Annotated in this window: 97 protein-coding genes and 1 tRNA gene (2 of these 98 only partly in view); 63 read left to right on the top strand and 35 right to left on the bottom strand. The window is 63.8% G+C overall.

What is annotated here, in order from left to right:
• The 3 genes from E4K64_RS15115 to E4K64_RS15100 form a co-directional block, all read left to right on the top strand.
• Nucleotides 1-1,758: the 3' portion of a CHAT domain-containing protein gene (locus E4K64_RS15115; protein ID WP_235884679.1), read on the top strand. 1,620 nt of this gene lie to the left of the window's left edge; 1,758 of the gene's 3,378 nt are visible here — the last part of the coding sequence; its start codon lies off the left edge, out of view; it ends in the stop codon at nucleotides 1,756-1,758.
• A 26-nt stretch (nucleotides 1,759-1,784) separates the two neighbouring features.
• Nucleotides 1,785-2,228, top strand: coding sequence for a hypothetical protein (locus E4K64_RS15110; protein ID WP_135164224.1), 444 nt, complete (start codon nucleotides 1,785-1,787; stop codon nucleotides 2,226-2,228).
• A gap of 196 nt (nucleotides 2,229-2,424) precedes the next feature.
• Complete coding sequence (locus E4K64_RS15100; protein ID WP_135164223.1) at nucleotides 2,425-3,189, top strand: hypothetical protein; 765 nt, start codon at nucleotides 2,425-2,427, stop codon at nucleotides 3,187-3,189.
• Between the two features lie 8 nt (nucleotides 3,190-3,197).
• On the opposite strand, the gene E4K64_RS15095 is transcribed toward E4K64_RS15100, so the two are convergent.
• Nucleotides 3,198-4,037, bottom strand: a complete 840-nt coding sequence (locus tag E4K64_RS15095) for a LysR family transcriptional regulator (RefSeq protein WP_135164222.1) — start codon at nucleotides 4,035-4,037, stop codon at nucleotides 3,198-3,200.
• Nucleotides 4,038-4,132: 95 nt separating this feature from the next.
• On the opposite strand from E4K64_RS15095, the gene E4K64_RS15090 reads away from it, so the two are divergent.
• The 5 genes from E4K64_RS15090 to E4K64_RS15070 all read left to right on the top strand — a co-directional run bounded on the left by E4K64_RS15090 (nucleotide 4,133) and on the right by E4K64_RS15070 (nucleotide 10,652).
• A complete protein-coding gene (locus tag E4K64_RS15090; protein ID WP_135164221.1) occupies nucleotides 4,133-4,960 on the top strand; it encodes an MBL fold metallo-hydrolase in 828 nt (275 codons plus the stop codon).
• Between the two features lie 143 nt (nucleotides 4,961-5,103).
• Nucleotides 5,104-5,469 carry a hypothetical protein gene (locus E4K64_RS15085; protein ID WP_135164220.1) on the top strand — a complete coding sequence of 122 codons (366 nt, stop codon included), beginning with the start codon at nucleotides 5,104-5,106 and terminating at the stop codon, nucleotides 5,467-5,469.
• A gap of 104 nt (nucleotides 5,470-5,573) precedes the next feature.
• Nucleotides 5,574-5,966, top strand: coding sequence for a FixH family protein (locus E4K64_RS15080; RefSeq protein WP_126256201.1), 393 nt, complete (start codon nucleotides 5,574-5,576; stop codon nucleotides 5,964-5,966).
• Nucleotides 5,967-6,045: 79 nt separating this feature from the next.
• A complete protein-coding gene (locus E4K64_RS15075; RefSeq protein ID WP_135164219.1) occupies nucleotides 6,046-7,467 on the top strand; it encodes an efflux RND transporter periplasmic adaptor subunit in 1,422 nt (473 codons plus the stop codon).
• Nucleotides 7,464-10,652: an efflux RND transporter permease subunit gene (locus tag E4K64_RS15070; RefSeq protein WP_135164218.1), complete on the top strand. Its 3,189-nt coding sequence runs from the start codon at nucleotides 7,464-7,466 to the stop codon at nucleotides 10,650-10,652. Before E4K64_RS15075 ends, E4K64_RS15070 begins: the two co-directional genes overlap by 4 nt.
• A gap of 13 nt (nucleotides 10,653-10,665) precedes the next feature.
• On the opposite strand, the gene E4K64_RS15065 is transcribed toward E4K64_RS15070, so the two are convergent.
• From E4K64_RS15065 to E4K64_RS15050, 4 genes are all read right to left on the bottom strand, one after another.
• Nucleotides 10,666-11,073 (bottom strand): GFA family protein, encoded by a 408-nt coding sequence (locus E4K64_RS15065; protein WP_135164217.1) that lies wholly within the window; start codon nucleotides 11,071-11,073, stop codon nucleotides 10,666-10,668.
• 126 nt (nucleotides 11,074-11,199) lie between these two features.
• The gene (arsC, locus tag E4K64_RS15060) at nucleotides 11,200-11,601 is read right to left on the bottom strand and encodes an arsenate reductase (glutaredoxin) (protein ID WP_135164216.1); all 402 of its coding nucleotides are present in this window, start codon (nucleotides 11,599-11,601) and stop codon (nucleotides 11,200-11,202) included.
• Nucleotides 11,598-12,299 carry an aquaporin gene (locus E4K64_RS15055; protein ID WP_135164215.1) on the bottom strand — a complete coding sequence of 234 codons (702 nt, stop codon included), beginning with the start codon at nucleotides 12,297-12,299 and terminating at the stop codon, nucleotides 11,598-11,600. Before E4K64_RS15055 ends, arsC begins: the two co-directional genes overlap by 4 nt.
• Complete coding sequence (locus tag E4K64_RS15050; RefSeq protein WP_135164214.1) at nucleotides 12,299-12,658, bottom strand: ArsR/SmtB family transcription factor; 360 nt, start codon at nucleotides 12,656-12,658, stop codon at nucleotides 12,299-12,301. The genes E4K64_RS15055 and E4K64_RS15050 overlap by 1 nt, the downstream gene beginning before the upstream one ends.
• Nucleotides 12,659-12,781: 123 nt before the next feature.
• Here E4K64_RS15050 and E4K64_RS15045 point away from each other — a divergent pair, with 123 nt between their 5' ends.
• From E4K64_RS15045 to E4K64_RS41620, 5 genes are all read left to right on the top strand, one after another.
• A complete protein-coding gene (locus E4K64_RS15045) occupies nucleotides 12,782-13,099 on the top strand; it encodes an ArsR/SmtB family transcription factor (RefSeq protein ID WP_135164213.1) in 318 nt (105 codons plus the stop codon).
• 49 nt (nucleotides 13,100-13,148) lie between these two features.
• Nucleotides 13,149-14,510 (top strand): NAD(P)/FAD-dependent oxidoreductase, encoded by a 1,362-nt coding sequence (locus E4K64_RS15040; protein ID WP_135164212.1) that lies wholly within the window; start codon nucleotides 13,149-13,151, stop codon nucleotides 14,508-14,510.
• Between the two features lie 109 nt (nucleotides 14,511-14,619).
• Nucleotides 14,620-15,798 carry an MFS transporter gene (locus E4K64_RS15035; RefSeq protein ID WP_135164211.1) on the top strand — a complete coding sequence of 393 codons (1,179 nt, stop codon included), beginning with the start codon at nucleotides 14,620-14,622 and terminating at the stop codon, nucleotides 15,796-15,798.
• 296 nt (nucleotides 15,799-16,094) lie between these two features.
• On the top strand, nucleotides 16,095-18,029 hold the full coding sequence (locus E4K64_RS15030; RefSeq protein WP_135164210.1) for an AI-2E family transporter: 1,935 nt from the start codon (nucleotides 16,095-16,097) through the stop codon (nucleotides 18,027-18,029).
• A 93-nt stretch (nucleotides 18,030-18,122) separates the two neighbouring features.
• Nucleotides 18,123-18,248, top strand: a complete 126-nt coding sequence (locus E4K64_RS41620) for a hypothetical protein (protein ID WP_283812324.1) — start codon at nucleotides 18,123-18,125, stop codon at nucleotides 18,246-18,248.
• On the opposite strand, the gene E4K64_RS15025 is transcribed toward E4K64_RS41620, so the two are convergent.
• The gene (locus tag E4K64_RS15025; protein ID WP_135164209.1) at nucleotides 18,245-19,045 is read right to left on the bottom strand and encodes an IclR family transcriptional regulator; all 801 of its coding nucleotides are present in this window, start codon (nucleotides 19,043-19,045) and stop codon (nucleotides 18,245-18,247) included. The two genes, E4K64_RS41620 and E4K64_RS15025, sit on opposite strands and share 4 nt — an antisense overlap.
• Nucleotides 19,046-19,225: 180 nt before the next feature.
• On the opposite strand from E4K64_RS15025, the gene E4K64_RS15020 reads away from it, so the two are divergent.
• From E4K64_RS15020 to E4K64_RS15000, 5 genes are all read left to right on the top strand, one after another.
• Nucleotides 19,226-20,386, top strand: a complete 1,161-nt coding sequence (locus tag E4K64_RS15020) for an aminotransferase class V-fold PLP-dependent enzyme (protein ID WP_135164208.1) — start codon at nucleotides 19,226-19,228, stop codon at nucleotides 20,384-20,386.
• A gap of 18 nt (nucleotides 20,387-20,404) precedes the next feature.
• A complete protein-coding gene (locus E4K64_RS15015) occupies nucleotides 20,405-21,313 on the top strand; it encodes an amino acid ABC transporter substrate-binding protein (protein ID WP_135164207.1) in 909 nt (302 codons plus the stop codon).
• Between the two features lie 80 nt (nucleotides 21,314-21,393).
• A complete protein-coding gene (locus tag E4K64_RS15010) occupies nucleotides 21,394-22,188 on the top strand; it encodes an amino acid ABC transporter permease (RefSeq protein WP_135164206.1) in 795 nt (264 codons plus the stop codon).
• Complete coding sequence (locus tag E4K64_RS15005; RefSeq protein WP_126256184.1) at nucleotides 22,185-22,880, top strand: amino acid ABC transporter permease; 696 nt, start codon at nucleotides 22,185-22,187, stop codon at nucleotides 22,878-22,880. The genes E4K64_RS15010 and E4K64_RS15005 overlap by 4 nt, the downstream gene beginning before the upstream one ends.
• Nucleotides 22,881-22,918: 38 nt before the next feature.
• Nucleotides 22,919-23,689: an amino acid ABC transporter ATP-binding protein gene (locus tag E4K64_RS15000; protein ID WP_135164205.1), complete on the top strand. Its 771-nt coding sequence runs from the start codon at nucleotides 22,919-22,921 to the stop codon at nucleotides 23,687-23,689.
• Nucleotides 23,690-23,877: 188 nt separating this feature from the next.
• Here the strand turns inward: E4K64_RS15000 and E4K64_RS14995 are convergent, their stop codons facing one another.
• From E4K64_RS14995 to E4K64_RS14985, 3 genes are read right to left on the bottom strand one after another with little or no spacing between them, the layout of a single operon-like run.
• Nucleotides 23,878-24,462 (bottom strand): DUF1254 domain-containing protein, encoded by a 585-nt coding sequence (locus E4K64_RS14995; protein ID WP_135164204.1) that lies wholly within the window; start codon nucleotides 24,460-24,462, stop codon nucleotides 23,878-23,880.
• Nucleotides 24,459-25,037: a DUF1214 domain-containing protein gene (locus E4K64_RS14990; RefSeq protein ID WP_126256176.1), complete on the bottom strand. Its 579-nt coding sequence runs from the start codon at nucleotides 25,035-25,037 to the stop codon at nucleotides 24,459-24,461. The genes E4K64_RS14995 and E4K64_RS14990 overlap by 4 nt, the downstream gene beginning before the upstream one ends.
• A gap of 9 nt (nucleotides 25,038-25,046) precedes the next feature.
• Entirely contained in the window at nucleotides 25,047-27,326 is a 2,280-nt protein-coding gene (locus E4K64_RS14985) for a transglycosylase domain-containing protein (RefSeq protein WP_135164203.1), read from the bottom strand.
• 292 nt (nucleotides 27,327-27,618) lie between these two features.
• Here E4K64_RS14985 and E4K64_RS14980 point away from each other — a divergent pair, with 292 nt between their 5' ends.
• Together E4K64_RS14980 and E4K64_RS14975 are read left to right on the top strand one after the other, a co-directional pair.
• Nucleotides 27,619-28,134, top strand: coding sequence for a YcgN family cysteine cluster protein (locus E4K64_RS14980; protein ID WP_135164202.1), 516 nt, complete (start codon nucleotides 27,619-27,621; stop codon nucleotides 28,132-28,134).
• A 324-nt stretch (nucleotides 28,135-28,458) separates the two neighbouring features.
• Nucleotides 28,459-30,042 carry an MDR family MFS transporter gene (locus tag E4K64_RS14975; RefSeq protein WP_135164201.1) on the top strand — a complete coding sequence of 528 codons (1,584 nt, stop codon included), beginning with the start codon at nucleotides 28,459-28,461 and terminating at the stop codon, nucleotides 30,040-30,042.
• Between the two features lie 3 nt (nucleotides 30,043-30,045).
• Here E4K64_RS14975 and E4K64_RS14970 read toward each other — a convergent pair whose 3' ends face one another.
• The 7 genes from E4K64_RS14970 to E4K64_RS14940 all read right to left on the bottom strand — a co-directional run bounded on the left by E4K64_RS14970 (nucleotide 30,046) and on the right by E4K64_RS14940 (nucleotide 40,146).
• Complete coding sequence (locus tag E4K64_RS14970; RefSeq protein WP_167772012.1) at nucleotides 30,046-32,004, bottom strand: GAF domain-containing sensor histidine kinase; 1,959 nt, start codon at nucleotides 32,002-32,004, stop codon at nucleotides 30,046-30,048.
• Nucleotides 32,005-32,154: 150 nt separating this feature from the next.
• Nucleotides 32,155-33,843 carry a thiamine pyrophosphate-requiring protein gene (locus E4K64_RS14965; protein WP_283812326.1) on the bottom strand — a complete coding sequence of 563 codons (1,689 nt, stop codon included), beginning with the start codon at nucleotides 33,841-33,843 and terminating at the stop codon, nucleotides 32,155-32,157.
• Between the two features lie 52 nt (nucleotides 33,844-33,895).
• Nucleotides 33,896-36,862 (bottom strand): ATP-binding protein, encoded by a 2,967-nt coding sequence (locus tag E4K64_RS14960; protein WP_235884678.1) that lies wholly within the window; start codon nucleotides 36,860-36,862, stop codon nucleotides 33,896-33,898.
• 106 nt (nucleotides 36,863-36,968) lie between these two features.
• The gene (locus tag E4K64_RS14955; RefSeq protein WP_135164198.1) at nucleotides 36,969-37,391 is read right to left on the bottom strand and encodes a putative quinol monooxygenase; all 423 of its coding nucleotides are present in this window, start codon (nucleotides 37,389-37,391) and stop codon (nucleotides 36,969-36,971) included.
• 76 nt (nucleotides 37,392-37,467) lie between these two features.
• Nucleotides 37,468-38,313, bottom strand: a complete 846-nt coding sequence (locus E4K64_RS14950; RefSeq protein WP_135164197.1) for a VOC family protein — start codon at nucleotides 38,311-38,313, stop codon at nucleotides 37,468-37,470.
• Between the two features lie 38 nt (nucleotides 38,314-38,351).
• Nucleotides 38,352-39,365 (bottom strand): aldo/keto reductase, encoded by a 1,014-nt coding sequence (locus tag E4K64_RS14945; RefSeq protein WP_135164196.1) that lies wholly within the window; start codon nucleotides 39,363-39,365, stop codon nucleotides 38,352-38,354.
• A gap of 55 nt (nucleotides 39,366-39,420) precedes the next feature.
• Nucleotides 39,421-40,146 (bottom strand): alpha/beta fold hydrolase, encoded by a 726-nt coding sequence (locus tag E4K64_RS14940; RefSeq protein WP_135164244.1) that lies wholly within the window; start codon nucleotides 40,144-40,146, stop codon nucleotides 39,421-39,423.
• A 366-nt stretch (nucleotides 40,147-40,512) separates the two neighbouring features.
• Here E4K64_RS14940 and E4K64_RS14935 point away from each other — a divergent pair, with 366 nt between their 5' ends.
• The 6 genes from E4K64_RS14935 (at nucleotide 40,513) to E4K64_RS14910 (ending at nucleotide 46,087) form a co-directional block, all read left to right on the top strand.
• Nucleotides 40,513-41,439 (top strand): helix-turn-helix domain-containing protein, encoded by a 927-nt coding sequence (locus tag E4K64_RS14935; protein WP_135164195.1) that lies wholly within the window; start codon nucleotides 40,513-40,515, stop codon nucleotides 41,437-41,439.
• Nucleotides 41,440-41,521: 82 nt separating this feature from the next.
• Nucleotides 41,522-41,986 carry a (2Fe-2S)-binding protein gene (locus E4K64_RS14930; protein ID WP_126256165.1) on the top strand — a complete coding sequence of 155 codons (465 nt, stop codon included), beginning with the start codon at nucleotides 41,522-41,524 and terminating at the stop codon, nucleotides 41,984-41,986.
• Nucleotide 41,987: 1 nt separating this feature from the next.
• Nucleotides 41,988-44,243, top strand: coding sequence for a xanthine dehydrogenase family protein molybdopterin-binding subunit (locus E4K64_RS14925; RefSeq protein ID WP_135164194.1), 2,256 nt, complete (start codon nucleotides 41,988-41,990; stop codon nucleotides 44,241-44,243).
• A gap of 9 nt (nucleotides 44,244-44,252) precedes the next feature.
• Nucleotides 44,253-44,885, top strand: coding sequence for a hypothetical protein (locus tag E4K64_RS14920; protein WP_135164193.1), 633 nt, complete (start codon nucleotides 44,253-44,255; stop codon nucleotides 44,883-44,885).
• Between the two features lie 127 nt (nucleotides 44,886-45,012).
• On the top strand, nucleotides 45,013-45,702 hold the full coding sequence (locus E4K64_RS14915) for a type 1 glutamine amidotransferase domain-containing protein (protein WP_135164192.1): 690 nt from the start codon (nucleotides 45,013-45,015) through the stop codon (nucleotides 45,700-45,702).
• Between the two features lie 79 nt (nucleotides 45,703-45,781).
• Complete coding sequence (locus E4K64_RS14910; RefSeq protein WP_126256161.1) at nucleotides 45,782-46,087, top strand: putative quinol monooxygenase; 306 nt, start codon at nucleotides 45,782-45,784, stop codon at nucleotides 46,085-46,087.
• A gap of 1,043 nt (nucleotides 46,088-47,130) precedes the next feature.
• On the opposite strand, the gene E4K64_RS14900 is transcribed toward E4K64_RS14910, so the two are convergent.
• From E4K64_RS14900 to ku, 6 genes are all read right to left on the bottom strand, one after another.
• Entirely contained in the window at nucleotides 47,131-48,726 is a 1,596-nt protein-coding gene (locus E4K64_RS14900) for an MBL fold metallo-hydrolase (protein ID WP_135164191.1), read from the bottom strand.
• Entirely contained in the window at nucleotides 48,723-49,643 is a 921-nt protein-coding gene (locus E4K64_RS14895) for a ribose-phosphate diphosphokinase (protein WP_135164190.1), read from the bottom strand. Before E4K64_RS14895 ends, E4K64_RS14900 begins: the two co-directional genes overlap by 4 nt.
• Nucleotides 49,640-51,181, bottom strand: coding sequence for a thymidine phosphorylase family protein (locus tag E4K64_RS14890; protein WP_135164189.1), 1,542 nt, complete (start codon nucleotides 51,179-51,181; stop codon nucleotides 49,640-49,642). The genes E4K64_RS14895 and E4K64_RS14890 overlap by 4 nt, the downstream gene beginning before the upstream one ends.
• 91 nt (nucleotides 51,182-51,272) lie before the next feature.
• A complete protein-coding gene (locus E4K64_RS14885) occupies nucleotides 51,273-51,437 on the bottom strand; it encodes a Flp family type IVb pilin (RefSeq protein WP_126256157.1) in 165 nt (54 codons plus the stop codon).
• 283 nt (nucleotides 51,438-51,720) lie between these two features.
• On the bottom strand, nucleotides 51,721-51,957 hold the full coding sequence (locus E4K64_RS14880) for a hypothetical protein (RefSeq protein ID WP_126256156.1): 237 nt from the start codon (nucleotides 51,955-51,957) through the stop codon (nucleotides 51,721-51,723).
• A 55-nt stretch (nucleotides 51,958-52,012) separates the two neighbouring features.
• A complete protein-coding gene (gene ku, locus E4K64_RS14875; RefSeq protein WP_135164188.1) occupies nucleotides 52,013-52,990 on the bottom strand; it encodes a non-homologous end joining protein Ku in 978 nt (325 codons plus the stop codon).
• Between the two features lie 231 nt (nucleotides 52,991-53,221).
• Here ku and E4K64_RS40330 point away from each other — a divergent pair, with 231 nt between their 5' ends.
• From E4K64_RS40330 to E4K64_RS14820, 12 genes are all read left to right on the top strand, one after another.
• Nucleotides 53,222-53,377, top strand: a complete 156-nt coding sequence (locus E4K64_RS40330; protein WP_018315820.1) for a hypothetical protein — start codon at nucleotides 53,222-53,224, stop codon at nucleotides 53,375-53,377.
• Nucleotides 53,378-53,606: 229 nt separating this feature from the next.
• On the top strand, nucleotides 53,607-54,272 hold the full coding sequence (locus E4K64_RS14870) for a response regulator transcription factor (RefSeq protein ID WP_126256154.1): 666 nt from the start codon (nucleotides 53,607-53,609) through the stop codon (nucleotides 54,270-54,272).
• 94 nt (nucleotides 54,273-54,366) lie between these two features.
• A complete protein-coding gene (locus E4K64_RS14865) occupies nucleotides 54,367-55,743 on the top strand; it encodes a sensor histidine kinase (protein ID WP_135164187.1) in 1,377 nt (458 codons plus the stop codon).
• A gap of 159 nt (nucleotides 55,744-55,902) precedes the next feature.
• On the top strand, nucleotides 55,903-57,303 hold the full coding sequence (locus E4K64_RS14860; protein ID WP_135164186.1) for a hypothetical protein: 1,401 nt from the start codon (nucleotides 55,903-55,905) through the stop codon (nucleotides 57,301-57,303).
• 97 nt (nucleotides 57,304-57,400) lie between these two features.
• Nucleotides 57,401-57,670 carry a hypothetical protein gene (locus E4K64_RS14855; protein ID WP_167772019.1) on the top strand — a complete coding sequence of 90 codons (270 nt, stop codon included), beginning with the start codon at nucleotides 57,401-57,403 and terminating at the stop codon, nucleotides 57,668-57,670.
• A gap of 131 nt (nucleotides 57,671-57,801) precedes the next feature.
• On the top strand, nucleotides 57,802-58,908 hold the full coding sequence (ccmI, locus tag E4K64_RS14850; RefSeq protein ID WP_135164185.1) for a c-type cytochrome biogenesis protein CcmI: 1,107 nt from the start codon (nucleotides 57,802-57,804) through the stop codon (nucleotides 58,906-58,908).
• A gap of 37 nt (nucleotides 58,909-58,945) precedes the next feature.
• Nucleotides 58,946-59,470, top strand: coding sequence for a cytochrome c maturation protein CcmE (gene ccmE / locus E4K64_RS14845; protein ID WP_126256150.1), 525 nt, complete (start codon nucleotides 58,946-58,948; stop codon nucleotides 59,468-59,470).
• The gene (locus tag E4K64_RS14840; RefSeq protein ID WP_135164184.1) at nucleotides 59,467-61,449 is read left to right on the top strand and encodes a heme lyase CcmF/NrfE family subunit; all 1,983 of its coding nucleotides are present in this window, start codon (nucleotides 59,467-59,469) and stop codon (nucleotides 61,447-61,449) included. Before ccmE ends, E4K64_RS14840 begins: the two co-directional genes overlap by 4 nt.
• 4 nt (nucleotides 61,450-61,453) lie before the next feature.
• Nucleotides 61,454-61,936 carry a cytochrome c-type biogenesis protein gene (locus E4K64_RS14835; RefSeq protein ID WP_135164183.1) on the top strand — a complete coding sequence of 161 codons (483 nt, stop codon included), beginning with the start codon at nucleotides 61,454-61,456 and terminating at the stop codon, nucleotides 61,934-61,936.
• 120 nt (nucleotides 61,937-62,056) lie between these two features.
• Nucleotides 62,057-63,400 carry a methyl-accepting chemotaxis protein gene (locus E4K64_RS14830; RefSeq protein WP_135164182.1) on the top strand — a complete coding sequence of 448 codons (1,344 nt, stop codon included), beginning with the start codon at nucleotides 62,057-62,059 and terminating at the stop codon, nucleotides 63,398-63,400.
• 222 nt (nucleotides 63,401-63,622) lie between these two features.
• Nucleotides 63,623-65,203, top strand: a complete 1,581-nt coding sequence (locus E4K64_RS14825) for a Do family serine endopeptidase (protein ID WP_135164181.1) — start codon at nucleotides 63,623-63,625, stop codon at nucleotides 65,201-65,203.
• 274 nt (nucleotides 65,204-65,477) lie between these two features.
• The gene (locus E4K64_RS14820) at nucleotides 65,478-66,158 is read left to right on the top strand and encodes a response regulator transcription factor (protein WP_126256145.1); all 681 of its coding nucleotides are present in this window, start codon (nucleotides 65,478-65,480) and stop codon (nucleotides 66,156-66,158) included.
• Between the two features lie 393 nt (nucleotides 66,159-66,551).
• Here the strand turns inward: E4K64_RS14820 and E4K64_RS14815 are convergent, their stop codons facing one another.
• On the bottom strand, nucleotides 66,552-66,908 hold the full coding sequence (locus E4K64_RS14815; RefSeq protein ID WP_135164180.1) for a hypothetical protein: 357 nt from the start codon (nucleotides 66,906-66,908) through the stop codon (nucleotides 66,552-66,554).
• A 291-nt stretch (nucleotides 66,909-67,199) separates the two neighbouring features.
• On the bottom strand, nucleotides 67,200-67,448 hold the full coding sequence (locus tag E4K64_RS40325) for a hypothetical protein (RefSeq protein WP_167772011.1): 249 nt from the start codon (nucleotides 67,446-67,448) through the stop codon (nucleotides 67,200-67,202).
• Between the two features lie 234 nt (nucleotides 67,449-67,682).
• Here E4K64_RS40325 and E4K64_RS14805 point away from each other — a divergent pair, with 234 nt between their 5' ends.
• The 8 genes from E4K64_RS14805 (at nucleotide 67,683) to E4K64_RS40315 (ending at nucleotide 76,498) form a co-directional block, all read left to right on the top strand.
• Nucleotides 67,683-67,868 (top strand): hypothetical protein, encoded by a 186-nt coding sequence (locus E4K64_RS14805; RefSeq protein WP_135164179.1) that lies wholly within the window; start codon nucleotides 67,683-67,685, stop codon nucleotides 67,866-67,868.
• 71 nt (nucleotides 67,869-67,939) lie between these two features.
• Entirely contained in the window at nucleotides 67,940-68,620 is a 681-nt protein-coding gene (locus E4K64_RS14800; RefSeq protein WP_135164178.1) for a response regulator transcription factor, read from the top strand.
• 9 nt (nucleotides 68,621-68,629) lie between these two features.
• Nucleotides 68,630-70,054 carry a sensor histidine kinase gene (locus E4K64_RS14795; RefSeq protein WP_135164177.1) on the top strand — a complete coding sequence of 475 codons (1,425 nt, stop codon included), beginning with the start codon at nucleotides 68,630-68,632 and terminating at the stop codon, nucleotides 70,052-70,054.
• Nucleotides 70,055-70,114: 60 nt separating this feature from the next.
• On the top strand, nucleotides 70,115-71,038 hold the full coding sequence (gene rpoH / locus E4K64_RS14790) for an RNA polymerase sigma factor RpoH (protein ID WP_135164176.1): 924 nt from the start codon (nucleotides 70,115-70,117) through the stop codon (nucleotides 71,036-71,038).
• A 79-nt stretch (nucleotides 71,039-71,117) separates the two neighbouring features.
• A complete protein-coding gene (locus E4K64_RS14785) occupies nucleotides 71,118-74,300 on the top strand; it encodes an efflux RND transporter permease subunit (RefSeq protein WP_135164175.1) in 3,183 nt (1,060 codons plus the stop codon).
• Nucleotides 74,297-75,568: an efflux RND transporter periplasmic adaptor subunit gene (locus E4K64_RS14780; protein WP_135164174.1), complete on the top strand. Its 1,272-nt coding sequence runs from the start codon at nucleotides 74,297-74,299 to the stop codon at nucleotides 75,566-75,568. The genes E4K64_RS14785 and E4K64_RS14780 overlap by 4 nt, the downstream gene beginning before the upstream one ends.
• Before the next feature lie 11 nt (nucleotides 75,569-75,579).
• A complete protein-coding gene (locus E4K64_RS40320; protein ID WP_167772010.1) occupies nucleotides 75,580-76,281 on the top strand; it encodes a hypothetical protein in 702 nt (233 codons plus the stop codon).
• 147 nt (nucleotides 76,282-76,428) lie between these two features.
• A tRNA-Glu gene (locus E4K64_RS40315) sits at nucleotides 76,429-76,498 on the top strand.
• Nucleotides 76,499-76,599: 101 nt separating this feature from the next.
• Here E4K64_RS40315 and E4K64_RS14770 read toward each other — a convergent pair.
• The 5 genes from E4K64_RS14770 to E4K64_RS14745 form a co-directional block, all read right to left on the bottom strand.
• Nucleotides 76,600-77,550 (bottom strand): lysozyme inhibitor LprI family protein, encoded by a 951-nt coding sequence (locus E4K64_RS14770; protein WP_135164173.1) that lies wholly within the window; start codon nucleotides 77,548-77,550, stop codon nucleotides 76,600-76,602.
• Nucleotides 77,551-77,572: 22 nt separating this feature from the next.
• Nucleotides 77,573-78,625: a tyrosine-type recombinase/integrase gene (locus tag E4K64_RS14765; protein WP_235884675.1), complete on the bottom strand. Its 1,053-nt coding sequence runs from the start codon at nucleotides 78,623-78,625 to the stop codon at nucleotides 77,573-77,575.
• 386 nt (nucleotides 78,626-79,011) lie between these two features.
• A complete protein-coding gene (locus tag E4K64_RS14755) occupies nucleotides 79,012-80,916 on the bottom strand; it encodes a prohead protease/major capsid protein fusion protein (protein ID WP_135164171.1) in 1,905 nt (634 codons plus the stop codon).
• Between the two features lie 133 nt (nucleotides 80,917-81,049).
• Nucleotides 81,050-81,622, bottom strand: coding sequence for a hypothetical protein (locus tag E4K64_RS14750; RefSeq protein ID WP_135164170.1), 573 nt, complete (start codon nucleotides 81,620-81,622; stop codon nucleotides 81,050-81,052).
• A gap of 144 nt (nucleotides 81,623-81,766) precedes the next feature.
• On the bottom strand, nucleotides 81,767-82,225 hold the full coding sequence (locus E4K64_RS14745; protein WP_135164169.1) for a hypothetical protein: 459 nt from the start codon (nucleotides 82,223-82,225) through the stop codon (nucleotides 81,767-81,769).
• A 604-nt stretch (nucleotides 82,226-82,829) separates the two neighbouring features.
• On the opposite strand from E4K64_RS14745, the gene E4K64_RS14740 reads away from it, so the two are divergent.
• On the top strand, nucleotides 82,830-85,823 hold the full coding sequence (locus E4K64_RS14740; protein ID WP_135164168.1) for a class I SAM-dependent DNA methyltransferase: 2,994 nt from the start codon (nucleotides 82,830-82,832) through the stop codon (nucleotides 85,821-85,823).
• Between the two features lie 112 nt (nucleotides 85,824-85,935).
• On the opposite strand, the gene E4K64_RS14735 is transcribed toward E4K64_RS14740, so the two are convergent.
• The gene (locus E4K64_RS14735) at nucleotides 85,936-86,196 is read right to left on the bottom strand and encodes a hypothetical protein (protein ID WP_135164167.1); all 261 of its coding nucleotides are present in this window, start codon (nucleotides 86,194-86,196) and stop codon (nucleotides 85,936-85,938) included.
• A 340-nt stretch (nucleotides 86,197-86,536) separates the two neighbouring features.
• Nucleotides 86,537-88,171, bottom strand: coding sequence for a DUF5906 domain-containing protein (locus E4K64_RS14730; RefSeq protein WP_135164166.1), 1,635 nt, complete (start codon nucleotides 88,169-88,171; stop codon nucleotides 86,537-86,539).
• Between the two features lie 574 nt (nucleotides 88,172-88,745).
• Between E4K64_RS14730 and E4K64_RS14725 the strand changes: the two genes are divergently transcribed.
• A complete protein-coding gene (locus E4K64_RS14725) occupies nucleotides 88,746-89,441 on the top strand; it encodes a TetR/AcrR family transcriptional regulator (protein WP_135164165.1) in 696 nt (231 codons plus the stop codon).
• Nucleotides 89,442-89,463: 22 nt separating this feature from the next.
• Here the strand turns inward: E4K64_RS14725 and E4K64_RS14720 are convergent, their stop codons facing one another.
• Nucleotides 89,464-90,492: a fumarylacetoacetate hydrolase family protein gene (locus E4K64_RS14720; RefSeq protein WP_209311963.1), complete on the bottom strand. Its 1,029-nt coding sequence runs from the start codon at nucleotides 90,490-90,492 to the stop codon at nucleotides 89,464-89,466.
• A gap of 100 nt (nucleotides 90,493-90,592) precedes the next feature.
• On the opposite strand from E4K64_RS14720, the gene E4K64_RS14715 reads away from it, so the two are divergent.
• The 11 genes from E4K64_RS14715 (at nucleotide 90,593) to E4K64_RS14660 (ending at nucleotide 109,683) form a co-directional block, all read left to right on the top strand.
• Nucleotides 90,593-92,209 carry a bifunctional 3-(3-hydroxy-phenyl)propionate/3-hydroxycinnamic acid hydroxylase gene (locus E4K64_RS14715; protein WP_135164164.1) on the top strand — a complete coding sequence of 539 codons (1,617 nt, stop codon included), beginning with the start codon at nucleotides 90,593-90,595 and terminating at the stop codon, nucleotides 92,207-92,209.
• Nucleotides 92,210-92,226: 17 nt separating this feature from the next.
• Complete coding sequence (locus E4K64_RS14710; protein WP_135164163.1) at nucleotides 92,227-93,339, top strand: VOC family protein; 1,113 nt, start codon at nucleotides 92,227-92,229, stop codon at nucleotides 93,337-93,339.
• 53 nt (nucleotides 93,340-93,392) lie between these two features.
• Nucleotides 93,393-95,288 (top strand): acyl-CoA synthetase, encoded by a 1,896-nt coding sequence (locus E4K64_RS14705; protein WP_135164162.1) that lies wholly within the window; start codon nucleotides 93,393-93,395, stop codon nucleotides 95,286-95,288.
• 72 nt (nucleotides 95,289-95,360) lie between these two features.
• Nucleotides 95,361-96,389 carry an alcohol dehydrogenase catalytic domain-containing protein gene (locus tag E4K64_RS14700; protein ID WP_135164161.1) on the top strand — a complete coding sequence of 343 codons (1,029 nt, stop codon included), beginning with the start codon at nucleotides 95,361-95,363 and terminating at the stop codon, nucleotides 96,387-96,389.
• Nucleotides 96,390-97,109: 720 nt separating this feature from the next.
• Entirely contained in the window at nucleotides 97,110-97,319 is a 210-nt protein-coding gene (locus E4K64_RS14690) for a hypothetical protein (protein WP_135164159.1), read from the top strand.
• A 22-nt stretch (nucleotides 97,320-97,341) separates the two neighbouring features.
• A complete protein-coding gene (locus E4K64_RS14685) occupies nucleotides 97,342-97,719 on the top strand; it encodes a hypothetical protein (protein WP_135164158.1) in 378 nt (125 codons plus the stop codon).
• 289 nt (nucleotides 97,720-98,008) lie between these two features.
• Entirely contained in the window at nucleotides 98,009-104,314 is a 6,306-nt protein-coding gene (locus E4K64_RS14680) for an AAA family ATPase (RefSeq protein ID WP_135164157.1), read from the top strand.
• 124 nt (nucleotides 104,315-104,438) lie between these two features.
• Nucleotides 104,439-106,766 (top strand): PAS domain S-box protein, encoded by a 2,328-nt coding sequence (locus E4K64_RS14675; protein WP_135164156.1) that lies wholly within the window; start codon nucleotides 104,439-104,441, stop codon nucleotides 106,764-106,766.
• Nucleotides 106,767-106,800: 34 nt separating this feature from the next.
• Complete coding sequence (locus tag E4K64_RS14670) at nucleotides 106,801-107,814, top strand: substrate-binding domain-containing protein (RefSeq protein WP_135164155.1); 1,014 nt, start codon at nucleotides 106,801-106,803, stop codon at nucleotides 107,812-107,814.
• 61 nt (nucleotides 107,815-107,875) lie between these two features.
• Nucleotides 107,876-108,667, top strand: coding sequence for an ATP-binding cassette domain-containing protein (locus E4K64_RS14665; RefSeq protein WP_135164154.1), 792 nt, complete (start codon nucleotides 107,876-107,878; stop codon nucleotides 108,665-108,667).
• Nucleotides 108,664-109,683 carry an ABC transporter permease gene (locus tag E4K64_RS14660; protein WP_235884674.1) on the top strand — a complete coding sequence of 340 codons (1,020 nt, stop codon included), beginning with the start codon at nucleotides 108,664-108,666 and terminating at the stop codon, nucleotides 109,681-109,683. Before E4K64_RS14665 ends, E4K64_RS14660 begins: the two co-directional genes overlap by 4 nt.
• A gap of 1,077 nt (nucleotides 109,684-110,760) precedes the next feature.
• On the opposite strand, the gene E4K64_RS40310 is transcribed toward E4K64_RS14660, so the two are convergent.
• Together E4K64_RS40310 and E4K64_RS14650 are read right to left on the bottom strand one after the other, a co-directional pair.
• Nucleotides 110,761-110,931, bottom strand: a complete 171-nt coding sequence (locus tag E4K64_RS40310) for a hypothetical protein (protein WP_167772008.1) — start codon at nucleotides 110,929-110,931, stop codon at nucleotides 110,761-110,763.
• Nucleotides 110,932-111,167: 236 nt separating this feature from the next.
• Nucleotides 111,168-111,806 (bottom strand): response regulator transcription factor, encoded by a 639-nt coding sequence (locus E4K64_RS14650; RefSeq protein ID WP_135164153.1) that lies wholly within the window; start codon nucleotides 111,804-111,806, stop codon nucleotides 111,168-111,170.
• A 216-nt stretch (nucleotides 111,807-112,022) separates the two neighbouring features.
• Between E4K64_RS14650 and E4K64_RS14645 the strand changes: the two genes are divergently transcribed.
• From E4K64_RS14645 to E4K64_RS14635, 3 genes are all read left to right on the top strand, one after another.
• The gene (locus E4K64_RS14645) at nucleotides 112,023-112,421 is read left to right on the top strand and encodes a response regulator transcription factor (protein WP_135164152.1); all 399 of its coding nucleotides are present in this window, start codon (nucleotides 112,023-112,025) and stop codon (nucleotides 112,419-112,421) included.
• 203 nt (nucleotides 112,422-112,624) lie between these two features.
• The gene (locus tag E4K64_RS14640) at nucleotides 112,625-113,101 is read left to right on the top strand and encodes a helix-turn-helix domain-containing protein (protein ID WP_135164151.1); all 477 of its coding nucleotides are present in this window, start codon (nucleotides 112,625-112,627) and stop codon (nucleotides 113,099-113,101) included.
• A gap of 703 nt (nucleotides 113,102-113,804) precedes the next feature.
• Nucleotides 113,805-114,446: a TetR/AcrR family transcriptional regulator gene (locus E4K64_RS14635; protein WP_283812325.1), complete on the top strand. Its 642-nt coding sequence runs from the start codon at nucleotides 113,805-113,807 to the stop codon at nucleotides 114,444-114,446.
• Here E4K64_RS14635 and E4K64_RS14630 read toward each other — a convergent pair.
• Nucleotides 114,352-114,990, bottom strand: a complete 639-nt coding sequence (locus E4K64_RS14630) for a TetR/AcrR family transcriptional regulator (RefSeq protein ID WP_235884673.1) — start codon at nucleotides 114,988-114,990, stop codon at nucleotides 114,352-114,354. The two genes, E4K64_RS14635 and E4K64_RS14630, sit on opposite strands and share 95 nt — an antisense overlap.
• Before the next feature lie 290 nt (nucleotides 114,991-115,280).
• Between E4K64_RS14630 and E4K64_RS14625 the strand changes: the two genes are divergently transcribed.
• Nucleotides 115,281-115,343: the beginning of a sensor histidine kinase family protein gene (locus E4K64_RS14625; protein ID WP_235884672.1), read on the top strand. The gene runs 750 nt beyond the window's last position; the window shows 63 of its 813 coding nt (coding positions 1-63); its start codon is at nucleotides 115,281-115,283; the stop codon falls past the right edge of the window.

The raw sequence follows: 115,343 nt of genomic DNA, 5'->3' as shown, positions 1-115,343 counted from the left end.
GCGGGCGCCAACGAAAACGCCGATGACGAGAATACGACGGTGGTCGCCGCGCGCAGCCAGCGGCTGCAGACCATCGTCGAGAGCTATTTGATGCTGCTTGCCAGGGCCGAAGGGACCGGCAAGGATGTCGGCGAGGAGACGTTCAGCCTCGCCGACGCGATCCGCGGCCGTTCGGTCCAGCAGGCGCTGGCGGCGTCGAGTGCGCGTGCGGCGGCCAAGGATCCCGCGCTCTCCGAACTCGTGCGCAAGGAGCAGGATCTGACCAAGCAGGTCAACGCCCAGCTCGGCACGCTCAACAATGTGCTCGCCCTGCCTTCGGCGGAACGGGACGAGAAGGGCGTTGCGCAGATCCAGGCCTCGATCACAGCGTTGCGCGGGCAGCGCGACAAGGCGCGCCAGGAGATCAAGCAGAAATTCCCGATCTATGCCGATCTAGTCTCGCCCCGGCCGCCGAGTGTCGCCGAGATCCGCGCTTCCCTGGCTGACAACGAGGCCATGCTGTCGTTCTATTTCGGCCAGAACGGCAGCTTCGTCTGGGCGGTGCCGAAGTCGGGACCGGTGGCGTTCGCCGCCGTGCCTGCCAAGATCGGCGACATCGAGAGCAAGATCCGCAAGCTGCGCGAAGCCCTCGAGCCGCAGGCGGCGATGATCTCGGACATTCCGCCCTTCGACCTCGCGCTCGGCTACGAGCTCTACGATCTTCTGCTCAGACCTGTCGAGAGCGGATGGAAGCCGGCCAAGAACCTCATCGTCGTGACCAATGGCGCGCTCGGATTGCTGCCGCTGTCCCTGTTGCCCACGGCGCCGGCACAGGTGGCTGCCGACGAGGACCCGCTCTTTGTCGGCTATCGCAACGTGCCGTGGCTGGCGCGAACCCATGCCGTGTCGACAGTACCGTCCGCGGCGGCGTTGCGCACGCTCCGGCAATTGCCGCCGGGCAAGCCCGGCCGCGGCGACCTCGTCGCTTTCGGCGATCCCTATTTCAACAGGGACCAGCAGGCCGAGGCGGACGGCGCCGGGGAGAAGATCCAGGTCGCCGACGCCGGCGGCAATGTCACGCGCGGTGGCCCGCTGAAGCGGCGCAACAGTCCGAAGCTGGACGGCGTCGATAGCGCCGAGCTCGGTTTGCTGCCCCGGCTTCCCGATACCGCGGACGAGCTGAAATCGATTGCGCTGGCGCTGCAGGCCGATCCCTCGAAGGTGCTGTTCCTCGGCAAGAACGCCACCGAGAGCGCGGTGAAGACCATGAATCTGTCCGGCTTCAGGATCCTGGCCTTTGCCACCCACGGTCTCGTCCCCGGCGAGCTGAACGGGTTGACGCAGCCGGCGCTCGCTTTGTCCTCGCCGGCGGTGACGGGCGAAGGCGGCGACGGCCTCCTGACCATGGAGGAAATCCTCGGCCTCAAGCTCGATGCGGATTGGGTGATCCTATCGGCCTGCAACACCGGCGCGGGCGCCGGCGCAGGGGCCGAGGCGGCATCCGGGCTCGGGCGCGCGTTCTTCTACGCCGGGACGCGCGCGCTGCTGGTGACGAACTGGTCGGTGCATTCGCAATCGGCGCGGCAATTGGTGACGGATCTGTTCAAGCGGCAGGCCGACGATCCGAAACTGTCGCGCAGCGAGGCGCTGCGCCAGGCGGCGATGGCCCTCGTCGATGGCCCCGGCTATCTCAACAGCGAGGGCAAGACCGAGTTTGCCTATGCGCATCCGCTGTTCTGGGCGCCGTACACGATCATCGGCGATGGCGGCCTGCGTTGACGAACGGGGGAAGGGGGGTACGGAAAATGAAGCGGAATGTCTTGCTGGGCGTTGTTGCCGCAGGTCTGTTGTTCTCGGGACCATCGCGTGCCACGCCATTGATCACGGAGGAGGAAGCCAAGCTGCCGCCTCCGAAAGGCGCGGTGGCCGTGGAGCAACGCGGCATCATGCGCGGCCCCAAGGTCGAGTTCGTCTCGCCGGGCGATTCCGCGAGTTCACCTCTGCCGCTGGTCTTGAAATTCCAGTCCTATGGCGGGGCAAGGATCGATCCGGAGTCGGTCAAGATGATCTTTCTCCGGACACCGAACGTGGACCTCACCCCGCGGGTCAAGCCCTTCGTGAAGGCGGACGGCATCAACATGCAGGATGCGGAGCTGCCCCCCGGCGAATACATGGTGCGCGTCGATATCAAGGACAGTGATGGCCGTTCGGGCACGACCGTCTTTACGCTCAAGGTCGCACCCAAGTGAGGTGTCCCTACTGCCAGGCGGGGACCGGGGAGGGGGCGCTTGTCTGCGCGTCCTGCGGGCGCGACATCGCCGTTCCCGCGACGCTGATTGCGGAGCGTGACGATCTCCTGCGCAAGCGCCAGGAGCTGCGCGACGAGCTGAAACGGGCCAGAGACGAGGCCGAGGCCTTCATGAGGCGGAGGCATTCGCGTTAGCGATGGAATGTCCGTTCTGCGCCGAGACGATCAAGGACGAAGCCATCGCGTGCAAGCACTGCTCGCGCGACCTGCGCGTGGTGCGGCCGACCCTGCTCGAGATCGAAGAGATCGTCGCCGATCTGGACAGGCTCAGGCGTGATCTCGACCGGATCAACGTCCGGCTCGAACGGTACAAGAATCCGCTGCGCTATTTCACCACGCATGCGGTTCTCTACGTTGCGATACCGTCCCTTCTTCTGGTGATCGCGCACGTGCTCGTGACCATCACTTTCAACCTGTCGCCGATCCCGCTTCGGATCGCGTCCATCGCCATACCGCTGCTGTTCGGATTCGCGGCCTACCCGCTGCACCGGGTTTCGGCCTTGGCGGCCTTGGTGCTGGCGTTCCTTTCGGCAGCCGTCAGCGTCCTGTCGATGCTGACGGTCACGGGAATTCACGATCATGTTCCGATCCTGCCGGAAGCCTGGATCGAATGGCGCGAAGTGTTCGAATATGGAGCCAGCATCCTGCTTGCCTTCGTCTCCGGAAACATCCTCAGCGTCGTGATCTTCCAGGTGCTGCCGCGCGTGCTGACCCAGGGCGGCAAGCCCAACGCGTTCGCCTTCCGCGTGGCGCGCCTGCTCGGGCAGCACGTCGGCGAGGAGCAACTGCGCCGCCGCGCCCGCTTGATCCAGGACCTGATGCAGACCGTCGGCCCGCTGGCCGGCGTCGCCGCGACCGCCGTCGGCTCCATCTATGCCGGCTTGAAGGGCTTGCTGGGATAGCCCAGCCTTCAACCCCGGCGCGGGGTCCGGGCCGGCCTCTGCTTCTGCAGCTTGCCGACGAACGCCTTCAGCGCATCCGCCAGCGGCACTGAAGCGCGGTAGGCGAGGCCGACCTCGCGCTTGATCTTGGCCTCGATCTCGCGCACGGCGATGTCGGGATTGCCGCGCGCCACGCCTTCCGGAACGATGGCGACGCCGACGCCGGCGGCGACCAGCGCGACGGCCCAATCCTCCGACTGCGCGATCGCCGCGGTCTGGCGCTGCTGCGCCGTGCGGCCGAAGAACGCGCTTTGCTCGCAATGGCAGCGGTCGATCAGCGGTACGCCGGCGAGATCGGCGGTGCGAAGCTTGTCCTTCAGCGTCAGCGGATGCGACGGCGGCAGCGCGGCGACATAGCGCTCGCTCCACAGCGGGACGAAATGCTCGTCCTTGCGCAGCATGCTCTTGGAGATGATGCGTGCATCGGCCTGCTCGTCGCTGCCGACGAGCCGGAGCGAAACGTCGCTGCGCGCCGTCAGTGGCTTCAGCAGCGCGATGGTCCGGGGCACGTCGAGTGTGCGCATCAGGCCCAGCGTGACATTGGTCTTCGTGCTCGGCTTCCTGAACAGGCCGCGCGCCGCATCGGTTTCGTCGATGATGCGGCGGGCCAGCGTGTGAAACTGCTCGGCCGAAGCGGTCGGCGCCACGCCCTTCTTGTGCCGGATGAACAGCGTGGTGCCGAGCTCGGCTTCCAGATTGGTGATCGCGGTCGAGATCGAGGGCTGCGACACGAAGCAAGCCCGCGCGGCGGCGGTTAGATTGCGTTCGCGGTAGACGGCGGCGAAGTAGCGGAGCTCGCGGATATCCATAGGATTAGCCTAGAGATAATATCAATACTTGATATTTTACCTATGGATCGAACGATGACAAGAACTCTCCTGCTCACAACCGGCAGGAACACGCGATGAAGATCCACCATCTCAACGCCGGCACGATGTGCCCGATCGGCCGCCGCCTGGTGAATGGCAGCGGCGGCTTGTTCCAGCGCGCCCGCCTGGTCTGCCACTGCCTGCTGCTGGAGACGAATGACGGGCTCGCCCTGGTCGACACCGGTATCGGCCTCGATGACATCGCGGCGCCCGAGCGGCTTGGGCGGCGGTGGGTGCGGCAGACCGCGCCAAGGCTCGGTCCCGCGGAAACGGCGGCCGAGCAGGTGAGGGCGCTCGGCTATTCACCCAAGGACGTGCGCCACCTGCTGTTGACGCATCTCGACCGCGATCACGCCGGCGGCGTGCCCGACTTTCCCCACGCGGCGATCCACGTCCATCGCGCCGAATACGACATGGCGGTGCTGGGCAAACCCGAGCCGCCCGAGGGGCGCTATGTCACGGGCCAATGGAGCCACGGACCGCGCTGGGCATTCTATGGCGAAGCCGGCGAGGACTGGTTCGGCTTCAAGGGCGTGCGCGCGCTCGGCGACAAGGAGGCGGACATCCTGATGATCCCGCTCGCCGGCCATACGCTCGGGCATTGCGGCATTGCGGTGCGCTCAGGCGACAAATGGCTGCTGCATGCCGGCGACAGCTATTTCCACCACGCGCAGCTCGACGCATCGCCGCGTGTGCCCTTGATGCTCGGCTTTTTCCAGCGCCGCGGCGACATGGACCGCAACATGCGGATCGCCAACCAGGCCCGGCTGCGCGCGCTGAAGCAAGACCACGGCGATCGCGTGACAATCGTTAACAGCCACGATCCCGCCGACTACGAGCGCTGCCGCTGCGGAGGGCATTAGCGGCCGCGGCACCGCGAGAAGCCACTTGCCGAACTGGACAGCCGGCCCCTGGTCACGCATGCTTGATCCGGATCAACCAGCGCCGCCGGCTCCGGGATATGTTAGGAAGGAGGCGTTGCGGCCCGAAAGGTAAGTCGATCTTGATGCGGTTCGTCCGTACCATCCTGGCATTCGCCATTGCCATATCCTTGGCGATGCTGCCGGCTGGCGTGTCCGCTTCCAGCCTTGCCATGTCGTCGGACGACATGCAGGTGGCGATGCCGATGGGCGGCGACGCCGAGATGGCGATGGACGATTGCTGTCCCGACATGAAGGGAACGCCGTCCCAGACCGGCGACTACAAATGCGGGATGGGCTTCTGCTGCGTCGGCGGACTCGTTGCGCTCGATGACGTCAGGCCCGTCGCCCTCGGCCGTTTCGCCGTTGCGGCGAGCACGATCGCCATCCCTGAGGACCAGGTCGTCTCCGTCCGCGGCGGCAGTCCTCCGTTCCGGCCTCCTCGAATCTGATCTCGCCAAGCCCAAGGACGCGCGTGCGGCATTGCCTGCGCGCGTCGACGACTGACGTGCGCGCCATGCGCCACGGCGAAAGATCAGATCATGAGGACAGGACCATGCTTTCCAAATTCAGCACAGCGGCTCTCGCCGCCACCCTTTCGCTTGCCGCTTCCGCCGCCATGGCGGGTGCCGGCGACTATGCCTTCGAGCCCGTCAACGCGCAGATGAAGAAGGGCGACGACGTCACGCTTTCGGTTCGCCTGACCAACAAGCAGACCGGCAAGCCGGTGGCGGACGCCGTCATCTTCAAGACTCGCGTCGACATGGCCCCGGACGGGATGGCCGAGATGGAATCGGCCGTGGCGCCGCTGCCCTCGAAGGAGCCGGGCGTCTACGCCTTCAAGACCGATCTGCCGATGGCCGGCCGTTACCAGGTCACGCTGTCGGCCAAGGTGCAGGGCGAGCCCGAGACCGTCACCGGCAAGGTGATCGTCACGGCAACCAAGTGAGCGTGCGGACGCCGCCCGCGGCGTCCGAACTCCTCCGTCCCACTCAGATGGACGCGCGCCGGGCGCGCGAAGACACACCATGAAGACGCTGCGTCTCCTGACGATTCTCGCGCTCGGCGGCGGCCTCGCCTTGGGCGCGTACTGGTTCTCGAACGAGGGGAGCTGGTCGGTTCATGCCGAGGCGACCCCGGCTGCGGCCCAGGCGAACCGGGCTCCGCTCTATTACCGCGACCCGGGCGGCGCTCCGCTCTGGTCCGCCGCCCCGAAGAAGGACGACCGCGGCCGGGACTATCTGCCGGTCTACGACGACGATCAGGCAGCCCCGGCAGCCCCGAAGCCGGCGCAGGCGGCGTCATCGCGAAAGATCCTCTACTACCGTAATCCCATGGGCCTGCCCGACACCTCGCCGGTGCCGAAGAAGGATCCGATGGGGATGAACTATATTCCCGTCTACGAAGGCGACGAGGTCGACGACGGCACGGTGAAGCTCTCGCCGGGCAAGATCCAGCGCACCGGCGTGAAATCAGAGCCGGTCGAACGCCGCGCGATCCGCGTCGCGGTCAAGGCGCCGGGCACGATCCAACTCGACGAGCGCCGCGTCTCGGTGATCGCGATGCGCGCCGAGAGTTTCGTGCAGAAGGTCGCCGACGTCACCACCGGCACGCGCGTGAAGGCGGGCCAGCCCCTGATGGAGATCTACAGTTCGGCGGTCGCCTCCGCCGCGGCGGAATATCTCGCGACCATCACTTCGAAGACGGTGGGCGGCGTCGAGATGTACGGCCGCGGCTCGCGGCAACGGCTGGTCAATCTCGACGTGCCCGAGCCGGTCATCGCCGAGATGGAGAAGACGCGCGTCGCGCCCGTCACCATCCATTGGTCGGCGCCGCGCGACGGCATCGTGCTCGAGCGCAGCGCGATCGAAGGCATGCGTGCCAATCCCGGCGACGTGCTGTTCAGGATCGCTGATATCTCGCTGGTCTGGGCGCTGGTCGACGTCGCCGAGCGCGATCTCGGCCATATCGCGGTGGGGCAGTCCGTGGCGGTGCGCGCGCGGAGCTTTCCCGGCCGTATCTTCAGCGGCAAGATCGCCGTCGTCTATCCGCAGGTGAACCGCGAGACGAGGACGGTTCGCGTTCGGATCGAGCTCGCCAATCTGGATGCGGCGCTGCTGCCGGACATGTACGTCGATGCCGACATCGACACGGCCGATGGCGCGCCCGTGCTGGCGATCCAGGACAGCTCGGTGCTCGACACCGGCACGCGTCAGGCCGTCCTCGTCGACAAGGGCGAGGGGCGCTTCGAGCCGCGTGAGGTGAAGCTCGGCCGGCGCGGCGGCGGCTACATCGAGGTGCGGGAGGGACTTGCGGATGGCGAGGCGGTGGTCACATCCGCCAACTTTCTGATCGACGCGGAAAGCAATCTGAAGGCCGCGCTCAAGGGCTTTGCCGAGGCGGCGCCTCAGGCTTCCCCACCTGGCCATGCGACGGGGGAGCACAAATGATCGCCCGCATCATCGCCTGGTCGGCGCGCAACCTGCTGCTGGTGCTGTTCGGCGCCGGCTTTGCAGCCGCGGCCGGTCTCTATGCGCTGATCCATCTGCCGCTGGATGCGATCCCGGACCTCTCGGACACCCAGGTCATCGTCTACACCGAATATCCCGGCCAGGCGCCGCAGGTGATCGAGGACCAGGTCACCTATCCCTTGACCACGGCGATGCTGACCGTGCCGAAATCGAAGGTCGTGCGCGGCTTCTCGTTCTTCGGCGTTTCGTTCGTCTACGTGATCTTCGAGGACGGCACCGACATCTACTGGGCGCGCTCGCGCGTCCTGGAATTCTTGAACGGCGCCGCGTCGCGCCTTCCCGCCGGCGTCAGCCCGACCATCGGTCCCGATGCGACCGGCGTCGGCTGGGTCTACCAGTATGCGGTCCTGTCGAAGGAATTGAACCTGGCGGACACCCGCTCGATCCAGGACTGGAATCTGAAGTTCGCGCTGGCCAAGGCCGAGGGCGTCGCCGAGGTCGCCAGCATCGGCGGCTTCGTCAAGCAGTACAACGTGGTGCTCGATCCGCAGCGGATGCGCGATCGCGGCATCAGCATGCAGAAGATCCGTGAAGCCATCCGCGCCAGCAATGCCGATGTCGGCGGGCGCACCGTCGAGCTCGCAGAGTTCGAATACGTCATCCGCGGCAAGGGCTACATCAAGAGCATCAACGATCTCGGCAACATCGTTCTGAAGACGAGCAACGGCACGCCGGTGCTGCTCCGCGACGTCGCCAATGTCGAGCTCGGACCGGACGAGCGCAGGGGCATCACCGAGCTGAATGGCGAGGGCGAGGTCGCAAGCGGCATCGTGCTGCAGCGCTTCGGCGTCAACGCCCTCGACGTCATCGAGAACGTCAAAAGGCGCTTCAAGGAGATCGCGAGCAGCCTGCCGAAATCGGTCGAGATCGTCCCGGTCTACGACCGCTCCAGCCTGATCTACGCGGCCATCGACACGCTCAAGCATACGCTGTTCGAGGAGAGCATCGTCGTCGCGCTGGTCTGCATCGTGTTCCTGCTCCACGTCCGCAGCGCGCTGGTCGCGATCCTGATGCTGCCGGTCGGCGTGCTGATGGCGTTCGGCGCCATGAAGCTGCTCGGCCTCGGCTCGAACATCATGAGCCTCGGCGGCATCGCGATCGCGATCGGCGCCATGGTGGATGCCGCGATCGTCATGATCGAGAACGCCCACAAGCATCTCGAACGCGCCAGGCCCGATCAGTCTCGCGTGCAGGTCCTGGTCGAGGCCGCGTCCGAAGTCGGGCCCGCGCTGTTCTTCAGCCTGCTGATCATCACCGTGTCGTTCATGCCGATCTTCACGCTGGAATCGCAGGAAGGGCGGCTGTTCAGCCCGCTCGCCTTCACCAAGACGTTCGCGATGGCCGCTGCGGCCCTCCTGTCCGTCACCCTGGTGCCGGCGCTGATGGTGATCTTCGTCCGCGGCCGAATCGTGCCGGAGGGCCGGAACATCATCAATCGCTTCCTGATCTGGATCTACCGGCCCGTGATCAAGGGCGTGCTCCGCGCCAAGACGCTGGTGATCCTGGCCTCGCTCGCTGTGCTCGCCGTCACGATCTGGCCGGCCCGCCAGCTCGGCACCGAGTTCATGCCGACGCTGAACGAGGGCACGCTGCTCTACATGCCGACGACGCTGCCCGGCATCTCCGTGACCAAGGCGGCCGAGCTGATGCAGATGCAGGACCGCATCATCAAGTCGTTCCCCGAGGTCGCCTCCGTCTACGGCAAGGCGGGGCGGGCGGCGACCGCGACCGACCCGGCGCCGACCGAGATGTTCGAGACCATCGTCAACCTGAAGCCGAAGGAGCAATGGCGCCCCGGCGTCACCGTCGACAGTCTGATCGCGGAGATGGACAAGGCGCTGCAATTCCCCGGCGTCTCCAACGCCTGGACCATGCCGATCAAGGCGCGCATCGACATGCTCTCGACCGGCATCCGCACCCCTGTCGGCGTCAAGGTCATGGGCACCGACCTCGTCGAGATCGACCGGCTGGCGCGGCAGGTCGAACGCGTGATCAAGACCGTGCCGGGCACCTCCTCGGCCTACGCCGAGCGGGGCATCGGCGGATATTATCTGGAGATCGTCCCGGACCGCGAGGCGCTCGCCCGCTACGGCATTTTGATCCAGGACGTCCAGGACACCATCGCCGCCGCTCTCGGCGGCCAGACGGTGACGACGATCGTGGAGGGCCGGCAGCGCTTCACGGTGAACATGCGCTATCCGCGCGACCTGCGCGACAATCCCAAGGCGATCGCCAGCGACATCCTGGTGCCGATGCCGGCAGGCGGCGCCGTCCCGCTCGGCGAGGTCGCCAAGGTCGAGCCGGCGCGCGGGCCGACCTCGATCCGGACCGAGATCGGCCAGCTCGCGACCTACATCTATGTCGACATCCGCGATCGCGACATCGGCAGCTACGTCGCGGACGCGCAACGCGCGGTGACGGAGAGCATCCAGTTTCCCGCCGGCACCTATGTGGTCTGGAGCGGCCAGTACGAATATCTCCAGCGCGCGGCAGCGCGCCTCAAGATCGTCGTGCCCGTGACGCTGACGATCATCTTCCTGCTGCTGTTCCTGAATTTCAAGGCGCTGACCGAGACGCTGATCGTGATGCTGTCGTTGCCGTTCGCGCTGGTCGGCGGCATCTGGATGATGTGGTGGTTCGGCTTCAACCTGTCCGTCGCCGTCGCGGTCGGCTTCATCGCGCTCGCCGGCGTCGCCGCCGAGACCGGCGTCGTGATGCTGATCTACCTCGATCACGCGCTGGCCGAGATGAAGGCGAGGCGCGACACCGAGGGCAGGGTCTTCAGCCGGGCCGATCTCCACGACGCCATCATGGTCGGCGCGGTCGAGCGCGTCCGGCCCAAGATGATGACCGTGGTCGCCATCATGGCGGGCCTGCTGCCGATCATGTGGAGCACCGGAACCGGATCGGAGATCATGCAACGCATCGCGCTGCCGATGATCGGCGGGATGATCTCATCGACGCTGCTGACGCTGATCGTGATCCCCGCGATCTTCGGCCTGGTGAAGGGGCGGGGACTGCCTGACGGCAATCAGCCGGCGCTCGCCGAGGACGACGCGGTCGACGCGGCCCGCGCCATGCAGGCCTCGCAGGCGGCAGAGTAAGATCAGCGAGGTGTTACGGCTGCGGCGGATAGCGCTCGAACGTCGGCAGTTCGTGCGCGCGCTCCATCCAGCGCAGGCGCTCGGCGACCTGAATGTGCATCATGGGCGGCACGGCCTCGGGATCGTCGTAGGTCGCGCTCTGGATGTCGATGATTCCGGGCATCAGGCTGGCATTGACGTAGAACAGGCCGGTGCCGCACTTGCCGCAAAAATGCCGCCGACCGTGTTCCGACGAGCTGTAGATCCTGGGCTCGCCCTTGGTCACCTTGACGGCCACGTCCGGATACATCGTCCAGCCGACAACCGGAGCGCCGGAGTGGAGCCGGCAATCGCGGCAATGGCACAGCGCATGCACGATCGCGTCGCCTTCGACCTCATAACGGATTGCGCCGCAGTGACAGCCGCCCGTGATGGTGCTCATGCGTCTCTCCCGATCGCGCATTGACGTTGCCGATCGATAGCTCTCGAGATTTGCGGCATCAATTGCGCAATCGGTCTTGCGCTTGCGTCCTACTGTCGCGTGACAGCTGCTGCCATCGAAGCCAGTCTATCGCGCCTCGATCACTTCGCCGTCTTCCTTGACGAAGCGGCCGACCGGATGATCCAGGAGATCGACGACCGCTTCCGAGGGGCGGCACAAGCGCGTGCCCTTCGGCGTCACCACGATCGGACGGTTGATGAGGATGGGATGTGCGAGCATCTGATCGATCAGCTCGTCGTCGGACCATTTGGTATCGTCGAGGCCGAGCTCCTTGTACGGTGTTCCTTTCTCGCGCAGCAGCGCGCGGACCGGCACGCCCATTTTCTCGATCAGCTGCTTGAGCGTCTCGCGCGAGGGCGGCGTCTTCAGATACTCGATCACGACGGGTTCGACACCGCTCTGCCGGATCATCGCCAGCGTGTTGCGCGAGGTGCCGCAGGCGGGGTTATGATAGATCGTGACGCTCATCGACTTGTCTCCGCAATTGGAACTGGGCCGCGCGCCTCGCCGCGTCCCAGCAGCCAGTTCATCAGCAGCATGCCGGCAAGCGCTCCACAAAGCTCGGCCAGGATGAAGCCGGGCAGGTCGGTGGGGCGGATGCCCGCAAAGGTGTTCGTCAGTGATCGCGCAATCGCCACCGCCGGATTGGCGAACGACGTGGAAGCCGTGAACCAATAGGCCGCCGTGATGTAAAGGCCCACCAGCCAGGGCACCGCATTCCGCTGAAACCGGATGCCGGCCAGGATCGTCGCCACCAGCCCGAAGGCGGCGACGGCCTCGGCGAACCATTGCGGCCCTCCGGTTCGGACCTTCGTCGAGAGCTCGAGCAGGGGCAGTCCGAACATCAAATGCGCGGCCAGCGTTCCCGCGATGCCGCCGGCGATCTGCGCGATCCCGTAGAACGCGGCCTCGGTCGCCGGCAGCTCGCGCTTGCCGGCGAAAACCAGCGTGACCGCCGGATTGAAATGCGCGCCGGAGATCGGACCGAGCACGGTGATCAGGACCACCAGAATGGCGCCGGTCGGCAAGGTATTGCAGAGCAGCGCAAGAGCAACATCCTTGGTCAGGGTTTCCGCCATGATACCGGACCCGACGACCGTGGCGACGAGAATGCCGGTGCCGAGTGCTTCGGCTGTAAATCGCCTCGAGAGGTCGAAGGTTTGCATCAGCGCACTCGCTCGTTCCGTTTCGGCGAGCAGCAGGATTGCAGGGTTTCGACGACGGGATTGCAGACCTCGGGACGTCCGCCGCAGCAATCGCGCAACAGGAAAACCGCGACGTCGCGGAATTCGCCGAGATTGGCGCGGTAGACGATCGAACGGCTGTGCCGCTCGGAGGAGACGAGGCGCGCCCGGCTCAGGATCGCCAGATGCGCGGAGAGCGTATTCTGCGGAACCTCCAGCAGGCGGGCGAGGTCGCCGGCGGCAAGGCCGTCGGGCTCGTGCTTCACCAGCGTCCGGAACGCCTCCAGGCGGGTCGGCTGGGCCAGCGCGGCGAGGGCGAGGACGGCTTCTTCATTTTCCATATATCCAGATTTACGGAACTAACCGGCCGAGTCAACCTGAATCGCTTCGCCGGCCTCACTATAATTCGAATATTCTAGAAATATGGTTTGACGGGGCGCGCGAACAGGTGCAGCATGAGCGTCATGAAGATCGCCGACGCAGCAGCACGGTTGGAAGCCCTGGGCAATCAAACCCGGCTCCAGATCTACCGGACCCTGGTCCGGGCCGGGCACGCGGGCATGCCCGTCGGCCGCCTGCAGGAGAAGCTGAAGATCCCGGCCTCGACGCTGTCGCATCACATCAAGACCCTGGTCGCGGTCGGACTCGTCAGCCAGGTCAGGGAATCGACCACGCTGATCTGCCACGCGAACTTTGACGCGATGCGCGGCCTGGTCGCCTTCCTGGCGGCGGAATGCTGCGCCGACGAAGCCGGATGCAAGGGAGCGCAAACGGCGGCGTGATCTCTTTGCGAGCTTATTCGATGATTCTAGAAATATAGGAGAAGCTGGAATGAACGCCAAGACGGTCGCCGTCATCGGTGCAGGGCCGGTTGGCTTCGCTGCCGCCGCACATGTGCTCGAACGCGGCATGTCTCCCATCGTGCTCGAGGCCGGACCTGAAGCCGCGCACGCGATCCGCCAGTGGCAGCATGTCCAGCTGTTCTCCCCATGGGAATACAATATCGACAAGGCGGCGGCGCGCCTGCTCGCGCCGACAGGATGGAATTCGCCGGACCCGCAGTCCTATCCGACCGGCGGCGAGCTGATCGACCGCTATCTGACGCCGCTCGCAACGCGCACGCCGCTGCGCGAGACGATCCGCACGTCGAGCCGCGTCACGGCGATCAGCCGCGCCGGCTTCGACAAGGCGACAACGAAGGGCAGGGAGCGGGCGCCGTTCGAGATCCGTTATCAGAACGGCGGGGGTCCCGAGGTGCTGCGTGCCGATGCCGTTATCGATGTCTCGGGCACGTGGTTCTCCCCCAACCCCGCCGGCAGCAACGGCTTGCCCGCGATTGGCGAGCGCGAGCGCGCCGACCGCATCGCCTATGGCATGCCGGATGTGCGGGGCACAGATCGCGCCAGATATGCCGGCAAGATCGTCGCCGTGCTCGGTGCCGGCCATTCCGCCGTCGGTACGCTGATCGATCTCGCGCAGCTCGCGGGCGAGGTGCCGGGCACGCAAGCGATCTGGCTGTTGCGCGGCGCCGATCCGGCCAAGGCTTTCGGCGGCGGCCGCAATGACAAGCTGGCCGCGCGCGGCGAGCTGGGCTCCGCCTTTGCCGCACTCGTGACCGCAGGCAAGATCAGGGTGGAGAGCCAATTCGGTGTCACTCACCTCTCGGAGTCCGAAGGCCGCCTCAGGATTTCGGCTGGCGGCGGCTGCGGTGCGCGCAGCGTGGTGGCGGATGAGCTCGTCGTCGCCACCGGCTTTCGCCCCGATCTGTCGTTCCTGTCCGAGCTGCGGCTGCGGCTCGATCCGGCCATCGAGGCGCCTGCCGCGCTCGCGCCGCTGATCGATCCCAACGAGCACAGCTGCGGCACGGTCCGTCCGCACGGCGCGCGCGAGCTCGCGCACGCCGAACCGGGCTTCTATCTCGCCGGCATGAAGTCCTACGGCCGCGCGCCGACCTTCCTGATGATGACCGGATACGAGCAGGTCCGCTCCATCGCGGCCGACCTTGCCGGCGACAAGAAGGCTGCCGCTCGGGTCGAGCTCGTGCTGCCGGAGACCGGCGTCTGCACGCGCGGCGTTGTCGAGGCGCCGGGTGCGGGATGCTGCGGGGGGCCGGCGAAGGAGGAGACGTCAGCCTGCTGCGCCGCCGACGAAAATGCCAGGAAGGCAGGCGGCGCCGGCTGCGGCTGTTCATGATGCGGATTGCTGGGCTGCGCGCTCCTGCTCCCGCGATCGCGCAAGACAGGATCCCACCAGACGGGAGGAGAGCATTCGCAGCCTGAGCGGGGGACCGCTGATTGCGGCAATGTGCATCGGCCAGCTCGGCAATCTGCTGCCGCACGTGACGCTGTCCGCGAATTTGGCGCAGCATCTGATGCCGGCGTGGGGGCTGTCTGCCGCCGAAGGCGGCCTGATGGCGAGCGGCTATGCGTTCGGCTACATGCTGGCCGTCCCGGTGCTGACGACGCTGACCGATCGCATCGACGCGCGGATCGTGCTGCTCTGGGGCTCCATCGTCAGCGGGCTTGCGACCGCCGCCTTCGGCTTCTTCGCCGAGGGATTCTGGTCGGGCACCATCATCTGGTCGCTCGCAGGATTGGGCTTCGCCGGCGCCTACATGCCGGGGCTGAAGGCGCTGACGGACCGGTTGCCCGCCGGCGACACCTCGCGGGCGGTGACGCTGTACACTTCGAGCTTCTCGGTCGGCGTCGGCCTGTCGTTCCTGGTTGCGCAGATCCTCGCCGATCGCTGGGGGTGGCGGACCGCGTTCTTCGTCACCGGCGTCGGTCCCATCGCGATGGTGGTCGCGTGCCTCCTGATCGATGGACGGCGGCCGGCGCCGAAGTCCGGGCGTCTTCTCAACTTCGCGCCCGTCCTCGCCAATCGCGAGGCGCTCGGTTACATCCTCGGTTACGGCGCCCACTGCTTCGAGCTCTACGGCATTCGCACCTGGCTGGTCGGGTTCTGGACTTTCGTCGTTGCGCATCAGGGTGGGCCGTCCTGGATGACGCCGGTGCTGATGAGCTTCTGCTTCGCGGTGATCTCGATGCCCGCCAGCATCCTCGGCAACGAGGCCGCCCTGAAATTCGGACGGCATCGCGCCATCACGGTCGTGATGATCGCGTCGGCTTGCGTCGCGCTGGCGATCGGCCTCAACGCAACGGCCCCGGCATGGCTGCTCGCGCTGCTGCTGATGATCTACGGCCTGACCGTGCCCGCTGATTCAGGTGCGTTGACCGCGGGCATGTCGGCGGCGGCCACCTCCGAGCATCGCGGCGCGACCCTGGCCCTGCATTCGACGGTCGGCTTCGGCTTGTCGGCGCTCGGCGCCTGGGGAACCGGCGTCGCGCTCGACATCGCCGGCGGTCCGCAGAGGGCGAGCGGCTGGCTGCTGGTGTTCATCGTGCTCGCGGCCGGCATTGCGCTGGGGCCCCTGGCGCTGCTGTGGGCGCGGAGAGGGCATTCCGGCAAGCGGCCATCGTGAGCACACCCGCTCCAACATGAAAACACCAGCGTGTAGAGTCCCCGCGTGCGCGTGATCATGACCCGCAGTCGGGAACCTTTTCAGGGCAGACCGGTTGGCGTGCCACGGCGCGGCCGCAAATAGGGCCCCGCTCATGAAGACCGTATGGACGAGTGCCCTGAGCGGCTGTCCTATGCAGTGTCGTCCTGCGCCCTTGCAGCTGAAATCAATCTGCGCTCAGCGGACGACGGGGACAGGGACGGTAAATGAGGCCTGTAGCGAGACAGCCTTTCAAACCACGCACCACCGAGGAACTGATGGCGCTGCTTGGTGCAGTGGCGACAGCGATTCTCACCGTCATCATAATTGCGATGCTGTATTTCGGCCGGGATATTTTCGTGCCCGTTGCGCTGGCTATTCTCCTCAGCTTCGTGCTGGCGCCACTGGTCGGAATATTGCAGCGTATCCATGTCCCGCGGGGATTGGCAGTCGTGAGCGTGGTGGTCGCTGCCTTCATGCTTATTTTTGCCATAGGAAGCCTTCTCGCCGCGCAATTGACGCAACTCGCCGGTGACCTTCCTCGCTACCAATCGACGATCAGCGAAAAGATCCAGTCGTTTCGAGATACCAGAGCGGGGCGGGGCACGCTGGAGCGTGCTTCCGATATGCTGAAGGATCTCGGCAAGGAGCTCGATAAACCGAAAGACGCCGCATCTGCGCCTAAGATCGGCACGATCGCCGGCTCGAATGCCTTCGCGCCACCGGTGCCGGTCGAAGTACGCCAGCCGGATCCCGGCGCGTTGGAAAGCCTGCGGACCTTGATTTCCCCACTCATTCATCCGCTCGCGACCACCGGCATCATCATTATTTTCGTTATCTTCATTCTCATTCAGCGCGAGGATCTTCGTAATCGCTTTATTCGGCTGGCCGGTTCGTCGGATTTGCAGCGTACGACGGCTGCACTGGACGATGCCGCGAGCCGGCTCAGCAGGCTGTTTCTGACCCAGCTCGTCCTGAATGGCGGTTTCGGCGTGGTGATCGGCACCGGCCTGTGGTTCATCGGAATTCCAAGCGCGATTCTCTGGGGTATCCTCGCGGCTGCGCTTCGCTTCGTCCCCTATGTCGGCGCCGTTATCGCGGCCGCATTCCCGTTGGCGCTGGCGGTCGCCGTCGATCCCGGCTGGTCGATGCTGCTTTGGACTCTCGCCCTATTTTTTGTTGTGGAACCGTTGGTGGGCCATGTCATCGAGCCGATGGTTTACGGTCACAGCACGGGGCTTTCGCCCATTGCCGTAGTCGCATCGGCTACGTTCTGGACAGCGCTTTGGGGCCCGATCGGGCTCGTCCTCGCCACACCGTTGACGGTTTGCCTCGTGGTGCTCGGCCGGCACGTGGAGCGACTGGAATTTCTCGACGTCATGTTCGGCGACCGGCCAGCGCTTTCTCCTCCGGAAATATTCTATCAACGGATGCTGGCGGGGGACCCGACGGAAGCGGCCGAAAAAGCCGAAGAGTTTCTGAAAGAGCGTTCGCTGGCATCGTACTATGACGAGGTCGCCCTGAAGGGTTTGCAGCTGGCGCAAGCCGACGCCGAACGCGATGCACTTGACCAGGAACGTCTTACCAAGATCCGGGACGCCGTCAGCGAGTTCACCAGCGACCTTTCCGATCAGGACGACCGACCGCTGGCGAAGAGCAATTCAACCAGCGACGCCGAAGCATGGTCGGCGGTGGAAGCCGTTGCAGAAAATGCGGTCAATGAACGCTTGCCTTATCTCCGCAGGGAAACTCTCCCGCTGGATTGGCAAGGCGAGCACCCCGTTCTGTGCGTGGCCGGACGCAGCCTCATCGATGAGGCGGCCGCGATCATGCTGGCCCAGCTGTCGACGGAGCATGGCCTCGCGGCCCGAGTCGAAGGGCCGGAATCGCTTTCCACGACGAATGTCTTCCGCCTCGACACGACGGGAGTCTCAATGATTTGCCTGGTCTATCTCGATGCCCGCAGTGCGGCACACATGCGGTATTCCGTCCGGCGTCTGAGGCGAAAATTGCCGAAGGCAACCATCATTCTGGGCTGCTGGGTCAAAGACATTGACGCGGCTGCGCTGGAATTGCTGCGGGAGAGCGCCAAAGCCGACCTCGTTGCGACGAGCATCGGCGAGGCCGTCAGGCTGTGCATCGAGGCAACGGGGTTGACGGGGTCGGCGGGCGAGGCCCTCGGGCTGAAGAACTCACCGACGGCTGCAGCGTAAGAGTTCGACCGGTGCCGGTGCTTTGCCCGACGTATCAAAGCTGAACGGCGAGACGGGAGCGCTGCTGTATTGGCGCCGAAACGATGCGTCGGCTTGCGTCGCGCTCGTGATCGGCTTCAACGCAACGGCCGCGGCATGCTGGTGCTCGTCGTGCTCGCAGCCGGCATCGCGCGGGGGGCAGTGACGCTGCTGTGGTCGCGGCGGGCGATGCGGAGCTAGAGATTATCTGATCCATCGTCCGCACCGTCCTCGTCGACCTGGAGGATGGTTTCGGAGAGCAGCGCGGCGGCTTTCTGAAGCGGCGCGATGAAACGGTCCAGCTCGGCGAAGCTCACGCGGGCCACGGGAACGGAGACGCCGAGGCAGGCGATCAGTTCGCGGTCCGGAGACAGGATGGGCACGGCGCAGCCGACCACCCCTCGCACGTATTCTTCATTGGTCTTGGCCCAGCCGCGCTTGCGGGTCTCGTCGAGGACCTTCATCAGGTTTTCGACATCGACGATGGTAGTCTCGGTGTACTTGGTGAGCGCAAGTGCGCGGCACAGCTTCTCACGCGCCCGCTCCGGCAGCCGGCTCATATAGATCTTGCCGGTCGAGGTGCAGTGGAGCGGCGCCGCTTCGCCCGGATTGAACTGCAGCCCCTGCGGCTGCGACACGCGGACACTGTCGACATAGGCAACGACGTTGTCCCGCACGACGCCGATCTCGCATTGCTCGCCGATCTCGGCCGCCACGGCGCGCAGCACGGCGTGCCGGCGCGCGGTGCGGAAGGCCGCGCCGATGACCTTGGCCGACAGCGTGACCAGTTGATTGCCGACCACGTAGCGCTTTGTCCCCAACGCCTTCTGCAGAAGCCCGCGCTGCTCGAGATTGCCGATCAGACGATGCGCGGTCGGCAGCGGGAGGGCCAGTGCGCTGGCGATCTCCGCAACCGAGACGGCTCTGACTTGGCCGGCGACATGGCCAATGATCGCGAATGCCCGGTCGAGCGGTCCATCGGCGTTGATCTTAGGCATTTGTCCTCCCTCGGTTCGAACTGCATAATTATCATTTTTCGGAATGAATACTATTGAAATATGAAAATAAATCTAGACCGCCTGAGCGGGTTGCCCATATCGTTGGCGTTGCCGACAGGTGATTGGGATTTGTGCAGTGCCGTCCACGGCCCCGCCGGGTGCGCTGATCGGGAGAATGGGATGCCTCGCCATTACGACGTCGATGCCGTGCGGAAGGAATTTCCGGCCGTCGAGCGCATCACCTATCTCGACTCCGGTTTCCAGACGCCGCTGGCGCGGCCGGTCAAGGCGGCGATCGATCTCTTCCTCCGCGAGGGTCTTGAGACCGCCGGCCCGAAAAGCGTGTGGCTCGACCGCGTCGAGCAGACCCGCGCGAAGCTGGCGCGGCTTCTCGGAGTGACGGCCGATGCGATCGCCTTCACCAAGAACACCTCGGAAAGCATGAACATCGCCGCCAACGCGCTGCCCCTGCGCGCCGGCGACAGGGTGCTGATGATCCATGGCGATCATCCCAACAACGCCTACGCCTTCCTCAATCTGAGACGCAAGGGCGTGACGGTCGATTTTGCGCCGATGACGGAGGTCGTGGACGCAGACAGCCTTCGTCCGCATCTCGGCGAGAAGACCCGGGCGATCTCGATGTCGCAGGTGACCTTCCACGCCGGTCATCGTTTCGACGTCGAAAGCATCGGCGCGCTCTGCGCGGAGAAGGGGCTCTATTTCATCGTCGACGTGATGCAGGCGATCGGCGTCGTGCCGATCGACGCCAGGGCAATGCGTGCGACCTTCATCGGATCGGGCAGCCATAAGGGCCTGCTCGTGCCGCAGGGGCTTGGCCTGCTGGTCTGGGACAAATCCAGGACCGAGCTCGAGCCCGCCTATCTCGCCGCCGCCAGCCTCGCGGAGGTCCCGGCCGACCTGATCGCCCGGCCCGACGGGCTCGAGCTCGCCGCGAGCGCGCGCCGCTTCGAGCTCGGCAACTTCAATCTTCCGGCGATCCACGCGCTCGGCGCCTCGCTCGACATGATCGAAGCCCTGGGCGTGCAGAACATTCAGAACCATTGTCTCGATCTCGGCGATCATCTCATCGCCGGCCTCGATGCGCTGGACGTGCGCCTCGTTGGTCCGCGCGAGCGGCGGCACCGCGCGCCGCACATCTACGTTATCGCGCTTCCTGCCGCCGAATGGCTCGGCCATTTCGAGCAGAACGGCATTCGCGTATCGCCGGAGCGCGACGGCATTCGCGTGTCGTTCGGAATGTTCAACTCGTTCGCCGACGTCGATCGCCTGATCGACGTCATCAAGCGGCGCGGCGTGAAGCCGTCATCCAGGGCCGCCTAGACTGTTTTTAGAGGGGAGATGCACATGACTGGTTTCGCGCGTGTCTGGGGCGTTCTGTCCGGCCTCGCGGCCGCCGCCGCCTTTGCTGCACCGTCGATCGCGGCCGACAGTCCGACGCTCGCCAGGATCAAGTCGAGCGGGGCCATCACCATCGGTCACCGCGAGGCTTCCATTCCGTTCTCCTATCTCGGTCCCGATCAAAAGCCGATCGGCTTCTCGCTGGATCTCTGCGCGGCGATCGTCGAGAGGGTCAAGACGGAGCTGAACCTGCCCAATCTCGCCGTTAAATACACGCCGGTGAACTCGTCCAACCGGATCCCGCTCATTCAAAGCGGCACCATCGACATCGAGTGCGGCGGCACGGCGAACGACAGGAAGCGGCAGGAGCAGGTCTCGTTCTCGGTCGCCACCTTCGTTAGCCAGCCGCGCTGGCTGGTCAAGGCGGATAGTGGCCTGAAGACGGCGGGCGATCTCAAGGGCAAGACCATCGTCGTGACCCAGGGCTCCAACGCGGTCGGTTTTGCGCAGGGCGTGAACGCCAAGGAGCAGCTGGGCTTCAACATCGTCCAGGCGAAAGACCACGCCGAATCCTTCCTGATGCTGAATACCGGCCGCGCGGCCGCCTTCATGGAGGACGATATCCTGCTCGCCGGCCTCAAGGCCGCCGCTGCGAAGCCGGATGCGCTGATCTTTCTCCCCGAGGGCTACGCCAAGATCTATTATGGCCTGATGTTCACGAAGGGCGATACCGGCTTCAAGGCGCTCGTTGACGACGTCCTGTCGAAGCAGATGGCCTCGGGCCAGTTCGAAAAGACTTACGCCAAGTGGTTTACCCGCGCGATTCCGCCAAAGGGCGAGAATCTCGCCTTCCCGCTGACGGACGAACTGCAGCAACGGATCGCCCATCCCAGCGACGCGGTCGATTAGCCGGAGATAAGGACCGGGGTTTCAACCGGGTTTCATTGGCACGCCGATCCTCTCTCGCATCCGGAGCTTCGAGGTTGGCCATGTTCGCAGTGCTTTTTGAACAGACGGCGGATGGCCAGCGCTATATCGACTGGCTGTTGTCGGGCCTCGGCTGGACCCTGGCACTGGCCTTCTTCGGCTGGTGGATCGCCTTTGCCCTTGGGATCGTCGTCGGCATCGGCCGCACCGTGCAGAACCGGGCTGTCGCGGCGCTTGCGCGGCTCTATGTCGAGATCTTCCGCAACATCCCCGTCCTGGTGCAGATGTTCCTCTGGTACTTCGTCCTGCCGGAGATACTGCCCACGACGCTCGGAAATGCGATCAAGCAGATTCCGCCGCCCTGGGGATCGTTCTTTCCGGCGCTCATTTGCCTCGGGCTCTACACCGCAGCAAGGATCGCCGAGCAGGTCCGTGCGGGGATCGAGGCCCTGCCGAGAGGACAGGCCGAGGCGGCGAGTGCGCTTGGGCTCGGCGGGTATCTGACCTATCGCCACATCATCGTGCCGCAGGCGCTGCGTTTGATCGTGCCAAGCCTTACCAGCGAGGTGATGGGCATCTACAAGAACACCTCGGTCGCCCTCACGATCGGGCTGATGGAGCTCACGGCCCAGGCGCGCCAGATCAGCGAAGCGACGTTCCAGACCTTCACGGCGTTCGGCGCTGCAACGCTGATCTACCTCGCGCTGGCGCTGATTGCCTATCAGGGCATGGCGCTGATCGACCGGGCGGTGCGCATCCCCGGCACGACGCGGACGGAGGACGATATCGCCCCGAATCTCGCCGAGGAGGTTCAACAGGCCGGCTCATTGCCCGCGGGGATGGAGATCGCGAAATGAACAGCCTCGATTTCTCGATCGTTCTGCAGGCCTGGCCCTATCTCTGGTCCGGATTGCTGTTTTCCTTGGCGCTCACCGCGGTCGCTTTCGTGGTCGGCATGGTCCTCGGCACCTGCTTTGCGCTGTTGCAGCACTTCGAGGTGCCGGTGATCGCAAGGATCGTGCGCGGCTACATCGCCCTGATCCGCTCGATCCCGCTGATCCTCGTCCTGTTCTGGTTCTTCTTCCTGGTGCCGATCGTGCTCGGTCACCTCAGCGGAAGCGGCGGCCCCGTTCCGATCGGCGCCACCTGGACGGCCTTCATCACCTTCGGCCTGTTCGAGGCGGCCTACTATTCGGAGATCATCCGCGTCGGCCTGCGCGCCGTGAACCGAGGGCAGTTCGAGGCGTGCCAGGCGCTCGCCTTGTCCACTTTCGAGACCTATCGCAGCGTGATCCTGCCGCAGGTGCTCCGGGTCGCGAGCCCGATCATCCTGAGCCAGACCATCATCCTGTTCCAGGACACCTCGCTGGTCTACGTGCTCTCGCTCACCGACCTGCTCGGCGCAGCCTCGAAGCTTGCGCAGCTCAACGGCCGTCTCGTCGAGATGTACCTCGTGATCGTCGTGGTCTACCTCGCGATCAGTTCGGCAGCCTCGCAAGGCGTCGCGCTCCTGCGCAAGCGCTATGCGATCGCCGGCGCGCGTCGATAAGCAATCAGACGAGACATCCTGTCCCCTGGGAGACGAAAATGGTTCAGCAGACCGCCGTGGACGAGACGAGCCGACCGCAGGCCATCGTCGCCGTGGAGGGAGTGGTGAAGCGGTTCGGGCGCTTCACGGCCCTGAACGATATCAATCTCAGCGTGAGGGCAGGGGAGAAGATCGTGCTTTGCGGTCCGTCGGGCTCGGGCAAGTCGACGCTGATCCGCTGCATCAATCATATCGAGAAGCATGACGCCGGCCGGATCGTCGTCGACGGCGTCGAGCTGACGGACCGGATGGGGGACATCAACAACGTCCGCCGCGAGGTCGGCATGGTGTTCCAGAGCTTCAACCTGTTTCCGCATCTCTCGATCGCCGAGAATTGCATGCTGGCGCCGATGAAGGTGCGCGGCCTGTCGCGCGCCGAGGCGCACGAGCGCGCGCTCGGTTTCCTGCGCAAGGTGCGCATCCACGATCAGGCGAACAAATATCCGGGACAGCTGTCCGGCGGCCAGCAGCAGCGTGTCGCCATCGCGCGCGCCCTCTGCATGCAGCCGAAGATCATGCTGTTCGACGAGCCGACCTCCGCGCTCGACCCCGAGATGGTCAAGGAGGTGCTCGACATCATGGTTGAGCTCGCGCGGGACGGGATGACTATGGTCTGCGTGACGCACGAGATGGGCTTCGCCCGCGAAGTCGCCGACCGGGTGGTCTTCATGGACCGCGGCGCCATCGTCGAGGAAGCCGATCCCGAAACCTTCTTCCGCGCGCCGAGCACGGAGCGGGCGAGAGATTTCCTCGGCCAGATCATTCATTGATCGAGGGCGGCCTTCCTCGCGATGATGCCACTCTGCCGGTGTTTTGCCCGACGTGTCAAAGCAGCGTCATTGCGGGCCGGAAGCGTGGTCGTCGCCGATCAAGGAGCCCAATGATTTCAATGGCCCCGCTACTGTGCATGGGATTGTTTTCGCGCTTTTCGTTCTGAAGGTGCCGAGCCAGCCGCGCGTCAACGCCGTCCGCGCGGCGCCTCGGCCTTGGCCGGCGGCTCGGTCTGCGGCGCGCAGGTCGCGGCCTGCAGGGTTGCCTGTGCCTGCGGCATCAGGCCGGGCTCGGGGGCGAGCGCCTTCATCACGATCAGGCCGGTGGTAGCAGGGGAATCGATGATCAGGCGGTCGGCCGCGGTGACCTCTTCGTCCTCGGGCAGCTCGTTGTGCTGCGCTTCCGTCATCAGATCGAGCTCGATCACCTTGCGCCCCGCCGAGCGGTCGTTGATGGCGTAATAGGCGATCTCGTTGCGGGTGTAGAACGACACCGAGGTGTAGGCCTGGCTGACGGGCACCGTGAGCTTGATCGGTCCGCCCGAAAGGTCGTAGCGGCAGATCGCCAGCGCAAAGGCCGGGTCCATGAACGGCATCGGCGACGTGTTGGGATCGGCGAGGGGAAGCTGGCTGACGCCGTTCACCTTCGTCATCGGCGTCAGCCGCGAATAGGCGTCCTGCGTCGCGATCCGCGGCAGCGCCAGCACGCTGACGAGATGGACGACGAGGCCCAGAACGATTCCGGCAACGATGGTGAACAGCAGCCGGATCATGAGCAGCCCACCGTGCTGATGCTGGGCATCGGCGCATCGCGCTGGGTGCGCGTGGCGACGCCGACCGGGGTGTCGTAGAGGCGCAGCATCAGGGCGTAGCGCTCGATGCCGCCGGTCGGCAGCCAATTGCCGGCGCGCGAGCGCGAGGCGATGCGGATCTCGAACGAGCCGTCGGAGGACCGCACGATCTCCTGGCTGGTGAAGCCGTAGCGCTGTAGCGAATTGGCGACGAGATGGCCCTTGCGGTCGTAGAGCGTCAGCGTCCAGAACCGCGCCGGCGGCGTCACGCCGGAGACGATCACGTCGCAGCGGCCGTCGAGCGCCTTCTTCTTGTCGTCGGTGGTGGCGGTGAACGCGACGCCGTCGCCGGTGCCGATCGGCAGTTCGCCGTTGCGCACGATGGTGGCGCGCGAATAGGGATCGACGTCGGCGGTGCCGGTGCGCGGCCGCGCGGTCCAGGCGCCGATGGTCAGCGCGCCGATCTCGGTGCCGCGCGTCGTCGTCATCCAGGTCGCGCCGACGCCGACCACCGTCGCGAGCAGAAGGGCCGTCAATGTGATCAGGATCAGCCGCACGGGTTTCGATCAGTTCTTGCGCGGAGCCGAGGCGTTGGCATTCTCTTCCGCGTAGTTCTGCGGGAAGGCGAGCGCGCTCGTCGCCGCGGATGGTTTGCTGTCGGCATCCGCCGATTTCTTGGCCGTCCTGGCGGCGTCATCCAGCAGCTTCTCGACGCGCACCAGGATGTCGGCGCCGCGCTTGGTCAGCACCGGCGGTGGACCCGGCTTGGTCTCCAGGATCTTCGGCGCCGCGTTGGCCTGCGCGTTGCTGACATGCTGCGGCGGCAGCTTCTGGCCCATGCCGATGCCGGGGATCTCGCGGACCTCGACGCCCTGATGCGCCGCGAGCATGATGTCGTGCCAGGTCTGCGCCGGCAGCGAGCCGCCGGTCATGCGGTTGGTCGGCGAGTAATCGTCGTTGCCGTACCAGACCGCGCAGGTGAAATTGCCGGTGTAGCCGACGAACCAGGCGTCGCGATAGGCATTGGTCGTGCCGGTCTTGCCCGCGGTCGGAATGCCGTCGAGCGCGGCGCGGCGCGCGGTGCCTTCGCTGACGACGTGGCTCATCATGCCGGCCATGTCGGCGGCGACGGAAGCGGGGATCGCCTGCCGCGGCTTCGGCCCGTCGCGGTCCCAGCGCCAGACGAGATCGCCGGCACCGGTGCGCACTTCGAGCACCGAGTGCGGCGTCACCGCCTTGCCGCGGTTGGGGAAGGTCGCGTAGGCCACGGCGTGCTCGAGCACGGTGACTTCGTCCGAGCCGATCGGCAGCGACGGCGTGTCCGGCAGCGGCGCCTTGAGGCCGAAGCGGCGCGCGACCTCGACGATCTTGGCGCGGCCGATCTTGGCCGGGTTCGGCGCCTTCGGCTGCTCCTTCTGACCGATCGCGATCGAGAGCTTCACCGGCACCACGTTGATCGAGCGCGTGATCGCCTGCGTCAGCGTCACCGAGCCGGAATAGGAATGGCCATAATTCTGCGGGCACCAATTGCCGATGCAGACCGGGCCGTCGACCACGATCGAGTTCGGTGTGTAACCGTTCAGCAGCGCCGTGGTGTAGACGTAAGGCTTGAACGAGGAGCCGGGCTGGCGATAGGCGTCGGTGGCGCGGTTGAACTGGCTGGCGCCGTAGTCGCGGCCGCCGACCATGGCGCGGATGCCGCCGTCGAGATCGGCGACGACGGTCGCAGCCTGGGTCGCGTGATAGTCGCGGCCGAACTGGCGCAACTGGTTCTCGACCGCGTCTTCCGCCGCCTTCTGCACGTTGGTGTCGATCGCGAGCCGCACCACGAAGACGCGCTCGGTGTAGGACTTCGGGAAGGTGTCGACCAGCTTGCGCATCTCGTCGAAGGCGTAGTCGAGATAGTAGTTCGGCGAGGCCTCGTCGCGGCGGTCGACCGCGAAAGCCGGATTGCGGCGGGCGCCGAACACCTGGCCTTCGGTCATGAAGCCGGCATCGACGAGATTGTCGAGCACGACGTTGGCGCGGGCGCGGGCGGCGGGCAGGTTGATGTGGGGTGCGTACTTGGTCGGGGCCTTGAACAGGCCGGCCAGCATCGCGGCTTCCGCCAAGGTCACGTCGCGTGCCGACTTGTTGAAGTAGAAATGCGCCGCGCCGTCGACGCCGAAGGTGCCGCCGCCCATATAGGCGCGGTCGAGATACAGCTTGAGGATCTCGTTCTTGGTCAGGCGCCATTCCAGCCAGATCGCGAGGAAGGCCTCATTGACCTTGCGCTCGATGGTGCGCTCGTTGCTCAGGAACAGGTTCTTGGCGAGCTGCTGGGTGATCGAGGAGCCGCCCTGGCGGACGCCGCCGGCCTGCGCGTTGGTGACGAGCGCGCGCGCGGTGCCGGCGATGTCGATGCCGAAATGCTCGTAGAAGCGGCGGTCCTCGGTCGCCAGCGTCGCCTTGATCAGCACGTCCGGAAAATCTTCCAGCGGGATCGAGTCGTTGTGCTTGATGCCGCGGCTGCCGATCGGATTGCCGTAGCGGTCGAGGAAGGTCACCGCCAGATCGGACTTCTTCAGCCAGTCCTCGTCCGCGGTCTCGCGGAAGGCGGGGATGGCGAGGGCGAGCATCACGACCAGGCCGCCGAGGCCCAGCGTCGCGGCCTCCGACAGCGGCTCGATGAACACCCAGCGCTTCCAGCGCCCGACATAGAACCGGTCCATGAAGGTCGAGTAGCGCTCGTAGAGCTCGCGGATGCCCTTGGCCGAGGAGAACAGCGAGGAGTCGATGCGCGCATCGAGATCCAGGAAGAAATTCCGGATCCTCTGCTTCCAATGCGATGGTATGATCTGGCGCACCTGGAACCTTTGAGGCTCGCTTCAACAGCGTTCAAGCACCCGGCCGGGGCGGCGTCGAGACGTCTTGGGGGAATGTTGCGGCAAACCCAAGGCGCCCGGCCAGCATCCGAGGGACTTGCTGTTCCTTCTAGCCGAGCGGGGCCCATAAACCAATGGTCACGCTCGCGATTTTGAACAACAGGCCTAATTGACCCCGGATCATTACGGGCCTCAAAGGCGCCTTGCTTGCACCATCGCGGCCGCACGCCCTAGAAGGCGTGGCCGTCACTTTTTCGAACCTTTGTTGAGGCGCATGACCGCAGCTCCCAAACGACCTTCAGGCCAGGAAGGATTCTTCTGGAAAACCAAGACGTTGGAAGAGATGTCGGCGGGCGAATGGGAAAGCCTGTGCGACGGCTGCGGCCGCTGCTGCCTGAACAAGCTCGAGGACGAGGACACCGGGCAGATCTATTTCACCCATGTCGGCTGCAAGCTGCTCGATGGTGCGAGCTGCGCCTGCAAGGACTATCCGAATCGGTCCGACAAGGTTCCGGATTGCGTCCGCCTGACCCCGGCCAATGTTCGCACCCTGAACTGGCTGCCGCCGAGCTGCGGCTACAAGCTCGTCGCCGAGGGGCGGGACCTCTATTGGTGGCATCCGCTGGTGTCAGGCGATCCCAACACCGTGCACGAAGCCGGCGTCTCCGTGCGCGGCCGGGTTGAAGGCAGCGAGGAGGAGATCCCGGACCAGGAGCTCGAGGACCACATCGTGCAATGGCCGGCCGTGCTGCCGAGACGGGCCCGCCTGAAGCGACGTCCGAAGGACTGAGCCGCCTTCCAGGGCAGGATCAGTCCTCTCGAGCCCGCAGGCGTTCCGCAAACGCGTCATGCCCGGGCTTGTCCCGGGCATCCACGTTCTCCGTACCGCGCGAAAGATCGTGGATGGCCGGGACAAGCCCGGCCATGACGATGGAGAGAGGGGGCAGCGTCGCGGATATTTCGTTCATTCGGCTGATCAATTGTTCGGGATGGCCCGGGGGCGGGATGCACCCATGCGCGGCGGTGCCTGCCCGGGAAGAACTTTGCTGTCTAGATTGGGCTGCATAGAACGAATCCTTCGCGGCGTTGCGCCGCCACACGACGTCCGAGCGAAATGAACAAGTTCGACCGGCAGGGCGCTTCTGCCGACCTCCAGACTTTGCCCGACGACATCGCCGAGGAGCTGTCCCGGCTGCCGAGCGAGGTCATCAGCGTCGACGACGCCCCGTCCATCACGCCGCCGGCGCCGCTGTCGCAGGACGAGGTCCGCACCATCGTCATCAGCCTGATGCTGACGATGTTCCTGGCGGCGCTCGATCAGACCATCGTTGCGACCGCGCTGCCGACCATCGGGCGCCAGTTCCAGGACGTCTCCAATCTCTCCTGGGTCATCACCGCCTATCTGCTCGCCTCGACCGCGGTCGCGCCGGTGTTCGGCACGCTCAGCGACATCTACGGCCGCCGCGCCATGATCATCATCTCGCTCAGCCTGTTCGTGGCAGGCTCGGTGCTGTGCGCGATCGCGCCGAACATGCCGATGCTGATCCTGGCGCGCGGCCTTCAGGGGCTTGGCGGCGGCGGCATCATGCCGGTCGTGCAGACCGTGATCTCGGACGTCGTCTCCCCGCGCGAGCGCGGCCAGTACCAGGCCTATTTCTCCAGCGTCTGGATGGTCGGGGGCATTTTGGGCCCCGTCATCGGCGGCGTGTTCGCCGAGCATCTGCACTGGTCGATGATCTTCTGGATCAACCTGCCGCTCGCGGCTGCGGCCATCGTGATGCTGCTGCCGAAGATGAAGAAGATCCCGGTGTTCCACCGCAAGCGCAAGGTCGACTGGCTCGGCGGCGTGCTGCTGATGGCCTCGGCCGTCGTCTTCATGCTGGTGCTGACCTGGGGCGGCACGCGCTATCCGTGGCTGTCGCCGACCGTGCTGGCGCTGGTGGGCGGCGCCGTCGCGCTCGCGGTCAGCTTCGTGTGGCACGCGCGCCGCGCCGACGAGCCGTTCCTGCCGCTGAAGCTGCTGACCGGATCGGTGGCGCCTTTCGCGCTGACCGCCGGCGGTTGCGGGCTCGGGGCGATCACCGGCCTTACGGTGCAGCTGCCGCTTTATTACGAGTCGGTCTACCATTTGAGCGCAAGCGAGGCGGGTCTTGCCCTGATCCCGCTTGCGGCGGTCTCGACCGTCGGCGCGGCCGTCGCCGGCCGCACCATGGCCCGTGCGAAGCACTACAAGCGCGTCGCCATTGTCGGCACCTCCTGGGCTGCGCTGTGCGGCCTCGGCCTCACGCTGACCACCTTGCCGCTGTGGGGCCTGTTGACGCTGATGGCGGCGTTCGCACTCGGGCTCGGCACCACCTTTCCGGTCTGCGTGGTCTCGCTGCAGAACTCGGTCGCGCGCCCGCAGGTCGGCACCATCACCGGGGCGATGAACTTTTTCCGCTCGCTGATGTCCTCGTTCACCGTGGCCGCGTTCGCGGCGATCCTGCTCATCGCGCTCGGCGTCGACGTTCCGCTCGCCGGCGAGCATCACGCCGCGGGCAGCGTTGCGATCCCCGCCGACGATATGCGGCACGCCTTCCGCTACGTGTTCGGCGCCGCCACCGCGCTGATGACCACCGCGGCGCTGTGCCTGATTGCGATGGAGGAGCGGCCGCTGGCCGGGCCTTCGGCGCAGCAACCCGTTGAGATGGCGGAGTAGGGCTCAGCCCGCACCATCCGGCAAGCTGCTCTTCCGCGGCAGCAGAATCGTGAATTCGGTGAACTCGCCAGGCTTGGTCGCGACGTCGATCATGCCGCCATGCTGCTTCACCACGATGTCGTGGCTCATCGACAATCCGAGGCCGGTGCCTTCACCGGCCGGCTTGGTGGTGAAGAACGGATTGAACATCTTCTCCTTCACCTCGTCCGGGATGCCGGTGCCGTTGTCGCGAATGCGGATCTCGACCTGATCGCCGCGGTCGCGGGTCGCGGCGGTCACGACCGGCTCGTAACCGGCCGCCTCGCTCTCCGCCTTGCGCTTGGCGACCGCATGGAATCCGTTTCCGATCAGGTTCAGCAGCACCCGCGTGATCTCCTGCGGGAACACATCGGCCGAGCCGGCCGCCGGATCGAGGTCGCGTTCGAGCGTCACGTCGAATTGCGGCTGCTCGGCGCGGGCGCCGTGATAGGCGAGGGTGAGGCTTTCCTCCACCACCGCGTTGATGTCGCTGATCCGATGCTCGCCGCCGCCTTCGCGCGAATGCAGCAGCATGTTCTTGACGATGGAATCGGCGCGCCGTCCGTGCTGCACGACCTTGCCGAGATTGTCCTTGAGAAGCCCCGTCAGCTCGTCGACCTCGGCGCGAATGTCGGCTGCGAGGCTGACCGGCGCCAGCACCTCGTTCAGCTCGTCGGTCAATTCGGCGGAGACCGAGGCAAAATTGTTGACGAAGTTGAGCGGGTTCTTGATCTCGTGCGCGATGCCGGCAGTGAGCTGGCCGAGCGAAGCCAGCTTCTCGGTCTGGACCAGCCGGTCCTGCGCCGCGCGCAGCTCGTCGAGCGACTTGGCGAGCTCCCCGGTGCGGCTCGCGACTTCGTTGAACAGGCTGACATTCTTGATCGCGATCACGGCCTGATCGGCGAAGGTCTGCAGCAGGCGCACGTGATGCTCGGCGAAGGCGCCGGTCGCACGGCGCGTCGCGATGATCATGCCGATGGCCTCGCCCTCGCTCATCAAGGGCGCGAACAGCATGCTGCGATAGCCGCGGGCGCGCGCGATGTCGCGCGCGGCCGGCTCGAGCTCGGTGTCAGGCAATTGCGCCGCCGTGCCATTGGCCACGAGCCCGTAAGGCGGAAACTGGGCGAACGGCACCGGAAACGAGGCCTGCAGCACGCGATCGCCGGCCGGATCGGTCGGTGTGAACGCGGCAAGGTGCGCGGCGCCGTCGACATAGCGCAGCACCGCCGTGGAGAAGCCGCCGATCAGCCGGTTGGCGTTGGTGGCGATAGCGTCGAACACCGGCTGCACGTCGGACGGCGAGGCGGCCATCACCTTCAGGATGTCGGCCGTCGCGGTCTGGCGCTCCAGCGCCGCTTTCGTCTCGTTGAAAAGGCGCGCATTCTCGATCGCGATCACGGCCTGGTCGGCAAAGGTCTGGAGCAGCTGCACGAGGTCGGGCGCGAACGCGCCTGTTACAGTGCGCGTGACGCTGATCATGCCGACCGGCGTGCCCCGGTTCATCAGCGGCATGAACAGCACGCTGCGGAAGCCGCGCAGCCGTGCAAGGTCCCGGTTCAGCTCAGGGACGTCGTCGGCCTCGCTGTCGGGAAACTGGATCGTCTCGCCGCCGCGCACCAGCGCGAAGGTCGGAAACTCCGTGATCTTGCGCGGGAAGGAGGCTTTGAGCCCTTCGTCCGCCTCCGGACTGGTCGGCGTGTAGGCCACGAGGTGCAACTCGTCGCCAATGAACTGGAGCACGGTGGCGGAGAAGCCGCCCAGCAAGCGCTTGGAGCTCGACGCAATCGCCTCGAACACCGGACGGGCATCGGAGGGCGAGGCCGCGATGGTGCGCAGGATCTCGGCGCTGGCGCTCTGGCGATCCCGCGCAACCGCCAGCTCGCTGCGCAGCCGCGCATTCTCGGCTGCGAGTTCATCGGCGATATTGTTCGGAGAGTTGGACATTCCTGACCCGGCTTGATGCCGCGACGCGCGCGGCACCCGGCCGGATTATCACATCTTTCGCGGCGGGAGCCAGCGTCGGAGTTCACCTCTCCCCGCTGGCGAGAGGTGGACGGCGGCGCAAGCAGTTGGACTCCGTCGAGGGCGTCCGCCTCACGTGCCCGGCCGCGACACGTCCGTCTCCTTGCTGGTGATGAACTCGAGCAGCACCGGGACGCCTTCCTGCGTCTTCTGGATGCCGCGCCTGATCGCGGGGACGATGTCCTCCGGCCGCGTCACCCGCTCGCCGTAGCCGCCGAAGGCGCGCGCCATCGCGGCGTAATCGCCGGAAATGTCGGTCGAGCGATATTTTTCGGTCGAGACCGGCATCACCTTCAACTCGATCGCCATCGAGAAATTGTTGAGCAGGATCGACATGATCGGGATGCGCTCGCGCACCGCGGTCTCGAAATCCATGCCGGTGAAACCAATGGCGGCATCGCCCCAGACGTTGATGCAGAGCTTGTCGGGTTTCGCCAGTTTTGCGCCCATCGCCAGCCCAAGGCCGTAGCCGAGTTGCGTCGTCTTGCCCCAGCCGAGATAGGTGAGGGGCTTCGTCGATTTCCAGAACGGCGAGAGCTGGTCGCGCGGGCTGCCGGCATCGTGGGTGATGATGGTGTTGTCGATGTCGACGGTATGCTGCAAATCCCACAGCACGCGATAGGGGCTCAAGGGCGCGTCGTTGCTGGTGAGCTTCGGCATCCATTTCGCCAGCCACTCCTTGTGCGAAGCCGCGATCTCGGCCGCGACGGCCGAGGCGTCGCGATCCGACGTGACGGTCTTGCCGATCTCCTCCAGCAGTGCGTCGAGCACCAGGCCCGCATCGCCGACGAGACCGATTCCAGCCTCCACATCCTTGTTGAGGTGGTTGGGATCGAGCGTGGAATGGATGATGGTCTTGCCCTTCGGCATCGCGATGCCGAAATTCGTTTCCGTGAACGAGCAGCCGATGCCGAAGATGACGTCGGCTTCGCCGAGGAATTTCGGCACCGCGCGCGGCACCGCAAGGCCGCCGGAGCCGAGCGAGAGCGGATGGGTTTCCGGGAACGAGGACTTGCCTCCCAGGCTGGTGGTGACGGGAATCGCCAGCCGTTCGGCGAGCCGCTTCAGTTGCGGCCAGGCCTGCGCGTAATGCACGCCCTGGCCGGCATAGATCACCGGCCGCTTCGCGTTGACGAGCAGGCTGGCGGCTTCCTTGACATGAACGGGATCGGCGCCGTAGCGGGTGCGCAGCACCGGCGTGTAGTCGAGCGGCTCCGGCACCTCCTCGTTCCACATGTCCGAGGGGATCTCGACGATCACAGGCCCGCCGCGGCCGTTCTTCAGCCTGGTGAAGGCGCGGCGAAAGATATTGGCGACCTCAGTCGCGAGGATGATCGGCTCGGACGATTTCGAAAACGGCTTCATCGCCTCGCTGGAATTGAAGTTCGGCTCGATATGCGCAAGCCTGCGCTGATAGCCCATCGGCAGCACCAGCACCGGCACGGATTCGCCGAAGCATTGCGCGACGCCGCCCATCGCATTCTCCGCACCCGGCCCGTGCTGCATGCAGAACGCGCCGATGCTGCGCCCCGACGTGACCCGCGAGATCGCATCCGCCATGTGGATGCCGACGCGCTCCTGCCGCACCATCACGGGGCGGATCTCGGCTTTCGCCGCGTGCTCGATCAGATGGTTGACCGGATAGCCGCAGAGGATCTCGATCCCCTCGCGCCGCATGATTTCCGCGATCGCGGTCCCGAGCTTCATGTCGTCTCTCTCCCTGGCGAGGCCGGTTGATCCGGCTGGTTGGGGAGAGAGGATCAGGAATTACGCGAGGCGTAAAGCGCGCGCGGCAGGTGCGGCGGTAGGCCAGCTATGCATCGCGGGCGTGCACTGGGTTCGGCTGGCGATAGTGGCCGCAGCCGCTCGCCCTCGGCGGCACGCGCTCCAGCAGGCGAGAGGCCGCAACCAGATCCGGCGTCTCGAAGCCCTCGGCGAAGCCTTCATAGATCGGGGCCAGCAATCGGACAGCCTTGACCCTGCGGCCGGTCTCGATCCAGTGTGCGGCGAGATCGGTGGCGATGCGCAGTTCGAATGTCGCCGCTCCGATGGCGCGTGCTTCGGCGAGTGCCTGTTGCAGCCGTTTTTCAGCGCGTAGCGGCTCGCCGGAATGGAGAAGGACCGCTGCGTCGACCCGCTGAAGTTCTGACCGGCACCAGCGCTCGCCCTGACGTTCCTGATGGCCGATCGCCCGCGTGATGGCCTCGCGCGCCTCCGCGATCCGCCCTTGCCGCAAATAGGCGCGGGCGAGGACCGCGAGATAGCTGCCGATCCGCATCAGGAAACGAGATTCGATCAACTCTTCGATCGCGGCTCGAATATGCTCCACCGCGCGCGGATCGCCACGCAAGTCGCGAAGGCAGGCGGAGAAATAGCGCTCGACCGGAACCCAGCGCGAGATGCGCTCGCGTTCCAGGTTGCGACGCAGCCGCATCGTGTAGCTCTCGAGCGCGTCCCGATTGCCGGTTTCGAACGCCACAGGAAGGGCGGCGAGCCCAAGTGCGTTCGATTGCGACACCCAATGACCACTGCGGTCCGCGGCATCGACGGCGTCTTGGGCCAGCCTCGCCGCGTAGTCGGCTTGTCCTTGCATCCAGGCCACGAAGGGCAGGTTGAAGCGGACGGTGATGAATCGGTAGACCTCGTTCGCGTTTTTGCGCGAACGGCCCTCTGCCAGGGAATAGGTTGCCGCAAGACGATCCAGAACCGGCCGGCTCTTGCTCAATTGGCCGGCAAACGCGCGGGCCCAGGCCAGTGCCCGGTCGGCTTCGGACGTTGCCGTCAGGTCGCGTTCCCGGTCGGCCAGCGCGGTGGCCTCCTCGAGATAGCTTATGGCGCGCGGGAGCTGGCCGATCTGCAACAGGTAAAAGGCAAAGCCCACCAGCGCACGTTGCTGATACTCGATGTTGCCGGCCCGCCGTGCAAAGGCGATCGCATCGAGCCAGGCAACCTCGTTCTCATTCGACATGTTGCGGGCGTAGAACAGGCTCCATCCAAGGGCGCAGGCGAGCTTTGCCTTCGACAGATCATCGCACGCGACCGTCTTGGCCAAAGCGAGCGCATCGTTCAACCGTGCCTGCGCTTCGGACAGGATGGAGGTTTCCGACCACAAGGTGATCGCCGCAACCGTGAGCCTGATTCCGAGGTGGGCATCGCCCGCCTCTCCGAATGCCCAAGAAAGCGCAGCTCTCAGATCGGCGATGCGACCGAGGTAGCGCTGGGTCCAATCGGTCGGCTCGCGCCAGTTCCACTCCTCCTCGGACTGCTCGAACAGCGCGAGGACGCATTCTGCGTGGCGGCGCAGTGCCTGGCCGCAGGCCGGATCGGCCAAGCGCCGCTCGGCGGCATACCGCCGCGTGCTGTCGAGCAGCCGATAGCGCAGGCTTGCGCCGCGTGCCTGCGCACTCAACAGCGATTTGGCGACGAGACTGCCGAGGCCGGTGACGACGTCGACCGGGGCGATCCCCGCCGCCTCCGCGACGAAAACCGCATCCTCGGCGTCAAAAGCCTCACTGAACACCGACAGCATGCAGAATAGTCTCGCTTCGTTCTGCGACAGCAGACGGAAGCTCCAGTCGATTGTCGCCATCAGGGTTTCATGGCGCGGCGGCGCGCCCTCGGCGTCGGGGGCGCGAAAACCCAATTTCCGATCGAGCAGCGCCACCAATTCGCGAGGGGTGAACTTGCCGATCTGGGCCGCCGCCAGCTCGATCGCCAGCGGAAGGCCGTCGAGCGCGTGACAGATCGAGGCGACGTCCTCGCAATCGTCAGCGGCGAACTGGTAGTCCGACCATTCGGCCGCGCGACGGACGAACAGCTGCACCGCTGGAAACCTGACGGCCTGATCGACGGTCAGGGCGAGGCCGGATTTCGGTGCGGCCAGCGAACCAAGCCGCACGATATGCTCGGTGGCGGTGCCGAGCGGCTCGCGGCTCGTCGCAAGCAGCCTGGACGGCGATGTATCCGTCATGAACTTGCCGGCAAAGATCGTGGCGGCGGGCAGCACATGCTCGCAATTGTCCAGGATGAGCAGCATCTGCCGCGGCCTCAAATAATCGAGAGCCGCAGCCAGATCGTTGTCCGTATTGCCTCTGACGCCCAGCGCCGTCAGCAGCGCCGCGCCGAACAGCGTCGGATCGGAGATCGTGGCGAGGTCGACGAAGCAGACGCCGTCGCGGCACCGTGGTGCAAACGCCTGGGCGACGGCCACCGCAACCGTCGTCTTGCCGATCCCTCCCGTGCCGGCCAGGGTCACGTGCCTGTTGTCGGCCAACAGATCAGCGATTTCGACGATGTTCGCTTCGCGACCAACGATGCCGCGCAACAATGGCGGATTGGACAGGGAAAGCGGATCGGCAAGCGGAAGGTCGTCCTCGACCTCGCCGATGCTGATTTGCACGTCCGCGATGAACTTGTACCCGCGGCGCGCCACGGTCGCGATGTAGACGGGCTCGATCTGGGTATCCCCCAGCGAGCGCCGCAGGCTCCACATGTTGACCTTGAGATTGCTGTCGTGGAGGAAGGTGCCCGGCCAGGCCGCCGCCATCAGGTCATTCTTGCTGACCAGATCGCCGCAGCGCTGCACCAGCACCTGCAGGAGCTCGAATGCGCGTCCGCCCAGCTTGACGGGGCGCCCCTCGAGAAGGAGCAACTGGCGGCGGGGAACCAGTCGAAATGGGCCGAAGCAGTATGTGAGTTCCCGTCGGCGTGTGCCCCGTTGTTGTGTCTCCGTGGCAGCCCGCATTGACCATTGCCATTCGATCGAAAAGATCGCCTGCAATTATCATGCGCTGCAAAGCTGTTGAAGTGAGCGGTTCTGAATTCGCACGATTGCCGCCGGCATTTGCCGGCAGAATGGCTGCGACAAAACCGCTCGCGCGGGCCGGCTATTTCTTGGGCACGCCGAGAACCGCCATGCGCAGGACTTCGACGCCGCCATCGGCAAGTTCCGGAAGCTTGGCGAACCACGCCTGCACATAAGGCATGGCATTATGTGCGTCGAAATCGGCTTGGCTGGCGAACACCTCGTAGAAGATGAAATGACCCGGTTTGGCGCGGTCTTCCTGGAGAAAATAGACCAGGTTCTTGGGATCGCCGCGAACCAGGTCGATCAGCGGAAGCGTGGCCGCACGCAACGCATCTTCCTTCCCGGCCTTGGCGCGCACCTGGGCGACCACCGAATAGGCACCTTCCGGAATCTCCTGATAGCGCACGCGCGGGGCTTCCTGCGCGACGACCGATGCCGTCGTCATGGCCATCGAGGCAGCGAAGAGCAGGGCGCCAAGCGAATGGCAGACGAGCTTTTGCATGATTCAGTCCTTCACGTTGAGATCATGGGCGCCTTGTCGGGCGACCAGCGGAAGCCGGTCGCCCGACGATTGATGGTCAGCGCACGATTGTCTGCTGGCGCTTTGCCAGGGCCTCGCTGAAGCGCTGCTTGACCGGGCCGAGCGCTTTGACGAATTCGAGCTGCTCGCCCTCAGGCCCCTTGCAATAGATCAGCTCCCAGCCGTTCGAGGGTTCCGCGGTCACCCGGTTCGTGTTGGCGCTGCGCGGAGCGGCCTTGCGATCCGCCTCCGTCATGACGCGGATGGTCCGGTTCGCTCTCACCTGCGTCATGCCGCGGCGCGCGGATTCGGCTTCGAGGTCGGCAATGAATTTGTTGAAGTCGACATCGTCGCGAACATAGAAGCAGATGTGCATCATGCGCGGGAAAGCCGGACTCATGTGCTCCAACGGCTCGGCAAAGCTCTTCGCGCTGCCCATGGGCTGGTCGGCCTCGCGATATTGCAACAGTTCGAGCACCATGTTGTCGAACTGGATGAAGCGGACATCGAGCCGCTGCGCTCCGCTTCTGAGGTCGGGAACGCCGATGGTCCGCGGATTGACCCCGCGCACGTTCGCCTCGATCTCCTGGTCGGCCAGCAGCGTGTTCTGCACGCCGTCGCCTTGGAAGTCGCCGTGACGGAAGACCTCGGTGCCGCCCAGCACCTCCGTATAAAACTGATAGGCCCGCTCCATGTTCTGCACCGTCAGCCCGAAATGTTGGACGCCCTGCAGCCGCGCACCGAGCGGCGCCTCGTTGCGCTCGGCCGACGACATGCCGCCCGGCGCCGCGGACGCGGCTGACGGCATGCTGCCGACCGCAAGACCGGTGATCATCGCGGCGCCTGCCGTGCGAAGCAGGCTGCGGCGTTCGATTTCGGCAACGTTGCAGGTTTCGTCGGTCATTCTCGTCTCCTCGGTCTGTGGGTGATGTCATGTGCCGGTCAGCCGGCGTCCGGAAGCGGAGCCCCCGGATTGACGAGACCGGCCGATCGAAGTTCGCGCCAGAAATCGCCGGGTATTGATTGGTCAAGGGCCGCGCGGTCCTCGCCGATGCGGCCGGGCCGGCTCGCCCCGGGGATCACGGCGGCGACGACCGGGTTTGCCAGTGCGAACTGCAGGCCAGCCGCCTTCATGCCGATGCCGTAGCGGTCGGCGATGGCCTTGATGCGCGCCACCTTGTCGAGGATTTCCGGGGGCGCCGGCGCATATTCGAAGTTCGGACCGCCGACGAGCGCACCCGAACTGTAGGGGCCGCCGACGATGATCGCGAGCTCGTGTTCCGCCACCATCGGCATCACCCGCTGAAGCGCCCTTGCATGATCGAGCAGCGTGTAGCGGCCCGCGAGCAGGAAGCCATCGGGGCGCGGCTCTTCGAGCGCGAGCAGCAGCTCGATCGGCTCGACCCGGTTGACGCCGAGGCCCCACGCCTTGATCACGCCCTCGTCGCGCAGCCGGTCGAGCGCTTTGAACGCGCCCTTGCGCGCGCTTTCGAACACCGAAAGCCATTCGTCGCCGTAAAAATCCTGCGCGACGTCGTGCACGAAGGCGATATCGATGTGGTCGGTGCCGAGCCGCTTCAAACTGTCCTCGATCGAGCGCAGCGTCCCGTCCCGGGAATAGTCGTTCACGATTCTGTTCGGGCGCCCGTATTGGAAGACGCCGCCCTTCTCGCCGAGGTCGCGGGCGCCGACATCCTCGATCTCGTCCAGGATCAATCTTCCGACCTTCGTGCTGACGACATAGTCGCTGCGCGGCCGGCCGGCGAGCGCGGCGCCCATGCGGATCTCGGCGAGGCCCGCGCCGTAGAACGGCGCGGTGTCGAAATAGCGGATGCCGTCATCCCAGGCCGCATTCACCGTCGCGAGCGCTTCCTGCTCGGGGATGTCGCGAAACATGTTGCCGAGCGGCGCTGCACCGAAGCCCAGTCTTCCCGGCAGAATATCCTTGAGGGGCATGTCGCGACTCCTTGTCCGTGACAGGCGAGCGCATACGCGCGCGGAGCTGCCGATCTCAGTCGGCTGCGGATGTGTCAGCGCTTCTGATGAACGCCGCGACCTCGCGCGGATGCGACAGCATCACCGCGTGGCTGCTTTTGATCTCCGTCACCTTCGCGCCCGAGCGCTTGGCCATGGTGCGCAGCAAGCTCGGAGGGATAATGTGATCCTCCATCGTCACCATGTAATGGGTCGGCTTCGTCTTCCAGGCCACGCGCTCGACCTTGGTCTGCACCGCCTGCAGTCCAAACGGCAATTGCGCCGCAGCCATGAAGCGGGTCGTGGCCGGGTCGACACCGGCGGCGAAGGAGCTCGGGAATTTATCGCGGTCGACGAAGAGATAATTGCCCTCGGTGACCAGCGGACCTTTGTGCTCGCCGGGCGGCACGGGTGCTTCCGACAGCGTGCTGACCGACTCCCCGACATCGGGCGCATATGCCGCGAGATAGACCAGGCTGCGAACCTTCGGATTGTCGCCCGCTTCCGTGATGACCATTCCGCCATAGGAATGCCCGACGAGAATGACCGGATGCCGCGCCTTGGCGATCACGCGTTCGGTCTCCGCGACATCGTCACGCAGCGAGATCGTCGGCTGCTGGACGACGAGCACTTCATAGCCTGCCTTCGAGAGAATGTCGTAGGTGTCCTTCCAGCCCGAGCCATCGACGAAGGCGCCATGGACCAGGACGATGGAGACGGTCTTCTCGGCGGCGACCGCGGGGGCGGCCGTTGCGATCGACATTGCGGCAAGTGCAGAGAGAGCAGAGATAAGCGTCTTCATACCAGGCTCCAATCCTCGATACGGCAGGATTGCCGTTGATGAGCCTTTCACTAGCGCAGGCAGGCGTTGCGGTATTTCCGATTCCTGCGCGACGACGGACGCATCTTGCTGATCTCAGCTTTGGCAGCCGATCGCGCTGCGTTTCAAGTCTTTGTTGTGCCTGCGTTTTACCTCTTTTAACCGCGCCGCCTCTGGACTTCGCCACAGCGGCTTGTGAGAAATTCGCATCGGCGTGGTGGCGGCCGGGGCCGCAACTCACCACCGGATGGAATGATCGCTCGCTCGCGATACGGAGCCGGGATTCGCCGCAACGAAGCGGAGGTCATGATGGCGCTCGTGACGCATGGAGATCAGAAATATCAGAACAGCGAGAAGCTCGCGGCGGCCAGCGACTGGCCGGGATTGAGCATCGAGCATCGCAAGTTCGAGGCGGGGCGCCAGGCAACGCCTGTCCCCATCTGCACCGAGCTCATCATGCTGCTGTCAGGCGGCGGGATGGTGTGCCGCGCCGGCAATGGCGAAGTCCAGAAGAGCCTCGCGCGGCCGGGCATGAGTTACCTCGTGCCGGTGGGGACGCAGGAGAGTCATCTCGAGCTTTCGGATCGGATGGAATGTCTTCATCTCTATCTGCCGCCGGCGCTGCTGGATCAGAGCGCGCTTGCGGACTTCGATATCGATCCGGCCAAGGTCGAGATTGCTTATGCCCACGGTCTGGCGGACCAGATCCTCTTCCACATCTGCTCGCCGCTTCGCGACCTGCTCCATCGCCCGCGCCAGCCGACCGACGCGCTGTTCGTGGAGGGTATCCAGGTTGCGCTCGCGGCGCATCTTCTCGGGAATTATACGATCGACCGCTGGCGGCCACCTGACAGGTCGCCGTCGCTCGATCCCAGGCGTCTCCAGCGCGTGCTGGACTATATCGAGGCTTCTCTTGCTGGCGATATCAGGCTCGAGGATCTGGCGGCCCAGGCTTGCCTCAGCCCGTATCATTTCTCCCGGTTGTTTCGCGAGGCGACCGGATTGTCGCCGCACCGTTACGTGACCGATCGCCGCGTCCAGGCTGCGCGGCACGAACTCGCGCGCGACCGCTTGTCCCTGGTCGAAATCGCCCTGGAGTTCGGTTTCGGCTCGCAAGCCAATTTCACGCGCGTGTTCCGCAAGGCCGCCAGTCTTACGCCGGGACAGTATCGCGAATTGTGCTGCGGCCAGGCCGAGGTGAAAGCCGATCCGGCAATCCGCAGGGATTGCGCATGATTCCGCAGGAATCGGGAATACGGCTCGGCGTGCATCAGGCAGTGCTGTTGTGCCGACGAGGTCCGCTAGGGGATATACCGACATGATCGAGCTCACGGTGAACGGGATCAAGCGCCAGGTCGACGTCGTTCCCGAGATGCCCTTGCTTTGGGTGCTGCGCGACGAGCTCGATATCACCAGTGCCAAATACGGCTGCGGGGTCGCGCAATGCGGCGCCTGCACCGTTCATATCGACGGCAAGGCGGTGCGGTCGTGCCAGTCGCATATCGGCGAGGTTGCGGGCAAATCGGTCGTCACGCTCGAAGGCCTCGACAACAAGGACCAGCACCCGGTGATCCAGGCCTGGATCGAGCATCAGGTGCCGCAATGCGGCTACTGCCAGGCCGGACAGATCATGCAGGCCATCTCGCTTCTTGCACGGATCTCCAAGCCAACCGACGAGCAGATCAACCAGGTGATGTCCGGCAATCTCTGCCGCTGCGGGACCTATCCGCGCATCCGCGCGGCGATCCATGCGGCGGCGTCCAGGAAGATGGCGGAGAAGTGAGATGGGCCACATGCAGAGCCTTTCCCGTCGCGCCTTCGTTTTCGGCTCCGCCGCCGTCGCCGGCGGCATCGCTTTCGGCGCCTATGGTAGCGCTGAAGCGGCCGCACCGAGCGCCGATGGCAATCCACTCGCCGTCGGCCTCGGGCCGAACTCGGTGACCTTCAATCCCTGGGTCGAGATCAGTCCGGACAAGATCACGCTGATCGCCCAGCATGCCGACATCGGGCAGGGCGTCGGCTCGGTGCAGCCGATCATGATCGCCGAAGAGATGGACCTCGATCCCGGCCAGTTCGAAGTCCGCTTCGCCGTCCCCAGCCCCGCTTATTTCAACACCGGCTTTGCCGACGAGTTCGCGCCGTTCGTGGCCGCGGACCAGAGCCCGGCTGCGGAGGAAGCGCGCGCCAAGTCGCTCGAATGGCTGAGACAATCCGGCCTGCAGATGACCGGCGGGTCGAGCACGCTGCCGGACACCTATGACAAGCTGCGTGTTGCCGGCGCGGTCGCGCGCGAGACGCTGAAGGCCGCCGCTGCCAAACGGTCGGGCATCGCCGTGGCCGACCTGCGCACGCAATCGGGCCATGTGATCCTGCCCAACGGGACCAAGATCGCTTACGTCGATCTCTCTGCGGACGCCGCAAAGATTCCGCCCGTGCTCGATGCCAAGCCGCGCGATCCCTCGACATGGCGGATGCTGGGCAAGCCGATGATGCGGCTCGACATCCGCGACAAGGTGATGGGAGAGCTGAAGTTCGGAATCGACCTGAGGATGGAGGGCATGCTGTACGCCTCCGTCAAGCTGAATCCCAACAAGGGGCAGCCGCTGAAGTCCTACGATGCGACCAAGGCCCGGGCGATGCCGGGGGTCAAGAAGATCCTCGAAATCAATAACGGCGTCGCGGTGATCGCCACCAACAGCTGGTACGCGATGAAGGCGGTCGACGCCATCGCTTGCGAGTGGGCGCCCTCCGTGTATCCCGCGGAGCAGGCCGACCATTGGAAGGTTCTGGAATCGTCGTTCAAGCCTGAGTTCCTGGGCAAGGAATGGCGGAAGATCGGCGATATCGAGACCGGGCTGAAGACCGGGACACGCGTCGAAGCCGAATATCGCGCGCCCTATGTGGCGCATCAGCCACTCGAACCTCTCAACGGGATCGGCCTCGTCACCGACAAGGGAATGGAGCTCTGGGTCGGCCATCAGAGCCCCCGCTTCGTGCAATATGTCGCGGCGACGGCGATCGGCCTCAAGCCGGAACAGATCACCTTCCACAATCAATGGACTGGTGGAAGTTTCGGCCATCGCCTCGAATACGAGAACGTCCGCGTTCTCGCCGAGATCGCCAATCAGATGAAGGGCACGCCGGTCAAGCTGGTGTTCTCGCGCGAGGAGGATTTCCTTCAGGACATTCCGCGGCAGATTGCCATCGCCCGGCATCGTGGCAGCGTGGACAAGGGCAGGATCGTCTCGGCCGACCTGCAACTGGCTTCGACGGCGCCGCTCAAGGGATTGCTCGAGCGTTCGGGCACGCCTTCAAAGGATCCCGACGGGCAATTGGCCGCCGGCCTGTGGAACGTCTATTACGACATCCCCCATTTCCGGGGCACGAGCTACGAGGCGCAAGGGTTGTCGCCATGCACCACATGGCGGTCGGTCGGCGCCTCCACATCGGGCTTCTTCACCGAAAGCTTCATCGACGAACTGATCCACGCGGCCGGTCTCGATCCCATGAAGGCGCGGATTGCGATGTGCACCGTTCCGCATTACCGCAAATTGCTGGAGACGCTCGCGCAAATGTCGGATTGGAAGGGGCCGCTCGGCAACGGCCGCGGGCGCGGCGTCGCGTTCGTCGAGTCCTTCGGGACGCCGACGGCCGAGGTCGTCGAAGTCACGATGACCGACAGAGGCATCAGGATCGACAAGGTCTGGGTTGCCGTCGACGTCGGCAAGGTCGTGGACCCCGTCAATTTCGAGAACCAGGTGCAGGGCGGTGTCATCTGGGGGCTCGGCCACGCCATCAACTGCGAGCTCACCTATGCCAAGGGCGCGGTGCAGCAGACCAATTACAACCACCACGAAGCGATGCGGATCTATCAGTGTCCCGTGATCGAAGTGCGCGGGCTCGAGAACGATCCGAAGGTGAGGGGCGTCGGCGAGCCGCCGGTGCCGCCGGCCGCGCCCGCACTTGCGAACGCGATCTTTGCCGCGACCGGAAAGCGCATCCGCGAGATGCCGTTCAACAAGTTCATCGACTTTGTGTGAGGGCGGATCATGAAGGGATTTCTGATTGCGGCGCTCCTCGCCACTTCGTCGATTGCAGCGCTCACGGGACTGGTCGCGGCCAAGGACGAATCCAGGAAAGACGTCCTGCCGCCGGGCAGCGTCAATCGCGCCGAGGGGCTGGAGGCCTGGAAGCGGATCGAAGCGGTGGTGACCCATCCACGCTGCGCCAACTGCCATGTCGATGCCAAGGCCATCCCGATCTGGACCCCGGCGGGCGAAACCAAGCCGCGCGTGCATGGCATGAACATCCACGGCGGCGAGAGCCGTATCGGCGCCGAGGCGATCCCGTGCGCGACCTGTCATATGACCTCGACCCAGGCGAACGAGCCTGCGCCCGCGCCGCCGCGCGCCGGCATCGACTGGCAGCTTGCGCCGGTGGCGTTCATCTGGTTCGGCAAGAGCGGCGCCGAGATCTGCGCGCAGATGAAGGATCCCAAGCGCAATGGCGGCCGCGACGCCGCCGGTCTCGTCGAGCACTTGCGGCACGATGCGTCCTTGAACGGCTTCATCCCGCGGGGTTGGGCGCCCGGGGCAGGTCGTTCGACGCCGCCGGGCAGCTTCGAGGACCACGTCAAGGACATGGCAATGTGGGGCGCGGCCGGGCAGCCCTGTCCGAACTGACCGTTCTCTGCGTCGCGCCAAGGCGATCCCCAATCGTAGAGCCAGGATCCCGACAACGAAAATATTGATCGGCCAGTCCTGGTGCTCTGGCCGCCTGAACGCACAGCGTTATCGAAAGGAGAAAACCGTGACCCAACATGTCCTCTTCATTGTCACCAACGCAGCCGTGATCGGTCCGCATAGTCGCAAGACCGGCTTCTTTTTCGCCGAGGTCGCCCATCCTTTCGAGGTGCTCGACAGGGCTGGGGTCGCGGTGGAGTTCGCGTCCCCGGCCGGGGGATGGACGCCTTACGACGCGTACGACGAGAAAGATCCCGCTCAGAAGGATTTTCTCGCGAGCAAAGCCTTTCGCCGCTTGAATCACAGTCGCAAATTGTCCGAGGTGGACGCCGCCGACTACGACGCCATCCTGGTGCCCGGCGGTCTTGGGCCCATGGTGGATATCCAGCGCAATGCAGCAGTCCAGAGTGCCATTGTGCGTGCCTGGAGCACTGGCAAGTTCGTCGCCGCTGTTTGTCACGGGCCGTGCGCGCTGCTTGGCGTTGACCTTGGCGATGGCGTCCCTTTCGTGCGCGGCAAGAGGCTCACGTCCTTCTCGAAGAAGGAAGAGTACGACTACGCCCGCGATGATGTGCCTTACGAGCTCGAGGATGCGTTGAGGGCAGAGGGTGCCGAGTATTCATCCACGGCCAACTGGCAACCTCACGTCGTGGTCGATGGCCGGCTCATCACGGGGCAGAACCCCGCGTCGGCCGGAGCGCTGGGAAAAGAGTTGCTGGCCGCCCTCAAGGATAAGAGCACTGTCGCGAAAATCTGAAGATTCGCAGCGTACGGAATTCGAGAGGGATGGGCTCGGCATCCGAGGCCGCGCTTGCCCTCGCATGGGGAGCTATCGAATGACGCAATTGCCATCCAAGATTACCGCGATCCTGGTTGCTCGCCCGGGCAAGTCCGCTGAACTGAGCGCATTGCTTGTCGGCATGGCTCCGCATTCCAGGGCCGAGCCTGGCAACCTGCGTTGGGATGTCTGGCGCGACATATCGAACGAAGATCGCTACGTTCTCGACGAACTGTACCGCGACGTTGCGGCCGTCGAAGCTCACCGGGCCTCGCCGCATTACCAGGCCTATCTCGCCAAAATTCCCGAGTTGGCTGATCGGACGGCAGTGATCCTGGAAGCGGTCGAGGTTGGGGACAGGTGAACGGGATCGGAGAAGCTTCGTCGTCGCCGCATCTGCGGAACCTGCTCTCCAGATTTCAGCTCTGCTCGATCCGGGGTACAATCGGTTGTGTTGCCCGACGGGCAAAACACGCAAGCGCTGGGTCGAGGTCACTCCGCTAAAATATTCGTATTTACAGAAATTCGCTTTTGCCGTACAAGCCTGGACATCCCGCCCGCCACGAGGGGCGTTTCGCGATCGTCACGAAGCGCGGGCCGGGATGCGGTGGCCGCGACGGCGTCGGCGCGTCGATGTGGGTTGCAGGGCGGGGGAGACCCGTGAGCAACGGCAGGCGCGATACGACACGGCGCTGACAGCGTCCTTCGTTCGGTCCCGGCGGCGAGCGCACGCCAGTCCCGGGAATGCGGATGAGAGATGTGCGCGGACGGAGAAGTCGTGTGGTCCTGACGCCCGGGGTTCTGGCGTCAAGTCTTGGCGGAGATGTGGCGGCCAACCGGCACGTGCATCGATCATCCGCAAGGCGACGGGGGCAATAGTGCAACGCTCCCCGGGGAGAGCACGAAGGACACCGTGAAAACCATCGCGCAGGGAAGGCCGGGCGACCGGCATCACCTGTCGTCCACCCCGTGCGCTTTTTTGAAGCACACGCGGGACTTCGGGTGCCAGCCGGCGCCCGGCCTTCCCTGCGCCCTTGCTTAAGATGAGGGCGGAAGAAGCCAGCAAAGCTTGGGCGAACAGCCGCGAGGATGCGCAGCCATGTTTATCGCCAAACAACGTTCTCGTGCCCCGGGCGCAGCGCAGCGTCCCTTCGACGATGCGCTGCAGAGCCGGGGCCCATGCAGCAGCGCGTGCCGCGGCCTTCTGGGTCCGGCTCTGCGCAGCAGCGTAAGCACGCTGCAGCGCGTCCGGGACACGAGAGGCGCGGGCGGCGGCCAACACTCCGTCATTGCGAGCGAAGCGAAGCAATCCAGCATCTCTCCGCGGTGAGATCCTTGGATTGCTTCGTCGCAAGAGCTCCTCGCAATGACGAGTTTGCGGCGAGGCTTTCGCGTTTCGGCGCCCCGCTACGCCGTCTCCTCCAGCGCGCGGCGCAGCCTTCGGATGATGACGCCGCGGGCGCGGTCGTCGGCGGCGGCTGCGACACGATCGTTGATGTCGAGCATGAGTTCCGACATCTCGTTGTGCCAGTCGAGACGGGTCACGGCCTCCGGCGCGAGGCGCCGGCGGTGATCGACGTCGAGCACGCGCGGCTCGGGCGCGGCGAGCTCGTAGATGTCGTCCAGCATCGGCTGGTAGACCTTGGCGGCCGGAATGATGCGCTCGGCGACACGCTCGGCAAGTCCCGCGATCGCGCCTTCCTCGCCATGGACCAGGAACAGCCCGCGGGCGATAGGCCGGCGCGCCGCGATCCAGCTGGCGATGCCGGCGCCGTCGGCGTGGCCCGAATATTCGTCGATCATGCGGATGCGGGCGGCGACCTTGATCTCTTCACCCTGGATCCGCACGGCCTTGGCCCCGTTCTGGAGGAAGCGGCCGAGCGTGCCGTTGGCCTGGAAGCCGGCGAGCAGCACGGTCGCGCGTTCGTTCCAAAGCCAGCGCTTCAAATGGTGGCGGATGCGGCCGGCATCGCACATGCCGCTCGCGGCGATGATGATGTGGAATCCGGACAGACGCATGATCGCCTTGCTCTCGTCCGCGGTCTCGGTGAATTTGAGATGCGGCGAGTTGAGCAGGCGCGTGGCGTCGACGGACGGGTCGAGGCTCTCGGCATGGCGGCGGAACACTTCGGTGGCGCGGATCGCGAGCGGCGAATCGAGGAAGATCGGTGCGGTCGGAATCTCGCCGTGCTCCATCAGGTCGACCAGATCGACGATCAGCTCCTGGGTGCGCTCGACGGCGAAGGCGGGCAACAGCAGCGCGCCGCCGGCGGCGGCCGCATCGCGCACCTCGGCCGCGAGGTGCTTGCGGCGAAGGGCAGGGGTCGTGGCCTCGCGTACACGGTCACCATAGGTCGATTCCGAGATGACGTAGTCGAAATCGGTTGGCGCTTCGGGATCGGGCTGCAGCAGCTTGGCCTCCGGCCCGACGTCGCCGGAGAGCAGCACGCGCAGCGGACGTGGCGCGCCTTGCTCGGCGATCTCCAGCTCGATCGAGGCCGAGCCGAGCAGATGGCCGGCGTTCCAGTAGCGGGCGCGGACGCCCGGGATCACGTCGGTCCAGCGCTCGTAGTCGACCGCGCGAAACGACTGCAGCGATGCGATCGCGTCGGCCTGCGTGTAGATCGGATTCACCTCCTTGCGCCCGCGCGAGGCGTTGCGCCGGTTGAGCTGCATGACTTCCGATTCCTGGATGCTGCCGGCGTCGGGCAGCATGTAGGAGCAGAGATCGATCGTGCCGCGCGTTGCCAGGATCGGTCCCTCGAAGCCCGCGCGCACGAGCTTCGGCAACAGACCGCTGTGGTCGATATGGGCATGCGTGAGCAGCACGGCATCGATATCGGCGGGACGAAACGGAAAAGCGCCGTAGTTGAGCTCCTTCAGCGTCTTCTGGCCCTGGAACAGGCCGCAATCGACCAGGAAGCGGCCGCTTGCGGTCTGGAACAGATAGCTCGCCCCGGTCACGGTGCGGGCGGCGCCGCAGAATCGAACGGTGATGCTCATGGAATCGTCTCCGGAAGCTGTGTCGTCGGTAGCTCGGACCGCAAGGCGGCCGCGAGACTTGCGTCGAGCGCAATCGCATTGGTCGGATGCGGCACGCTGTCGGTCGAGCGGATCGACCGGATCCCGGCCTCAGTGAATGCAGGGATCATCGCCGGTGGGAACAGCGCGTGCGTCACGACCGCATCGACGGCGCTTGCGCCCATCGTTGTCAGCGCCTTGGCCGCGGCAATCAGCGTCGTGCCGGAAGAGACGATGTCGTCCACCAGCAGCGCGGGCCGTCCCGACAGCAGGCCGGGATCGGCAAAGCCGATGGACACGGAACGATCGCCGTGCCGCGTCTTCTTCGCCGCCGTGTGCTGCAATCGCAGCCGGCGCGCGATGTCGTTCACCCAGGGCTCGGATTCCATGTCGGGTCCGATCACGACGGTTGTAGGGTCGATGCCGCCCATCGCCAGCGCGCTCGCGATGACAGGCATGGCGGACAGGTTCTCCGCTTCGATGCCTGGAAACACCGACCTGATGTCGGGAGTGCGATGCAGGTGCGCATCCACGGTGACGATGCGGTCGACGGTCCTTGCGAGCAGACCGCCCATGGCACGCTGGCTGATGGCCTCGCCGGCATGAAAGGCAGCATCCTGCCGCATGTAGCAGAGATAGGGCGCGACCAGCACCAGCCGCTTCGCGCCGCCACGTCGCAACGCCTCCGCGGCGAACAGCAGGGCGATCAGCTTGTCATTGGGTTGATCGAGCGGGGCATAGAGGAGGGTGGTGTCGGCGGCCGGCGCGACGGCGATGCGCAGCTCGCCGTCCGGAAAGCGATGCACGGCGATCTCGGCGCAGGAAAGCCCGAGCCGGGCCGCGAGGCGCTTCGCCGCCTCGCGGCCGCCGGGCAGTGTCTGGAGCGCGATCGTGCTCACGAGGCTGACTTGCCCTGCGGGGCCTCGTGTCCGTTGACGACGTAGCCGGTCTCCTCGGCGGCGGCATCGGCAACCAGATCATGCTCGGGGCGGTCGAACGTGTAGACGCGATAGAGCGGCTCGCCCTGCTCGACGCGATCGCCGATCTTCTTGAACAGGCGGATGCCGGCGCCCTTGTCGAGCGGTGCGCCGGCGGTGCGGGCGAGGCGGTTCAGACGCAGGCAGTCGATCGCGGACACGGTGCCGTCATGCGTCGCCTTGACGTCGAAGCTGAGCGATCCCAGCTCGTTGCTGCAGGTCGACGGGCCCTGGGCGTCGATGATCTTCTGCATCTGCTTCAGCGCCGCGCCGCTGTCGAGCAATTCGCGCGCCCTCGCATAGCCGGCGCCGCCGCGCAAGCTCGGATCGTATTCCAGCAGATGCGCGGCGAGCCGCAGCGATTTCTCGCGCAGGTCGCGCGGCGCATCGGGATCGTTGCCGAGCACCGCCATGACGTCATTGGCCTCGAGCACCGGCCCGATGCCGTTGCCGATCGGCTGGCTTCCGTCGGTCACGATCACCTCGACCGAGCGGCCGAAGCGGTCGCCGACGAATTCGAACAGCTTGCGTAGCCGCATCGCCTCGACGCCGTTGGTCACCTTGGCGGTCGGCCCGACCGGAATGTCGATCAACAGATGCGTCGAGCCTGCCGCGATCTTCTTGGACATGATGGAAGCGACCATCTGCTCGCGGGTATCGAGGCTGAGCGGACGCTCGACCGAGATCAGGACGTCGTCGGCGGGCGACAGGTTCACGTGCCCGCCCCAGATCAGGCAGCCGTTGCAGGCCGAGACGATGGCCTTCATCTCCTCGACGCCGACATTCACCCGCGCCAGAACCTCCATGGTGTCGGCGGTGCCGGCAGGCGAGGTGATGGCGCGCGAGGAGGTCTTGGGGATCGGCAGGCCGTGGGCGGCGACGATCGGCACCACGACCATCGAGGTGCGGTTGCCGGGGATGCCGCCGATGCAATGCTTGTCGACGACGACGGGGGTCGGCCATACCAATTGCGTGCCGGCCTGGGCCATCGCACCGGTGAGGGCGAGCAGCTCGTCGCTGGTGATGAAGCTCGCCGAGCCGATCAGGAAGGCGGCGATCTCCATGTCCGAGTAGCGATAATGGGCGAGGTCGTTGATGATCGCGCCGATCTCGGCCTGGCTCAAGGTTCGCCCGCGGATCTTCGCGCGCACCGCCTCCAGGCTCTCCGGAGGCGCGGCGGGCCTGACCGTGACCTGCGTGCCCACGCCTTGCGCGAAGCGCCGGAATGCCGGCTCGGAGAGTCCGATCTCGTCAGGCGCCACCAGCGTATCGTCGTCCGTGATCAGCAAGGTCGCCAGCATGACCTTGTCGCCGTGACGCAGCTCGACGCGGCTGAAGCCGCGGAAGATTTCGGCACGCAGCGCCTTCGACTGCCTGGCGAGGACGACGACGTTCTCGCGGCCGGTATCGAGCCGGACGCGGCGGATCTTCAGTTGGGAGTGCGGAAGCTCTGGATGCATGGACGGGCCGGCAGGAGGAAGCTCGGCCTTCATGCTTAGACGTGGCGGCCCTGATGCTGTTGACGCAGATCATGGCCGGCGGCACCGGGCGTTACTTGATCGCCGTGCTGACCGCGTTGAACTTGCTGTTGAGCAGGGCGCCGCCCGTGTTGTTCACGGCGGTCACGATCGCCAGCGCAATCCCCGCGGCGATGAGGCCGTACTCGATGGCGGTCGCACCATTCTCATCGGCAAGGAAAGACCTAAGCAAACGCATTGCCCAACTCCTGTTGATCCGATCCAACGTATGGTCGCGTCGTCATCGAATTCGTCAATAGATCGAATAAGCTTGGTGCGCCAAAAATTAAGCCCGCGCATCGCGCCTCCGCTGATACGACGGCAGTCATTAAATTAAGGTTCCGCCGGTGCGTCCAAATGGATTCAAATCGGCGGACCCTCGTGCGCGGGCAAGCGCCGGGAGGCGGTTCGCCATGGCGGTCGCATCGGGAGAAGGGTGCCGCTTAACGGATTGTTGAGGCTGTTTGCCGAGGCCAGCGCGTTCATCGGCGCCGGCCAGGCGCATTCAGGGCCCGCAGCATGGCGATACGGGCGAACATCACCCAGCCGCCGCCCGTCTCGGCCGCGTTGATCAAGGTCTCGACGGCGGTCTGCCAGTGCGCCTCGTGCTGGGCGTCCTCGGGCAGCTGCATGATGTAGTCCGCGGCGTCCTGGAGCGTGTGCAGCGTGCGCTTGCTGCTCACGCGAACGGGATCGTCGAACGCCGTCGACCAGGGCATGTCAGGCCGCCTGATCCGCGAGGAGTGACATCACGGCGTGATTGATGCGACGCTGTCAGCCCGCCTTCTTCGCCCGCGCCGGCGCGCGGACCGGCTTGTCGGCTGCCTTCTTCGGGGCATCCTTCGCCTTTGCCGCAGCGTCCTTGCCGCCCTTGCCGGATATCGGCAGCAGCATCTCGCGCTGGCCCTCGACGCGCTTCTTCGGCTTCTTGGCCTTGGCCTCCTTGGCGACCTTCGCCGCGGGCGCTGTGTCCTTCTCGTTCGCGATGCTCTTCTTCAGCGCGTCCATCAGGTTGATGACGTTGCCGCCGGTCTTCGGCGCCGCCTTGGCCGCGATCGGCATGCCGCTGCGCTTCTTGTTGATGAGATCGATCAGGGCGGTCTCGTAATGGTCCTCGAACAGCTCCGGCTCGAACGCGCCGGACTTCTTCTCGACGATGTGCCTGGCGAGGTCGAGCATGTCCTTGGTGAGCTTCACGTCCTGGATATCGTCGAAATATTCCGTCTCGCTGCGGACCTCGTAGGGGTAGCGCAGCAGCGTGCCCATCAGCCCGCTCTCGAGTGGCTCGAGCGCGATGATGTGCTCGCGGTTGGTCAGCACCACCCGGCCGATGGCGACCTTGTCCATGCTGCGGATGGTCTCGCGGATCACGGCATAGGCGTCGTGGCCGACCTTGCCGTCCGGCACGAGGTAATAGGGGCGGATCAGATAGCGGTTGTCGATGTCGGTCTTCGGCACGAACTCGTCGATATCGATCGTGTGCGTGGAATCGAGCGCGATCTCGTCGAGCTCGTCCTTGGTGACCTCGATGTAGGTATCGGTGTCGACCTTGTAGCCCTTGACGATGTCCTCGGAGGTCACCTCGTCACCGGTCTCGGCGTCGACCTTGAGGTACTTGATCCGGTGGCCGGTCTTGCGGTTGATCTGGTTGAAGGAGACCTTCTCGGTATCCGAAGTGGCCGGATAGAGCGCAACCGGGCAGGTCACGAGCGACAGACGCAGAAAACCCTTCCAATTGGCGCGGGGGGCCATGGGCTACTCCAAACGCAACAGGGACAGAAGACAAGGATACCATCGGGGAACAACGAATCAAAGCAAGGTCGGTTGCTGAATCTTCCAACTGCGTTAACCGGCCGCGGGGCCGTGCTGTCGCTGCCCGATCCGTGCGTAAAAGCCGGAACATCGTATCCAATCACGCGTTGGCCCGGACATCAGCTGCGAGGAGGTCGCGGCTAACGAAGCGACATCCAGATTGAGGGCATCATGGCAACCACGCGAGAGCAGCGTCAGATCGTGGAAACTCCGACCGAGGCGCGCCAGGGCGAGCCCGGGCCTTCGGTGGCGGCGCTGCTCGCCATTTCGACCGGGCTTGCGATCCTGATCCTCGCCGTCATCTGGTTCGTGTTCTTCCGGACCTGACGGCCGAATTCACGGGAAGGGCGGACCTTCCGGCCTGCCGCGGGCACGCGGCACATTGCGCCCGCCCTGCTGCCGGTCCGTCCGGCCGCAGGGCGGGCGCAGTCGCGTCGGCGATGGACTTCGTATATGACCAAAAAGTAACGCGGCAGGTTCCCCGCGTTCATATTCAGTTCACGCCGGAATTGCTCATCTGGTGCGGTATTGTCGCGGTCTATTTCTGGAGAGAAGCGTGCGCCTGCTCGTTGTTGAGGACGACCCTGATCTCAATCGCCAGCTCACCAAGGCGCTGACCGACGCCGGCTATGTCGTCGATCGGGCCTTCGACGGGGAGGAGGGGCACTATCTCGGCGACAACGAGCCGTATGATGCCGTCGTGCTCGACATCGGCCTGCCGAAGAAGGACGGCATCTCGGTGCTGGAGGCCTGGCGCCGCAACGGCCGCACCATGCCGGTCCTGATCCTCACCGCCCGCGACCGCTGGAGCGACAAGGTGCAGGGGTTCGATGCCGGCGCCGACGACTACGTCGCAAAACCGTTCCACCTGGAGGAGGTGCTGGCGCGCATCCGTGCGCTGCTGCGCCGCTCCACTGGCCATGCCCAGAGCGAGCTCAGCTGCGGTCCCGTCACGCTCGATACCAGGACCGGCCGGGTCAGCGTGTCAGGCAATCCCGTCAAGATGACCTCGCACGAATATCGGCTTCTGGCCTACCTGATGCACCATTCCGGGCGGGTGGTCTCCCGCACCGAGCTGGTCGAGCATCTCTACGACCAGGACTTTGACCGCGACTCCAACACCATCGAGGTGTTCGTCGGCCGCATCCGCAAGAAGCTCGATGTCGACATCATCCAGACCGTCCGCGGCCTCGGCTATCTCCTGACCCCGCCGGCCACCTGACGCGTTCCGGGACTTGACGGGCCGCCCGACACGGGCCTTGGTCCGGTCATGACCTCCGACGCCCCGCCATCCTGCGCCTCCCGGGATATTTCCGATGGCCGCTAGCTCGCTTGCCAACCGGCTGTTCCTGTCGGCGACCGCCTGGCTCGTGGTGATCCTGGCCATCACCGGCGTGGTGCTCTCGTCGGTCTACAAGAACGCCACCGAGCGCGCCTTCGACCGCCGGCTCAACCTCTATCTGCGTACCCTCATAGCCGAGGTCGCGACCCCCGACGAGCCGCCGGACCGCCAGTTCCAGTCGCTGGGCGAGCCCCTGTTCGAGCTGCCGCTGTCGGGCTGGTACTGGCAGATCACCCGGACCGACACCGAGAAGCCGGAGGTGCGCTCCTCACGCTCGCTCTGGGACAAGAAGCTGCCGAAGCTGGAGGAGCAGGGCACCGAGCTCACCGCCGCCGGCATTCGCCTTGCCTATGTCGACGGGCCCGAAGGGCAGAACCTACGCATGGTCGAGCGGCCGGTCGATCTCGGCGCCGACGGCAAGTTTCTCGTCAGCGTCGCCGGCGACGACACCGAGATTTTCGACGAGACACGCAGCTTCGACTATTATCTCGGCGGCACCTTCACCGCGCTCGGCATCGTGCTGCTGCTGACGACCGTGTTCCAGGTCCGTTTCGGCCTGGCGCCGCTCAAGCGCATCTCGGAATCGATCGCCGACATCCGCTCCGGGCGGGCGGAGCGGCTCGAAGGCGAATTCCCGGTCGAGATCGCCCCATTGGCGCGCGAGACCAACGCGCTGATCGATGCCAATCGCGAGATCGTCGAGCGCGCGCGCACCCATGTCGGCAATCTCGCCCACGCGATCAAGACGCCGCTCTCGGTCATCGTCAATGAGGCCGGCGCCCACATTGCCGATCCGTTCGCGGCCAAGGTGATGGAGCAGGCGGACGTGATGCGCGACCAGGTCGCCCATCATCTGGAGCGAGCCCGCATCGCAGCGCGGGTTTCCGTGGTCGCGACCGTGACGGAAGTGGCGCCTGCCATCGAGGCGCTGCGGCGGACTATGGAGAAGATCCATCGCGATCGTGGCATCGTGGTCGAGGCCAAGGCCGATCCGTCGGCGAAATTCCGCGGCGAGCGCCAGGATCTGGAGGAGATGGTCGGCAATCTCGTCGACAATGCCTGCAAATGGGCGGCCTCGCGCGTTTTCATCGAGGTTCTGGTGGACCCGCCGCCCCAGGCGGGGGCCGGCCCGCGGCTGCGCATCGTCGTCGATGACGACGGCCGCGGCCTGTCGGAGGCCGAGCGCGCCCAGGTCTCCCGGCGCGGCCAGCGGCTCGACGAGTCCAAGCCCGGCTCGGGATTGGGGCTGTCGATCGTGACCGACCTCGCGGCGCTCTACGGCGGCAGCCTCTCGCTCGGCGGCGCGCCGACCGGCGGCCTGCGCGCCGAACTGATCCTTCCGGGTATATAATCCTTTGTTCCGGCGTCGCTTTTCGTCCTCGCCAAGGGCCGGCCGACGCCAACCAAGGGAATTCGGGCCGACTTCCTAAACGGCTTCTTAAGTGGGCCCTCCTATGATCGCGCCCGGACGCATCCAGGTCCGCCATTTTACCGTGCATTACCCGGGCGCATGAGCCAGACATCGATCGAGCGGCTGAGGGAATATCTCGCGCAGCTCCCGCCGCAGGCGCAGGCGCTGCTGATGCGGGAGTTCGAGCGTGCGCTCGAGCGCGGTCAGGACACGGCGGTGGCGACCCTCGTGCTCGAGCAGTTGCGCAAGATTGTCCGCAAGACCGAAGCCGATGAAGCCCCGCCGCCGCGCACGGACGATCTGTCGCGGCTGCTGTTCCAGGTGCTGGAACCGTTCCTGGTCGAAGCGGGCGTCCCGATCCGGGTCGGCCAGATTCGTCGCTCCTCGCTCCAGCCGATCTGGCAATGGCTCGGCCGCGACGGCGCGCCGGACAAGATCAACGAATTCGAGGCCGCGCTGGCCCGTATGCCCGCCGATAGTGCGGGGCAGGTCGAGGCCTTGGCGCTGAAGCTCCAAGCCGCGGCTGCGGACGCCATTTTCGGGCTGACGGGTCCCGGCGGCGGCGACAAATCGCGCGCGCTGGCCCGGGTCGGCCCGCCCAACGTGATCGAGGACCTCTATTCGATCGGAGCGGTGCTCCAGGTCCGGGAGGCCATCGCCAGCCTGAACGAGAGGCTGCCGCGGACCTTGCGCGCGTTCGGCGATTCCCAGATCGCCTCGGTGACGTCGGCGCTCAACATTCCGGTGCTCCAGACGCCGCAGATGCTGCCCTTCGCGCTGTCGATCGTGGTGGAGCGGATGACCGCGCCCTGGCAGATCATTCGCCTCGCCATCAAGATTGCCGCCTCCGACGACGAGATCCGCGTCGCGGCGACGCCTTACGGCGCTGCCGTCACGATCGCGCTGCACGATCTGTCCTGTGTCGCGGCCACCTTGCGCATGGACATCAAGCGCGGCCATTTCGACAACGTGGCCGGCAATCTCAAGGCGCTGCACGACGGCGTGCGCGGCCTGCGCACCGAGCTCGACCTGCGCAACGATTCCGCCTGGGGCAGGCAGCTCACCTCGATCCGGGCCGACATCTCCAATGCGCTGCAATCCGAGATCGACAGCGTTCCCGGCCGGGTCCGCCGCATCCTGCGCCAGCGGCCAGAGAAGGACATTCCGCCGGGGGCGCGGATCGACAGCACCGAGGTGGAAGAGACCGTGGCACTGATCGATTTCGTCGCGACCTGCCGCAATTATGCGAGCGAGCTGGCGATCAACGAGGTGACGCTGCGCACCTATTCCGATCTCCAGCAATACGTCGAACGCTCGACCGAGCAGCTGGTGCAGTCGTTGCGAGCCGCCGATCACAAGGTCCGCACCTATCGGCAACAGCAGGTGGACGCCGCGATTCGCTTCTGCCAGGTGCTGTTTGGCGACGACTACGCCTCGCTGATGAGCCGGGCCGCGCAAAACGCCGCTACGGGCGAGCGCAAATCGTCGCGCGCGAGCTGATCGAAGCGCATATTTTCGTAAGCACAATTTCTGGTTGACGGTGCCGGTGTCGCGCCGTACGGTTCCCGTGGAAATCCGGGGACTTCTATTTGTGCGCATGAAACCCGTCATCAGCTCGATCGAAATTGAGAACCGCGTCGTCGTTGCCAAGTATCAAAGGCTGATGGTCGGCGCCAAAGTGGTGCTCGTCGAGAAGGCAAGCGGTCGGCAATTGTCCGAGACCATCACGCGGGTTGCGTCTCCGGTTCCCGTTGGCGCGCTGCGCATCAGATTGCCGGAGGCCGTCCCCCCAGGAACGTACTTCCTGAAGGCCTTCAACGGCCACGGCGAGCAGGCCGCGCAAAGTGCGGATTTCGAGATCTGCTAAGCCGTTGGATTCGCATCGTTTCGAGACTGCTTGCGGTCGCGCCGAATTGACAATTGTCAATTGCCGCATCGTCCGGCCGTGGTGTAAAGGCACCTATGGGCGCGGTTCGTGCGCTGCCGGAAGCTTGCCAGATGACGCTATGGTTCGTGTTCGCGCTGATGACGGTCGCGGCGATTTTCGCCGTGCTTTGGCCGCTTGGCCGCAAGGAACGCGCGCAAGATCAAGGTAGCGAGGTCGCGGTTTACAAGGACCAGCTGGCCGAGATCGAGCGTGATCTCGCCGCAGGCATGATCCCGGCGCCCGACGCCGAGGCCGCGCGGGTCGAGATCAGCCGCAGGCTGCTTGCCGCAGCCGCGAGCGAGCCCGCGACGGCACCGACGTCGAACGTGACATGGCGCCGCGTGGCGGCCGTGCTGGCGCTCGCCGGCCTGCCGCTCGTTTCGCTCGGCGTCTACATGCCGCTCGGCTCGCCCAAATTACAGGACTTTCCGCTGGCGCAACGGGAGCGCGTGCCGGGCAAGGCGCAGTCGCTCGAGAATCTCGTCGCACAGGTCCAGCAACATCTGGAAAAGAATCCGACCGACGGCCGCGGCTGGAACGTGCTGGCGCCGGTGCTGCAGCGGCTCGGCCGTTTCGACGATGCGGTGCGCGCCTATCGCAACTCGCTCACCTACAATGGCGAGAGCTCGGAGCGCCGGGCCGATCTCGGCGAAGCGCTCTCGGCCGCCGCCGGCGGCGTGGTGACCGCCGAGGCCAAGACGGAGTTCGAGCGGGCCCACGCCCTGGACGCGGACGATCCCAAGGCCAACTACTTCCTCGGCCTCGCCGCCGAGCAGGACGGCCGCAAGGACGATGCCGCGACGATCTGGCGCGCGCTGCTTGCCAAGGCGCCCGCCGATGCGCCCTGGCGCGTCCTGGTGCAGACCTCGCTGGCGCGGGTCGGCGGCGGTGGCACGATGCCGGCGCTGTCCGACGAGGCGATTGCCGCTTCCAAGGACATGGCCGAAGGCGATCGCAACGCGATGGTGCGGGGCATGGTCGAGCGTCTGGCCACCCGGTTGAAGCAGAACGGCGACGACGTCGAGAGCTGGCTGCGCCTGGTGCGCGCCTATCTCGTGATGGGCGAGCGGGACAAGGCGATGGGGGCGTCGGCCGATGCCCGGCAGGCGGTTGGCAGCGACGGCGAGCGGCTTCGCCAGCTCAACGAAGGCCTCAGGACGCTCGGGCTCGGCGGATGATGATGTCGGGACGACAGAAGCGGAGAACGGATACGCCATGACGCGCAAGCAGCGACGTATGACCATCATCGGCGGCTCGCTCGCCGTGCTCGCGCTCGCGGCCGCGCTGGTGCTCAACGCCCTTCGCGACTCCATCGTGTTCTTCTCGACGCCGACCATGGTCGCCGAGAAGCACGTCGAGCCGGGCAAGCGGTTTCGTCTCGGCGGGCTGGTGCAGCCCGGCTCGCTGCAGCGCGGGGACAATCTCGCGGTGACCTTCGAGGTCGCCGACGGCAACGCCAAGCTGCCGGTGGCTTACAAGGGCATCCTGCCCGACCTGTTCCGCGAGGGGCAGGGCGTCGTCGCCGAAGGTGCGCTCGATGCCAACGGCGTGTTCAAGGCCGATACCGTGCTTGCCAAGCACGACGAGACCTACATGCCCAAGGACGTCGCCGATGCCCTGAAGAAGCAGGGGCACTGGAAGGACGATTACGGCGGCAAGCCTTCCGACGGCGGCAAGACGTCCGATGCGGGCAAGCCGGCGACAACGGCGCAGGGCAATCCGCAAGGAGCGGTGCGGTGATCGCAGAATCCGGACATTACGCCCTGGTGCTGGCGCTTGGGCTCGCCCTGATCCAGTCGGTCGTGCCCCTGATCGGCGCGCGCCTGCGCGACGTCGCGCTCATGAACGTGGCGCGCTCCACGGCGCTGGCGCAGCTCCTGTTCGTCGGCGCTTCGTTCATCGCTCTCGTGATGCTGCACGTGAACTCGGATTTCTCGGTCGCCAACGTCTACGAGAATTCCCACTCGATGAAGCCGCTGCTCTACAAGATCACCGGCGTGTGGGGAAACCATGAAGGCTCGATGCTGTTGTGGGTGTCGATCCTTGCGCTGTTCGGCGGGCTGGTCGCCGCTTTCGGCAACAATTTGCCGCTGTCGCTGCGCGCGCACGTGCTCGCGGTCCAGGCCTGGGTCGCCAGCGCCTTCTATCTCTTCATCCTCGTGACGTCGAACCCGTTCCTGCGTATCGCGAGCCCGCCGATCGAGGGCCGCGATCTCAATCCGGTGCTCCAGGACATCGGGCTCGCCGTGCATCCGCCGATGCTCTATCTCGGCTATGTCGGCTTCTCGATCTCGTTCTCCTTCGCCATCGCGGCGCTGATGGAGGGACGGATCGACGCGGCCTGGGCGCGCTGGGTGCGGCCGTGGACGCTGGTCGCCTGGATCTTCCTGACGCTCGGCATCGCCATGGGCTCGTACTGGGCCTATTACGAGCTCGGCTGGGGCGGTTGGTGGTTCTGGGATCCGGTCGAGAACGCCTCGCTGATGCCGTGGCTCTCCGGCACCGCGCTATTGCATTCGGCGCTGGTGATGGAAAAGCGGAACGCGCTGAAGGTCTGGACCATCCTGCTCTCGATCCTGACCTTCTCGCTGTCGCTGCTCGGCACCTTCCTGGTGCGCTCGGGCGTCATCACCTCGGTGCACGCCTTCGCCACCGATCCCACCCGCGGCGTGTTCATTCTGCTGATCCTCTGCCTGTTCATCGGCGGCAGCCTGTCGCTGTTCGCGGGCCGCGCCACCTCGTTGAAGCAGGGCGGCCTGTTCGCGCCGATCTCGCGCGAGGGCGCGCTGGTCCTGAACAATCTGCTGCTCACGGTCGCCTGCGCCGTCGTGCTGTTCGGCACGCTCTATCCGCTGGCGATGGAGATGCTCGCCGACTTCAAGATGTCGGTCGGTGCGCCGTTCTACAACCTAACCTTCGCGCCGCTGTTTACCCTGCTGCTGCTCGCCGTGCCGTTCGGGCCGATGCTGGCATGGAAGCGCGGCGACCTGCTCGGCGTGACGCAGCGCCTGTTAGCTGCGGGCGTTGCCGGGCTCGTCGCCGTCGCCATCGCCTGGGGCTGGGCGACTGGCGGCAGCACGCTGGCGCCGCTCGCGATCGGGCTCGGCGTCTTCGTCATCGCCGGCGCGGTCACCGACATCGTCGAGCGGACCGGCCTCGTGCGGCTGCCGTTCGCAACCGTGCTGCACCGGGCGCGCGGTCTGCCGCGCTCGTCCTGGGGCACCGCGTTTGCGCATGCCGGCCTCGGCGTGGCGCTGATCGGGATCGTCTGCGAGACCACCTGGAACAGCGAATATATCGCGACGATGAAGCAGAACGACGTCGCCCACATTTCCGGCTTCGACGTGAAGCTCGACGGGGTGCTGCAGCGTCAGGGGCCGAACTACCGCGAGATGATCGCCGAGTTCAACGTCAGCCGCGACGGCGCGCCACTCAGCGTCATGACGCCGTCCAAGCGCAGCTTCACCACCCGCGGCTCCTCGACCACCGAGGCCGCGCTGCTGACCCGCGGCGCGAGCCAGCTCTATATCTCGCTCGGCGACGCCAACGCCGAGGGCGCCATCGCCGTGCGCATCTATTACAAGCCGATGGTGCTCCTGATCTGGTGGGGGCCGGTGCTGATGGCGTTCGGCGGCGTGCTGTCGCTGTCCGACCGGCGCCTGCGGGTCGGCGCGCCGAAGCCGGCGCGGGCCAAGCAGCGCCTCCAGCCGGCGGAGTGATCCGATGCGCCGGATCATGGCCGCGTTCGCCCTGCTGATGCTGCTGGCTTTGCCGGCGGCCCACGCGGTGCAGCCCGACGAGATCATGTCGGATCCCGCCAAGGAAGCCCGTGCGCGCGAGCTGTCGCGCGAGCTGCGCTGCATGGTCTGCCAGAACCAGTCGATCGACGATTCCGATGCGCCCCTGGCGCGCGACCTGCGGCTCCTGGTGCGCGAGCGTATCGGCGCCGGCGACAGCAATTCGCAGGTGCTCGACTTCCTGGTCGCGCGCTACGGCGAGTTCGTGCTGCTGAAGCCGCGCTTCGAGCGTCAAACCCTGCTGCTGTGGCTGCTCGGGCCGCTGCTGCTGATCGGGGGCGGCGTGGCCCTGTGGCTGCAAATCCGGCGTCGCGCCCGTGGCGGTGCAGACCTACCAGCGCCGCCGCTCACGCCCGACGAACAGGCGAAGCTCGCGGCCTTGAAGTCCGAGGAGACCAAATCTCCGTAGCGGCGCGACTGGCCACGTAGTCCTACGTAGACCGCCGGCTCGCCGCCGCACGGTTCATGGTATTTTGACCTTTGTCTGGAAGCTTGTCGCGAGCTTCGAATCCAGACTCCGAGTCCCCCCATGTTCGCGAACAGCAATCTGACGATCCGCTTCCTGGTCGGCGCCGTCGTCGCTGCATTATTGTTTCTGCTGGGCATCGGCGGCGGCACCGGCTTCATTGCGGTGCTCTATCTCAACAACGAGATCACCAGCCTGTCCTCGGACTTCGCCGCGCTGAGCGGCCCCGCGCGCGACCATGCCATGCAGATCTATCAGCAGGCACAGGCCGCGTTCTCCTACTTCCTGGCCGCCTGCGGCGTGATCGCCGTCGTCGCCTTCGCGATCTGCCTCACCACCTGGTTTGCCGTCCGCAACGGCATCCTCAATCCGCTGGCGGCGATCGTCCATGCGATGCGCGAGGTCGCCGACCAGAAGTTCGAGACGCCGGTTCCGGGGCTCGGCCGCACCAACGAGATCGGCCTGCTCGCCGGTGCGCTGGAAGTGTTCAAGACCAATGGCATCGAGCGGCGCCACCTCACCGAACGGCAGCTCCACGAAGCGCAGCACCAGGCCGAGCGATCGAAATTCCTGGACGACCGGATCAAGCGCTTCAACGACCTCGTCGCCAGCGTCGTCGACAGCGTGGCGTCGTCGGCGGTGCACCTGAAGAGCAACGCCGAGACGCTGTCGCGGACGGCCAACGACACCAGCACCAAGGCCAATGCGGTGGCGAGCGCCGCGAGCCTGGCCAGCGCCAGCGTGCAGACGGTGGCAGGTTCTGCCGGGGAGATGACGAATTCGATCGGCACGATCAGCCGCCGCGTCACCGATGCGACCCAGCGCGCCGAAGGCGCGGCGTCCGAGGCGGAGAAGAGCCGCGACACCATCCACACGCTGTCGGATGCCGCCGACAAGATCGGCGAGGTCGTCCAGCTGGTGCAGGCGATCGCATCGCAGACCAACCTGCTGGCGCTGAACGCCACCATCGAGGCGGCCCGGGCAGGGGAGGCCGGCAAGGGGTTTGCGGTGGTCGCCTCCGAGGTGAAGAATCTGGCGCATCAGACCAGCAAGGCGACGGAGGAGATCACCTCCCACGTCGCCAGCATTCAGGGCATCACCGCACAGACGCGCGACGCGATCGACGGCATCTCCAAGACGCTGTCGGAGATCTCCTCCATCATGTCCGGCATCGAGGTCGACACCTCCCAGCAGCGCAACGCGACGCAGGAGATCACGCGCAGCGCCCAGGACGCCGCGCGCGGCACCCTCGACGTCTCGAACCATATCGTCCAGATCACTTCGACCTCCGCGGAGACCGGCCGCATGGCCGCCGAGGCGCGGGATTCCGCGGTCGATCTGTCGCAGCAGGCCGAAACCTTGAAGCGCGAAGTCGACGAGTTCATCGTCAGCGTCAGAGCGAGCTAAGCGCGCAAAAAAGCCCAACCGCGCGCGTTCCGGGAACACGAGTTAAGTTCCTGTGGAATCACAATTTTCGGCCTGCGCTAAACTGCCGCATCCGCGTTCCGCCTTCATTACGAAAGTTTAACCCCGCCGCCAGCGCACGGTAAGGCGGGAGACCCCATCTTCAGGTCCGTAAGGTGCCGCCCTCAGGCATCACATGGATTTCAAGGCCCTGGAGATCTCTGCATGACCGACCGTATCGACCTCTCGAACCTTCCGTCCTACCGGCAGCCGCGCCGGTCGGTGTTCTCCGCGCGCAAGTTCGCGCTGATGGCCTCGGTCGTCGCCGGCCTTGGCGCGGCCGTCTATGGCTTCAGCCCGTCGAGCTCGCCGGCCGACCTGTTCACGAGCCCGGCGCATGCGCAGGTCAACAACGAGGTCCGCAAGGTCGAACGTCCCATCGGCTTCGCCGACATCGTCGAGCGCGTGAAGCCCTCGGTGATCTCGGTGAAGGTCAACATCAAGGAAAAGACCGCGAGCAACGATGACGGCGACGATTCATCCTCGCCGTTCCAGCCGGGCTCGCCGATGGAGCGCTTCTTCCGCCGCTTCGGCGGACCGGATGGTGTCCCCCCGGGCATGAAGGGCGGCCGCGGCCGCGTCGTGCAGGGCCAGGGCTCCGGCTTCTTCATCTCGGCTGACGGCTTTGCCGTGACCAACAACCACGTGGTCGACGGCGCCGACAAGGTCGAGGTCACCACCGACGACGGCAAGACCTACACCGCCAAGGTGATCGGCACCGACCAGCGCACCGACCTCGCCCTGATCAAGGTCGAAGGCAGCTCGAACTTCCCGTTCGCCAAGCTCGCCGACAGCAAGCCGCGGATCGGCGACTGGGTGCTCGCGGTCGGCAATCCCTTCGGTCTCGGCGGCACCGTGACCGCGGGCATCGTTTCGGCGAGCGGCCGCGACATCGGCAACGGCCCCTATGACGATTTCATCCAGATCGACGCGCCCGTGAACAAGGGCAATTCCGGCGGTCCGGCCTTCGACACGAATGGCGAGGTGATGGGCGTCAACACCGCGATCTACTCGCCCTCCGGCGGCAGCGTCGGCATCGCGTTCTCGATTCCGGCGAGCACGGTGAAGAGCGTGGTCGCCCAGCTCAAGGACAAGGGCTCGGTCAGCCGTGGCTGGATCGGCGTGCAGATTCAGCCCGTCACGTCCGACATCGCCGACAGCCTCGGCATGAAGAAGGCCGAAGGCGCGCTGGTGGCGGAGCCGCAGGCCAACGGTCCGGCCGCCAAGGCCGGCATCGAATCCGGCGACGTGATCACGGCGGTCAACGGCGAATCCGTCAAGGACGCGCGCGAGCTTGCCCGCACCATCGGCGGCATGGCGCCCGGCGCGACCGTGAAGCTCAACGTGCTGCACAAGGGTCAGGACAAGGTCGTCAACCTCACCCTCGGCCAATTGCCGAACACGGTCGAGGCCAAGGCCGACAACGACAATGACAGCGGCAAGGGTGCGAGCAAGGGCACCGACGTGCCCAAGCTCGGCATGACCGTTGCGCCCGCCAATTCGGTGGCCGGCGCCGGCAAGGAAGGCGTCGTCGTCACCCAGGTCGATCCGAAGAGCGCCGCGGCTGAACGCGGCTTCAAGGAAGGCGACGTGATCCTCGAAGTCGGCGGCAAGAGCGTCGCCACCGCCGGCGAAGTCCGCGATGCCATCAATACGGCGCGGACCGACAACAAGAACAGCGTCCTGATGCGCGTGAAGAGCGGCGGCCAGTCGCGCTTCGTCGCGGTGCCCCTCGCCAAGGGGTAAGCCTTTAGGAGGCTCTCGAGATGAAGGGTGTCGCCGGCATCAGTCGCCCCCGCCGCCGGCGCCCTTCGGGGAAGCAGCGTAACCATCGCTTCCCCTTGCTACCTTCCGGTGGAAAAACGCCCCCCTCCGTCGGAAGGCCTAGGGCGGTGAAGTCCCCCCAGCTTCACCGCCCGCCTTTTTCTCCATGCCAGCGTCTCCCCCTCGGCTTGCATGCGATTGCCGCTCGCGCCATGTTTAGAGAAGGTTGACCTCCTTGACCGCCGCCGAACGCACGATGCGCCTCCTCATCATCGAAGACGACCGCGAATCCGCCGACTACCTCGTGAAGGCGTTTCGCGAGGTCGGACACATTGCCGACCACGCCGCCGACGGCGAGGAGGGCCTCGCCATGGCCGAGAGCGGCGATTACGACGTGCTGGTGGTCGACCGCATGCTGCCCAAGCGCGACGGCCTGTCGCTGATCGGCGCGCTGCGCGACAAGGGCAACACGACGCCGGTGCTGATTCTCTCCGCCCTCGGCCAGGTCGACGACCGCATCAAGGGCCTGCGCGCCGGCGGCGACGATTATCTGCCAAAGCCCTATTCCTTCGCCGAGCTGCTGGCCCGGGTCGAGGTGCTGTCACGCCGCCGCGGCGGGCCCGCCGAGGACACGCTCTACCGCGTCGGCGATCTCGAGCTCGACCGGCTCTCGCATCGCGTCGCCCGCGGCAAGGACGAGCTGACGCTGCAGCCGCGCGAATTCCGCTTGCTCGAATATCTGATGAAGCATGCCGGCCAGGTGGTGACGCGCACCATGCTCTTGGAGAACGTCTGGGACTATCATTTCGATCCGCAGACCAACGTGATCGACGTGCACATTTCGCGCTTGCGCTCCAAGATCGACAAGGGCTTCGAGCGGCCGCTGCTGCACACGATCCGCGGCGCCGGGTACATGATCCGTGACGGGATCAGATAAGATACGGTACGGTACCTTTTGCTGCTTTTCAGATGGCTTGGTTCTTGATCGCCGATTTGGCCTCAACCTTGGTCTCCGGGTCACTGTGTGGTGCAGCCACTTCCGCCCTCTCTTGTGGCGCTCCGAATTTGGCGCGGATCGTGTTGACTGCGGTGCACTGTGCGCCTTCGAGCGCTGACTTTTCCGCATCGTGAGGCGGCTTGTGGCGGCCGTGCGAAAATCCAAACTGAGGCTGGGGCGACCAAGCAAAGCTCGGGCGAAACAGGTCGCGAGAACGCGAAAATGCGTGTTTCGCCGTAACGCATGCCGACAGTCCCGCCATGAAACTGCGCAGCTCGATCGGACTGGACCATGACGTCGTCAGGTCCGGACCGATCGACGCCGTGGGCGCGCTTAGCTGCAGCTCAGCGGCAATGGCTGGTCGGGATGCAACTCGTACCAGTCATAGCAATCCGGATAGGCGCCGTAGAATCCATATCCGGGCCGGCCATAACGGTGAAATGCATGCTGGCGGAGACCGCCGGCATGACCGCCGAAGCCGAGGTGCTCGCCGCCGAACCGGGCGCCGCCGCCGAATCCTCCCTCGTGGCCCATGCCGCCGAAATGCGCGCCGCCACCAAAGCCCGCATGTCCTCCGCCGCCAAAGCCGCCGTGGCCGCCGCCACCCCCGCCGCCGTGCGCGTCGGCCGCGCCGATGGCCAGCGTCGAAGCGAGTGCTGCTGTTGCCAGAATCATGATGGCTCGTTTCATGGAAAACTCCTCTCGTGTTGAGCTGCCCCGCCCATCCCGGAAGCCGCTGACGCATCGTGCTGCGCGCGCGAGGCTACCGATGACTGGGCGTGTGATGCAGGAGAGGTAGGAGCGATGAACGGCAATCCAACTGAATTCGGCGTCATACATCAGTCGCGCTACTCGCGAAGGTGAACTCGCCGCGCGCTGCAGCGGCGTGCGCGCGAGGAGCGGGCTGAATGGACCAGCCCGCTCCCTGTCATTCGATGTGCGGCGGCCGGCGGCGTCATCCGCACGGACGGGTCGACGCGATCAGAAGCTGCCGGTGCCCGGCTCGCACGGCACGTTGTTGCCGGTCCACGGCGCGGTGGCGAAGGCGCCGACACGCGGCGCCGGAACGCAGGCGCGTTCGCCCGGATAATAGAAGGGCGCGCTCGTTGCGACCGTATCGGCTTCCACGGCGGGCCGCCGCACGACGCCGTGATGCTCGCGAGCCATCACGGGCCCACCGAGCATGGCGGCTGCAATCAGTCCCATCGACAACAGTTTGGACGTGGTCATTTGCTCTCTCCATTGGTGACGTCAGGCCGAACCAAGCCGGCTCGCCGTCGAGGTGCGAACAATCGGGCGCGATTCAAACGCACGATTTGCTCACTCGCGTTCAACGGCCTGTGAGCCGATGCGGCGCCGCAGCCACGATCGTGCGAATGCACAACATCCGTGGCCCCGGAAACTACAGCGCGTGCGTTGAGGGCATATGTTCGATGCAGCGCAGTTCGCAGCGGAGTCCGCAAGATGATCACGACATTGGCAACACGCATCGTCCTTGCATTGGCGCTGCTCGTGAGGCGAGCCGTCCGCAACATGAACTGGAATTCAATGGCAGCGCCCGCGCCGCAAACCTATCTTGAACCACAGCGAGTGGCCGGCATCAGGCGGCGTCAGGCCCGCGGGTTCGGCGCGCGCGGACGCCGAACATGACGCTGCGCGCTGTTGTGCTCCCGCTTCCTCACCGCGCGCCAAAACGCCGCGCGGAACGTGGAGCGAAGATCATGAACCGGATTCTCCTGATCGAGGACGACGCCGAGACTGCCGAGGCTATTGTCGCCGAGCTCGCCGATCGCGGCTTCGAGGTGCAATGGGCCGGCGACGGTGTCGAAGGGCTCGACCGTGCGCGCGCGTCGAGCCCGGATGCCATGATCGTCGACCGCATGCTGCCCGGCATGGACGGGCTGACCGTCATCGAGGCGCTGCGCAAGGATCAGGTCAGGACGCCCGTGCTTGTCCTCAGTGCGCTCGGTGCGGTGGATGACCGGGTGCGCGGATTGCGCATGGGCGGAGATGATTATCTCACAAAGCCGTTTGCGCTGGTCGAGCTGGTCGCGCGGATCGAGGCGTTGCTGCGCCGTCCGATTGACAGCCGCGAGACCATCCTTCATGTCGGCCCGCTCGAGCTCGACCTGATCGAGCGGACCGCGCGGCGTGGCGAGCGCGAGCTCGACCTGCTGCCGCGCGAATTCCGCCTGCTCGAATACATGATGCGCCGGAACGATCAGCTGTTGACGCGCGCGATGCTGCTCGAGGAGGTCTGGAACTACAAGTTCGTTCCGGCGACCACGAACCTGATCGACGTGCATATGGGCCGGCTTCGCCACAAGGTCGACGGTCCCGGAGAGGCGCAGCTGATCCACAACGTCCGAGGCTCCGGCTTCGTCCTGCGTTTGCGGCGATAGGGGCGGGAGATGCACCAGATCCAGTTGATCCGCTCCAGCACGTTCCTCTGGGCCCTGGCCGTGGCGGCCGTCTTCGCGCTGTTCGTGGTCGCGCTGTTCGCGTTCATCTACTGGAAGCTCGACGAATATCTGGTCGCGCGATCCGATCGCATGATCACGACGCAGATCCGCTTCATCGCAGACCTGCCGCCGGCCCGCCGCATCGGCGCCATCGCGGATCATCTCGCGCAGGATTCCAGGGGCGTGCAGTACGCGGGACTGTTCGATGCCGCCGGCGCCAGGCTTGCCGGCAACATCGACCGCGTGCCGCGTGAGCTGGGGCTGGACGGAGCAGTGCAGGGCGTGCGGCCGGATCTGCTCGAACAGCCCGCGGTCCATGTTCCGGTCGTCAGGGCGGTCGGCAGGCGTCTCGATGACGGCGATGTCTTCGTGCTGGGACGGAACGTGGACGAGACGCGCGAGATATCGAGCGTCGTGGGGGAGGCGCTGGCCTTGGGCCTGCTGCCGGCCTTCAGCCTCTGCCTGCTGGCTGGAGTCTGGCTGAGCGTCCGCGCCCAGAGGCGCGTCGAGGAGGTCAACCAGCGGGTCCAACGGATCGTGGCCGGCGAGCTGCGCGAGCGGCTTCCAGAGGGCAACACGGACGATTCCTTCGCGCGGCTGGCCGGGATCGTGAACGGCATGCTCGACGAGATGGAGACCATGATCAATGCGCTTGCCGGCGTCGGCAACGACATCGCTCATGATCTCAGGACTCCGCTGACGCGCGTCCGTCTGGCGTTGGAGCGTGGGCGAACGCATGCGGCAACGCTGGAAGAGCTCCAGGACATCACGGACAAGGCCATCGTCGGCATCGACCAGTCGCTCGCGATCGTCACGGCCTTGCTGCGCCTGACCGAGATCGAGAACAGCCGTCGCATGGCCGGCTTTGGCGATGTCGCGCTCGACGAGATCCTGCGGGAGGTGTGCGACGTCTATGAACCCATCGCCGAAGACAAGCGCATCGGGCTCGGTGTCGTCATCGATCGCAACGTGCAGGTGTGGGGTGACCGCGACCTGCTGTTCGAGGCGGTCGCCAACCTCGTCGACAATGCCATCAAGTTCACGCCGCCAGGCGGAGGGGTGGAGCTCGCCCTGGAAGCAGGGGACGACACCGCGCTGGTGCGCGTGAGCGATACCGGGCCCGGCATCAGCGAACGGGAGCGCGAGGCGGTGCTGCGGCGGTTCTATCGCTCCGACAAGATGCGCAATACGCCGGGCGTCGGTCTCGGACTGAGCCTGGTGGCCGCGATCGTCAAGCTGCACGGCTTTCGGTTGATCATTGGTCCCGCTCCCGGTGGGCGGATCGAGATCCTCGCCTGGACCGGGAGGGCGGGCAAGCCCATCACGCGCCGGCCGCGGACACTGGTACACGCAGACGCGAGCCAGATGGGATGAGCCAGATGATGCACGAAGCTTTCGAGATCAATCAGCTGGCCTTGAATGTAGGAGTGACAAATGCAGACTAGCCACGAACTGGCGAGGCGCGATCCCGTCGCAGTGCCGGCCGCATCGGTGTCGACGCCGTTCCTCAGCGCCTATTCGGCGAGCATCAGGCGCTTTGACCTGCTCGAGCCGGGTCAGGAGCAGCAGCTGGCACGGCGCTGGCAAGAAACGCGGGACCGGAGCGCGGCGGACGCGCTCGTCACCAGCCATCTCCGGCTCGCCGCCAAGCTCGCCCGTGGTTACAAGGGATACGGCCTTCCGCTGGTCGATCTGATCGCGGAGGCGAATCTCGGCCTCGTGATCGCAGCATCACGCTTCGCTCCCGGTCACGGCGCGCGATTCTCCAGCTATGCGGTCTGGTGGATCAAGTCCGCCATTCACGAGCACATCCTGCGGTCTTGGTCCCTGGTCAAGATCGGGACGACGGCCGCGCAGAAGAAGCTGTTTTTCAAGCTCCGAAGCGAGATCAGAAAGGCCACCGGCAGCGTGATGACAGGCCTTACGCCCGACGTCGCCGAACTGATCGCCGGGAAGCTCGATGTGACGGCGCGTGACGTCATCGAGATGGACGCGCGGCTGAATGGCGACCTGTCGCTGAATGCGCGCGTCGGCGGCGAGGAAGGCGGAATCGAGCTGGAAGCCTTGTTGGTCGATGGGGCAGTCGATGCTGAGACGGTGCTGGCCGATCACGAGCAGACGGAACAGCGCACCAGGGCCTTGCGTGTTGCGCTGGGCGGGCTTGCGGCGCGGGAACGTCACATCTTCGAGGCGCGGCGGCTGACGGAATGTCCTGTGACGCTCGATCAACTCGCCCGCGAATTGTCCATCTCCAGCGAGCGTGTCAGGCAGATCGAGATTCGCGCCTTTGCCAAGGTCAAGCGGGCCGTCATGCTCGCCGCGCGGGACGCGCCGCGCGCGGCCGCGTGCAGCGTCTGAATTCGTTTTCACTTGAACGGAGGTCCGGCCGTCCTCACCTGTTCGCCGATCTCGCGTCATTTTCTCCAGGCAGACCATCATGGGCATTGTTCGCTTCGCGCTACGGCTTCCGCACACATTCTATGTGCTTGCCGCGCTGATCCTGTTCCTCGGCGGCATCGCGATCCGCTCGATGCCCACCGATATTTTTCCGGAGATCCAGATCCCCGTCGTCACGGTCATCTGGAGCTATACCGGCCTGTCGACGCCGGAGATGGAGCAGCGCGTCAGCACCTACAGCCAGTATTCGATCAGCGCCAACGTCAGCGGCATCAAGAATATCGAGGCGCAGACCCTCAACGGTCTGTCGGTTCAGAAGATCTACTTCCAGCCGGACGTCAATCTCGATCTCGCGATCTCGCAGATCGTCTCGGCGACCAATGCGATCCGCGCCCTGATGCCGCCGGGCATCCAGCCGCCGATCATCGTGCAGTTCAATGCCTCGAGCGTGCCGGTGCTCCAGCTCAGCCTCGAGTCGAACAGCCTCAATGAGCAGCAGCTCTACGATTTCGGCATCTATCGGGTCCGCCAGCAGCTGGCTCCCGTTCCCGGCGTGACCTTGCCCACGCCCGTAGGCGGCAAATACCGCCAGATCATGGTCGACATCGATCCGAACAAGCTGCTGTCGCGCGGATTGACGCCGCTGGACATCGTCAATGCGGTGAACACCCAGAACCTGACGCTGCCGACCGGCACGACCAAAATCGGCGACACCCAGTACACCGTTCGCACCAACGCCACGCCGGCCACGGTCCAGGATCTCAACATGATTCCGGTCAAGTTCACGAACGGGGCCACTATCTTCCTGAAGGACGTCGCCCAGGTCCGCGACGGCGCCCAGGTCCAGCAGAACATCGTGCGCGAGGACGGCCACCGCGCCGTCCTGCTCAGCGTCATCAAGAACGGAAATGCCTCCACCCTCGCCGTGGTCAACGGCGTGAAGGCCGCCTTGGCGTCGATCCGCGCGTCAGCGCCGGCGGGGCTGAAGATCAACGAGCTGTTCGACCAGTCGATATTCGTCACCCATTCGGTCGATGGCGTGCTGCGCGAAGGTGCCATCGCGGCTGGCCTGACGGCGCTGATGATCCTGGTGTTCCTGGGATCGTGGCGATCGACGCTGGTGGTCCTGATCTCGATCCCGCTGGCGATGCTGTCCTCGCTGATCGTCCTTTATTTCCTCGGCGAGACCCTCAACACGATGACGCTCGGAGGTCTTGCCCTCGCGGTCGGTATCCTCGTGGACGATTCGACGGTGACGATCGAGAACACGCACCGGCTCTGGACCGAGGAGGGCATGCCGCTGCCGGATGCGACCCTGCATGGCGCCGCCGAGATCGCTGTTCCGACACTCGTCTCGACGCTCGCGATCAGTTGCGTGTTCACCTCGGTCGTATTCCTGGAGGGGCCGGCCAAATATCTGTTCACACCGCTCGGCCTCGCCGTGGTGTTCGCGATGCTGGCGTCATACGGGCTGTCGCGGACGCTCACGCCGATCACCATCGGCCTGCTGCTGAAGGGTGAGCGACGCCATGGTGAGGGCGAGCGTCCGCCGGGAATATTCGCGCGCGCCTCCGCGGCATTCGAGCGCGGCTTCGAGCGTCTGCGCGATGGGTATTCCGATCTCCTGCTGAAATTGCTGCGACATCGCGCCATCGTGCCCGTCGTCGCCGTGCTGGTGCTGGCGCTCGGAGCCACCATGTTCGTCTATGTCGGCAGGGACTTCTATCCCCTGATCGACGGCGGCCAGATCCAGCTCCATGTTCGCGCCCCCGCGGGCACGAGGATCGAGCGGACGGAAGCGATTTTCCAGGCGGTCGAGGACAAGATCCGCGAAGTCATTCCCGAGCGTGACCGGGCGCTGATCGTCGACAACATTGGCCTGCCGGCGCGTCCCTACAATCTCGCATTCACCGATGGCTCCACGATCGGGGTGAACGACGGCACCATTCTGGTGTCGCTGAGGGATGGGCACAAGCCGACTGCTGATTACGTCAGGAAGCTGCGGCAGGTGCTGCCATCCGCATTCCCGGAGGACACCTTCTATTTCCAGGCGGCCGACATCGTTACGCAGATCCTGAATTTCGGTCTTCCGGCGCAGATCGATGTCCGCACGGTCGGCTACGACAACAACAATCTGGCCGTCGCCAAGGAGCTGCAGAAGAGTCTCGCGGCGATCCCCGGCGTGGTCGATGCGCATCTACAGCAGGAGGTCGATGCTCCCGCGCTCTACGCCGACATCGACCGCATCCGCGCCGCGCAACTGGGCCTCAACGCCAGCACGGTGGCGACCAACGTCAATGTCAGCCTCAGCTCGTCCGCGCAGGTTTCGCCGAATTTCTGGACGGATCCGACGTCGGGCATCCCGTATTACCTGGCGGTGCAGACGCCAGAGTACAGGGCCAATTCGCTGAACGCCCTGGGCAACACGCCGGTGTCGGCCTCGCTCGCCGCAAGCGGGCAGACGGTGCCGGGCCTGCTCAGCAATGTCGCGACGTTCAAGCGGGGCACCGTTCCCACCAACTCGAACCAGGCCAATGTCCAGCCGGTGTACGACGTCTATGCCAGCGTGCAGGGCCGGGATCTCGGCAGCGTTGCGGCTGACATCGAGAAGGTGACGTCAACGCTGAAAAAGCAGCTCCAGCCGGGCAATTCGATTCAGGTTCTGGGGCAGATCCAGAGCATGCATCAGTCGTTCCGCGATCTAGGGATTGGACTGCTGTTCGCGGCCATCCTGGTGTACCTGCTGATGGTCGTGAACTACCAGAATTTCGGCGATCCGTTCGTCGTCATCATGGCGCTGCCGGCGACATTCTGCGGCATCGTGACGATGCTGTTCATCACCGGGACGACGCTGAACGTGCCCTCGCTGATGGGAGCCATCATGGCGATCGGCGTTGCCTCGGCGAACTCCATCCTGCTCGTGACCTTCGCGCGTGACGAGCAGTTGAAGGGACAATCGGCCTTCCAGGCGGCACTCAGTGCGGGCCGAACGAGGATCCGGCCCGTGCTGATGACCGCCGCGGCGATGATCGTGGGCATGATCCCGATGGCGATCGGCGGGCCGGGCGAGGAGCAGAATGCGGCGCTCGCGCGGGCGGTCATCGGCGGGCTGCTGTTCGCGACCCCGACCACACTGCTGATCGTGCCTTACCTCTTTGCAATGCTTCGCAAGGGCAACGACGGCAAGCCCCGCCACGGCGTATTCGAGGAGCAACCGGAATGAGTGATGTTCGAGCAAGGACCGATGATGAGGGGGCGAGAGACCGCCCGGGGGCAGAGAGCCTCAGGGTCGTGGAGCTGCCGGGCAAGAGCGCACGATCCGGACGCCATTACGGTGGCGCGCTGCTCGGGGGAGGTGTGCTCCTGCTGCTTGCGAGCGGTCTCGGCATTGGCGGCTGGCGGCACTACGAGGCCGCGCGTGACGTTGCCGCGGTGGCAGAGCAGGTTCGGAGCAACGTTCCGGAAGTTCGGGTGGCGACAGTCAAGCCCAGCGGCGACTTCATGAAGGTGAGCTTGCCGGCGACGACGACTGCGTTCGAAGCGGCCAACATTTTCGCGCGGACCAGCGGCTATATCGAGAAGCGCTACGTCGATATCGGCGATCGGGTCAAGAGGGGCGATCTCCTCGCGGAAATCACCGCGCCCGAGCTGGACCAGCAGATCGCGCAGGCGCAGGCGACGCTCGCCCAGGACCAGGCCGCGCTTCAGCAGGCGCAGGCGAGCCGGGAGCTGGCCGACGTCACCAATTCGCGGGATAGCAATCTCGTCAAGCAAGGCTGGTTGACAGCACAGCAGGGCGACAACGACCGCCTCACCCTGCGCGCGCAGCAGGGTGCGGTGGGCGTCGCCCAGTCGAACATCGCAGCGCAGGAGGCGCAGATTCGCGTCCTCCAGCAGGAGAAGGCTTACCAGAGCGTGGTGGCGCCGTTCGACGGCGTGGTCACTCAGCGCAACGTGGACAATGGCAGCCTGGTGCAAGCAGGCTCCACCTTCATGTTCACGATGATGCACTCCGACGTCATCCGAACCCAGGTCTTCGTACCGCAGGACGAGGCATTCGGAGTCGGGCCCGGCGTCGATGCGGCCATCCGCGTCCCCGAGATTCCGGGGCGGACGTTTGCAGGCAAGGTCACGCGGATCGCGACCGCGCTGCAGCCGGGGAGCCGGACGCTGCTGACCGAGATCGACGTCCCCAATCCCGATGGCCTGCTCAGTCCCGGCATCTATTGCACCGTCGAATTGTCAATCCCGCGCAGGACGCCATCAGTGACGATTCCGTCCGACGCGCTCGTCTTCGATCAGAACGGCCTCCATGTCGTGGTCGTACGGAACGGCACGGTTCAATTTCAGCAGGTCTCGATCTCCCGGGACTTCGGTACCACGGTGGAAGTGCGCGACGGCGTGCAGGCCGGCGATCAGGTCGTGCTCAATCCCGCGGTCAATCTGGCAGAAGGCAGCAAGGTCGCCGTTCGCAAGACCGAAGCCAGCTAGGGACCACAGAGATGATACGGATCGTGTTTGCAACGGTGATGGCTCTGCTGCTCGGCAGCTCTCCGGGCGAGGCACAGGTCGCAACGACCGGCAGCACGGCAATGGATCTGCCGACGGTGCCGGGCGCGATCGTGATCTCGCCGCTCAACGGGCCGGGGCCGTTTTCGGCGACGACCGTGTCGGGCGCGCCTGATACGACGCTGGCGCCCGTTCCGCTCGCGTCGGATCCGACGACGCCGGGGACGGTGGTCGTCTGCGCCCCACCGTCGTCATCACTGACGCCGGTGCCGCCGACTCCGGTCGTATCGCCCACGGGCCTTCCAACCTCGGGCATCGCGGCTCCGATCCTGCCGGTCACGGGACAGAACAGCAGCTCCATCGGGACGATTTCCGCGGCTGCGCCGGCGGGAACAGGTGCGCCGGCGGCATGCAGCTCGACGCCGGGAGGGCAGGTGACGAGCGCTGCGTCTCTGCCGCTATCGATTCCGCAAGTGGCTGCAAGCCCGGCACCCGGCACGATCCTGGTGGACACCGGCGACGCCGGGGGCACAGGCATAGACCCGAGTGCCGCTGTCGTGCCGAGCCCGAACAGTTCGGCTTGCGCGGAAGGCGTCTCGATGAATCTGGCCTCGCCTGCGACGGTGTTGCCGGCCAACGCCTCAGGTGCAGCGCCAACGCCGGGCGTGTCGCCGATCCTGCCGCCGGGATGCTGAAGCACTGGTGCCGCCCAGAACCCGTCGTCGAGAGATGCCTATCACGCAAAGTCCAAAAGGAATGAGCGATCGGGTAGCAAATCGCTTCGACGAAAAATCTCTCTGTATTTGAATCCTGCAGAGCAGACAGGCTAATCCTTGCCGACATTCCCAATGGGATGGCCTTAGCAACCCTCTCAAGGCTGAAGCAGGGGTTCGATTCCCCTAGGGAGCGCCATCGTTTCGTTTTGCCTTTGTGATTGCTGGAGTTTTTCAGATTTTTGTCCCACTCAAAAGCGAGGTGGGACAGTATCTGTTCAGTGTTTGAGCCAGCCTCAATCAAGTGATCTGTTGAAGATAGCCCTCAAGGCTGCGCAGTCTATCCATGTTGAGTGACGTTTCTCGCCCCATGAAGATTGCTGGCCTGCCGGAACCCTCTGGCCCCCATAAAGTGGTCGTTTGAAAGTTCGCCTCTCGACCGCGCCAAGCGCGCCAGGCGCGTTGCGCTTTGCGAAAGTGCTCAAGATGAAGCGGATCGGCTGCTAACCGGCTTAGGATAGCCAGCTCTAACCGATCAATCGCTTTTTCACTGTTCTCAAGCCGGCTCCGCTGATTGACGTTATTGTCGTACGTAGACCTCGCGCGAAGCTCTGGAATGAACTTCGCGAGAGACGATGTGACGTGCCTCATGTATTCGATTGCAGCATGTATAAACAAGGCCAGCTCCCGCTTCGAAACCAGGGCTTCCAACTGGTCATCGTAGGCGAGGTGGCGCGGGGAGCCATGCACCAACTCGTTGCGCTTCCTAAACAACGTATTTAGCCGCTCTTCGATAGTACGCTGCGACCAAGCTCCCTCTCGAAAAGCATTTTTCATCAGATCGGCCCACGACAACCGAACGCGGGCCAGGACTGATAGCTTTGCTTCTTTCGTCAGGTCGTTCAACGTGCCTTCGATCTCGTCGTACGATGAGAAATTTCGACTCATCGCGACAATATCGCCGATAGAAAAGCGATTCACGTGAGCCTGTAGGATCAAGCTGTAGTTGATCTTCAGCTCGCGTAGCAGTTTGGCATCTGGATTAATTCGGTCTGCCGAGTAATCGATTAGATGTTTTATGATCGAGCGCGCGAACCACTCTAAACATGTGGCGACATTCACGAGGGCAAGGGGCCAAAGTTCACCGTCTTCATAGCCGTGAACGATCGCCTTGAGTTGTCGCAGCCTACGAATGCAGATTTCAGGACCTTGATTAAGGTCGTCAGATGAAGCCGTGAGCTTCCAATTCACAGGCGGCACCGTAATTCCCTCTTTAGAGTTTTCTCAACGCAGAGTCGGCCATCGTCGATCGCCGTGCTTTGGCGGTATATCGCTCTACCTCTTCCAATGACCGGTGGCCGCCAACCGCCATAATTTCATGTGGCGTTGCTCCCCTCTCGGCAAGCTTAGTCAGAGTCGCCTTACGTATGCCGTGAGCAGAGCAATGGGGAAGATCGGCTTGGCGGCACCAGTCTTTAAACTTATTGCCAAAGCCGTTTGCTGTGAACGGTTTGCCGAATTCGGTGAGCAGGAACGTCATATTGCTGGTGACTTTGGCTGCGGCGATGCTTTCCGCAAGCGCTGGGTGGACGGGGATATCAATGTCGACCGGATTACGATGCTCGTTCTTTGCTTGGCGGAAGCGGATACGTCCATCGCGCACGTGCTGCCGACCAAGGCGCGGAGCATCCTCACGACGCCCGGTCGTGTAGCGCAGCAAATCGAGCGCAAGTCGCGCTTGAGAGCCGAGCGGATGACGTTCGTGGAATCGTTGAATTTCGTCATCCGTCCAAGTGTGGTGTCCATCCGACTGGTATTTCAGCTTTCTAACTCCAATCGTCGGATTGACCGACGTTTCTTCCGCCTCATTGGCCCACGTGAACAGAGCGCGCAAAGCCTTCAGTCGCTGATTGGCGGCGGCGGGCGTTTCGGTCTTTGCATCGCGAAGCCTGCGAACGTGGCGAGCTTGCATTGTAGCAACCTGCTTAGCTCCATGGTCTTGCGCGATTTCGTCGAGCGCACGGCGCTGCCAATTGCGGGTGCTGACGTCCAACGCTTTGTAAGCTGCACTCGAATAGTAGCGGATGCAGAGATAGCGGAACGATCCCCTTTTGGCCTCGTCAGCCTGTCGCAGCGGCGCCTCGGCGGCTGTCGTGATCGCGGCCTGATATTCTTCCATGAATTCGGGGGTGCCAGGCATTGCGCGGATGCGCACCTTGCGCTTGCCGGGGGCGCGAACGTAGCAGCGGACGTTGCCATGACGATCAACGTCCTCGCAGATGTACTTAAGCGCCACACGCATGCTCAGCGAAGGTCCCTGTCCCATTCGTTTTCCCCGTCATCGTCGAGTGCCGTGAAAGCGCAGTCAAGCTGTTTCAGATCCCAAATCACCCGTCCTCCGATCCTTTTGGGGCGCGGCATTCGACCGTCGGCAACCATTTTATCGAACGTTGAGGGACTAACGCAGGCCCATTCTGCGGCCTGCACACGCGACAACCCTCGCGGCGGCAATGAGGGCGGCAACGTGCTGCCCCGCCGCCGATTTTCATCGTCGGGCATGATCAAACCTTGAAAAGTAAAATGAAGTGCGGCGCTGCCGGCCTTAACCCCCTGAAACTCACGACCGAGCAAGCCGGGGAGGCATTGGCTTTGTGCTGTCGGACCCGCCGCGTGGCCCTCATATGGACTGGCTTGCTCGGTTAGCTCTTTGTTTTAGTCGCCGGGGTTCAGATACGTTCCCCGGAAGTCATTCACGCCGCAGCCGAAGTCGAGCACCGCGCGGACTTCAAGGCCGAGCACATCCCAACCGAGCCGCGTTTCGACCATCGGGCCGTCGGCTCCGTTGAGATAGGCGACCATGATCGTGGCGATCTCTGCCGGATCGGCGAACAAGCGCCAAGCGTTGCCGGTCAATCGCGGATCGACGCTCACGAGAATTTTGCCGGCGAACGGGTTCACCGCGCTGTTCTGATTTGGATAAAGCGTGGTGGCGAGGAATTGCTCCGCTTCCGTTTCCTTCGCCGGCCCGACCACGAGGTGTTTCGGGGTGACGTTGATCGGCGTTTTGCCGTCAATGTCCTTCATCCCCCGCAGCGCCTGACGCGCGGCATTGAGCGTCGTGATGTTGATCGCCGCGCCCGCCGCTGCCTTGTTTCCGCGCGTAGCGCCGGTGCCATACAGCGGATTGCCGTCGTCGAGATTGACGCCGTTGCCAGAATTCGCGGTCAAGAGGCTGACAAGGAGATCGGCCTCCGTCTGAGCCGCCGCCCGACCGAACGCGGCGTTTGAGTCCGCGAAGGCGCCGAGATCGTCGTTGATGATAGCCTGCCGGCTGAGCGAGAAAATCTTGGCGTAGGTTTTCAGCTTGAAGCTTTCTTTGGCTTCCGAACGGCTGCCGTGAGTGACCTCGCCACCTTCCTTCACCTCGGACAGGCGCGGCGCTTCGCTCAATTTGATCGTGGTCAGCGCACGAAAATCGACGGCATCGCGACGCTTGGCGAGGCCCATGAGCGGCGTCTGCGCGGTGCGGTACGCCTCATTGAGAACGCGATTTCCCGAGGTGGTCAACAGGTTCGGGAAGTCGCTCGTGGCGAGCATTCCGCCCATCGAACGTTCCATCACCTGCGAAGCAAGGCGATCGCGGTTGCCCCAAGCCGGGCGCTCCCCGCGCGCCTGGACGAGCATCGCGCCCATGTCGAGCAAGGTGCGCCCCATCAACTCAGCCGACGCGCCCTCGGGGCGCTGTCCGGTCATTCGCGCGACCAGCGCGCCCTCGATCGAGCGTGCGAGGAAGTCGGGATTGTCGAGAGTCGCGCTATTCTCGTCGCCGCTCCGGCTCGAAATGGTGACACGCGAAGCGATGGCCGCGCGCTCGTTCAACGCAGCGAGGCGAAATTCGCGCACGGTCGATCCGGCTGTGATGTGACCGCGCGCAAATTCGGCCGGCAGGCGGTGCCGCGCAGCGATTTCGTAGAATTCGAGGGCGCGCCGGCTATCTTGGTCGCGGTGATCGCTGCCGGATCGCGTGGAATCGGTGGTGGTGGTGTCGTCGATCTGATTTTCGTCATCCATTGACGTAATCTCCATGTGTCGGATGTGTGTATTGGGATCGGCCGGAATGGCCACGAGACTGATCTCAAACGGCTCCCAATCGGTGACCGTTACGGTTCGCCGGCCTTGAGGGTCATTGCCCTCGACAGATGCGTGCACGCGATAGCCGACGGACACGTTTGGTGATGTCCCCGCCGCGAGATCGGCGGCGATGCCCTTCACGTCGTCGCGTGGCGAGAGTTGCGCATCCGCAATCAACCGGCCGCCCTCGATCCGGGTATCGGTAACGATGCCGATCTGATCGCGCGTCGAGCTCGTTCGATGGGAGTCCAGGACGGGCGCGGCACCGGATTTAAGGCGGTCGAGCCGGATCGCTTTCGGCGTGATCGAAAGAATTTCGAAGTAGTCGCCGTCGAGGTCACGCCGCAGCACCGGAGTGCCAGTGGCAATGACGGCCGAGAACGTGCCGTCCTCGGCGTTGAAGGTTGTTCCCCGCGTTGGAGCGCGGCGGACATAGGCTTCCGTTCGCGCCGGCGATTGCCGACGCGTTGCGTCGATTTCTGTCATGCTGATCCTTAGTGAAGCGACTGGCCCGGCCTGAGATCGACTATCGCTAGGCGGTAAAGCGTACGGTAGCTCGGGAGCAAGCGGGCATAGAGCTTGCAGAACGATCCGAGCGGATCGGCGGCATATTCGTTAATCATGGAATTGAAGGCGCGCAGTCCAACTCAATTACAAGCTCGGCAGCACGCTTGCGGAGTCGGCGATCAGCCGCCGAGATGTTGCACATGACAATCCGCGCGGGATCGGAATCGGGATAGTGAGCCTGATCGCGGCCTATGGATTGAGTGATCTCTTCCATAATTACCACGAGCGACCCGGTGTAGTGCATTTCGGCCCAATACTCGCGCGCTCCGAAACCGGTCACAGGCCACATCCCGCGCGGCGCACTCCCCCAAGTGTTGCGCGAGGCGGCCACTGCAAACCAGAAATCGACCAGCGAGCCGCTCGTGACGCTTCTATGAGACAAAAACGATTGCACTGCCATCGTGTACATTGAAAGTCGGAAGGCCTCGTTGAGAGGCACGCCGGCCTTGTCGCTCATTTGCCGCGCAATTTCGATTTCAAGCGCATCGGCGAAGTTGTATCGGCCACTAAAGCCGATCGCTTTCGGCGCCGGATCGTTTAGAATATTTAGGAGTTCCTCGGCCGTCATATGATGCAAGTCGGCCAGTTGCTTGAGAGTGAGGCCCGCACTCTTTGGATCGATCATTCGTATACCTCGCGCATAACAAAAAGCCCCGGCGCGCATCAATTGCGGCCGAGGCTTTCGGTGGAATGATAGCTATATGAACTGGTCTCGCGTACGTGGCAAGAGAAGAGTGCCCCCCGCTCCATGTCGGGTACTCGACTTCACCTATTTCGAAAACATGCCAAACTTCGTAGCTGCCAAGTGGATCAAAGCGCCCCGCAACCGTTCAAGGGTTGCGTTTTGGGTTTTGCTGTCCGCCTTAAGAAATAGTCTTTCAGCCGTTTCCTCGGTCGTCAGGTCATGGACGATGATTAAATCCAAAACGTCGAGAAAAAAACGAGGGAGGCCCGCCCGAAGTTCACTGATAGCCTTGGTGTGATCGATTGAGCGAACAATAGTCGCGTCGAACCGAGTCGGGTCGAGCGAATTGTCCACGTATGAGTTCGGGGTTCGGGCGACGGGTGGCCGCTCGTCCGTAGATGACATGATGTTGTGATAGTGTCTTGCGGCCGCGATCATGATCATCGCTTCCTTCGAGGTGCGCGGGCCGAAGGCGTCGCGGTCGATCAACATTTGCAACGTCGAAATGCGACGGTGACGCTTCTTTGGTGCGGTATTGAGCATGATCGAAATGAATAATGTGTCCGTCGGAGCAGTCAAATAACCCAATCTCAGATTTGTAAAAGGTGGCTGCGACACAGGCACTTCTTCAATTTAAACATTTTAGGTGGGGTAACGAAGGAAAAGCGCTATAGAGATAACGCCTTGAAAGGTTTGCAAAATCGGCGACGCCTTTTACGAGAGTGATTCGAATCTGGATCGATTCAGAAGGGTGTCATCAAATTATTTTCGATCAGTTTTGTATCGTACGAAACAAACCTGAGGCCTCATCGATTTTTCCGTCCTTGCTGTGTCGGGTTGTGTCCCTGCGGACAACTGCTTTCGCCCTCGGTTGGAAATGCCTAGCGCTCGCTGCGCGACCGCAGCGGCCTTCCAATGCTCGAAGTAAGATGTTCGGCATGTTCGGATAGCCTTTCAGCTTCTTGGCTAGCGCCATTTAGGGACGCGTTTGGGCCGTGAGCCGGCGGGACGGTCGGGGGACCCGGCGGTTGGGATTGTATCTTTCCTCAGGCAAGCGGTGGTAGAATCATTCGAAGTCCGATTCCTTGGATTGCACTTCGGCGCTCCTTGCCGAATAGCATTCCGAAAAGCCAGGTGATCCACCGAAATGACTCCGCAGCAATTCATTCAGAAGTGGCTCAATTCCGGATTGAAAGAGAGGGCTGCGGCACAGGAACATTTTCTTGATCTTTGCAAGCTGCTGTCCGAGAAAACGCCTGCCGATGCCGATCCAACAGGTCGAGATTACGGATTCGAGGTGGGCGCGACGAAAACGACCGGAAGCAGAGGGTTTGCAGACGTTTTCAAACGAGGTTTCTTTGCGTGGGAATACAAAGGGACTCATGCCAATTTAGACAATGCATTCGCGCAGCTACAGCGCTATGCGGTCGCGCTAGATAATCCCCCGCTTCTTATCGTTTCGGATATTGGTACGCTTATTCGCATTCATACGAACTGGACAAATTCCGTTTCCAAGACGTACGAAATCCCGATCGCCGAATTGGATCAGCCCGAACTGCGCGAATGGCTAAAGCAAGCGTTTGCTGAGCCGGACAGGCTTCAACCCAAAAAGACAAGGCAGCAACTCACGGAAGAGGTTGCGGCCGAGTTTGCAGCCTTAGCCGAGTCACTTCGGAGCAAGCAGCATGACGCTGAACAAGTAGCGCATTTCATCAATCGCTTAGTTTTCTGCATGTTTGCAGAAGACGTAAAGCTTTTGCCTGATCGCATGTTCCTGCGGATGCTGGAGCGCGCGTTGGAGGACCCCAACGAGTTCGTGGTCTTTGCGGCAGACCTTTTTCGCGCAATGAGTTCTGGCGGTCGGGTTGGATTTGAAAAAGTGGCCTGGTTCAATGGAGGCCTATTTAACGACGATACCGTCTTCGCGCTTACCCGAGAGGAAATCAAATTAGTCCACAAGGCGGCGAGTCAGTACTGGGGTGACGTTGATCCATCCATTTTGGGAACGCTGTTCGAGCGAGGCTTGGACCCGCGCAAGCGCGGTCAGCTCGGCGCTCACTACACGGATCGCGAAAAGATCATGACGATCGTCACGCCGGTGATCGTGGAGCCTCTCGCCGCGGCTTGGGAGACCACTAAAACCCAGATCGAAGCCTTCTTGCACAAGGCATCGGACTACGAGAGTCAGTCGAAGAAAAAGGGCGGCCGCGCAGCATCCGCCGCCATAGGTCAAGCGACTATCGCCCGTAATGACGCACAAGCTCTGCTGGATCGATATCTAAAGACGCTCGCTGACTTTCGCGTGCTTGATCCGGCATGTGGGTCAGGAAACTTTCTATATATCGCTCTTCGCGCCTTGAAAGATCTGGAGCATCGCGCTCAGGTTGAAGCCGAGGTGCTAGGCTTGCCTCGGAAATTTCCTTCAATCGGACCGGAGGTGGTCAAAGGTATCGAGATCAATCCCTTTGCTGCCGAACTGGCTCGGGTCTCGATATGGATCGGCGAGATTCAGTGGATGCTCAAGAACGGGTTCCCGGCGGCACAAAATCCAGTTCTAAAGCCTTTGGAAACGATCGAATGTCGCGACGCGTTGGTATCGGGTGACGTTGGCGAGAGGGTAGAGGCGCAGTGGCCATCTGCAAACGCCATCATCGGCAATCCTCCATTTTTGGGCAGCAGAAAGATGGCGCCTGATCTTGGAAAAGACTATGTCGACGACCTCCGCCGAATCTACAAAGGAATGGTCCCAAGAGGTGCGGACCTCGTCTGTTTCTGGTTCGCTAAAGCTTGGAAACTTGCGAAAGTCAGCGCGGTCGAGAGGGTCGGACTAATCGCGACGAACTCGATCAGTGGAGGGTCAAGCCGAGAAGTGCTCGATCCCATAGCAAAGGAACGACGCCTTTTTGCAGTCTGGCGTGATCAGCCATGGATCGTGGAGGGTGCCGCAGTCGATGTGCATCTAATTTGCTTTTCGGCAGAGGAGCCGTCGCACGCAACGATCAATGACGGCAGCGTGGAATGCATTTTTGCCGACCTTCACGCTCCCGCTCATTCGAACGCTCTGGACCTCACAAAAGCTCGTGTTCTTGCAGCAAACAAATCAGTAGCGTTCCAGGGCGTGGTGCCTCGAAGTAGCGTGAACAAAAAGCTGGCCAAGAAACTTGGCCTGCCTCCGGCCTCCTTCACTCTTACTCGCGAGAAAGCGCGCGAAATGCTGACGTCTGGGGCCAATGCCAACGGCCTAACTAATGGGGAAGTCATCTTTCCGTATCTGGTGGGTGACGACATCACCAAGCGACCAAAGGATCGTTTCATCGTTGACTTCGACACGATGTCAGAACAGCAAGCGGAGCTATTCGAGAGCCCGTTTGCATACGTTTCACCGGTCAAACAGCATCGTCGGGAAATGACGCAGCCCGAAGCGCTAGAGACGTGGTGGCAGCATTGGAGAACGCGTTCGGACATGCGATCCGCGCTGAAACCATTGAGCCGGTTCATTGCGACGCCGCGCGTTTCGAAGTATCGCGTTTTTGTGTGGTGCAAGGCACCCACATTGCCAGATAACGCCGTCGTCGTGATTGCGAGGGATGACGACACCACATTTGGGATACTGCAAAGCAAATTTCATAGAATTTGGGCGCTTCGAAAGGGTACAAGCTTGCAGAACCGTCCCAGATACACACAGACCACCACGTTCGCGACGTTTCCATTTCCAAATGGTCTCACTCCGGACAGACCAGCCGACTCTTACGCGAATGATGAGCGCGCAAAGCAAATCGCCGAAGCGGCAAGGAATCTTGATCGGCTGCGTACCGAATGGCTAAACCCGCACGATCTTATTCAGGTCGTCTTGGAAAATGCTCCGGGGTTGCCTCCCAGCATTGTTCCGAAAGACAAGAGTGCCGCCTTAGAGATCAAGAAGCGAACCTTAGTAAACCTGTACAATCAGCAGCCTTCTTGGCTGCAAACGGCACATCAAGCGCTTGATGAGGCTGTTGCGCGGGCTTACGGCTGGCCTGTGGATGAGGATGAAGACACGATCCTACAGCGAATACTCACCGAAAATCTTTCGCGGACACCAATCTCGGATGAGCCAGCCACGGAAAGTGAAGACGAGCTTGAAGAGGAAGAGGATGAGTAGTTGAGCCATACCCACTGACAACTCTGTCAACCCAGGAAATCCTATTTCTGGCTGCCGCGATTTGGGGGCGCGCTTGTGCCGTACGGGGGTGGGGTCCGGGAGGGACCCGTTCCTAGCATTCCCCCTTCGCCTGCCGTTCCGCGATACGCTTGCCGAAGTCGGTCACGCCCCATGATGGAAGTCCGCCCGTTGCGCAGACATGATGGCACTGCACGAGCCGATGCCGGAAAAGCTCGTACAATTCAGGATCAGCCCTCTCGCTTGCGCTCATGAACCATCCGTTCGGGTAGATCGCGAGCGCCCGCAGAACGTGGCGTTGTTTGATCGTCATCGAACCAGCGAATTCGATCTGCTCTTTGGTCAACTTAGTCACTTTCAGTCCTTTTCAAAAAGAAACGGCCCCGCGTGCTGTGGTGTCGACGTGACACCTCAGTAAGCAGAGCCGTTTGGTTCGTTGTGAGTATGCGTCTAGGGAGTCTAGGCGCGTGCCCAATGCCTAGACGCTAAAAACCCCTTAAAAATAGGGGCGGTCTAGGATGTCTAGGCAGTCTAGGGAAAAGAGGAGGTCAGAAACTAAACAGCCGGCCTCAAGCTGAGACCGGCCTACAGTTTTTGCCTACACGCGCGCGACCTAGACTCCCTAGACAGCCTAGACCGAGTTTTGATTTGATGGATGAATTTGCGTCTAGGCAAGCTCGTCTAGCCTAGACCGCCTAGACCGGAGCATCGTTATCCGGACATGCGTAGTGCGCTCGCTCGCCCTCTCCCGGCGGGAGCGCCGGCCAATCGATCGGTTGGCCGACGCACTTATCGAATGCGTTTCGACATTCGTCAAGAGAAGGCATCGAATAGCACCACGTTCGTTTGACAACGCCGGGCTCCCTTTCAACAGAGGGGCGAATATCCCCGATGCCGGGAATAAGTTTCTTAAGCCGCTTGCCGAAATCAGCGCTGCTACGCTTGCGGCCAATGCCCATGCGAGAAGCATCTTTCAGATACTCGGCGTACAGGTCATCCCTAACAACGGTGCCGCGCCACGCGTCGTCACCGTGGAGCCATGATCCCGCCCAAAGCCGATTGAACACGAAGTCGTCGATTGGATCGAGCGACCTCAGCTTTTGATCGAGCAGTGCCTTTGTTTGCGGAATGCGCCAGATGTTGAACTTGCTGAGATCGAACGACAAAAGCTCGTCGAGCAGCTTTTCACGACCGCCCGAGTCCAATTCCTCGTACATCTCTGCGAAGTATTCGTTGTTCTGCTCGGCGTAGGAACCAACGTCGAGCACGAAAAATCGCCGCTCGTCCCCGGTTGCAGGAACAACCCAATCTTCGTTTGACGTCATGATGACGCGTACCCGGTTTTCCATTCTGATCGGATCGACGCCCTTCGACTCGATCATTTGGATTCGCGAAGTCAGCAAGCCTTTAAGCCTGCCCTCGGCGGCTTTGTCGCCCGCCCACATCGCTTCATCGGCCTGCAACAGCAAGCAACTCGCCATGTGGGCGTTGAATTGTCCCGTGAGATACCTCGCATCATCCACCGGGAAATAGTGCGGCGCGAACAGTGACCCCAATACCTCGCCGACAACGGTCTTACCGGTACCCTTCCGACCGCGCATTACCAAGGCGATACCCGGTCGCTCTCGCGGTCGTTGCACAAGGTGAGCCATCCAGCCGAGGAGGTACCGGTAATATTCCTCGTTATCTCGGCAAACATTGACGCGGAGATGGTCCAGAAATCGCCCGCAGTGGCCTTCCGGTGACGGGGCGACGCTGAATCCGCGCCAGAGGTTGAGATAGTTGGGTGTGCTTGCGGCACCGTCCGGATTGGGGAAAAACTCCACCCCGTCATATTGCCGGCGATCTGGGTGTTGGTGCCAAGCCTTTGCCCAGGTCACCGACTTGATCTTGCCATCCGTTCCCACAACCTCGGTTTGCCGGTTGGCAAACCATGAGTTCATCGATTCGAAGGACATCAGCCGCACCCGGTCGTTCAGTGGGCCGTGCGGTTGCTCATTCACCACCAGCGCCTTGCCGCCCCAAATGGCCAGCGCATAGCTACGGTTGATTTTCTCAACATCGAACCCCCAAGATCGGGGGGATGCTTTTGGCGCATCCACGGGCGCCCCAACGTCGCTTTGCTGCCCGTCCGGGGCGGCGCCGACGTCGTCAGAGTCGATCCACCCGGCAATGCGTTCGTGCGGCGGGGTGTCGTCGTCGAACTCGATAGCCGCGAGGACAGCATCATGGCCATCTTCTCGGAGCATATCGTCAAAGTCTCGACCGCGCTTGGCGCGAACGGGTGTTGCGGCGGCCTCGGCGAGGCCACCGTTCTCAGTCTCAGTCATGTCGATTTTACCCTCTAGCGGCGGCCTTTTTGGGCGCCGCTGGTGAGACAGTCGAGCAAGAAACGATAACGATCCCGTAGAACCGTTTTCTGTCCCACGATCCCCTAAGTGTTTGATCTCGCTAGGAACTTAAAGTCCCCTAGGGAGCGCCATTTCTTCCTAACTGCCTGACATCGCTACGACTACTCGGCTCGGCTTTCTCGTTTGCTACGTCTTCGTGCTACGGGAAGCGATGGATGCCGCGTGTCTTTCACCTGCTCAGGCGCAACGGAATCTACTGGTTCAAGATCGACCTGCCCGACGACCTTGCGGGACAGCCTCTGCCACCTTCGATCCCGCAGACCATCAAGCAACTTGAAAGCCCCATGAGGGCCGGTCGCCTCCTTATTGCGGCACGGAGCCGGCCTCGACGAGGTGCGCCGCTACTTCGCTGATGGGCCAAGAGGCGACATCCGAAACCGTCAACGATGGCGGACGTTTGCCCGGCATGGCGTCCCTAATTCGAGTCGCTTTTCGCTCTAGACGTCTTGGTCAATTTGACTTAGTGAGCAGTTGAACTGCGAGACGCATCTCCATGGCCAATGTCGATCCAGTCCGTCGTGCGGAAATCGGCCGCGAGAAGCGAGCGAGGACCCGCGCCCAGCTCGTTGCCGCCGCGAGTGCCCTGTTTGCGCGACAGGCGGTTGAATCGGTCACGGTCGACGACGTGGTGCGGGAAGCCGAGGTCGCCAAGGGGACGTTCTACGTTCATTTCAAGGATCTACGTGAACTGACGGCTGCCGTAGCCGACGAGTTGGTCAAGGCGATCGACGATCTGCTCCAACCGATTCGGCTCACCATCGATGATCCAGCGCTCCGCATCGCCTACGGCTGTAGCTGCTTCATCGATCGGGCGTTCGCCGATCCTGGTTGGGCCGGCGTGGCGGCGCGGATGGCGGTAGCTACTGCGACTGTCGGAGAGGTTGCGCGTCGGCGTCTACTCGAAGACATCAAGCGGCACGCGAAGAGCCTGCCTGCGGGTAGCGCCATAAGCGCCGAACTCGCTCTGGAGGTCGTCGTCGGAATCATGTTCCAAATGTTCGCAGCCATTGCCGAGCGTCGCTTGTCATCGCGCCATCGCGAGGACGCGATCGCGGCGATTCTGCGGGCGATCGGTCTCGACGCGCGGCAGGTAAAGTCGGTTCTGACTCGCCTGCCGGTGCAAGCGGACGCCGGGCGATCCGGCTTGCCCGTGAAGGCCGCCAGAGCGCGGAAGCGGATCTCTAGCTAGGCCTAGATCCCTTAGCCGAAGCTCATGGCCCGACGATCTCGGTCGCCTGTTCGCCGAGATCGACGGCGCCATCACGGCTGCGGATCCGTGCCGTGATCCGATCACCTGGCTTGAGATATTGTGGCCGCCGCGCCTGTCCGTTGAGAAACAGCTTCCACAGCACGCGCTCCGGCAGCAGCTGGAGCAGCCGGCGTACCGGCGGCGGCGGCACCCGCAGCGCACAGCCGCTCGGCGTGCCGGTCAACAGCACGTCGCCAGGAGCGATGTTTGCGAAGGTCGACAACTCGGAGATCGTCTCGGCGGGCTTGAATACCAGATTGGCGGTGGTGTCGCGCTGCCGCGGCGCTCCATTGACGTCGAGCTCGAGCGCGAGGTCGTCGATTCGGGGAAACTCTTCGCGTTCAAGCACCGTCAGCCACGGGCCGATCGGGCAGAAGCCGCGGTAGCTCTTGCCCTTGAAGAACTGGGTCTGCGGTAGCTGCACATCGCGCGCGCTGAGATCGTTGGCAATGGTGATCGCGAAGACGTAGTCGGGCAGCGTTTCGCGCGTTAACGTGACGGCGGACGAGATCGGCCGGCGGAATACCAGCGCGAGCTCGATCTCGTAGTCCAGCAATTTCACGTGTGCGGGACGTGCCACCTTCTCGCCGCTCGGGCAGACCGAGGCATCGGCCTTGGTGAAGAACATGTTGAACAGCTTGGCGTCGGGATCCATTCCGGATTCGATCATGTGCTGGCGGTAGTTGGCGCCCTGGCAATACAGCCGGCACGGCGTCGTTATCGGCGCCAGGATCTTCACCGAAGCGATGGCGATGCGCGCGCCGCGACTGCAGGCTGCACGCCAATCGGCCTCGCCCTGTTCGATCAGGGCTGCCGTAGTCGGATAGTCGTTCGAGAGGGGAGCGATCTCCGCCCCCGTTATCACGCCCCAGCGCGGGCCATTACCTGCTTCGAAACGCACCAGATTGGTCGCCACTTGTTCCTCCATTGCCATTGCGTTGCCAGATCCCGGTCGCGATTTTTGCTGTCCGTACAGCGGCTTGGCGTGCATTCCGGAACCGGCCGAAATCTCGTATTGACGATTTAGTCGATTTGACTATCATGTTCAAAAATATTTGTCGACCCGGTCGGCGGTCAGGCGAGGAAGTCTCATGGGTGTGGAAGGCATCGCGGCGCGAGCGCCGCTTCGTGAAGTTGAGGTTGCCGTCGTCGGCGCCGGTCCGGTTGGGCTGATGGTGGCGAACCTGCTCGGCCTCGCCGGGGTGCAGGTTGCAGTGCTGGAGGCCAACGAGGGGCTGCTCGGTCTGCCGCGGGCCATCGCCTACGATGCGGAAACCCTCCGCCTCTTCTCGCAGATTGGGCTGCTCAACGACATCGCGCCCGGACTCATCCAGAACCCCCATGTTCGCCACCTCAACGCGCGCGGTCGCGTGCTGATGCAGGCGGACCCTCCGGCCTGCGGGCTGTACGGTCACTCGTCGCTGGGCACCTTCTACCAGCCGGATTTCGAGCGGGCTCTACTCAGGGGGCTGGCGCGGTTCGATAATGTCAGGGTGCTGTTTGGGCACACCGTCACCAACCTGGTGCAGAGTCGCGACGAGGCCGCGCTGTCGATCGCAACCCGCCATGGCGCGAGCACGTTGCGGGCGAAATTCGTCGTTGGCTGCGACGGCGGCACGAGTCGGGTCCGCGATCTGCTCGGCGCCAGGCTCATCGGCTCGACCTACACTCAGCGCTGGCTGGTGGTCGATGCTCTCGTGAAAGGGCATGACGTGAAACAGATCAGCTTTTACTGCGACCCGGGCCGTCCGCGCGTGGAATTGCCGGCGGTGGGTGATCGCGTGCGCTGGGAATTCATGCAGCTTCCGGGCGAGACCGAGGAGGACCTGAAGAACGATGGGCGGATCATGGCGCTGATCGCCGACAACACGCGCTATCGTGAGGTCCGGATCGAGCGCAAGGCGGTGTACACTTTCCACGCTCGAGTCGCTGACCGTTGGCGCAACAATCGCGGGTTCCTCGCTGGCGACGCAGCGCACTTGATGCCGCCATTCGCCGGCCAGGGCATGAACGGCGGCATGAAGGACGCGGTCAATCTCGCCTGGAAGCTGGCGTCCGTGCTCAAGGGGGGCGCGGCTGAGACGATCCTCGACAGCTACGAGCTCGAACGCGCGCCGGTGGTGCGCAAGATGGTCGAGGTGTCGCGCCGGCTCGGCTCGGTGATCATGCCAACGAGCCGCAGCACTGCCGTGCTGCGCGACGCGATCTTCGCCTGCTTGAACATGTCGCGTGCCTTCCGCGACTTCATCGGCCGCGGCGGCGTGGTACCGCCACCGACGATCGGCCGCAGTCCGTTGACCGGGGTTGGGAGCGATGCCCTGATCGGCCAGATGCTGCCGCAGCCAAGCGTCAAGACGCCGGACGGCTCGTTCCCCCTCGATGGGTTTCAGGCGTGCCATCAGTGGCTGGTGCTCGGCATCGGCGTCGATCCGGCGACGATGCTCTCCGCGCGCGACCTCGGCATCCTCGATGCGCTCGATGTCCGCTTCGTTTGCGTCAACGGCGGCAGCGGGAGACCGCGGACGCTTGACCTGCGCTGTGACGATCCCGCCTTCGATGCCTGGGTAAAGCGCCACGCGGTGCGCGCGGTGCTCGTACGCCCCGACCGTTTCATCGCTGACCGGCTCGATCCGCATGGACGCGATCTGCCGGTTCTCACCCCGTTCGCGCGCGCGCGCGGCGTCACCGCGCCGCCGATCGCGGCCTGAGTTCGAGGAGAACCCGCATGTCGACCAACCCGTTGCTCAAGAGTGGCCCCGGCAGCATCGAGCTGCCGCGCAGTGCCTCGCCCGTCGTGAAGGCAAACCAGCTCATGTACGCGCACTTCGAGCGGCCAGATCTCGAAACAGCGGAGCGCTACCTCATCGACTTCGGTCTCGAGCGTGCCGCCCGGACCGAGCGTGAAGTGTTCATGCGCGGAACCGGGCCTGTGCCGTATATCTACCGCGTCACTCGAGGTCGCAACGCCCGCTTCCTCGGAATCGGGCTTTCGGTCCCGAAGCCCGAGGATCTCGATACCCTGGCCCGGAAGCTCGGCGGCCGCGTCGAGCGGGCCGACGGACCGGGAGGCGGCTTGGTCGTGCACCTTCGCGATCCGGAAGGCGTTGCGGTGCACGTTCACCACGGCTTCACCCCAAGCGAGCCGCTGCCGGTCCGCCCGCCGATCCTGCATAACGCGCCGAGCCAGACTGTGCGCGTCAACGACACCCAGCGGCCGAAGCTCGAGCCGCCACAGGTCACCAAGCTCGGCCATCTCGTGCTGGAGACGCCCGATTTCAATCGCAGTGTACGCTGGTATATGGACACGTTCGGCTTCATCCCGTCGGACGTAATGTGCCTTGCCGACGGCACGCCGGTCGGCTCGTTCACCCGGCTCGATCGCGGCAACGAGCCAAGCGATCACCACACGATCTTCATCGCTATGGGGATGGAGTCGAACGTTGATCATGTGGCGTTCGAGGTTGTGGATCTCGACGCTGTGGAGATGGGCCAGCAGGTGCTGATGGCCAAGCGTTATCGCCATGCTTGGGGCGTCGGTCGCCACCTGCTCGGCAGCCAGATCTTCGACTATTGGCGCGACCCTTGGGGCCAGAAGCACGAGCACTACGCCGACGGTGACCTGTTCGACGCGGCACAGCCGGCAGGCTATCACCTGATGGACCGTGGCGGCCTCTACCAGTGGGGGCCTGACCTGCCCGACGACTTCATCGACACCCGCATGACACCGCGACGGCTCTGGCGGGTGCTGAAACTCGCGATCAAGGACAAGGCTCGGGTGAAGCTGCTGGTAGCGCTCAAGAACAGCATGGCGAACCCGGGTCGCCAGTGGCAACGGTAAGTACGGCTTGCCCCTTCTGCAATTTCATCACGACTACACTTGAAAGGCGTCCGATGGCGGTACGAGACCTTGGCGACATTCGGAGAATCGAGGCAGAGCCTCTTGCCTCGCGAGGCTTGCCGCGGACGACCTTTGATGTGTTCTCGGCGAGCGCGAAACGCTGGCCCGATCGGAAGGCGCTGTCGTTCTTCCCGACCGCGGACACCTATCAGCGCGCCTCGACATGGACCTATGCGGAGCTCCTCGCGGAGATCACCCGCGCTGCGAACGCGCTCCACGCCTTCGGCGTCAGCGTCGATCAACCAGTCGCCTATGTGCTGCCGAATCTCCCCGAAACCCACTTTACGATCTGGGGCGGGGAGGCGGCGGGCGTGGTGCTCGCGGTCAATCCGCTGCTCGAGCCTGATCTGATCGTGGAGATCCTCCGCGCGGCCAAAGCGCGGGTACTGGTGACGCTGGCACCGTGTCCCGGCGCCGAGCTTTGGAGCAGGCTTGCGCCGCACCTCTCGGCGCTCCCCGAGCTTCGCGTGGTCGCGCTGGTCGACCTCATGACTTACCTTGGCGGCGCCGGGGAGACGGCGGTCGCGGCAGCAGCGGCCAGCGTGCCTGACGTCAATTTCGAGGTCGTGGATTTCCGCGCGGCGATGCAGGGCCAGCCGGCCGATCGCTTGGTCGCGCCGCGGAAGATCGCGGAACATTCCGTCTCATCCTACTTCTGCACGGGCGGCACGACAGGCGCGCCGAAGATCGCGGTGCGTACGCACGGCAACGAGGTCTTTGATGCCTGGGCCGCGGCGCAAGTGCTCGGCGAGCGCGAGGAGCCACGCACCTACTTATGCGGCCTGCCGCTGTTTCACGTCAACGCGCAGCTTGCCACCGGCCTGTTGCCGTGGATGCACGGCCACCATGTGCTGCTAGCCACTCCCGAAGGCTACCGCGGCAAGAACCTGATCGCGCGCTTCTGGGAGATCGCGGCGCACTACCGCATTGCGACCTTCTCCGGTGTGCCGACGATCTATGCCGCCCTGCTCGAAGCGCCGATCGGCGACAACGACATCTCGAGCCTCGAATACGCGATCTGCGGCGCGGCGCCGATGCCGGCCAGGTTGATCGAGGCATTCGAAGCGAAGACCGGCCTCAAGATCGTCGAGGGCTATGGGCTGACCGAGGGCACTTGCGTCTCTTGCCTCAATCCGCCGGAGGGTGAACGCCGCGCCGGGTCGATCGGCCTGCGCCTGCCATACCAGCAGATGCGCGTCGTTGTCCTCGATGACGGCGGGCGCTTCCTGCGAATGGCTGATGTCGACGAGGTCGGAACAATCGCCATCGCCGGGCCCAACGTGTTCGCGGGTTATCTCGATCCGCAGCACAACAAGGATCTGTGGATCGATATCGAGGGATCACGTTGGCTCAACACCGGCGATCTCGGGCGACAGGATGATCAGGGCTATTTCTGGCTGGTCGGCCGGCGCAAGGAGCTGATCATCAGGGGCGGGCACAACATCGATCCGAAGCTGATCGAGGATGCCCTCCACAAGCATCCGGCCGTCGCCATGGCGGCGGCGGTTGGCAGCCCCGATGTCTACGCTGGCGAGGTCCCGGTCGCCTATGTCCAGCCGAAACCCGGTATTGCCGTTAGCGATGACGAACTGATGAACTTCGCTGAGACCCATATCCCTGAGCGGGCGGCAATCCCCAAGCATGTAAGGATCATGCCGTCGCTGCCGCTGACGGGGATCGGCAAGATTTTCAAGCCGGCCCTGCAGCAACGCGAGATCGAGCAGGTGGTCAGGGCACAGGCAGCAAACGCGGGTGCGATCGTCGATGAGCTTTCGTTCGAGCGAGATCCACGCTTCGGACAGGTCGTTCGAGTTCGTGCCAGCGCGGGCGCGGCACCCCTGCGGGCGGCGCTGGAGCGTTATCCGTTCAGATCCGACGTGCTGGATTGAGCCCGTGGCCCGCAGATTTCGCGAACCAATCGGACGGTTGTGGCATCCAGGAACTTGGGGACGAGCGGCAAGATGGTGACGAATGCGATAAGTGCCGCCCTGACGTGCGTCGGGCCGGGTGATGGCTTCGAGGTCCGCCGGGTTCTCCGGCGAAAGCCTGCGGCCGGGGAGATCGAGGTCGCCGTTGCGGCGGCGTCGGTCAATCCCATCGATGTGCGGCGCGCGCAAGGTTATGGCAGGCGATTGCTATCCCTTGTCGGGGCCGGTCGGTTTCCCATGGTGCTGGGCAATGACGTTGCAGGCACCGTGAGTGCCGTCGGCAACAATGCCGGGGCGTTCAAGATTGGCGATCTTGTCTTTGGCGTGAAGCCGCCCTCGGTCGAGGGCACTCATGCCAGCCACGTGCTGGTAAAGGCTGCGCATATGCTGTCCGCTCCCAGGGGGTGGGATCTTCAGGCGCTCGCGGCACTTCCGTACAGCTTCGTGACCATGTGGCTCGCGGTGCGGGACGCCGGGCTGACCCGGCAGAATGCTGCCGGAAAAAAGGTGCTCATCCATGGTGCGGCCGGTGGCCTCGGGACCTTGGCGTTGCAGATGCTGTCCAGATGGGGCAGCCAGGTGACGGCGATCGCGCGGCCGCCGGATTTTGCGGCCTGCCGGCAGGCGGGGGCGGCTGAGGTGGTCGACAGTAGCGTCAAGCCATTCGCGACGCTGTCGCGGGCGTTCGATGCGACACTCAATTTCGCCGCCTGGGAGGACGATCTCTCGCTGCTCGGTTGCCTTCGCGGCGGCGCGCTCGGCCATGCCACAACGGTGCACCCGCTGCTTGCGAATTTCGACGAGCTCGGCTGGCTACGTGGCGCCCTGAAGACCTTCTCCGACAAGCGGAGTCATCGGGCTGCCTTGCCGAAGGGTACGCAAAACTATGCCTGGACCGCCTTTCGGCCCGACGCAGCCGCGCTGCAGGAGCTGCGCCAGTCGGTCGAGCACCAGCGCGATGGTCTTTCCATTGGTCTGCGGACGCCGCTGGCCAGTGCGGGCCAGGCCTTCGACCATGTCAGAAGCCGGCAACGCGGGCGCGCACTGATCCTGCCCGAGTGATGCGCTGCGTCTCGCCCGGCTCGGGTCGATCTTGATGTTTGCTTCGTCTTAGCTACCTCAGGCGCATCCCCTCCAGCGCTTTACTTGAGCGATCGGATGTAGTCGGTCAGGTCTGCCCGGTTCAGCGACATCTTCGGCATGTTGGGGTGAGGCAGGAGAAGCAGGAGGCGAGGGTCGTGTCCCAAGGAGTGGTGTAGCTGGTAGCGAAGCCTCGCGACGCGCGCCCCACATAGCGCCGTAGCGAGCGAGCGGCTTTGACCTTTGCCGTCGACCAACTGATCGAGCTACGTACATCGTGAGGCGTATATTGCAGCCCTCGGTGGATGGGCCGGCATTTCCTCGTAAGCCATCGTATCGGTGCATGCTCCCCTGGGATGTCCTGCGTCTGCCCACGACCAATTGAGCCTTCGGTCGCCAGTGGTACACAAGACAGTGTCACCAAAGCCAGCGCCTGCACTCAGGGGAGGGGCTCAAACCTCCAGGTGCTGTGCGTCGTTCGACGGTGGCCGCTTATCGAGCCAGCCTTGGAGTCAAAATGGGTGAGATCATTCGATTCATTTCAAACTCGGATCGCGAGCGAGAGCGCCTCATTCGCCAAGCGCGCGCAAACTATGACAGCATATTTCCAGCTGAAGACCTCGCGATCGGAGGTCAGAGGGACACTTCACTGGCAACTCATGGCTTCGGCGGTGCCGACCCCAGGCACGGAGGGGTCTCGTCATGATCAAGATCATTGCCGTGCTGTGTAGTCTCGCCTCTCCGGCAAATTGCCATGAACAGGTCGTCACCACCTCGGACTTTGCCGATATTTCGATGCAATCCTGCTTGATGGGAGCACCGCAACTCGCCGACTGGATGAGGCAGCACCCTACCGAGCGTCTCGCCGCATGGCGCTGCGTCATCGGAAAACAGGGCGAAAGAGGAGCCTAGACCACGGCGGGCCGAGAGCGAATTGCCTGTCGAGATTTGCCGCCGCTCGCCGATCTCCAGTGAGACGCAAAATCCGGCGCCTTGGCGCGGCAAAGCCTGGGGCGCGCTTCCTGGAATCGCCTGGGGTTCGAGAACTTACTCGCTGACGACGGGCATTATCGTCAGCGCAATCAACTATTGTCACAGCGCAAGGAGATGTGCGTGCTCTTTCGGTCTTTGGTTCTGCCTGATGAAATCCTTTGAGAAGGCCAGCCGGACCAGCAGCAACGACTTGGATGAATTCATTCGTCGCGAAAATATCGCGCTCTTCCGCAAGAAACTCGCCGAACCCGGACTGTCCGATCAACAGCGCAAGACAATCGAAGCGCTGCTCCGCAAGGAGCAGGACCGGGAGATCTGACCGGCGCTGCAAGGATGCAGCTTCGTCGTGCTCAACTTGCAGGCTGTGCTTGCGACTCGCTGTGGCGGTACACGCACTTCCTGCGAACGAGCAGCAGGTTTTGCCCAAGTCGGCAGGGGGCAGTTCCTGGCGGGATCCGATCGACAGCTTTGTTCGCGAGAAAGGTAATTCAGTAGGGTGCGCCCGAAGCACCAGCGCTCCGCCCGCCGCGCCGCCAGTACTTTGGCTTAGGTTGCGCCGCTTTTTGCTGAGCGGCATAATCGACTCTTGGCGCGAGGGAGTCCAGCGCTTGAACCTCCGTTTTCCGCACGATGTTGGCGACATAGCGGATCTCCAGCTCCTTTGGGAGGATTCCGAGAAGGCGGTCTATCGAGGGCGTCGTCTTGATGGACATGGCGAACTTGCATCGGTCCTGATCGTTCTTCCTGCTGTCGAGCAGCCCCCGGCTGCCGTCCTCGCTCGTTTCAGTCACGAATACGCCCTGAGGGATGAACTCGATGCCGCCTGGGCGGTCCGGCCGCTCGACCTCGTGCGGAGGGATGGTTGGGTTCTGCTGCTCCTCGAAGATCCCGGTGGCGAGCCGCTTGAGCGGCTGATGGACGAGCCGATGGAGATCGGCACCTTCCTGCACTTTGCGATTGATGCCGCCGCCGCCCTGTCCCACGTTCATTCGCGCGGCTTGGTGCACAAGGACATCAAGCCATCGAACATCTTCGTCAATTGCTTAACAAGGCCCGCACGGCTGTCGGGATTTGGACTGGCATCGAGATTGTCGCGCGAGCGCAGGACGCCGGAGCCGCCTGAGATCATTGCCGGCACGCTCGCCTATATGGCGCCCGAACAGACCGGGCGCATGAACCGGTCGATTGATTCACGGACCGATCTATACGCGCTCGGGGTGACGTTCTATCGCATGCTGACCGGCGTCTTGCCGTTCAGCGCCACCGAGCCGATGGAATGGGTGCACTGTCACATCGCACGAGAACCGGTCGCCCCTGCCACGAGGCTCGAAAGCGTTCCCGCTCCAATCTCTGATATCGTGGTGAAGCTCCTCGCCAAGATCGCTGAGGAACGATATCAGACCGCGGCAGGTCTCGAGCAGGATCTCAGGAAGTGCCTGGATCAATGGGAGGAGCGAAACCGCATCGAGCCGTTTCCTCTGGGTGAAAGGGATGCACCTGACCGGTTGTTGATCCCAGAGAGGCTCTACGGACGCGAGCACGCCGTCCAGACATTGCTCGCCTCGTTTGACCGTATCGTCAATGGCCACGGGCCGGAGCTGGTCCTCGTTGCGGGCCAGGCAGGCATCGGCAAATCCGCGGTGGTTTCGGAGCTGCACCGCGCGCTGGTACCGCATCGCGGTCTATTCGCCTCCGGCAAGTTCGATCAACTCAAGCGCGACGTCCCTTTCGCCAGCGTGGCACAGGCCCTCGAGGGATTGATCAGACCGTTGTTGGGAAAGAGCGAAGCCGAGTTGGCGCCCTGGCGCGCAAATCTGAGCGCTGCTCTCGGCCCCAACGGGGCGCTCATGGTCGGGCTCGTCCCCGAGCTCGAGCTCCTCATCGGTCCGCAGCCACCAGCCCCGGAGCTGTCGCCGAGAAACGCGCAGCGCCGGTTTCAGTCGGTGTTGCGTCGGCTGCTTGCCGTATTCGCCCAACCGGAGCATCCGCTGGCGTTATTTCTGGATGACCTGCAATGGCTCGATGCGGGCACGCTCGAGGTGATCGAGGATCTGCTGATCCAATCGGATCTCAATCACCTGTTGCTTGTCGGCGCGTATCGGGACGACGAGGTCACCGCCACGCATCCTTTGATGCGGCGGCTTGCGGCGGTCCGGGATGCCGGCGGCACGGTGCAGGAGATCACCTTGAAGCCGCTTGCGCTTGATGATGTGAACTTGATGCTGGCCGAGTCGCTGCGCTCGCGCCGCACACGTTCCCTGGCACGCCTGGTCCACGAGAAGACCGCCGGAAATCCGTTCTTCGGCATTCAGTTCGGGACCGCGCTGGCAGACGAAGGACTGCTCACTTTCGCGCCTGACTCGGCGTCCTGGACGTGGGATCTGAAGCGGATACGCGCCAAGGACTATACTGAAAACGTCGTCGATTTCATTCTCGACAAGCTGCGCCGGCTGCCCGATGCGACTCGTGACGTCCTTCAGCAACTGGCCTGTCTCGGCAACGCCGCGACGGCTTCGACCGTCGCTGTTGTGCAGAACAAGACCGAAGAGGTCGTGCACGCGAGTCTTTGGCCGGCGGTACGCGCGCGCTTGCTATCGCGGCAACAGGGCGCCTATCGATTCCTGCATGATCGCGTACGGGAAGCTGCGTATGCATTGATCCCCGAGAGCCAGCGGACGGCGATGCACCTCGCGATCGGCCGGCGACTCGCGGCACAGGAGCCGCAGAGCACGGTCGAGGAGAACGTGTTCGAAATCGTCGGGCAACTCAACCGCGGCAGCGCGCTCATCACCGCGAGCGAAGAGCGCAAGTTGCTTGCTGAGCTCAATCTGCTTGCAGGGACGCGCGCCAAGCAGTCGACGGCGTACTCCTCGGCTCTCACCTATTTCAGCGCCGGCGCGGTAGTGCTGGCGGACAACGGCTGGGAGCAGCGTCGCGATCTCGTCTTCGCTCTTCAGATCCAGCGGGCGGAATGCGAGTTTCTTACGGGTGCGCTCGCCGACGCGGAATCGCGCCTGTCAGAGCTGGCGTATCGAGCCGTCACTCCTCCTGAGATCGCGAGCGTAACTCGCCTGCAAGTCGATCTGTTCATGACGCTTGGCCGAAGCGATCGCGCCATCGAAGTCGGCCTTGATTGTCTGCGGCGCCTTGGCATCGACTTGCCCGCCCGTCCGACGTCCAGGCAGCTTGACGAAGAATATGCGCAGCTACGGCGCCAGCTCGGAGACAGGGCAGTTGAAGAGTTGCTGGATTTGCCGCGGATGGTTGATCCATCGGTCCGTGCGGCAATTGATGTTCTCACTTCGCTCGTAACCCCCGCACTGTTCACGGACGAAAGGCTACGCTGCCTGATCATCGGTCGAATGGGAAACCTCAGCCTCGAGCACGGCAATAGCGATGGAGCGAGCTATGTCTATACCACCGTAGGCAATGTGCTGAGCCTGTATTTCGGCGACTACGAACAAGGTTTCCGTTTCGGTCAGCTGGGGCTCGATCTGGCGGCGCAGCCCGGAATGGAACGCTTGAAGGCGCGGGTCTACCTGGCCTTCAGCAATCTGGCCAAGCCGTCGCCGCGTCACTTTCCCGATGGCGGCCCGATTGCCAGGCACGTCTTCAACGCGGCGCAACAAACCGGCGATCTCACCTATGCGGTGTTCAGTTGCAACAATCTTCTCACGCAGCTTCTCGCCGGCGGCGCTCCCCTGTCCGAGGTGCACCGCGAGGCGGAGGCCGGTCGGGAGTTCGCCCGCCGCGCAGGCTTTGGTCTCGTTGACGCGCTCATCAGTATCCAGCTCCGATTGGTCCGAGCGCTGCGTGGACTGACGCAGGCGTTCGGCCGCTTCGACGAACAGGGCTTCGATGAGCAGCAGTTCGAACGAGAGCTGGAGGTGGCCTCCGATCGCGGAATCGCCGCTTGGACATACTGGGTTCGCAAGTTGCAGGCGCGCTTCCTCGCTGGCGACCATACATCAGCGCTTGCTGCCGCCGCGGAAGCGGAGCGCCTCCTGTGGCTGACACCGGCGATCTTCGAGCGGGCCGATTATCACTTCTACGCTGCGCTGGCGACAGCGGGGCTATACCCCGCGGCCTCTCCCGCCGAGCGCAGGCGATACCGAAACAGCCTGCGGACTCACGCGCGCCATCTGAGGGCATGGGCTGACCATTGTCCGGAGAACTTTGCCGCGCGCGCCGCGCTGCTCGGCGCCGAAATCGCCCGGCTCGACGGCCGCGTGCTCGATGCCGAAGCTCAGTTCGCGCGCACCATAGAATTGGCGCGCGCCAACGGCCTTCTCCACGATGAGGCACTGGCGAGCGAGCTGGCCGCTCGCTTCTTCGCGGAGCGCAGTTTTTCAGACATTGCACAGATGTACTTGCGCAAATCCCGCTCTTGTTACCTCCGTTGGGGCGCCGACGGTAAGGTTCGGCAGCTTGACGAGTTGCACGATCAGCTGAGCCATGAAGAAAGGGCGGTGCAGCCGACGAGCACCATCGGCGCGCGAGTCGAGCAGCTCGATCTGGCGACCATCATGAAGGTATCGCAGGCCGTTTCTGGGGAAATGAACCTGGAACGGCTGGTCGATTTGCTGTTGCGAACGTCCGTCGAGCAAGCCGGCGCCAGGCAGGGCCTGCTCATCTTTACGCAAAGGGATGGGCCCCGGATCAACGCATCCGCCAGGACCGTCGGCGATTCGATCATCGTCGAACGGTGCGACCAGCCGGTAAGTGCGTCCATGCTCCCGTTGTCCGTCCTCCATCATGTTCTGCGGACTTCGGAGATTGTCGTTCTGGACGATGCGCAGAGCCAGACGTTGTTCTCCTCGGACCCGTACATCAGGCAAGCCCGGATACGATCTGTGTTGTGCGTTCCGCTGCTTAACAGAACCAACATCACGGGCGTGCTGTATCTCGAGAACAATCTGGCTCCAAAGGTCTTTTCACCGCGACACACCGCTGTTCTGAAGCTGTTGGCCTCTCAGGCGGCCATCACAGTGGAGAATGCGCTTCTATATCGCGATCTCGAGCAGCGAGAGGCGAAGATCCGGCGTCTCGTTGATGCGAATATCATCGGCATCTTCACCTGGCGTATTGCACCAGCCGATGCGCAGGACGACCAAAGCTGTCTCGTGGAGGTCAACGATGCATTCCTCCGGATGCTTGGATACGATCGGGACGATTTCGTCGCGGGCCGTATGCCACGGACCTGCCTGACCGCAGATCAGTGGCTGGAGAGAGATCTGCGGACCTTGGCTGAACTGCGCGAATTAGGTGTCTCGCAGCCATTCGAGAATGAATATCTTCGCAAGGACGGGTCTCGCGTGCCGGTGCTGATGGGCGGCGCTTGTTTCGATGAAACAAGAACCGAAGGCGTCGCTTTCGTGCTGGACCTGACCGAGCGCAAGGCGAAGGAGCGCGAGTTGCGTGTGAGCGAGGAACGGTTTCGGACCTTGGTCCAGTTCTCGTTCGACGTCTACTGGGAGAGCGACGCGCAGCATCGCTTTGTGCGGCAGGAGTTTGCCGATGGCTTGGCCGATGCGCCCGCTCCGGGCTCCGAGATCGGCAAGACGCGCTGGGAGGTCCCATACCTTGAACCGGATGAGGACGCCTGGCGCAAGCACCGTGAGACGCTTGACAGCCACTTGCCGTTCCGCGACTTCGAACTCGCGCGACCTGCACCTGACGGTAGCAAGCGTTACGTCTCCGTCTCTGGACTGCCGATATTCGACGAAACGGGTCGCTTTACCGGCTATCGGGGCGTGGGGCGTCATATCACCGAGCAGAAGCGGGCGGAAGAGGCGCTCCGCCGCAGTGAATCCTATCTCGCCGAAGCGCAGAGGCTGAGCACCAGTGGCGCGTTCGCTTTCAATGAAAAGCAGTCGCTCTATTGGTCGGACGGACTGTTCCGAATCTGGGGTTTCGATCCGAGCAAGGGCATTCCAAGCCGCGAGATCTGGTGGGAACGGATCCATTCAGATGATCGCAGCAGGGTCGAGCGGGAACTCCAGGACGCGTTGCGACGGAAGCGGGATTATTCCATCGAGTACAGAATCGTTCTCCCGGATGGAGGCACCAAGCATCTTCGCTCTATAGGCCGTCCCTCATACTCCGCCGCCGGAGAGTTTCTCGAGGTCGTTGGCACCACGATCGATGTGACGGAGCGCAAGCGGGCGGAAGGCGAGCGAGAACGGCTGCGCGAACTGGAAGCGGATCTCGCGCATCTCAATCGACTGGGGGTGATGGGAGAGTTGACGGCCTCGCTCGCCCACGAGATCCTTCATCCGATAGCCACGGCGCGCAACAACGCCCGTGCGGGAATGCGCTTCCTGGAGATGAGCCCGCCGAATCTGGGCGAAGTGACGGAAGCGCTTGCCTGCATCGTCAGGGATGCGGATCGAGCCAAGGACATCGTCGGTCGCATCCGAGATCACATCAAGAAGACGCCGCCCAGGAGTGACCTCTTCGACATTAACGAGGCCATAGACGAGGTAATCGTGATGGTGCGCCACGCGATCAACAGAGGAAAGGTGGCGGTCTACACTCGCTTGAAGAAGGGTCTGATCTCGGTTCGAGGCGATCGTGTTCAGTTGCAGCAGGTGGTGCTGAACCTGGTCCTCAACGCCGTGGAGGCCATGAGCTCGGTCGAGGATGGACGGCGTGAGCTGTCGGTCAGCACTGAATCTGGGGATGCAAACGGCGTGTTGGTGACGGTGAGCGATTCCGGTCCGGGAATCGATCCGGCGCATCTCGACCTGGTCTTCAAGCCATTCCACACCACAAAGGCGAGCGGAATGGGGATGGGGCTGTCGATTTGCCAATCCATCATCGCGGCTCATGGAGGCCACTTGTGGGTGGAGCCAGGCCGGGACCGAGGTGCGGTATTCCGGTTCAACCTGCCATCCGGGCTGGAGAATCCATGACGCGTTGTCGCCCGCTCAACGTGATCGATGAGCCAGGCCAACGCGCGGCCCGAACTCATTATGGTCTCCATCGATCTGATGAGCCGGGTCGACGTGACAATGCCATGCTGAGAGGAGACCTCTCGTGAGCGCCATTCGGAACCTGCTGCACGGTGAAACCGGGCAAAACCGGGCTCGCCGACTGCAGGTCGTAGGCGCCCAGCTCCTGCTTGGGCTCGCCGGGCTGGCGCTGAGCACGTACATCGCTGGTCAACTGGGCTTTGGGCTCGGGAGAACAGGCTTCTTCTACGTGATTGTCCTCGCGCTGGTTTCACTATTGGGCAGCTTTGCGGTCTCGGTGCTTCTGTCGATTGTGGCCGCTGGCTGTCTGGACTACTTCTTTGCGCCTCCTATTGGGCAGTGGCGAATCGAGTTCTCCGAGGATTTGCTGAGGATCGCGACCTTCCTGACCACGTCGTTGGTCGTCACCGCGCTGACCACCAAGCTCAAACGAGCAGGAGACAAGGTCCACGAGAATCAATCCAAATGGGACAGGGCCGAGCGGATCGCCCATTTCGGCTGGTGGGAGCGGAATTTCACCAGCCATCGTGTGTCTCTTTCCGATGAGGTTTCCAGGATATTTGGCGTGCAACCGGTCCAACTGCCGGATTGGCATCGTCGCTGGCTGGACCTCATCCACCCGGATGATCGGGAGAAAACCGCCGCTGCTGCCGCCGCGGCGTTGCGTCCCGGCGGACCTCGCTATGATGTGGAGTACAGGGTTGTACGTCCGGACGGGACGCAGCGAATAGTTCGCAGTCAGGGTGATGTCGTCTGGGACGGACGCGGACGGCCGCTACGGCAGTTCGGGGTTCTTCATGACATCACCGAGCTGAGACAAGCGGAGGTCGAGCTCCGCGCCAGCGAAACGCGCTTTCGCACCTTCGTCGATCATGCGACGGATGCATTCTTCCTCCTCAACGATCATTCCATCGTTGTCGACGTCAATCAGCGTGCCTGCGAGACCTTGGGCTACGACAGAACAGAGCTGATCGGCAAGCATCGACGTGACTTCGATGTTGGACTTGACGAGGCCGCGATCAAAAAGCTGAAGCAGACCATACTCATCCAGGAGCGCGTCACTTTCGAGACGGTTCATAGGCGCAAGGACGGCAGCTCCTTCCCGGTGGAGGTTCGCGTCGGCCATTTCGAACAAGAGGGACGTCGATTCCTGTGCGTGGTGCGAGACATCACCGAGCGTAAGAAGGCGGAACAAGCGCTGACGCGCAGCGCTGCTTATCTCGCCGAAGCGCAACGGCTGAGCCATACCGGGACCTCCGTGTTCGATGCGAACGGCAATCTTTACTGGTCGGAAGAGTGTTACCGGCTCTGGGAGCTTGATCCCTTGCAGGGATTGCCGGATGGCAGAACGGTTCTGCAACGTGTCCATCCCGATGATCGCGAGCGGGTGCGTGAACAGATCCGGCGAGACCTCCGCGAGAGGAGAAGTCAGCCGTTGGAGTTCAGGATCGTTGGCCTTGATGGGACGATCAAGCACATCGAAACCAACTCGCATCCCCTGTTCTCTGCGGAAGGAGCGATCGTCGAGGTGATCGCGACACATGTCGATGTGACTGAACGAAGGCTCGCGCAAGAGCAGGCTGAAAGGTTGCGCCAGCTGGAATCGGATCTGGCGCACATGCATCGGCTCACCATCATGGGAGAACTGACGGCCTCGCTGGCTCACGAGATCCTGCATCCGATCGCGACCGCGCGCAACAACGCCCGTGCGGGAATGCGCATTCTGGAGTCGAACCCGCAAAAGACGGACCAGATCAGGGAAGCGCTAGCGTGCGTTGTGAGGGATGCGGATCGTGCCAAGGACATCATTGGACGCGTACGCGACCACATCAGAAGGGCGCCGCCGCGACGTGAGATATTCGACGTCAACCAGGCCGTTGACGAGGTGATTGCATTGGTGCGAAACACGATTGAGAAAAGCTCGATTTCGGTGCGCACCCGCTTTACGGAGCACAAGGCCTTCGTTCGTGGGGATCGCGTTCAGTTGCAGCAGGTCACCCTGAACCTCATTCTGAACGCGGTGGAAGCAATGACCTCGGTGAACCAGGGGGGCCGGGAGCTGACCATCAACACGGAGTTCAGCGAGACCGGCGGTACGCTGGTCCGGGTAGGCGATTCAGGGCCGGGAATCGAACCCGAGCATGCTGCGAAGATTTTCGAGCCCTTCTACACGACGAGGAGGGGCGGGATCGGTATGGGATTGTCGATCTGCCGGTCCATCATCGATGCTCATGGCGGTCGTCTGTGGACGGAGGCCGGCCAACCTCGCGGCGCGGTGTTCCTGTTCACGCTTCCGGCAACCGAAGAAATGCCGGAGGACGTGAGTTCGACACCTCGTGCCACAGGCGAACGTCGTGTGTTTGAGGACGCCGATCAAATGGCCTTTAAGTAACAGAATGCAAAGTTTGGTCTAAGGGAGATGCAGGATGAAAGCCGGACAGAATGGTCGAACTGCGGCATTCACGGCGCTGTTGCTTGCTGCGAGTGCGGTTGCGTTGCTCGCGTCGAGCTTGTCTGCGCAGGCCGAACCACGTGACAAGTGGTGCAAGGGCGTGCACCTCCGGTTTTTCGTCGGCGGAGCGGAGGGCGATTCTTTCGGTACCATCGTGTACAACGGAGCCAGGCAGGCCGAACGCGACCTGGGGCCGACGGTGGACTACATATTCTCCGGCTGGGACGTTGAAAGGATGACCCAGCAGCTTCGTGAGGCGATCGCGGTCAAGCCCGACGGCATTGCCATGATGGGGCACCCTGGCGACGCCGCTCTGATGCCGCTCGCCGATGAGGCCGCCGCCGGTGGAATCAAGATGATGTATCAGAACGTACCCGTGCCCAAGGTGATGGCAAAGTTCGGTGGCGGTTATGTCGGGCCCCAGGTCGCGCAACTTGGCCGCGCGCTCGGGGTCGAAGTGGTCAAGCGCGCCGGCCTGAAGCCCGGTGACGTGGCCTTCATGCAAGGTCCATTCGAAAACGAGAACCGCGGCGCGCGGGAGCGCGGAACGGTGGCGGCAATGGAGGAGGCGGGCGTCAAGGTCATCAAGATCAACTCGCAGCCGGGATGGGCGGCGGATCCGAACCTGGCTTTGCCGGTAATCACCGCCGCTCTTGCGAGGTATCCCGAGGTCAAGGCGGTTGGCTACGGTGGCGGCCAAATGCTCGGGAACGTACCCGCGTTCATGCTGGCGGCCGGCAAGAAGCCGGGCGAGATCTTCAATTTCGGCGTGGATACGAGTCCGCAGGTGGTGGAAGGGTTCAAGGGGGGCTGGGTTCAGCTTGCCGCGGATCAGCAGCCCTTCATGCAGGGCTATCTGCCCATCCTCGGGCTGTGTCAGCAGATCGTCTATCGTTTCACGCCGATCAGCTTGGATACCGGCGCCGGCTTCGTAACACCCGACAATTACAAGGACATTGCCAAGCTCGCCACCGAAGGTGTGCGATAGATCATGTGAACAGCGCCCGTCTCTTGCGGGCGGCTGAGCTTCATGTCCGGCGGGAAAAGGCATGGCGGAACGAATTGTCGAACTGTGCAACATCAGCAAGCTCTTCGGACGGATCTGCGCCCTGAGCGGCATCAGTCTCGGCATCGAGACCGGTGAGGTCGTGGGGCTGATCGGTGATAACGGGGCCGGGAAATCGACCCTGATCAAGATCCTTGCTGGAGTCGTGCAACCGACGTCAGGAGAAATCTTGGTTCGCGGAGGGCCGGTCACCGGCTGGAACGCAGCACGGTCGCGCAACGCCGGTATTGAAACCGTGTTTCAGGATCGCGCACTCGCGATGCAGCAGTCTGTCGTCCGCAACATATTCATGGGTCGCGAACTTGCAGGCCGCTTCGGTTGGTTGAAGCTCGGGAGAGAGATGCGGGAAGCCGAGCGTTTGATGCAGGAAATCGGCTTCACCTCCAAGCTGCTTTCGCCCCGCTCGATCGTAGGACAGCTCTCTGGTGGAGAGCGGCAGGGCGTTGCAATTGCCCGCGCCATCTACAACGAAGCCGAATTGATCATTCTTGACGAACCGACGGCGGCGCTCTCGCTCATCGAGACGGACAAGGTGTTCCGCTTCGTGCGCCAGGTGAAGGCAAGTGGTCGCTCGGTCCTGTTCATCGGTCACAACATCCACCATGTCTATGATGTCGCCGACCGGTTCATCGTCCTTGATCGCGGCCAAGTGGCGTTGGAGGCCTCACGCGCCGACCTGCCGTCTGCAGAAGCGCTCATAACCCTGATGGAGGAATTGGCGCGCCCGCCAAGAGGGTTGGTTCCATCGTTCGCCCACGCCGAGCAAAGCCAGTGAGCGAACTCGTACGTCCGGAAGCAAGTGCGACGAGGCAGACAGGGGCCGCGATCGGCCGCGCGATACGTGGTTTCGTCGAAGCCAACCGCGCGCCGCTCGGAGCACTTGCGGTCTTCGGTGTCATGATGGCTGTTTTCTTGGCTGCGAACCCGCGCGTGTTCTCCGAATGGAACATCTACCGTTCGGTCCTGACGACACTTCCCGTCGCGCTTTTCCTCGTCGTGCCGCTGGTATTCGTCGTCACTGTCGGCGAGATCGATCTTTCCTTTCCGGCGACCATGGGCTTTGCCGCCTGGATCTTTGCGGTCGTCGTCCACGCCGGCTTTTCGCCTTACCTCGGCGCCTTGGCTGCCATTTTCACCGGCATGTTCCTCGGACTCGTCGTCGGGTCGGTCGTCGTTTACTTCAACCTGTCCTCGCTGGTGGCGACCCTCGGCATGAACTTCGTGCTCCGCGGTGTGATCCAGATCGCCAACGAAGGGATGCCGATCGCGTTGACGTCGCTGCGCGAAAGTTCGCTGAGGACCGTGTTTGCCAGCCCGGTGCTGGGCGTGCCGGCGCAGTCGCTCTGGGCGCTTGCCTTCGTGATCTTCGCCGCGCTGCTGTTCAATCGGCACCGCTTCGGGGTTCAGGTAAAGATCGTCGGAGACAATCCGGACAGCGCTCGCCAAATGGGAATCGACGTCAATTGGGTCAGGGTCAAGACCTTCATTTTCGTGGGACTAGGGGCGGCGCTCGCGGGCATTGTTTCGACCCTGATCAACTTCACCTGGTGGCCGACCGCGGGAGAAGGCTATTTCCTGCCGGTGCTCGCCTCGGTTTTCGTGGGCGGCACGCCTACCTGGGGCGGAGTTGGAACGGTCGTCGGCGGTGCGATCGGTGCTCTGACCGTGTCTTTCATCCAGACCGGAGTGATTGGTGCAGGGCTCTCCGGCTTCTATGTCCAGTTCTTCGATGGCGTCATCATCATACTGTCCCTGATCGGCCATCGGTGGAATCAGGCGCGCTACCGATGAAGGTGGCACCAGGATCGGATCGCCTTGCCATGTAACGTTTGCAACGCTGGCCTCGGTGGCGGCCGCAGCTCTTGCAGCCCTGTAGCTCCCGGGGACCGTTACGGTACTTATAGGCTGCGGTGAGCGCGACCGCCACGCGGTTTCGATCGGCTTGCTAGCTGTCACCTCCTTTCAAGGTCATCAACTCGTGGGCCGACAGAAACGCCCGGTCAGTGATTGTGATAACGTCCACATCTGTGTCATCAGGCTCCAGTGCGCGACGGCAGCCGATATGATGAGCTTTCCATTGCGATCTGCTGCGACGCTGGGCTGCCTTTCAGGCGGCTGCCGCGCTCCCCAACGCACGGCAAGAGACCGTCTTGGCCGCCCGGCAGAAGAGGTGTCGCATCATGTCAAATGGTCCGCCACTGCCGGCACACGTCTTGGCTGCGGCTTGACACTCAAGCCGTCCTTCGCTGCTGCGCATGCGGTCGCTCCATTGACCTTCAGCTGGGTTGGTTCAACTGGCGCTCCCTTGCCGTCGCACTTCAGGCAAAGGTGGCGCACCGAGCTTGCGTCATAATGATCCGTCAGGTCTCGCGGTGAGTAGGGACAACGAGCACAGAGCTTGACTCTCAAATCGACCTCCCGAATCGTTGGATGCTTCGACGCTTGGCTGGCGTAGGTGCTCCCCTTGGCCGGAGATGCCGTTCTTAGGGACGTTGAACCGAGTCGGAGCTCGTCTTCGCGATTGCAGAGAGTGCCGTCGTTCGCGGATCCGTGTCCCGCCCCGGAGCCGCTCAGTATTCTCGGCTGGATCGTCTCGATTTTGCGGGACCGGCCATACGGTCAGCCTGATCAAAAACCGACCTGCACGGCACGCTTAGCTCTGAGCGCCGCTGCCTCAGGCAGGTCGCGACATCAGTCGGATCCGGGATGTAGCTGCTGCAGAGACGGAATGCGTCCGGCGCACACGCAGCCTGCTGTTCAGCCGTGCCACGATTGTCTTGCGCGAATGCAGTCGTGAAGGAGAGCGCACATAACGCGATGAGGTAGGCAAATCTGGATTTGAGTATCACGGCTGCTCCTTGCAGTTCATCATCCGAGACGGGTAGTGGCCTTCTTGTAGGATTCGCAGCGCGCTATCAGGAAGGCCGCAATGATGAGGAACAGGCTGAAGCCTATCAGCGCGATCGCCACGATCGCGCCGATGCAAGCGAGCATCAGCGAGGCACAGACGTCGCACCAAGTCGCCAGCCAGACCACCATAGCCTAAGCCCGCCTATGAGATTGGGGTTCGCAACGACCATCGCAGGGAGAGCATCGACAGTCCATTGCCCCGAAGTGGAGCAGAACTGTCTGATTGCTTGGTGGGCTAAGCTGGAGCTTAGCAAGACAGAAGGCGACCGGTGTAAGATCGACGATCGGTCAGAAGGCGGGCGCTCGAAGCCGTCCAGCTCCGAACTGAAGATTCGATCTTCGGTGGCATCGGCCGTTGGAGTCGCTCAGGAGCGCTGCACCTTCTCCGGGACGAGTCCCAAGGTATCGGCCATTCGGCTAAGCTCGGGGAGCGAGCGCGCCTTCATCTTCCGCATTAGATTGGTCCGATGCACCTTCACCGTGGATTCAGCGATGCCGACGTCGTTGGCGATCTGCTTGTTGAGGCGGCCGGCGGTGGCCTGGATCATGATCTCACGCTCGCGCGGGCTGAGCGTTTCAAAACGCTGCCTGAGTGCTTCAAGCGCCTTTTCATTTTCCCGCCGGGACCGATCCCGCGCGAGGCCCATTTCGATCGCGTCGAGGAGATCCTGATCACGAAACGGCTTGGTCAGGAATTCGATGGCGCCCCCCTTCATCGCGCGCACGGTCATCGGAATATCGCCGTGCGCGGTGATGAAGATGATGGGAAGATCCTTGTGCGCGGCGGCAAGCTCACGCTGGAGGTCGAGGCCGCTCCGCCCCGGCATCCTCACGTCCACGAGAAGACAAGTAGGGCCATCCGTGATTTCGCCGGAGCTCATGAAGTCGGAGACGCAAGAGAACTGGCGGGTGTCGAGTCCCACGGTCCGCAGGAGCCTTCCGACCGAATCGCGAAATTCCGCATCGTCATCGATGATCAAGACACGGGGAGTCGCGTCCAGCATCTCTGCACCTGAGTTGGAGGGGTACCGCGTTGTCCCCGCACGCAATCTTACCCACAATCCTTCCGCAAGAACAGCCCCTCGGCCTGGCGGGGGCTGCCAAGCTGCCATAAGCCATAGCTTAGAGCGGGCGGCATTGCTTTGTCGCAACTCAAGGCGGAGAGTGGAGGGTGCATGCTTGCGCGCAGTGCGCTGGCGAGCCAACGGCCTGGAATCGCTATGCCGAACAGGGACGATAAGGTCATTGCGGTCGTCGAGGACAATGATCCTTTTCGCGAGTCCATGCAAAAACTGATAACGTTGCTCGGCTATACGGTCGTGGACTTCCCATCGGCGGCAAGCTTCTTGGCGTCGCCCTTCGTCGACAGGACGGCGTGCCTCGTCGCCGACGTCAACATGCCTGGCATGACCGGGCCTGAACTCCACAGGCACCTCAAGGATGCCGGATACAGGATCCCGACGATCCTGGTCACAGCATATCCGGATGAGGTCGTGCGGGATCGGGCCTTGAAGGATGGTGTCCACTGCTATCTCTGCAAACCCGTGGATGACGAACATCTTGAGCGATGTCTCGGCTCTGCCGTGCAGCGCGCCGAACCGCCCGACCAGCATCCATGAGCGCGTTGGCCTCGCGCACACGAGCCGTGCCTCGATAATCCAATGGGCGAAGCGTTGCGGCCTTGGCTTACTTGCTTGCGTCGCCGCCGAGAATACGATTTCGCCATCAACCGAATGAGGCCTGGATGAAGGCATCCCGCCCCGTGGTTGGGGCCGGTGTTGCGTCGAGCGAGTGATCACCACACATCAGCGGGCGCGTCACAATGACGATGTTGGACGAGCAGATCAGCGATAGTCTACCCCTTCATTGGCGCGCTTGCGATGGGCACATCGCTCCGCCTGCACTCGTCTTGCCGAATGGCGGCGCGGCCGAGGATGGTAGCTCGCGCGCGCCCAAGGTGCGCGCGTGCGGTGGACTCCCGCCGCGGACGGTGCGGAGAATCTGTGAATTTGTCGATGGTCACATCGAACAGCGCATCAGCATCAAGACGCTGGCGGGAATTGCCAACTTGTCGGTGTGCTACTTTGTGAGAGCGTTCAAGCGGACCATGGGCACCACCCCGCACGAATACTTGATGCGGCAACGCGTGGAGCTCGCGATGCGGCTGCTGTCCGGTAGCGACATGGGCTTGTCGGAGATTGCCCTGGCTGCCGGATTTGTGGACCAAAGTCACTGCGCGAGACGATTTCGTCAGCGAGTGGGAATGTCTCCGCGCGACTATCGTTGCCTCACCTCGTGATGCGGCTCGAGGCGAGAACGACCGCCGGCTTCAGCCGCCACACTCGTGTTGTTCTGGCGCCACCTGTGACCATCGCGGAGGTTTCGCGCATGACGCTGCGGCTATTTCCAGGATGTTCTGGCCGGACCTTGCGTGGGAAAAATACGACGCAACGGTTGCGACAACTCCGTACAAGAGCCGAAGGGGCGTCCACGTTAGAGTTGTTTTGTCGAACGTTCCAGCCTCGTTCCGCCGAACGACGCTGGTCTCGACGCTAGACCCGCAAAGCGCCTCTCCTCCCGAGACGCTCCGGAGCGTGCGCCGATGATGGCGACAGTTCCGACGGGTCACTTGAGCCGACAGCGTATCGCTGTCGGCTCTTTTTTTGAGCTCGCGTCGGCGTAGCGACGGGCAGGCAAGGGGCCCGGTAAACCATTGTTTAGAGGCTGCTCCCCACGGCCCAGTGGATTTGCGCGGCGACGCAGAACAGGATCACCGTGCTGTTCTCGAAGGATGCGATTGCCCGGCTCTGCCGACGCTGGAGCCGGATCGTCTGCGATCCTTCCGAAGAAGCGTTCGGAAACGTGTGCACCAGGCTGGAAGAGAAGAACGAGTGATTCCGAGATGTGGGCCAAAGGGGATTAATTGTCAGACGCGCAGCCTTGGGACGACGCTCGAATCGTCCAAGCAGGAGGCGAGAGAGTTGGAGGCCTGCGGCCGGATCGTGGAGTCAGCTATGCGGCTGTACCGTCAGGTCGGCTACCGGAAGACCACTGTCGCCGACATAGCGCGCGAGGCCTCGATGTCTCCGGCAAACGTCTATCGCTTCTTCGCTTCGAGACGGGCAATCGAAGAAATGGTCGTTGGGACGCTCCTCGATGAGGTCGCCGCGACGGCCACACTGGCGGCGCAACGCAGCGGTTCGGCACTGCAGCGCCTGAATGTCTTGCTGGCGCTCATCTCGCAGATGCACGCAGATCGCGCCGCGAACGCCGGTGGGCTGCACGAGCTCGTGGCCCTCGCGGCGCGCGAGAATTGGCAGGTCGCCCTGTCTCACGCGGACCGTGTACGTGGCGTCGTACGTCCGCTGATAGAAGCAGGGCAGGTGAGCGGTGAGCTCCGTTCGGGTAGCCCGATGACGCTGACATGCTGCTTGTTGGAAGCGATGGATACCTACCTTAGCCCATTGCGGATCAAGGCGATGTCCGTTCGGCCAACCTTCGAAGAAATGATGAGCTTTTGCGCGGTTGCGCTGGCCGGCGAGCCGGGACTCAGCTCGGGGACGGTCGATTTGCGCGCGCCCGCTTGTGCCGGTGTGGCCGGTCAGGCTCGCAGGCCGAAAGGAAAAAGCCGACCCGATCTTTAATGAAGCTCGCCAACTCCGATCTCAACTCTGCCGGCCGCTCACCATGGAGCGATCGAAGGAGTATGGGAAGGAGGATCAGGTCTAGGAAAATCTGGGCGGTATCCTGACGCCGTCTCGTGTGGATGGGCGCCTCGGGGTCGCGCGCCCTCTCTCGGTCGGCTTCACTCAGGAGCCGAGAAACAGCGCGCACGGAACGTTCGCGCGCGGCGTCATGAAAATTGCGGCTCAATTCAGGAAAGCGCTGCGCCTCGGCGATCGTCGCCCGCACCACGCCCAGCGATTCGTCGATGACACTGTCGACAATTGCGGTCCCAAGGCTCGTGAGCTTGTCCTCGACCGTGCGGCCCTCCAGCATGAAGCCATGGAAATCCGTCAATCCGTCGATGGTGCGGGACATCACTGCGGCAAATAGCGCCTGCTTTCCAGGGAAGTGGGCATAGATGGTCGGCTTGCTCGCAGGCGCGAGCTCGGAAATCTCGTCGATGCTCGAGCTCCGGTAGCCCTTGGCCAGAAAAAGCTGTTGAGCCGCATCGAGAATCCGCACCTGGACGCCTCCGGCATCATCCTTGAGCGGTCTCCCACGTTTGGGGCTCCTCCGACTGACCATGTTCGATGTTCCGATCACATGTTTGTGCGCGCGTCGTTTCAAGTGTTGATTCCCCTTCGGAAAGCCGCAAGATAAAGAAACTATACGGTATAGTATAATTGTTCTGTCGAACAAGACAATGGTGTACTCGATCACCTCTCACCCGCCGTTTATCGCAGGCGCTCGGTGCGTGCCGCCGAGAGCGGCCTTTCGCTCCCCCTGTTCGAGCTGCCTTGAGGAGGTGTGCCGTGACTGCGTTCAGTCCAGATCTGACAGCTGGAGGCATCCTCTTGCGTGAGCTGCAGCAGCGA

This window comes from Bradyrhizobium frederickii (assembly GCF_004570865.1).
Classification (GTDB): Bacteria; Pseudomonadota; Alphaproteobacteria; order Rhizobiales; family Xanthobacteraceae; genus Bradyrhizobium; species Bradyrhizobium frederickii.
Note: the sequence above shows the minus strand (reverse complement) of the source record. Positions and strands in the feature narration are given on the sequence as shown.

Bases quoted from the DNA above. Each gene is read 5' to 3' on its own strand.
- E4K64_RS14945 (WP_135164196.1), bottom strand. From the start codon at position 39,365: ATGCCCCTCAAGGATATTCTGCCGGGAAGACTGGGCTTCGGTGCAGCG.
- E4K64_RS14935 (WP_135164195.1), top strand. From the start codon at position 40,513: ATGGCGCTCGTGACGCATGGAGATCAGAAATATCAGAACAGCGAGAAG.
- E4K64_RS14880 (WP_126256156.1), bottom strand. From the start codon at position 51,957: ATGCCCTGGTCGACGGCGTTCGACGATCCCGTTCGCGTGAGCAGCAAG.
- E4K64_RS14920 (WP_135164193.1), top strand. From the start codon at position 44,253: ATGAAGGGATTTCTGATTGCGGCGCTCCTCGCCACTTCGTCGATTGCA.
- E4K64_RS15005 (WP_126256184.1), top strand. From the start codon at position 22,185: ATGAACAGCCTCGATTTCTCGATCGTTCTGCAGGCCTGGCCCTATCTC.
- E4K64_RS14860 (WP_135164186.1), top strand. From the start codon at position 55,903: ATGAGCCAGACATCGATCGAGCGGCTGAGGGAATATCTCGCGCAGCTC.
- E4K64_RS15090 (WP_135164221.1), top strand. From the start codon at position 4,133: ATGAAGATCCACCATCTCAACGCCGGCACGATGTGCCCGATCGGCCGC.
- E4K64_RS14910 (WP_126256161.1), top strand. From the start codon at position 45,782: ATGACGCAATTGCCATCCAAGATTACCGCGATCCTGGTTGCTCGCCCG.
- E4K64_RS14730 (WP_135164166.1), bottom strand. From the start codon at position 88,171: ATGACTGAGACTGAGAACGGTGGCCTCGCCGAGGCCGCCGCAACACCC.
- E4K64_RS14755 (WP_135164171.1), bottom strand. From the start codon at position 80,916: ATGACAGAAATCGACGCAACGCGTCGGCAATCGCCGGCGCGAACGGAA.
- E4K64_RS14765 (WP_235884675.1), bottom strand. From the start codon at position 78,625: ATGGGACAGGGACCTTCGCTGAGCATGCGTGTGGCGCTTAAGTACATC.
- E4K64_RS15055 (WP_135164215.1), bottom strand. From the start codon at position 12,299: ATGCAAACCTTCGACCTCTCGAGGCGATTTACAGCCGAAGCACTCGGC.
- E4K64_RS14670 (WP_135164155.1), top strand. From the start codon at position 106,801: ATGAAAGCCGGACAGAATGGTCGAACTGCGGCATTCACGGCGCTGTTG.
- E4K64_RS14715 (WP_135164164.1), top strand. From the start codon at position 90,593: ATGGGTGTGGAAGGCATCGCGGCGCGAGCGCCGCTTCGTGAAGTTGAG.
- E4K64_RS15065 (WP_135164217.1), bottom strand. From the start codon at position 11,073: ATGAGCACCATCACGGGCGGCTGTCACTGCGGCGCAATCCGTTATGAG.
- E4K64_RS15025 (WP_135164209.1), bottom strand. From the start codon at position 19,045: ATGCCTAAGATCAACGCCGATGGACCGCTCGACCGGGCATTCGCGATC.
- E4K64_RS14830 (WP_135164182.1), top strand. From the start codon at position 62,057: ATGTTCGCGAACAGCAATCTGACGATCCGCTTCCTGGTCGGCGCCGTC.
- E4K64_RS40330 (WP_018315820.1), top strand. From the start codon at position 53,222: ATGGCAACCACGCGAGAGCAGCGTCAGATCGTGGAAACTCCGACCGAG.
- E4K64_RS14975 (WP_135164201.1), top strand. From the start codon at position 28,459: ATGAACAAGTTCGACCGGCAGGGCGCTTCTGCCGACCTCCAGACTTTG.
- E4K64_RS15030 (WP_135164210.1), top strand. From the start codon at position 16,095: ATGGCGCTGCTTGGTGCAGTGGCGACAGCGATTCTCACCGTCATCATA.
- E4K64_RS15070 (WP_135164218.1), top strand. From the start codon at position 7,464: ATGATCGCCCGCATCATCGCCTGGTCGGCGCGCAACCTGCTGCTGGTG.
- E4K64_RS14650 (WP_135164153.1), bottom strand. From the start codon at position 111,806: ATGCTGGACGCGACTCCCCGTGTCTTGATCATCGATGACGATGCGGAA.
- E4K64_RS15000 (WP_135164205.1), top strand. From the start codon at position 22,919: ATGGTTCAGCAGACCGCCGTGGACGAGACGAGCCGACCGCAGGCCATC.
- E4K64_RS14805 (WP_135164179.1), top strand. From the start codon at position 67,683: ATGATCACGACATTGGCAACACGCATCGTCCTTGCATTGGCGCTGCTC.
- E4K64_RS15015 (WP_135164207.1), top strand. From the start codon at position 20,405: ATGCACATGACTGGTTTCGCGCGTGTCTGGGGCGTTCTGTCCGGCCTC.
- ku (WP_135164188.1), bottom strand. From the start codon at position 52,990: ATGGCCCCCCGCGCCAATTGGAAGGGTTTTCTGCGTCTGTCGCTCGTG.
- E4K64_RS14785 (WP_135164175.1), top strand. From the start codon at position 71,118: ATGGGCATTGTTCGCTTCGCGCTACGGCTTCCGCACACATTCTATGTG.
- E4K64_RS14800 (WP_135164178.1), top strand. From the start codon at position 67,940: ATGAACCGGATTCTCCTGATCGAGGACGACGCCGAGACTGCCGAGGCT.
- E4K64_RS14890 (WP_135164189.1), bottom strand. From the start codon at position 51,181: ATGCATCCAGAGCTTCCGCACTCCCAACTGAAGATCCGCCGCGTCCGG.
- E4K64_RS15040 (WP_135164212.1), top strand. From the start codon at position 13,149: ATGAACGCCAAGACGGTCGCCGTCATCGGTGCAGGGCCGGTTGGCTTC.
- E4K64_RS15100 (WP_135164223.1), top strand. From the start codon at position 2,425: ATGGAATGTCCGTTCTGCGCCGAGACGATCAAGGACGAAGCCATCGCG.
- E4K64_RS40320 (WP_167772010.1), top strand. From the start codon at position 75,580: ATGATACGGATCGTGTTTGCAACGGTGATGGCTCTGCTGCTCGGCAGC.
- E4K64_RS15080 (WP_126256201.1), top strand. From the start codon at position 5,574: ATGCTTTCCAAATTCAGCACAGCGGCTCTCGCCGCCACCCTTTCGCTT.
- arsC (WP_135164216.1), bottom strand. From the start codon at position 11,601: ATGAGCGTCACGATCTATCATAACCCCGCCTGCGGCACCTCGCGCAAC.
- E4K64_RS14795 (WP_135164177.1), top strand. From the start codon at position 68,630: ATGCACCAGATCCAGTTGATCCGCTCCAGCACGTTCCTCTGGGCCCTG.
- ccmI (WP_135164185.1), top strand. From the start codon at position 57,802: ATGACGCTATGGTTCGTGTTCGCGCTGATGACGGTCGCGGCGATTTTC.
- E4K64_RS14700 (WP_135164161.1), top strand. From the start codon at position 95,361: ATGGTGACGAATGCGATAAGTGCCGCCCTGACGTGCGTCGGGCCGGGT.
- E4K64_RS14970 (WP_167772012.1), bottom strand. From the start codon at position 32,004: ATGTCCAACTCTCCGAACAATATCGCCGATGAACTCGCAGCCGAGAAT.
- E4K64_RS14740 (WP_135164168.1), top strand. From the start codon at position 82,830: ATGACTCCGCAGCAATTCATTCAGAAGTGGCTCAATTCCGGATTGAAA.
- E4K64_RS14955 (WP_135164198.1), bottom strand. From the start codon at position 37,391: ATGCAAAAGCTCGTCTGCCATTCGCTTGGCGCCCTGCTCTTCGCTGCC.
- E4K64_RS14705 (WP_135164162.1), top strand. From the start codon at position 93,393: ATGGCGGTACGAGACCTTGGCGACATTCGGAGAATCGAGGCAGAGCCT.
- E4K64_RS15010 (WP_135164206.1), top strand. From the start codon at position 21,394: ATGTTCGCAGTGCTTTTTGAACAGACGGCGGATGGCCAGCGCTATATC.
- E4K64_RS14745 (WP_135164169.1), bottom strand. From the start codon at position 82,225: ATGCTCAATACCGCACCAAAGAAGCGTCACCGTCGCATTTCGACGTTG.
- E4K64_RS14780 (WP_135164174.1), top strand. From the start codon at position 74,297: ATGAGTGATGTTCGAGCAAGGACCGATGATGAGGGGGCGAGAGACCGC.
- rpoH (WP_135164176.1), top strand. From the start codon at position 70,115: ATGCAGACTAGCCACGAACTGGCGAGGCGCGATCCCGTCGCAGTGCCG.
- E4K64_RS14835 (WP_135164183.1), top strand. From the start codon at position 61,454: ATGCGCCGGATCATGGCCGCGTTCGCCCTGCTGATGCTGCTGGCTTTG.
- E4K64_RS15045 (WP_135164213.1), top strand. From the start codon at position 12,782: ATGAAGATCGCCGACGCAGCAGCACGGTTGGAAGCCCTGGGCAATCAA.
- E4K64_RS15020 (WP_135164208.1), top strand. From the start codon at position 19,226: ATGCCTCGCCATTACGACGTCGATGCCGTGCGGAAGGAATTTCCGGCC.
- E4K64_RS14885 (WP_126256157.1), bottom strand. From the start codon at position 51,437: ATGCGTTTGCTTAGGTCTTTCCTTGCCGATGAGAATGGTGCGACCGCC.
- E4K64_RS15110 (WP_135164224.1), top strand. From the start codon at position 1,785: ATGAAGCGGAATGTCTTGCTGGGCGTTGTTGCCGCAGGTCTGTTGTTC.
- E4K64_RS14720 (WP_209311963.1), bottom strand. From the start codon at position 90,492: ATGCACGCCAAGCCGCTGTACGGACAGCAAAAATCGCGACCGGGATCT.
- E4K64_RS14980 (WP_135164202.1), top strand. From the start codon at position 27,619: ATGACCGCAGCTCCCAAACGACCTTCAGGCCAGGAAGGATTCTTCTGG.
- E4K64_RS14725 (WP_135164165.1), top strand. From the start codon at position 88,746: ATGGCCAATGTCGATCCAGTCCGTCGTGCGGAAATCGGCCGCGAGAAG.
- E4K64_RS14925 (WP_135164194.1), top strand. From the start codon at position 41,988: ATGGGCCACATGCAGAGCCTTTCCCGTCGCGCCTTCGTTTTCGGCTCC.
- E4K64_RS14825 (WP_135164181.1), top strand. From the start codon at position 63,623: ATGACCGACCGTATCGACCTCTCGAACCTTCCGTCCTACCGGCAGCCG.
- E4K64_RS14865 (WP_135164187.1), top strand. From the start codon at position 54,367: ATGGCCGCTAGCTCGCTTGCCAACCGGCTGTTCCTGTCGGCGACCGCC.
- E4K64_RS14995 (WP_135164204.1), bottom strand. From the start codon at position 24,462: ATGATCCGGCTGCTGTTCACCATCGTTGCCGGAATCGTTCTGGGCCTC.
- E4K64_RS14690 (WP_135164159.1), top strand. From the start codon at position 97,110: ATGATCAAGATCATTGCCGTGCTGTGTAGTCTCGCCTCTCCGGCAAAT.
- E4K64_RS40325 (WP_167772011.1), bottom strand. From the start codon at position 67,448: ATGACCACGTCCAAACTGTTGTCGATGGGACTGATTGCAGCCGCCATG.
- E4K64_RS14930 (WP_126256165.1), top strand. From the start codon at position 41,522: ATGATCGAGCTCACGGTGAACGGGATCAAGCGCCAGGTCGACGTCGTT.
- E4K64_RS14900 (WP_135164191.1), bottom strand. From the start codon at position 48,726: ATGAGCATCACCGTTCGATTCTGCGGCGCCGCCCGCACCGTGACCGGG.
- E4K64_RS14710 (WP_135164163.1), top strand. From the start codon at position 92,227: ATGTCGACCAACCCGTTGCTCAAGAGTGGCCCCGGCAGCATCGAGCTG.
- E4K64_RS14750 (WP_135164170.1), bottom strand. From the start codon at position 81,622: ATGATCGATCCAAAGAGTGCGGGCCTCACTCTCAAGCAACTGGCCGAC.
- E4K64_RS15050 (WP_135164214.1), bottom strand. From the start codon at position 12,658: ATGGAAAATGAAGAAGCCGTCCTCGCCCTCGCCGCGCTGGCCCAGCCG.
- E4K64_RS14665 (WP_135164154.1), top strand. From the start codon at position 107,876: ATGGCGGAACGAATTGTCGAACTGTGCAACATCAGCAAGCTCTTCGGA.
- E4K64_RS14645 (WP_135164152.1), top strand. From the start codon at position 112,023: ATGCCGAACAGGGACGATAAGGTCATTGCGGTCGTCGAGGACAATGAT.
- E4K64_RS14820 (WP_126256145.1), top strand. From the start codon at position 65,478: ATGCGCCTCCTCATCATCGAAGACGACCGCGAATCCGCCGACTACCTC.
- E4K64_RS14950 (WP_135164197.1), bottom strand. From the start codon at position 38,313: ATGACCGACGAAACCTGCAACGTTGCCGAAATCGAACGCCGCAGCCTG.
- ccmE (WP_126256150.1), top strand. From the start codon at position 58,946: ATGACGCGCAAGCAGCGACGTATGACCATCATCGGCGGCTCGCTCGCC.
- E4K64_RS15035 (WP_135164211.1), top strand. From the start codon at position 14,620: ATGTGCATCGGCCAGCTCGGCAATCTGCTGCCGCACGTGACGCTGTCC.
- E4K64_RS40310 (WP_167772008.1), bottom strand. From the start codon at position 110,931: ATGGTGGTCTGGCTGGCGACTTGGTGCGACGTCTGTGCCTCGCTGATG.
- E4K64_RS14855 (WP_167772019.1), top strand. From the start codon at position 57,401: ATGAAACCCGTCATCAGCTCGATCGAAATTGAGAACCGCGTCGTCGTT.
- E4K64_RS15085 (WP_135164220.1), top strand. From the start codon at position 5,104: ATGCGGTTCGTCCGTACCATCCTGGCATTCGCCATTGCCATATCCTTG.
- E4K64_RS15095 (WP_135164222.1), bottom strand. From the start codon at position 4,037: ATGGATATCCGCGAGCTCCGCTACTTCGCCGCCGTCTACCGCGAACGC.
- E4K64_RS14940 (WP_135164244.1), bottom strand. From the start codon at position 40,146: ATGTCGATCGCAACGGCCGCCCCCGCGGTCGCCGCCGAGAAGACCGTC.
- E4K64_RS14815 (WP_135164180.1), bottom strand. From the start codon at position 66,908: ATGAAACGAGCCATCATGATTCTGGCAACAGCAGCACTCGCTTCGACG.
- E4K64_RS15075 (WP_135164219.1), top strand. From the start codon at position 6,046: ATGAAGACGCTGCGTCTCCTGACGATTCTCGCGCTCGGCGGCGGCCTC.
- E4K64_RS14640 (WP_135164151.1), top strand. From the start codon at position 112,625: ATGACGATGTTGGACGAGCAGATCAGCGATAGTCTACCCCTTCATTGG.